Genomic DNA, 115,343 nt, shown 5'->3' on the forward strand with positions numbered 1-115,343 from the left:
TATTTCTTGAACAATTTGAAGTTTTAAAGACATGGAATAGTCTTTCTGAGTACGCTTTACATAGCTAATTTCTTGAGGTGTTTCCATAACGATGAAATTTGTGTATCGCTATTTCAGGACAAGACATAATAAAGTAAAAAGTAAATTTAGTTTTCTCATGAATGTTATTTTTTTGTTTTTTTTTAGCAAAATTGCTGGTAACGTTTGGCAGCTTGTAGCAGTTGCGTAAATTTAAGTCAAAAGATTACAAGTACAAAACTCCTCGAGGAATTTTCAGAGAAAATTCTGAACGCAAGCCAAGCCTAGCAATTGCTACAAACGGCTGTTAGCAGTAGTAATTACTTTTTCTGTTTTATTTTCTCTACTTTATTTATCAATAAATTATTAATATCAATATAATATTCTATCGTTCTTATGATTGAATGATTCACGTTATCCTTTTCGATTATGGTATCAAGAAATACAGTTTCAACTATTTTTCCTCTTTGTGGCATAACATTTTTATAATTTTTAATTACCCCATTTTTATTAAAAAACATGGAGTCCAATTTTACTTTTGAAAAATTATTAAAGTTTTCATTAATAGAATCATTTCCGAAAAAATTGACAAATCTTCGAGAGTTTTTGGCATACGGAGAATGAAAATATATGTCCTTATTTCGAATCTCTAAAAAAGTACTTTTTGAAGAATCTATTTCACCATTTCTTAAAAAAGTAATCATTTCTTTCATTGGTTTTTCTGGTGTGCTTAAAAAGCTATAGATTCGAACTACTTTATTATTTTCATCTAAATCAGCAATAATACTATCTGAAGATTTTTTTGGAATATCGCTAATTGTTAATCCTTCATTCTTAACTTTTGAACACGACAAAAAAGATAATAATAAAATTGGAAGAAATAGTTTTATGTGCATAGTTTAGTATTATTACTGCTAACGTTCCGTGGCTTGCAGAAGTTGGGGATTTGGTAAGCCCTAAACTTTCAGTTAATCATGAACTTCAAAAGTACAAAACTATGTTTAAATTAAAGACTAAAACCCCAATTTTTGCAAACCACTGTTAGCTGAAGTGTTATTTTTTATGCAATTCTTTAATTAGCATAAATTTGTATATGTCATTTTGATTGTCAAAATATTTGTATTTACAATCTTTGAAAATTTCGTTTCCTTTTCGCCATCTTATTCGCCATTCATAATGTCCAAAATGCACAATTGGCTTTTCTAGAATTCTTGTCTTTTTATTAAATTTTAAATTCCAAATCCAATTTGGTTCATCATCTTTAGTTTTATATGGTTCATCATTCCAAATCTCGATAATTTCGTTTTCTGTTTTTGAATTATTTCTTTTAGATTTTAAAAAAGGTTTTATAATTCTATACATTTCAACTTTTGTTGATCTATTATTTTCTGAATTATTTGGAAAATATTTAAAACCAAGTTTCTTCCAAATTTTTTGAGACGATTCTGGCGCACAAAATAAATGTAAAGCATAAATGTCTTTTTCGTATTTCTGTATAATTTCTTCGAGTAATAATCTAGCAATTCCTTTTCTTCTGAAATTTGAATTCACTTCTGCAACATTAATAGAAATTGCTGAGTCATAATTAGAAAATGCATAAAAACCAATAGTTTTATTTTTATAAGTTGCAATTACTAAATTCTTGTTTTTATAGGCATCGGTTATGCAATCCCAATTACCGCTACTTTTAATTGGTATTTCTATTTTATCAATTATCCATTCTGCAATTTCATCTAAATGTTTTTGTTTAGGATTAAATAAAATTTTAATGTCTTCCATTTTGATAAATTTTTCCGTTTTTCACGAAACATTTCAGCTAACGGTCCTCGGCTATAAAATTGTGGCGAAAAACCACACACCGAGCGATTCCAAATATAGAATTTAATTTCGAATTTTCGGAGAAAATTCGGAAAATGTGCGCAAACCCAGCCATAATTTATAGCCGATGTTAGCGGTAGTATTTTTATTTTCCGATTAGTCCTAATTCTTTTTTTATATCTTTTCTTTCTGTCAATTTTGTTGGATTTACACTCCAATTTTCAGCAATTTTCATGACTAATTCTTCATCTGCGTAATCTAAATCTTCTCTTTCCCAATATTTGTCAGATTCTGCTTCTTTTGAAAGTGAGTTAAACAAATTCAATCCGATTTCTGGTTTTGTCAACTCACCAAATACTTTAAGGTTTTCGCCACTTTCTCCAATGTAAGAGTATGTTCTTGTGATTATTCCATTTACAGATTTTATCCAGTGATGGTATTCAACAACACGATGAGTTCCAAATGATTGTGCTTCTCCAAATTCAGAACTTAATTTATTGAGTACTCTTTCAAGCTTATTTATGTCTTCGAGCTGACCATTTGATAATTTAACACCAACAGCTATAGTCCATTGTCCAATCAATGGTGTAATAAAAATACCATCATTATATGCTGAGTCAATTCCACTTTTCCAATTTGAAGTTTCTATGTTTTTTAGTTCCAATATTTCTGCTATTCTCTCTTTTTTATCTGTTTTAACCGCAATCCAAACAGTTTTGTAGCCAAAATCAATTGGTTCGTCAAGATTAGTTGAAATCTGAATTTCTTTTGATTTATATTCTGATGTCACACCATTTCGTTTGGCAATCCAAACTGTAAATGTTATAAATGCAATAATTCCTGTAATTATTAATATTTTCATTGCGTTCAGTTTTAATATTACTGCTAACGGTTTCGGGCTTTGCGTTCGGGCGGGTTTCGGAGCACAAAGTTTCAATTTATTATTAAAGTTCATTAGACGCACTAAGTTCCAAGTTTACACGTCACCCCGCCTGACGCAAAACCCGTGTTAGCGGCTGGCATTTCTATCGTTCCCATATTTTTCTAATAAGTTTCAGTAATGGAAATTCTTTCCTGTCAGTTGGTTTATCCATTGGCTTGTAGTTATTGTCAGTTTGTGTAGTAACTATTGTTATTTCACTTTGACTGTCGTCATAATTTTTCATTTCTAATTCAAATCGTTCGTCTTCGTCAAGCGGTTGTTCCAAGTCTGCACCACCTTTATGTGCAAATTGAACATAGTCTTTTGCTGGTGTTGGTAAGTTGCCTTCACATTCCTTTGAACAGAGGTTTGTCAAAAGAGGTAAAACGTCTGTGCCTACATTTAAAGAAATCCAAAACTGATTTGTTTGCTCGTAAGTCATAGTCTTACCACAAACGCTACAATTTAAAGTATCGCCTGAATACCGAACTGGATTATGGGTTAAACGAGGAAAACCCATTCTGTTTTTCCAATTTCCATATAAGGCTCTTGTACTTACTCTACTGTCTTTTAGACTTTTGCACTTTGTAATTTCGTAGGGAAACCAATGTAAGTCGTATGAAGTGTAAGGGTCAAAGTATTCAAGAGCTTCCATTTGTCCAATTTCTGGTGGAATACGTTTCAGTTTACTACCGTAAAGCCATACTTTTTTAACCTTCGTCAGTTTTGAGATTGTCTCAGGTAAAGTATGAATTTGAGCAAACAACTCATGTCCAAGTTCTTCTACGGGTGAAAATTCGTCACGGTTTTCTGCTGCAACCTTGTCAACATAGTCGCATAGTTTTTTCCAAGCAACAGAATTTCTGTCTTGTACGTCATTCTCTATTTTGGAAATTCTTTTGTTCATTATCGTGTTCTATTGTGCGATGTCGTCTATGCTTGCCGCTAACGTTCTGACGCTACAAGCGGTTTGCGGGTTACGAAGCAGAGTATTTTCTGTTAAACGAAAATAGTGTTTAAAAACGGTAATTCCACTAAATCCGCAAATCGCTTGTAACGGCTGTTGTAGGCAGTTTTTTTATTCATTAAGTTTTTCCAATAATCCAATCGTGTCAGATTTGTAAAGGTCAAAGTCAACTTGAGTTTCGGTTTTAGCTAAAAAATCGATAGTTCTTTTATTTAGTCCGAAATATGGTGTTGACGAATCAGGATTAATATCTATGTCAATCACAAACTGTATTCTTGTAGTTAAATTTAATTTGCCTTTTAGATTATTTATGATTTCTATTTTGGGTTCAAATATGTCAATCAGCTTTTCAAGAAAAGTTTCTAAATCAAGTTCATTTCCTGCTTCAATTCGATATATCCACGCCGTAGATTTCGGCACAGGTTCTTTCTTTATCATCACGGAAGTTGGTTCAATATTTAGCTTTGCTGTAATTTCTTTTGTGTCGAAGTATTCGGCATCAAATGAAAAATACAAATAGTTATTGCATTCTGTTCCGCTATATGTTAATTTCTCGTACATCGTTTTTTTAAAATTGCCTACAACGTTTTGCGGCTTGGCGAAGTGGCGACTTCGTAACCGCTTATTTTCATGCTAATATACAATTTCTTGCGAAAAATAAATGTGGTTTTCTTACAATTTTAGCCATTTTGCCAAACCGCTGTTATGCTGGGTAAACCGACACAAAATTAAAACCAAAAATTTTCCATTAAGTATTTCCGAAACGTAAACCCAAACCAAGCTCAAACATTCTGAAAACGAAATAATAACATTCCGAGAAACGTGATACGTTGGCTTTCAAACCATTTTAAAGTTTAGTTATTCTACAAAATATTTTTTACAAACTTTCTTCAACGTAAACCCAATGCAAGCCTAAACATTCTGAAAACGAAATAATAACATTCCGAGAAGCGTGATAACATTGCTTTCTCAAAGTTTGATATTCAATTAAATACTAAATTTTTGGTTTATGAAAAAGGAGTTTGATTTTTAAAAGATAGGATTTCTTAATTCAAACGGTTTATGCGGCATAACGGTCCTCGTCTATAAAATTGTGGCTTATTACCAAGACCGAACCAAAACAAATATAACGCAAACTTTTGAATTTTCGGAGAAAATTCGGAAGGTTGCCCAAACTTGCCATAATTTATAGACGATGTTAGCAGTAGGCTTTTTTAATTCGCTATTAAGTTTAATCGGATCTTTTGATTTTCTGGATTTTCTAATTCAAGTACACAATTATTTTCTGCATATGAAATGACTTTAAGTTTCATTTCAAACTTATAATTGTCATCAACTACTATAAGAATTCCTTTTTCTGCGTCAAAATTCCAAGTTCCAATTTGAGAAATTCCATTACTTATAGAATTTGCTTTATGATCTTCAGTAAAAATCATTTTATCTGATTCATGTCCAGATTTTGGTGGAAGTATTTGTCCGTTGATTTCGTAGCTTTCCAATTTCCATTCTTTAACGATATGTTTTTCAAAGTTTTCGAATGTCTGAGATTTAACCAAGTTTGGACTTAAAAATAGAAAAAATACAAAAGTTAGTTTTAAAATATTTTTCATCGTAGTGTTTTTTTAAGCTTACTGTTAACGGTTAGTGTATGGTGGCGTAGCAACCCGAAGGGTGCTATGCACTATACACATTGTTATGTGTTTTCTTTTAAGATTTTAATTATTACTAGACTAATCGTCAATCCAGAAGCAAAAAGGTTATTGCATGATTCAAGATATTCAACTAATGGAATGTTTTTTATGTTTTTGCCACCTTTACCTGTACCCAATTCAATTTCTTCACCACCATTTACAAGCTTACAATTCTTATGGTGAGTTCCATTTCTAAGCCAAGCGAAAAAGTAATTTTTAAGAAACGAACTTTCAGAATTGGTTTCAAAATTAACCGCTCGATTTGCTTTGTCTGAAGCTAAGTATTTGTCTAACGTGAAGCCAACAGAATTAAATCCATCAAAATTTCTTCCTTGTTCCAAATTATTTAGCATTGTTGGAATTAAAAATAAATCACCAACTAACTCGTATAAATCACCATAGACTTTGCTTATGTTGTTCCAGTTAACATTTGTGTTGACATCATTATTATGCTTAGAATCTAATTTTTGAAGGAGAATAGTCCTTTGGAAATCAGAATACCCATTCATGTAGGTTGTACAGATATCAAATATCTTATGCAAAAGATTAGTCTTGTTTTGTTTGACATACTCAATCAAATGAGCAGAAAGATGCAATTGAGCATAATCGATGAAATTTTGAGATTTTTCACCCCACTTCCCCGAAAGGAACAACATAGCCCATTCATAAAATTCAGAATAAAATTCCTTAGGCTCTTTATTGAATACATCTTTAAGTTTTTCTTCCGAAACATTTACCAGGATTCTAAATGAAGGTTCTAATTCTTTCCATGAATTCTCGAATTCAACAAGCTGAGCTTGAGCTAATCTGAACTCATGTTCATTAGAATTCTTAAGAATTTTATCTATATCATATAAAACTTGAAAATGAGTAGGGTCAGATGCTGAAGACTTATCTATTGGTAATTCAGGATGAAGGTTTTGAACTGTAGGTTCTTTATCTTTTTTCAGTTGAGCCTCATCTATAGACCTTGCTCCTTTACATGTTAGATCACTTCCGTATTCAAAATAACCAACTGTAATTTGCTTTGTGCAATTTTGACATTGGAACGATGCTTCTTGTGGAAATTTATTGCCCAAACCATATCGAACCATATATTGTTCATTACAGTCTTCGCATTGAATATATATTCTAAATGTCATTTTTGATTTTTGTATTACACATAACGTTTTGTGGCTACAAGTATTGGCGTAAACCATTACCAAGCCATAACAAATATAAACTTATTTTAGAAAATTCGAATAATTTTCGGAATAGTACTGACCTAGCCATTACTTGTAACCGTTGTTGTGTGTAGTTTTTTTGACCATTCAACTAATTTTTCTCTGACTTTGTCAAACTCTTTGCTTTTCATCCATTGTTTTTCAATCAGATAAAATCCATTTTCACTTTCAATTTCAATAACTTGGTCGTAAGTGTCTATTTCTCCTATATTTTTAATTTCCGAAAACATTATTTTAGTTCGTGTTTTCCAACGTACAGGAATTTCAATAAAGTCCGCTCCAATTTTCAAACCTCCAACATTGAATTTATTAATAAAAAGCCAGAGAAAAGCAATTCCCATTGCAATTGTCAAAAGAAAAAACACCAACGTTATAATTCGTAACCAAATTTCTTCGTTTCCAATTATTACAGCACCAAACATTGTCGCCATAATTAATCCTCCAATTCCAACAAATAAGTATTTAAAAGGAGGTCGATAACTATATTCGTTTATCAATTATTTTCTTGTTTATCTAATTTTCTAAAACTACACACAACGTTCTGCCGCTTGTAGCAGTTGCGTAAATTTAAGCCAAAAGATTACAAGTACAAAACTCCTCATGGAATTTTCGGTTAGAAAATTCCGCAGCAATGAACTATATACGGTGTTGTGTGTAGGCTTTTTTATTTTCCACCTCTAAATTCATCTATTTTCAATCCGCTTTTAGTTTTCTTGATTATTAAATATCCATTTGTCGCTCCTAAAATAACATCAGATTTTCCCATAAAAAGGATTATTGTTGAGTCCGTTTCTTTTGATTTAAAAACCCCAAGTCCACCGTCTTTTAAATTGTCAGAGAGTAATTTTGAAAATTGGTCGTTTTTCAGCGAATCTTACCTTTCCATTAAAGATTTATATCCGTTATCCGTTGTGATTTTTTTTAATTCGTCTGGTTTTGCGTTTTCGAGTGTTTTAGAAAAATCCGAAAGTGATTTTTTCAATTCAGGTTTTAAATCCGAACAGCCAAAATTCAAAATCATAGCCAGTATAAATGTCAGTTTAATTCTATTCATATTGATTTTCAGCTTACACACAACGTTCTGCGGCTTGGCGAAGTGGCGTTGAACCAACTCCAAGCCATTACAAATATAGCAAAACATTCCATTCAGCAGCGGATTTTCCGTAGTAAAATCCGGAAGTAGCCATTGAAGCAAACCGCTGTTGTGTACAGTTTATTTGATTTCAAATTGCTTCACCATCCAATGATTAGAATGATTAGTAATCAAATCAGTTTTTATAACTTCATCTTTAGAAATCAGAAAATTATAGACTTTTAAAGGAATTGAATCTGGGTATTCTGTTAGCCCTTCATTAAGAACTTTTGCAGCTTCCTCATTTTGTCCACTTGTGTCTAAAGCTTCAAATTTATAGATGTAAATTAATACAGGTATTTTATTATAAATATTTTTAAACTCATAAGCTAAGTCCGTCATTAATTCTACTTGAAATTTTGTATTTGGTTTTTTACCAACAGCTGCCGTTTGACTTATATGATTTTGGTATGCCATATACATTAAAAGTAAATGTCTATTTTTAGTTTTTCTATTTTGATATAGTTTATCAATTTTTTTTGGTATATCGGCATTTAATTCACCCAAATCAGATTGTAATGCTTGTGCATAAAATTCATCTAATAAATTGTAAATTGCTTTATCTTGATTATCGATCTTTGTTTCGCTTCGGAATTGATTTATGCGTTCTTCATTAGGTTGAGAAAACATTTTGAATGAAATAAAGAAAATGATTATGATAAGTTTTTTCATTGTTTAATTTTAGATTCCAGTTTTGATTAAATTGCACACAACGTTTTGCAGCTTGGCGAAGTGGCGACTTCGTAACCGCTTATTTTCATGCTAATATACAATTTCTTGCGAAAAATAAATGTGATTTTCTTACAAACTTAGCCATTTTGCCAAACCGCTGTTATGCTGCGTAAACCGACACACAGTTAAAAACCAAAAATTTTCCATTAAGTATTTCCGAAACGTAAACCCAATTCAAGCCTAAACATTCTAAAAACGAAAAGTAACATTCCGAGAAACGTGATACGTTGGCTTTCAAACCATTTTAAAGTTTTGTTATTCTACAAAGTATTTTCTATAAACTTTCTACAACGTAAACCCAATGCAAGCCTAAATATTCTGAAAACGAAATAATTACATTCCGAGAAACGTGATAACATTGCTTTCTCAAAGTTTGATATTCAATTAAACACTAAATTTTGGTTTATGAAAAAGGAGTTTGATTTTTAAAAGATAGGATTTCTTAATTCAAACGGTTTATGCGGCATAACGGTCTCTGCTATGAGTAGTTGCGTGGGTTAGCACTTAACTTTGCAAGTACACACCAAACTGAAAATCCGCGAGGATTTTCAGAAGTAGGCGAGAACAAGCAATTACTTATAGCCATTGTTGTAGCCAGTTATTTTTATTCTTTTTATTTGGTCATCTTGTTCAACTCTTTCTGATGATAGTCCGTTTTGGTCAAGCGCATTAAATACCGAAAAGTAAGTTGTCGTGCGGCTCTCGTTTTCTATTTCGAATTCAATTCCGTGCATCATAAATCCTGTCTCATGTGATTCTCCAGTCTCGATATTTTTGCTTTTAAAATTATAGGTCAAAATGTTTACAGCCGAAATAGGTTGGTTCAAGCTTACTTTTAAATCCTGTTTCCCGTTTTCCATCCAGCTCAATGGTAATTCGTCACCCATTCCATACCAATCGAGTTTTTCTGTCAAGTCTATAGTATTTAAAGTGAAGCTGAAATCATCAAGTTGATAAGCACAAAATTCATAATTGTTTCCGTCAATTTCAAGAATCACTGGACCGTCTGGATACCATTCATTCTCTTTTACGTCCCACATAACCCAAAATCTTGAAATTGACTTGCCAATCAGTTTTTCAAACTTGTCTTTCTGAGTTATCAAGAACAAGTTTACATCATCGAAAAAGTTGGGTTCATATTTAGCTATTCCTAACATTCGTTTTTTCTAATTGGCTACAACTTGTTGTATAGGTCTGACTTCGTCAGACCTATACAACAACCATTTGTTAGATAGGTCTGAAAACAGTCATACTTTTTTCTTACCCAAAAATAATAATTATCTATTACAAATCATCAAAAGGGCTTTTAATTTGTTCTAAACTTTTTGTGCTTACATGAGTATATATTTCCGTTGTTCTACTACTATTATGACCAAGCAATTCTTGTATGTATCTTAAATCGGTACCGCTTTCTAATAAATGAGTCGCATAACTATGTCGCAACCAATGCAAGGTGACTGGCTTTGAAATTTTAGTTTTCTGCAATGTTTGTTTTAAAACACTTTGTAAACTCTTTTCGGAATATTTAACACCTTTATTTTGTCCTTCAAAGAGCCAAACCATAGGTTTGTATTGTGCATAATAGACTCGTAGCATTTCTAAAATTTTGTTAGACAAAGGTACAATGCGGTCTTTTTTCCCTTTACTTTGTCTAATGAGCACAATACCTCTTTTGGAATCAATATCTGTAGGTTTTAAATGCAATAATTCGCTACGTCTTAAACCGCAACTGTAAATCATGGAGAGCATTGCTTTATGTTTTAGATTGCTAGGTGCTTCTAAAATGAATTTTATTTCTTCCTTACTCAAAACATTAGGCAATACTTTTTCTCGTTTGGGGCGATGAATTTTATCAATAATCAATACTTCATTATGTATCGTTTTAAAATATAATTTGATTGCATTTACAATCTGATTTTGATAGGAAGTGGAAAATTTGTTTTTTAGAATGTGTTCATTGGTAAACCATATGACATCGTCATTCGTAATTTCTGAAACAGTTTTGTGAGTATAAAACGTTAAAAACGATTTTAGTGCATCTGCATAAGTTTTAATGGTATTTTCACTATACCTTTTCGATTGTAACCATTGTTTAAATTTTTCTAATTGCCGAATGCCTTCCTCCGATAGAATTGGAGTTGGAGGTATTTTAAAATGGGCTCTGTTTGCTATAGTATCAGGCAAATGCCAAAATTTTTTAGAAGCACTCCAAGTTGCTCCGTTAAAAGTTTTAATACGTGTAATTAAATGTATGTCTTTGTCAAAAAATACAGCAATGCGAGGTACTCCCTTATGGATAACTAATTTGGCTTTCCAATTCATTTTGTGTGGCTTATATACTTTCAAAAATACTATTTTTTACTTAAATATTAAAAAAAGACTTGCTTTAAAAGTAAAACCTAGCACCACCAACCACCAACCATCAACCACCAACCACCAACCACCATTAACCCATAACCTCAACAACCTCCATAACACCTTTCGATAAAGGATAAAAATTACCATTTATTTCCTGAAAAAAACGCCCAATGGCTACAACCACACAACAATTGTAATCGGGTAGTATAGGTACAGCTAAAGCTACATCTCCTGAAAAGTTATGATCTATTACAAGCTTTTCACTTTGTACAAATGAAAATTCCCCATTAGCATCAATTAAAATATAACGTAAAAACAATTCCATTTGATCGGCTATAGTATTCGTAAATAAAGGAGTGGTATTAAAATGAGGTACTTGTAACCCATTTTGCTCATCAAAAATATAGGCTTGTTGCAACATACTTTGTAAAGAACCGTCTTGGGTAAGTACATAACCACGCAATAAATCACGACCATGTGCCGTAGCCAAACCTTTCGCAACAATGCGTTGTCCTCTTGTTGAAGTAATATCAAAGGCTTTCAACTGGGTAAACACACGCACCAACCGTTGATGCAATTTGCCATCTTTTAAAAGTTGTAAATAGGGTTGGAGCATTTGCTTAAAAGAGGCTACCGTTTGCATGCAATTTTTAAATTCCGAACTGTTCTCACGCACACGCGCCATAGAGGCTTTGGTCTTTATGGCTTCTCCATTAAAACCACCTCCTGCAGTACGCACAACTTGTTTGCCATCTAAAAGATAAAATGTGAATCCTTGTAACGTTCCTGTCAATTGTACAATGCCTTTTCCTTTTGCCATACTAAAGTCGTTTAAAAGCCTAAGATACTAAATATTTATTATAAATATATATTAAATATATGATAAGTATATGGCTAGTATATAATAAGGTTATAGTAACTTTATAGCGACTATAATTTTAAGATATGTTTTATGAAATACGGAACTATGAGAAGGTAACTTGTACTAAAATACAATAGAATGTTGAAGAAGAATAAATATTAGATAAAATATTAAGTGGTTTCTTTATTAATCCATTTGCCTACTTCTGGTGCTTTATAATTTTGCATTTGATGGAGTAAATCGTTAATGGAGTCACTTACTAATACCATGTCTCTATTTACTTCTTTTAAGAAGCCTTTATTAACCATAGTATTTAGAAATTGTACCAATTCATTATAAAAACCATTAATGTTTAGTATGCCTATTGGTTTTTTGTGTAATCCTAATTGTCCCCAAGTTAACATTTCAAAAAATTCTTCCAACGTACCAAAACCACCTGGTAATGCTATAACTCCATCACAAAGTTCGTTCATTTTTGTTTTTCGTTCGTGCATGGTGTTTACTAAAATTAATTCGGTTAAACCTTCATGCGCAATTTCTTTTGATCTTAAGAATTCAGGTAAAACACCTATTACTTTACCACTTCCCTCTAACACACCATCTGCAACTGCCCCCATAAGACCTACGTTGGCTCCACCATATACCAATTCTAAATTTTCAGATGCTAATTTTCTGCCCAAATCTCGAGCGGTGGTTTCAAAAATAGAATCGGTTCCAAAGCTAGACCCACAAAAAACAGTAATTCTTTTCATATGATTTTTTTATTTTAAATTATAGCAACGATTGCAAGATAAACTTTTTTGTAAAAATATAGGCGTAATCTAAAAGGGTTTCTTTAGATAGAAATTAGATTTACCCTATTCTTTTTTTACGTACCAAAAGCCAAACTACTATGGGAGCTCCTATAATGGAAGTAATCGCATTGATGGGTAAGGTAATATCATTGCCAGGCAATTGGGCTACAATGTCACAAAACAATAGTACAATGGCTCCTAACAATGAAGTGCTCCAAAACAAGATAAAATGATTGCTGGTTTGAAACAACAACTTGGCCATATGAGGTACGGCTAACCCAATAAAGGCTATTGGCCCCACAAAGGCGGTAATACTTCCCGCTAAAATACTTGTTGCAAACAAAATAATGTAACGGGTATGCTTAAAATTCACTCCTAAACTACTCGCATAACGTTCTCCTAATAATAGGGCGTCCAATGGTTTGATGACTAAAAAACTAAGGCTTATGCCAATGCAGGTAATTATGGCTAAAAAACTAACGTTGGACCAACTCAAATTGCCTAAACTGCCCATTTGCCAAAAGGTGTATTTCTGTAATTGCTCGGCGGTAGTAAAATAGGAAAGTACCGAAACGATAGCACTAGTTAAACTTCCAAACATCAAACCTACAATCAAAATAGACATGGTATCTTTTAATCGTTCCGATACTAATAACACAGCCAATAACACTAACGAACTGCCTATTCCAGAAGCCAATACTAACCCCAGCGATGAGGTGAATATTTTAGAAAGGCCTAAAGGTAAAATACCTGCTCCTAAAACTACTATAGCTACACCTAAACTTGCCCCAGAACTCAATCCTAAAACGTAGGGTCCTGCTAAAGGGTTTCGGAATAAGGTCTGCATCAATAAACCACTAATAGATAAAGCAACACCCACTAAAATAGCGGTAATCGCTTTGGGTAACCTAAAGTTGATAATGATATAATCCCACGAAGTTTTTGAAGTTGCATTCCCTATTAACGCTTGGGCTACTTCTTTAAAAGGTATTTTAATAGAACCTAAACTGATATTCAATAGGGTCAAAAATACCAAAACAAATACTAAACAAATTAATAATAGGGTAAACTTCTTGGTCACGTTAGTCTAACTTTTTGGCAAAGGTAAAGGTATAATTGGGTAAAACCGCAGGGTGAAAGATTTTAATATAATCTTTTAAAACCAAATCGGGTCGGCTAGGTGCTGTTTCATAATAAATTGTACCTCCTGTAGCTCCTTTCTGACTTTCAAAGGAATACACGTTTTTATGTTGAAAAGCATCAAACTTGGCATAATGATGATTCTCTTCTAAAAGTTGGTCCAAACTCATAATCGATCCATTGGTAATCCACACATCAGCATGCGCAGCTGTATCAAATACGCTTTCAAAACTTAGGGGTTCACTTCCCATACCGGCTAAGTCTTTCCATAAATAATCGGCTTTAGCATCTTGTAGGAACTGAGCAATCCAACTGTTCCCTCTGGCTACAAACCATTGGTCTTTATACATGGAACCATATAATACTTTTTCTTGAGGTGCCAAGTCTTTTACTAAGGTAAGGGTTTGTTGGTAATTGCTGGCAATAGAGTTAAAGATGGAATCTCCTTCTTTTTCTTTTCCTAATAAGGTAGCATAAAACTTAATCCACTCAGCTTTACCTAATGGAGATTGCTCCATCCAATCGCCCTGGAACAATATCTTTAATCCGTTGGAAGTCAGTTTGTCAACCATAGGGTTCGTATTGTCAACTCCAAAAGTAACAATGGCATCGGGTTGCATATCAAAGAGTAATTCAATATTTAAACTTTCATTCTGTCCCACATCTCTTACTTTGCCACTGTCAATTAAGGCTCTTGTTTTTGTTGAGGAAATATAATCGGTATGGGGAAAGCCAATGAGCTTCGTTTCGCTGTCTAACATTTCTAAAAAAGGAATAATCGTGGTAGACGTAACGACTAACTTTTGTAAGGGAACCGTAACGGTAGTATAATCGTGTAAACTATCGGGCACAACACCGTTTTGTTGTTTTAAAATATAAGTAAAGGGTTTTTCGGCTTTTGGCCAAGGATTCAAAACTTTTACGACACTATAACCATCATATTTGTAAATGGCTAAGCCACTAGCATATTGGATTTCATTTTTAGGAGCTTTGTTAGAAACAAGAGTGTTTTTAGTAGTTTCTTTACAACTCAATAAGAGAAAAGAGAGTAACAGTAAAAGTGTATAAGCGAATTTCATGCGGTTTTTTTGTTTGCACAAATGTATGAAAAATTCTACGCTTCCATTTTATTAAAAAGTAGAAACACTATCTTTACCACATGAATACGGTAAGAGAAAAGACATGTGCACGATGCCAAACCGCTTTTGGTTGTGGCAATCCATCAGAAACAATCAAATGTTGGTGTAATGATTTACCACCTATTTTTTCTCTAGACAATTATTCTGATTGTTTGTGTCCCAATTGTTTAAAGCAAGCGACTATTACAAAAATAAACGAATATGTGGCAACCATAACTCCTGAAAATAGTAAAACCAATAGAGCAAAAGACTTGCCTAAAACCACACATCTTGTGGAAGATATTGATTACTATCTGGAAAATGGAATGCATGTGTTTACCAAATGGTTTCACCTCAAAAGAGGTACCTGTTGCGGCAACGGATGTAGACACTGTCCCTATTAATTAGAAATTAAAAATTATTTATCACAAATCATAAAAAGCAATATGAAACGCAACAACACTAAACACTAATTATTAACTACTAATCACTAACTACTAATCACTAATTTACTAATTACCAAAATGATATACTTAATAACAGGAGGGGAACGTTCTGGAAAAAGCGGATACGGACAAAACTTAGCCTTATCTTTATCTGAAAATCCCATGTATGTTGCTACCGCTAGAAATTGGGATGGCGATTTCCAAAAAAGAATAGACCGTCATCAAAAAGATAGAGATGAACATTGGATGAACATTGAAAAAGAGAAACACTTAAGTGAAATAGATTTCTCTGGAAAAGTAGCGCTAATTGATTGTGTTACACTTTGGCTAACCAATTTCTTTGTCGATACTAAAAATGATGTTGAGGCTTGTCTTGAACAGGCTAAAAAAGAAATCGAGCTCATCTTGGAACAAAAAGATATCACAGTGATTATTATTACGAATGAAATCGGAATGGGAGTGCATGCAGCTACTCATGTTGGTAGAAAATTCACCGAGTTACAAGGTTGGATGAATCAGTATTTAGCTAAAAAAGCAGATAAAGTAGTCTTAATGGTTTCTGGAATTCCAGTGCCAATAAAATAAAATACATGAAAGTTTTAAGTTCGTGGAGTGGTGGTAAAGACAGTTGCTATGCCCTAATGAAAGCGGTCCAACAAGGATTGCAACCTACAGTACTCCTCAATATGATGAATGAAAACGGTAAAGTATCGCGTTCGCACGGTATTCCGTTAGCTATTTTAGAACAACAGGCAGCTCAAATGCAATTGCCTTTAGTGGCGGTGCCAGCCTCATGGTCTCAGTACGAAGAACATTATATTGCTACTTTGTATCAAATAAAAGAGAAGTATGCTATCGAAGGAGTTGTTTTTGGCGACATTGATTTGGAACCGCATCGAGAATGGGAAGAAAAGGTGTGTACTGCGGCTAACTTAAAAGCGTTCTTACCTTTATGGCAACAAGATAGAATTCGTTTGGTACACGAAATGCTAGATAATGGCATTGAAACCCTCATTGTTTCTTGTAATTTACAAATGGGAGAAGGGTATTTAGGAAAAATCCTTACGAAAGAATTAGCTTATGAATTAGCTCAGAAAGGGATTGATCCATGTGGAGAAAATGGAGAGTTTCATACTTTAGTAATTGATTGTCCTTTATTTGAAAATAAAATTCAATTGCCTAGTTTTGAAGTGAAAACTTATGAAAACTATTGTTTTATAGTATGGAACGACTAACTTCAAGTAGGATAAATTAGAATGATAATTAGGCATCAGTTCAAGTGTTTTTAAGGAAAGAAGTGAAATAATGATATATTGTTTATTCCTCGTCAGTTCGAGTGTTTTTTATGGAATGAAATGGAGTAAAAAATGTATCGAGAACATTTGAAACAACGAGTATTATGTATTAAAAATAGAGAATTAACTCCTAGTCAGTTCGAGTGTTTTTTATAGAATGAAATGGAGTAAAAAATGTATCGAGAACATTTGAAACAACGAGTACTATGTATTAAAAATAGAGAATTAACTCCTCGTCAGTTCGAGTGTTTTTTATAGAATGAAATGGAGTAAAAAATGTATCGAGAACATTTGAAACAACGAGTACTATGTATTAAAAATAGAGAATTAACTCCTCGTCAGTTCGAGTGTTTTTTATAGAATTATAAATGAAACAAAAGTATGTTTTTTATATTTATAACACTAATGTCTTTCGCTTTTAAACCCTAATAATTTGGCATATTTGTAAAAAGTAGTCAAGCAAAATCCAAAATCTTTGTTTCGCCTAACCTAGATTACAGCTATTTTTTATTTAATTATTTTTGTAAAGATTTTGTTCCTGTTTGGGCAATAAAATGTTTTCTAATGGATTTTAGGTAATTTATCTCTTTCAGAAATAATAACAATTCTTAATGACCTTATCGAAGCTGGGTTTGAAGAAACTGATATTTTTTTTGATCAAATAGAAGCATTTTTATCATCCTTACTATTCAGAGAAAGGTGAACAATATTAGCACTTTAAAATAGGCTTCCTAAAATTTATTGTAATCAAACTTATTGAACACATGGATTAAAATCAAAAAAAAATCAAAAAATACTTTAAGACAAATTATTTACCAATTTAGAAAAAGAAATGATAATGAAAAAGAGAGATAATAAAATGAATGTGTAAAATTAATCATCTCATTCATTTGTGCTAAAACCGTCTTTAGTTCAAGTATTCCTAAAACCAGTTCTTTGTTAACGCTATTTCACTAATTTCATTTGTAATAAACTGAGTGTTTCTATTTATTAGGTGTTGACAGGAAAGTTTTATATTTCAATAGCCACCCCTTCCCAACGCTCCAAAAAAATATTGTCATAGTTTTTATCAAAAACACGTATGCAAGCAACTTGTGCCAGTAATTTTTTCTCCCAAGCTTGGTTATATAATGTGGCACTATAGTTCTAGCCATAATAACATTATGAGTTGTCCTAAAAAAGGTTGACTTGTTAGTATATCAAAAATAGTTAAATCGGAACAGAATTAATTCTGTTCCGATTTATTTTTTCCCATTGTTTTAATTCTATTGGTTTTTGTTGATGCGCTAGATTTGGTGTAGTCATTTTTATTGACATATGTATTCTTAAATTATTGTATAACTGAATAGCTTGAGTTACTTGTTTTTTTAAATCATGATAATTTTTAAATGCTTCATGTAAACCAAATACTTCTTTTAATATTCCATTTACTCTTTCAGCAACAGCATTTTCATAAGGATCTGATTCTTCTGTCATACTTATCAATATGTTGTTTTATTTAAGCAATTCTGTGTACTCTCTATACAATATTGTAGTCCTCTATCAGGATGATTATATTAATTGATGTGAGTAGTTCTATTAACAAGAGCCATTTGTAATGCTTTTGTTGTTGTTGAACTCATTAAATTATCAGCTAATTGATAATCTACAATTTTCTTGGAACAAGCATCTGTTAATAGATGTAAATAATACGTTTTTTCTTAAATATGTTATATCAGCAACCCAAACTTGTTCTGGTTTATTGAGTGAAATATTTTTTATTAAATTAGGATAAGGTTTCATCCAGTGTGTTGAATTAGTTGTGTTATAATAGCGTCTTACTTTAGTTACTTGTAAATATTCAGTTTTCAAAAAATCTAAAAAAACATCTCTTCCAATACAGATATTATGCTTTACAAAATCTTCTTGAAGCATTATGTAGAGTTTTTTTCCACCTGTTCTAGGCAATTGTTTTCGAATATTTAGAACAAGACTTCTTATTACATCTGGATTGTATTTTATTAATGTAGCATTTGATTTTCGCTTATAAAAAGCTTGCTTTGTATACCCAAACAGTTCACATATCTCATAAGTAGCCAATAGGCTGCTGTTGGTTATTTCTTCTAATGTTGACATAATTCTAATTTTTTTAGTCAACTTTTTTCAGGACAAGACATCAAATTAAAAACCTTTACAACGGTAAGGTTTTTTTCTTTTTTAAGGCTTTTTTTTAATTTTTTTCTATAACTGTAAAAAATGATAATCGATAAATACGAAAAACATCCACAATGTATCAATGAAGACAAACTACTTCCTTTTTTATCAAACCAAAAAATGAATGCATATTTAAAAGAAATAGCAGGAGTTTGTGAAATTGAAAAAGAGTTAACCTTTCATATTGCTCGTCATACATTCGCAACTATGGTAACACTGACAAATAAAGTTCTAATATTGAAAGTGTAAGCAAAATGTTTGGACACAAAATTTAAGACCCACGCAATATCACACTAAAGTATTGGATAGAAAAGTTAGTGAAGATATGCAGATTTTGAAACAAAACTTTTTAAAAATAAATTAAATGAGCAAAACCAATTAAGAATCAATAATTAATTATAGTATTTTAGCTAAATATATGAGATCAGAAAATATTATAGTAGAAGATTTAAGAGAATTGTATGAATCAATAGGTTTACCTTTAAATAAAATTGATTCGTCATCTGGCTTTACTATTCATTTTTTACAAGATACTTTTAAGAATTTACCATATAAATCTAAATCATTCCGGCCTAATTATTTTAGTTTTCTGTTTATTGATAATGCTTATGGTAAATATACTATTGACGATAAAGTATTTGAGGTAAATCCGAAAACAGTTTACTTTACCAATCCAGGTAATTACAGAATTTTTCAATGGGAAAAAATTACTGATGTTTGTCTTATTACATTTGATGAAGCATATCTTAAAAAACATGTTCATGCAGATGTGTATAATAATTTTTCATTTCTTCTAACAGAAACTGTTGAACCGCGAACACTTTCAGAAATAGAGTTTAATCATATAAAAGAGCTTTATAAATTAATACATAAGGAATATTTATTAGAATCGCCTTTTAAAAATGAAATAATAGGAAGTTTAATGGTTGTTTTATTATTAAAAATAAAAGAATACTTCTTTCAAAATTATAATCCTATTTATGAAGGAAACAGGAGTTCTCAAATTGTAAAAACTTTTAAACGTAATCTAGAAAATCATTTTAAAGCACTCAGAAAAGGGAATCAAGAAAAGCAATTAAGGGTTCAAGATTATGCAGACATGCAATTTCTTCATGTTAATTATTTATCCAATGTAATAAGCAATAAAACAGGTAAGTCGATTAGCACTTGGATTTCAGAAAAAACAATCACAGAAGCTAAAGTTATGTTGCAAAACCAAAAGTTAGCAGTAAAAGAAATTTCCAATAAACTTGGTTTTTTAGAATCGTCACATTTCAGTAATTATTTTAAAAAACATACTTCATTAAGTCCTGCAAAGTACAGGGAAAATTACTCCAAATAACAAATATTAGAAATTTACATCTTTTCCTATTAAACGTGTACGAGTTTTAGATGACTCATATAAGACCTTTGTATTATTAATTTAAAACAAAATAATATGAACAATTTAAATCAAAAAGTGGCAATAATCACAGGTGCATCAAGAGGCATTGGTGCTGAAATTGCTAAAACATTAGCTAAAAAAGGGGCAAAGGTCGTTATTAATTATGCAGGAAGTAAAGAGGATGCTACCAAAGTAGTAAATGAAATCATCCAAAATGGTTCTGAAGCTATCAGTATTCAGGCAGATATCAGTAAAAAAGAAGATGTTGCTCGTTTGTTTAATGAAACTATCTCTCGGTTTGGGAAAGTAGATATTTTAGTGAACAACGCTGGAATAATGCTGAATTCCTTAATTAAAGATGCTGATGATGATTTATTTGAAAAACAAATAAACATCAACGTAAAAGGTGTGTTTAATACACTTCGTGAAGCATCCACCAAGTTAGCAGGTAATGGAAGCATTATTAACCTTTCGTCTACCGTTACCCGAACTATTTTCCCAACATACGGAATTTATTCAGCCAGTAAAGCAGCTGTTCAACAATTAAGCAGAGTATTTGCAAAAGAAATAGGAAACAGAGGTATTAATGTTAATTGTGTTTTACCAGGGCCTACAGCTACCGATTTATTCTTAAAAGGAAAATCAGAACAATTGATTGCTCAATTGGCAAGCACCAACGCTTTTAAACGTTTAGGAACACCAGAAGATATTGCTAAAATAGTTGCATTTTTAGCGAGTGATGAAGCAAAATGGATTTCAGGTCAAGATATAGGTGCCAATGGTGCTATGGCATAAATCATTTAAAAACAAATAGTATGAAACAGTTTTTAACAGCCATCATTATGGGTGCTTGCGGAGCACTTGCAGTTTTTGTGTCATTTTCATTGCAATGGCCTACTTGGGTGCTCTTTATTGCTTGGGTAAGCTACTATTTATTTGGAAAATCCATACAATCGGCAGTTTTAGCACTTATACCCATTACCGCAGGTATAGCTATGGGAATTTTAATTCAATTATTAGGCAAAACACTTGGAGGATATTTAGGTTCTGCGGGCTTTCCCTTATCCATATTTCTGCTTATAGGAGCATTGGCTTATTTATCTAAAATTAAGTTTTTAAACAATATTCCTGCGTGGTTTATTGGGTTAATCATCTTTTTTGGAGTGCATCCTTCAATAGAGTTTAAGCCCATATTTAGCTTATTTATTCCAATAATTGCAGGGATTTGCTTCGCCTATATAAATGATTCGGCATTGAATCTTCTATCAAAAAAACAACATTAAATTTTTAAAAAAATTATGAATAGTCTAAAAAATAAAGTTGCCATAATAACAGGTTCAGGAAGAGGACTTGGAAAAGCAATAGCAGAAAGATACGCTGCATTGGGAGCAGATATTGTGCTTAATTATTCAAGGGATATAGCCTCTACTGATGAAGTAGAAGCAAACATAAAAGCAATGGGAGCTCGTGTTATTTCTGTTCAGGCAGATGTAAGTAAAGTAGAAAGCATTGAACGTCTTTTCAATGAAGCTATCAGTACGTTTGGTAAGATTGACATTGTGGTAGCTAATGCAGGCATAGAGATGGTAGAAACGCCTGTAGTAGAATTTACTGAAGAACAGTTCGATAGATTGTTTTCTATCAATACCAAAGGTGCTTATTTCACTATGCAACAAGCAGCGAAACATATTGAAAACAACGGCAGGATTATTTACATAGCATCCAGTACTACAGTATTTCCTGTACAAGGAATGGCAGTATATGGAGGAAGTAAAACTACACCAAGATATATGGTGGATGTTTTATCCAAAGAAATAGGACACAAAGGTGTAACTGTTAATTCAATTATCCCTTTTGCGGTAGATCATTCCGGTATTTTTGCTGAAGAAAATAGTTATCCGGAATTGAGAAAATCTTTAATAGATAGCTGCCCAATGAAACGTTTGGCAGAAGTTGAAGATGTAGCCAATGTAGCAGAATTTTTTGCCAGTGATATGTCATCTTTTGTTAACGGCCAACACTTACTGGTTAACGGAGGAGCAACACAATAAAATAAGCAAAATGAAGGCCTTTAATTTATTAATTATCATTCTGTTTGCATGTATTAATACTGCATGCGGACAAATAGGAAATCACCAACACAAAGAAATGAGAAGCATCAATTACGATAAAATTACCAATGCTACTATTAAATATGCAATAGAAACTTGGCAGCAAGGAGATGCTGAAAAATGGCTTTCTCTATTTACAAAAGATACCAAACTATATGATGATGGAAACCCAAGAGATTTCATAAAGTTCAGTACGAAAGCAATTGGAAAAGAATATTTTACAAGTATTGATAAAGTTGAAGATGATGGTTTAAGTATATATGGCAAATTCCACAGCGATACTTGGGGAGATTTCAAAACCTATTTCAAATTTCATATTAATAAAGACAGTAAAATATATCAATTAGAAATAGGTCTAGCCAAGTATTTAAAAAAATGAAATTATACTTTTTGGCTACAAAACTGTGAATATCGGCTACATTATTTAAAACACTAATAGTGACCTTTGTAATGTTAATTTAAAATGAGTTAGAATGAAAATAGTAATTACAGGTTCATTGGGCAATATAAGTAAACCGTTAGCAGAAGAGTTGATTGAAAAAGGACATCGTGTAGTTGTTGTAAGCAGTAAACAGGAAAGAGTTAAAGCCATTGAAGATATTGGAGCAACAGCGGCAATTGGCACTATGGAAGACGTAAGTTTTTTAACTGAAGCCTATAAGGGAGCAGATATTATATACGCAATGGAATCTCTTGCATATGGGGCATTTTTTGATAAAAATTTAGATTTTATAGATGCAAATACAAGAATTGGAAATTGCCATAAAGAAGCCATCCAGCAAGCAGGTGTAAAAAAGGTGGTACATTTAAGTAGTATTGGAGCACACACCAATAAAGGAATAGGAATTTTAAAATTTCATTATAATGTAGAGAAGTTGTTGAGTGAACTTCCAGCTGATGTTTCTATAAAATTTATGCGTCCTGTTGGGTTTTATTATAATATGTTTCAATTTGTTGATAGCATAAAAAGACAAGGCACTATCTTTTCTAATTATGGAGGCGATGTAAAAGAACCTTGGGTTTCGCCTTTAGATATTGCATCAACAATTGCAGAAGAAATGGACAAGCCATTTGAAGGGAGAGAGGTTAGATATATTGTTAGTGATGAGGTTTCGCCAAATCAAATCGCTAAAACTTTAGGAAAAGCTATTGATATACCCAATTTAAAATGGGAAACTATTCCAACAGAACAAATGTTAAATGGTATGATAGCTGTAGGAATGAATCCTGAAACAGCAAAAGGATTTATAGAGATGAATGAAGCAAGAGTAAACGGGATTTTATATGAAGATTATTATAAAAGCAAACCAGTATTAGGAAAAATAAAACTAGAAGATTTTGCTAAAGACTTCGCAAACGTTTTTAAAAAAGAATAAAAAACATATTCAAAAGATAAATTACATGAAAAACACTTTCTGTTTTAGAAAAGGAAGAACTGGCCAAAACAATGCTTTTAGCCTTAAAAAATAATGACTGGAAATAATTTGGCTCTCTACTAACAGAAAATATGATATGCACATTACTAGGATAAAGTTTAATTTCTGGTAGTATTAAGGGAAACGAAGAAGCAATAAAAAGAGCAAAGAAAATGGTTTCAAGCGGGGTAAGTATGGAACTTTAATATATTTTGTACTGTCAACATAATTTGCGTTATCAATACATAATCAGGTAAGAAAAAATGATATAATTTTGAACGAACATCTTGCAACGGCTTGTATTCTTGAAAATGGAAAGACATCCAAATTTGATACCTATGTTTCTGATGTTGATGGCGTAAATGCTTTTTTTAACGACTAAACAAATAAGGTTGTAAATGAAAAATAACAACGTGTTAAGAATTAAGACTATTAGTGAATTTCATCAATTAAGAGGTTTATCTAAACCAGAACACCCTTTAATTAGTATTGTCGATTTTTCTAAAATTAAACATTCTGTTACTAATAATCCAATTAGTTGGGTACTCGATTTTTATTCTATTTCTTTAAAGAGGATACCAAATGCAAAAATTAAATACGGACAACAAGAATGCGATTTTGATGAAGGAGTTATGTTTTTTATGACCCCAAATCAGGTTTTTAATGTTAAAGTGAATGATGAAGTAATGTCAAATCAGTCTGGATGGATACTACTTATTCATCCAGACTTTATTTGGAACAGTTCATTGGCCACAACTATTAAGCAATATGAGTATTTTGATTATGCAGTAACTGAAGCATTGTTTTTGTCAGAGAAAGAAGAAATAACCATAAATCATATTATTAATAACATTAAGCAAGAATATCATTCAAATATCGATAAGTTTAGTCAAAATATTATTATTTCTCAAATTGAAACATTACTTAATTACTCAGAAAGATTTTACCAAAGACAATTCATTACAAGAAAAATATCTAATCATCAAATTCTTGATAAAGTTGAAAATTATTTAAATAATTATTTTAATAATGATGTGTTACTAAAGGAAGGTTTGCCAACAGTGCACGATATGGCTAAGCACTTAAACCTTTCAATTGGATATTTAAGTAATCTTTTAAAACAAACTACAAATTTATCAGCACAACAACATATCCACGAAAAATTAATTGAAAAAGCCAAAGAAAAGCTATCTACAACTCAATTATCAGTTTCAGAAATTGCTTTTGGACTTGGTTTTGAACATAGTCAAAGTTTTTCAAAATTATTTAAGAGAAAAACAAATCTAAGTCCATTAGAGTTCAGACAAAGTTTTAATTAAAAAAATATATTTCGAAATGAGTGAAAATTTGACTTGGTGAATTTATGAATGTTGAAAAGAGAATAGGTATTATTATACCAGCTGAAAAATTTGAAGAAGGTAGAAATCTATCATACAAAACGATTGTTGTTTTGGAGAATTTGAAGCAAAAAAACAGTACAAATTACAGATTTGTATAAACCTGAAGAAGACCTTATAGGTAAACAAGTAATTGCTGGAATTAATTTTCCCCCCAAATAAATAGCCAATATTATGAGTGAATGTTTAGTTTTTGGAAGAGTTGGAGATAATAAAGAAGTAACACTTATAAAACCTGAAAGGGAAATAAAAAATGGTACACGGATTGGATAAATCAACCCGTGTGTCTTTTTTAATCAATAATAATACTATCAATTGCTCTTTGTAATGCAGTGTCTTGAACTACAGGAATATGTACGCCTTCAACTCTAAAAACGGTCAAATCGGTCATTCCTAAAAATCCTAAAAAAGATTCTAAATAGGGAGCTACAAAATCATTTGCTTTACCTTGCTCATCAGTATATATTCCACCTGAACTCATAGCAACATAAACTTTTTTATCTTTTACAAATCCAATTGGTTTGCCTTCTTGTGTATATCCAAAAGTAACACCACGACGAGTAATATGGTCAATCCAAGATTTTAACGAAGAATGAATGGTTCTATTGATTAATGGTGCTCCAATTACAAGAATATCGGCATCAAATAATTGTTTAATTAATTTATCAGATAAATTCAGTTTTTGCTTAATTTCATCTGTAATATGCTCATCTGGCGTAAACATAGCCTGAAGTGTTTCAAGTGAAAAATGCGGAATGTTGCTTTCTACTACATCTAGTTTTTCAACAGGACTATCAGGATATTTTGCAATAATTTTATCTACAATTGCATTTCCTAACTTTTTACTAAAGGATTGTTCACCCATTATACTTGAGTCAATTTGTAATATTTTCATTTTCTTAATTATTTTAAATTTTGTAATCTGTTGTAACTCATATAAGATGTTATTAAAATAGCGAGAAAAATAAAACCTACTAAAACTTTACTCGCAGGATCTTTTACTGCATAATGTGCTATTGATGCAGAAGCAAACATTATGGCAAAACCAATGTATGCTGCTTCTTTCAATAATCGGGATGGTAACCAAATAAAAATAGCCCCAATGAATTTTGCAATTCCTAATTCTATTCTAAAGTAATCAGGAAATCCTAAGTGATGCATTGAAGTTTTGACCTCGGGTTTTAATAATGTTTCGAAACCAATAAATAGCATCATAGCTGAAATAATTCCTGTTGTAACGTAATACGTTATTCTTGTTTTTTTCATTTCTTAACTTTTTAATTGTATGTATTACTACAAAATTATTTATATTTACTTTCTAAAGTATAGTAGTTTCTAAAATGTAAGTAGTATCTTTTAGGAAAGTAGTTAATAAAAATCTATAAAATATGGCGATAAGTAAATTAAAATTAACACCAATAGAATGTAATAATAGTTTATCAGCAACAGAAGATGCCTTGTATGTTTTGGGTGGCAGATGGACAATTAGAGTAATGATTGCGATTTTGGGAGGACATTCCCGGTTTAATGATTTGCAGCGTTCTCTCAACAAAATATCAGCAAAAGTATTATCTAATGAATTGAAAAAATTAGAAATCAATCATCTAATAGAAAGAAAAGTTTTTGCTGACCAAACTCCTGTTTTAGTAGAATATATACCAACAGAATATAGTCAATCTTTAAAAACCATAATTACAGCTTTGGCAGATTGGGGAAAAAGTCATAAAATGAAAATAATTAAGAATGAATAAGTAGAACGAATCTAGAAATAGTATTTATTGTATTTTTTTGAATACACACTTCAGAGATTTGGATAATTCTAGGAATGCGATTTAATTGAATTTTGTATTCAAATAAAAATTCAAAAAAATGAGTACAAAAAAAGTGTGGTTTATCACAGGAACATCAAAAGGACTTGGATTAGCTTTAACTAAATTAGCTTTATCGCAAGGGCATAAAGTCGTAGCAACTTCAAGAGATACTGAAACATTGCGGAAGTCTATAACAGAATATCATGATGCATTTTTACCATTAAATGTTGATATTACTTCAGATGAAGAAGTTAAAAAAGCTATTGAACAAGGTATCAAAAAATTTGGAAGAATAGATGTAGCTGTAAATAATGCTGGATACTCACTGGTAGGAAGTATTGAAGAAATCTCAGACAAAGAATTTCGTCAAACAGTAGATGTTAACTTGTTTGGAACTGTTAATGTAATTCGCAATGTAATGCCTTATTTAAGAGAACAACAATCGGGTCACATTATTAATATTGCTTCCAACGCTGGTTATGTGGGTTTTGCTAACGCGACAAGTTACAATGCCTCAAAATTTGCAATTGTAGGAATTTCGGAAGCATTAATACAAGAACTAAGGCCATTTGGTATAAATGTCACAGTAGTAGCTCCAGGTCAATTCAGAACAAGTTTTATGGAAAAAGGTTCTATGCAATTTGCAAAAAATAGAATACCTGTTTATGGTTTAAATGAAGCAGAACAATTATGGACTAGTTTTAGTGGACAACAACAAGGAGATCCTGAAAAATTAGTAAAAATATTAACTGAAATAGTTGAATTAGAAAATTCACCTATACGATTATTGTTAGGTACTGATACCTATGAATTGATAAAAGAACATAGAGAAAAAGAAGAGCAAGATTTTGAAAAATGGAAGCATTTAACCCTTTCAACAGATTTTAACTAATTATTTATCATTTTACCAATGAAAAAAGTAGGAAACAATCCACATGTTTTTAATTCAATATCAGAATTACATAAGGAGTTAGCTTTAACAAAGCCCAAGCATCCATTGATAAGTGTTATAAATTTCGAGGAAATAAAATGCTTTGATAATGATAGTCTAAGCCGTGTTTCCTACGAATTTTATTGTATTGCTCTAAAAAAGAACTTTGAAGGCAAAATGAAATATGGACAACAATATTACGATTTTGATGAAGGAGTTATGACATTTTTTTCACCAATGCAAGTGGTTACTACTGAAATTGTTGAAGGATTGAAATTGAAAGGTTATTGGTTAGTTGTACATCCAACCTTTTTGGTGGGTTATTCGTTGATGAAATCTATTAAAGACTATGGTTTCTTTTCTTATTCAGTAAATGAAGCTTTACATTTATCTGAACAGGAAGAAGAAATTATAGAAAATATTTTTAAAAACATTGAACGAGAATATCAAAGCAATATAGATCAATTTAGTCAAAGCGTAATTATTGCACAGATAGAGTTGCTTTTACAATATTGCAACCGTTTTTACAATCGTCAATTCATTACGAGAAAAATTTACAACGATGAAATTCTAATACGTTTAGAAAATATTTTATCTAGTTATTTTAATGATGAAAAAGAAATTGGAACTAAAACACCATCAGTCAAATATGTTTCTGAACAACTTAATCTTTCAGCAAATTATTTAAGCGATATGTTGCGAAGCATTACAGGTCAAACAACCCAACAACATATCCACAATAAATTGATAGAGAAGGCAAAAGAATTATTAACCAGCACCAATTTGACAATAAGTGAAATTGCTTTTCAACTGGGCTTTGTACATCCTCAATCTTTTAATAAACTCTTTAAGAAAAAAACAGATGTTACGCCAATGGAGTTTAGAAAATCTTTTAATTAGAGCTTAAATAATATAAAAGAAACGTTTAACTATTCTTCGAATATTTTTTCGGCTTCATTCCAATATGTTCTTCAAATATTTTTCCAAAATGACTCATATTTGTAAAACCTAATTGATAACCTACTTCTGATACCGTGACTTTTTTTTCTTTTAGTAAACGAGCTGCTTCTTTCATTCTAAAACTTTGATAATAATTATAAATACTATTTCCAAAAATTTGTTTGAACAATTTTTTTAGTTTTGATTCACTCATTCTTGCTAGATTTGCAAGTTCAGACAGTAAAGGTGGTACATCCAATTTTTGTAATATTTTATCACGAATTTTATAGAGCATTAAAACGTCATCTTCATTCAAGTTTTGTAAAGGACTATTTTCTCTTTTAAATAATTCAGCAAAAAGCAAACAAACTATTTCTTCTGCTTTTATTCTGTAATAAGTGTTTTGTAAATTTACAGGAACGTCACATTCGATTATTTCATTGGCAACCTTTTGGATGCGAGGTGTAATTACTTCTTCAAATAATAAATGATGCTCGGTGTTTAAAATCTCATCGTATATTAATAGACCATGTTGTTCTCCTAATAATTCTTTTAATCTTGATTTATCTATTCCTAAAAGTATTGTTCTATATTTCGTTCTTTTGGGAATCAGCATATCAAGATCTATTTTGCCTTTGCCAATTTGAACTGTAGGTAAATCTTTTGCAGTTAATTCGTTCTCATCACCCTTATTGTCAAAAAATATATTTGTGAAATTGATAATAATTCTATCAGAAGCATCGGTATCACCTCTTTTTACAACCAACATATCTTCGTAGAGTTCATAATTACGAATCATTATTCCAAATCCATTATCTAAAAGCAATCCTTTTAAATAGCCTTTTCCCTTTTCTGAAGGTATTGTCAATTTTCCATTCTCTAATGGTATTTGTAGGCTATCGGCAAACTTTTGAAGCATGCCTATCTGTCGTTTTAAAGCAATATTGATCATTTGTACCGTTTGCGAATATTTTTATATCAAATATAGGTATTTTGTTTCATAAAGACATAATATTTTTGTCCCATAATAAATTAAAATGATGATGTATGATTGCTGAAATAATAGAGGCAAATAAAATTTATGAAACGCCAGCTGGAAAATTTTCCGCATTAAGCAAGTCTAATGTACAACTAAATGAAGGGGAATTGCTTCTTATTATTGGACCATCAGGCTCTGGAAAAACTACTTTGCTTTCATTAATTGGGTGTTTAATTGAACCAACTGATGGAGAAGTAATAATTGATGGAAAAACAATATCCAAAATGAGTGCTAAAGAAATGGCACTAATAAGATTAAATACAATTGGTTTTGTTTTTCAACAATTTAATTTATTAGCACCACTGACTGCTGAACAAAATGTTGGATTTCCATTGCTGATGCAAAACCTGTCAACACCTGAGATTAATAGGAAAGTGGAAGAGGCTTTAAATAGGGTTAACATGACTGAACACAAAAAAAAATTACCGCAGCAGCTTTCTGGAGGACAGCAACAACGAATTGCAATTGCAAGGGCTTTGGTAACTAATCCTAAAATCATTCTATGTGATGAGCCTACTGCATCCTTAGATAAAGATAGTGTGCAAATTGTTATGAAAGAATTAAAGGAACTGGCTAGAAAAGGAAAAGCAGTTGCAGTTGTAACTCATGATCCGAGATTAATTGAATATGCTGACAGAGCTATTGAAGTAAAAAATGGTAAAGTGGAAACACTTGAAAATTGGAAAGAATTTAGTAAATAAAAATGAAAAAGATGAAAAAAGTAAGCGCATGTTTTCTAATGAGTATAGTTTTATTACTCACTATTATTTCTTGTCAAAACGCGAATAAGCAAGAAAATATAATAACTAATATGCCTCCTAAAGAAATAACAAAGGTTTTAGGGATTGCGAAAATTGAACCAGAAGACGGATTATTGTTTATTTATGCTAAAAGTAATGGAACAATATCTGATTTGGTTGGTAATGAAAATAAAAATGTGCAGAAAGGTGATGTTTTAATTGAATTAGATAATAAATCAGAATTAACTCAATTAGCTTTAGAAAAAAGCAAAATTGCAACTCAAAATTTTTCTGTTGAATATAGTGAAGAAATTTTAAATATTGTAAACGTAGATTTACAAAAAGCAAAAGAAGATTTGATAATCAACCAAAAGCTATTTGAAGCTAAGGCCATTACTGAAATGGCATTAAATGATAGTAAAGCTAAAGTAGAAAAGTTGCAAATCGAATACAACAAACAGCTATTCGATATTAAACAAAATAAGAGTAAACGGAATGAAATTGAAGCAAATATTGATTACAAAAAAATAGTACTTTCTGACAAAATGATAAGAGCACCTTTTGACGGTAAAGTTTTACAATGGGATGTTCACTTAGGAGATTACATTACTACTGGACAAAAAATAGGACAGTTTGCACCAGATGGTGATTTAGTGGCAATAACTGAAGTTGACGAACTTTATGCTGATAAAATAGAACTAGGAATGAAAGCCGAAATTTTATCACAGTTGGATGGACAAAAAATGGCCGATGGTGAAGTCGTTTTTATGGGCAATTTTTTGAAGAAAAAATCATTATTTTCTGATGAAAATACTGTTGAAGATCGAAGAGTGAGGACAATTAAAGTCCGTTTATTTCAATCTTCAAAAACAATTATTAATGCAAGGGTTGATTGTGTAATAAAACTAAAATAGTGATTATGTGGAAGACTGCGTTTAATTTTATGATATATGATAAAGCTAAATTTATTGGGATATTATCAGGAATAGTTATATCTATTTTTATTATTGGCGCTCAATTAGGAATGTTAAATGGTATATATGATACAGCATTAGTATTTCTAAAAGATAATACAGAGTATATTTATGTAGTTAGTCCCAAAAGTACATCATCAGGATCATTAGTAAATATAGATAAAAGAATAGGTAATGAATTATTGTCTATAGATGGAGTAGAGAAAGCTTACCCTCTTATTTTTACAATGGGAAATGTCAAATACCGCTCTGGTAACTCTGCAACAGCAGCAATTATAGGTGTTCAAGCTCCTGATTATGCAGGTGCACCAAAAGAATATTTATCTGGAACTGATTTAAATGAATTGCATAATGAAGGAGCGGTTATTATAGATGCAGGTGATATAGAAAATATGGAAAATATTAAGTTAGGGGAATACTTTACTTTAAACGAAAATAGAGTTTATGTTAGTGGATTCTCTATAAAGAACCCTGGATTGGGACAACAAAATATAGTCACAACAGTTGAAAGAGCTAGAAAACTATCAAATTTCCCTATCAATCAAGTAAGTGCTTTTTTGGTAAAAACAAAAAGTAATGATTTGTTATTACAAGAGATAATTGCTACTACAATTGAGGCTTCTATCCCAAATATAAAAGCAAGAACAGGGCTTGCATTTAATCAAGAATCTATTGATTATATGGCTACTTCTAGTGGAATAATGTTTGGATTTATGATTATGGTAGCCTTTGCTCTCATTACTGGGCTAATTATTGTTGGGCTTACTATGTTTACTTCTGTGAAAGATAGAATGAAAGACTATGGAACTATTAAGGCAATAGGTGGATCAAACTCAATGATTACTAAAATGATCTTAATTCAATCTATAATTTATTCATTTTTTGGATATGTAATAGCAATGATAATTTTATTCGGTCTAAAATTTTTAATGGCATTGGTAAACCAAGCATTAAATTTTTCGCCATCAGTAATTGTTTTTTTATTAACTGCAACATTAATTATTGGAATTGTAAGTAGTTATTTCTCTTTAAGAAAAATACTCAAACTAGATCCAGTTGAAATTTTTAGAATGTAATACTCATATAATGAAATATCTCTATATAATAATTATGCCATTTCTTTTGTTAGGTACAAATGTTAATGCACAAGATGAATATCTTCAAAATTTGACTTTAGAAAGAGCCATTGAATTAGGATTAAAAAATGGTTTGGAATTAAAATCTAGTCAAAAAAATATTGATTTAGCGAATAATAATGTTCAAAAGCAAAAAAAAGAATGGTTGCCAGAAATTGAAGCTAGTGGCAATGTAAAATACAATACTCAATTGCAAACAATGATAATTGATGGTTTAGAGGACGAGGGTCAAAATTCTAATTTGACTATAGGTACAAAAAACTTTACCTCATTAGCATTAGACTTATCTCAGCCTATTTATAAACCAGGATTAATAACTGATATTAAAATTTCTAAGAGTTTAGTATTGTTAGAAAAAGAGAAATATAATGAAAGAGTTAATTCTTTCAAAAAGAATATTATTGAGGCTTTTTTCAATGCAATTATCAAAAGAGAATTGTATTTTAAACATAAAAATAATACATTAAGAAAGTCGGAATATTTTAATATTACAAATTCTAAATTTCTTCTAAAATCTGTTCTTGAAAATGATTTATTAAAAACAAAATTAGATCTTGAGAATTCAAAATTATCTGAGATAGAAGCTAAACAAAATTATAATTTAGCAATAGAACAATTAAAATACTTATTAAATATAGATGCTAATACTGAAATTACAATATCTGAAAATATTGATTCTTATCTTAAACTAGTGGTGCCGAATAATACTTTTGAATCTAAAATTAACAGAAATGATTTAAACCAGTTGAAAATTCAATATGAAACGAATGGTTTAAGACTTCAAAAGGCAAACAATTGTTTTTTACCTACAATTTCTTTAATTGCCAATTACACGAGTCAGTACCAATCAGAAGATTTTAAATATATCTCAAAATTTTGGTCGCCTTTTAATTATGTTGGATTAAAAATGAGTTTGCCAATTACAAGTATTCTTAAAAATGCTACTGCACGTAAGGAGTCAATAATTAAAATAGAGCAAGACAAAATTTTAATCGAACAAAAAGAAAAAGAAATTGATAATGAAATTTCAAAATTTAATATTGAGTTTTCAAATGCTAGTAATTCAATAATAATTGCCGAAAATAATCTAAAACTATCTAAAGATGTTTTTAAAACGCAATTAGAAATGTATAAACTGGGTACAGTAACTTACACAAGTGTCTTAGAAACAGAAATATCTTTAAATACGACTGAAGAAAATTATATTAAAGCAATATATAATTTCTTTATAGCAAAGATAAATTTAGATAAAGCAACTAATAATTTTTAAATAGGAAGATAATTATTTGAAATAAATTATAATTATAAATAATAATAGTGTTTTATTAATAAATTTAAAATAAAAATATATAATTAATTATTGTTTTACGATAATTAATTATATATTTGCGGTAATAATTTAAATTTATTGCTAATGAAAACAATACGTTTGATTTCTACATTTCTGTATTTATTAACTTCAATTTTAGCCATTGGCTATATAGCAACTTCTGTATATGTTTTAATTTCAACCTGGTTTAAACTTCCTTCTTTAAAAAGGATTGAAAATGGTCGTTTTGCTATAAATTACCCATTTACACAAAAGGCATTTCTTTTAGGTAGCGAGTTTAGCCTTCAATATATTTCTGAAATGGTTATTGGAATTGGGTTTTATGGAGTTTTCTTTTTATTGTTAAGTCATGTTTTTTATACTTTTAAACAAGAAAGATTGTTTACGCTTCAAGGAGTGGGTAATTTAAGCCGATTTTATATTTTCAATTTGTTTGTCGCTCCCATATTATTAATCATCTTAGCAAGTTTTTCAATGGAAGATTTGCCATATGGAGGAATGATTTTCGCTCACTTAATCTTTGGTGTTTTTGCCTTATTCATTGCAACAATCTTTCGTCAGGGACTCAATTTACAAAACGAACAAGATTTATTTATATAGTTATGCCAATAGTAGTAAATATTGACGTGATGCTTGCAAAACGTAAAATGCAATCTAAGGAATTGGCAGAGAAGTTAGATATAACACCTGCAAATTTATCCATTTTAAAAACAGGTAAAGCTAAAGGGATTCGCTTTGATACATTAGAAGCAATTTGCCACATTTTAGAATGCCAACCAGGAGATATTTTAGAATATGTAATTTAATAATTTAATCCATTATTTACAAAAAATAAATATCGGTTTTAGACCGACAGGGTACTTATTGCCTTAAAACAAAAAAAATCATCAAAAATCAATCAAAAATGAACAGTTTAATTATTAAAAATCTCCAAAAGAAATATTCTAATGGAGTCCATGCTTTACAAAATGTTACTCTTGAAGTTACAAATGGAATTTTTGGTTTACTTGGTCCAAATGGAGCAGGGAAATCTTCTTTAATGAAAACAATAGTGGGTTTGCAACTCGCTGATAGTGGAGAAATAATATTCAACGGAACAAATGTTCTGCAAAATGAAATTTTTATTAAAGAACAGTTGGGTTTTTTGCCTCAAGACTTTGGGGTTTATCCTAAAATTTCTGCTTACGACTTATTAAATCATATCGCCATCTTAAAAGGTGTTACAGATAAAAAACAACGCAAAGATCAAATACTAACTTTATTGAATAAAGTGAATTTGTCATCGCATAAAAATAAGGAGGTAAATACATTCTCTGGTGGAATGCGCCAAAGATTTGGTGTGGCTCAAGCTTTATTAGGGAATCCAAATATTATTATTGTTGATGAACCTACAGCAGGTTTGGATCCAGAAGAGCGAAACCGATTAAATGGCTTATTAGCAGAAATAGGTACAGAAAGAATAGTCATTCTCTCCACTCATTTAGTTGAAGATGTACACAATCTGTGTTCTCAAATGGCTATTATGAAGAATGGCAAAGTTATTTTACAAGGAAAACCTACTGATTTTGTCAATGAATTGGAAGGTAAAATTTGGACCAAGCAAATTTTGGAAAAACAATTTGAAGAGTATAAAGCACTTTACAATGTAATTTCATCTCAATACATTGGAGGAAAATTAAATATTCAAGTTTATTCTAATACAGTTATGAATGATTTTGAACCAGCTAAGTCTTCTCTTGAAAATGTATATTTTAAAGTTTTAAATCAAAATGAAGTTGAGATATGAATGAAATGCTAAAATTTGATTTGAAATCGTACAGTAAGAACTGGAAGTTTTTATTGTTAATTGTGTCGTTAATAGTAATGGGTATATTTGTTGGTGGTAGTGCTCGTTTTACATTAAGAGAAAACTTAGCCTATAATTCACCCTATCAAATTGCGTTTATAACCGCTTTTTTTAGTTTAACAAGTATTTTTTTTGGAACGATTGTTACTTCTCAATTGGCTTTAAAGGAAACGGATTCTAATTTTAATCTCATTTATTTTTCTTTGCCAATTTCAAAGAAACAATTTCTATGGAGTCGGTTTGTTTCTATCTTAACAATAAGTTTTTTGTTCACTTTTATATTTAGTGTAAGCTTTTTTATTGGTAGAGAAATGGTTTATGACAGTTCCGAGAGCGCAGGGTTTAATTTGCTTTTCTATTTATTGCCATTTTTAATTTTTACTATTATAAATACTTTGTTGGTGGTTGCAATTACTTCAGCAATAGCTTGGTTTACAAAAAGTAAAATGTTTGTGTATGTTGGCGGATTGATGTTGTACGTTTTTTATATGGTTGTATTGCTCTTTTCTGGTTCACCATTCATGGCAAATCAATTGCCACAGTCTAAACGAGCTCAATTCCTTTCTGCTATCCTTGATCCGTTTGGAATTTCAGCCTTTTTTTATCAAACATCACATTTATCAATTGAACAACGCAATACCGAAGTAGTAGATTTAAACGGAATCTTATTGGGAAATAGAATTGCAATACTTTTAATTGCAGCTTTATTACTTTATTTCTCAGTTCAAAAGTTTTCTTCATTTAAGAAAGTAAGAAACGTAAAGCCTGTTGTGAGTTCTAGTGAAGTTTCCACAATTATACCTTTTGCATTTGTTTCCACCAAAAAGGACAATGAAGTAAAATGGCAATCTTTAATATCATTCACAAAGATTCATTGGATTTACATTGTAAAAAGTATTCCCTTTGTGTTGATACTATTGAGCTTATTATTTGCAGTAGGAATGGAAATGTATGCCGAAATCGAAAAAGGGATTCGTTTGCCTCAAAAATATGCTTCAAGCGGATTGATGGTTTCAACAATAATTCAGAATTTTTATGTTTTAGGTGCGTTAGTTATGGTATTTTACAGTAATGACTTGTATTGGCGTAGTAAAAACTCAAACTTCCATCTGATTGAAGAAAGTACCGCAAATAATAATCTGAAATTTTGGTCATTATGGTTGACACTCATAGGATTATCGATAACATTCACATTAATTTTAATTGCTGAAGGGATAGCGTTTCAATTTCTTTACAATTATCCTGTTATAGAATGGAATATTTATGCTAAAGTAATTTGGCTAGTTACTTTTCCGCTACTGATTGTAAGTGGACTCACTTTATTCATACAAAAACTTTTTTCTCACAAATATTTAGGATTAGCTGTGGCAGTTGTAATTGTATTAATTTTAACTTCGAGTATAGGAAAAACTCTTTTAAAGCATCCGTTATTAAAGTTTTTACAGACTATTAGTTTTGATTACAGTGATATGAATGCCTTTGGATTGTATGAGTATGTAACACTTAATCGCTTTGTATTTGGTTTAATAATAGTCTTATTTTTGATTTATACTATACATCAAAACAGGAATTCTGTTAAAAAGATTTCTTTTTGGATTATATCTGTATTTTTATTAGGTATTGGAATTGCTCTTGCGAATCAAATAACTTCAGGTTACAAGCCTAAAAATAATGAATCAGTGTTAATAGAAATGGCTAATTACGAAAAGAAATTTAGAGTGTTTCAGAATAAGCCTCAACCTACAATTACAAAAGTGGTTACTACAGTTGATTTATTCCCAACAAAAAGTTCTTATGTTATAAAAGGGAATTACGTTTTGGAAAATAAAACACAGCAACCTATTGATGAAATAGTATTCAATTTTACCGATGATTTTATAATAGAAAAAGCTGTTCTACAATTCAACGGCAAAAACATTGCAATTGAAAAGCAGAATGAGGTTGTTAAACTAAAAAAACCGTTATTACCTGGACAGGAAATGCTTTTTGACTTTGAATTGTATTACGCTTGGAAGCCTATAAATGGACATCAGTCATTCAATGCAATGGTGGATAATGGTAGTTTTATGAGAATTAGCAGATACTATCCTCAAATTGGTTATGATAGTTCTAATGAAATTGAAGACGAAAAAGAAAGAAACCGATTCGGATTAGGTAAACCCACAACCATTAAAAAATTAGAAAGCCCTAAAGTTTCTAATAATGATTTCATTGATTTAGATATAACGGTTTCAACTGATGCTAACCAAACGGTTATTGGAGTGGGTGAATTGGTTAATCAATGGAAAGCAAATAATAGAAATATCTTTCATTTTAAAGCAATTGCTATTCCTTTTCGATTCGCTATTTCTTCCGCGAATTATAAAATTAAAAAGGAGATTTATAAAGGAAAAAGCTTTGAAGTGTATTACCATCCATTACATTATGAAAATGTTGAACATTTGATTAAAAATGCTAAGATAACTATGGATTATTGCGAAAATAATTTTGGAAAATATCCATTTCAAACGATTCGATTTGCTGAAATTTCTGGATTTACAAAAGGTTTTAATGCGACAGCCTATCCAGCTACTATTTATATGTCAGAGAATATGGCTTTTCATTGCAATATTTTGGCAGATAAACGACAGGATGTTATAAATGAATTAGCCGGACATGAATTAGCGCATTTATGGTGGGGAAATTCACAAATAGATCCGGATAATCGTGAAGGTGATGTAATGCTAACGGAAACCCTTGCTATGTACACTGAACTTATGCTGTTAAAGAAAATGTATGGTAAGAAAAAAGCAGAAGAAGCAGTTGCTATGCACCAAGATATTTATGAAAGTGAAAAAGGATTAAGTGGCGATGTGGCATTAATTAAAGTAACTTCTCAAATGACACATGTTTCTTATTCTAAAGGTGCTGTAGCTATGTATAAATTAAGTGAATTAATAGGAGAAGATCAATTAAATTTGGCTTTGAGAAATTTTTTAAACAAATATAAATATCCTAATGATAAGCCAATTTCAACCGATTTTCTTAAAGAAGTATATCAAGTTTCGGATAAAATGAAATATAAACGAATTAAAGAATTATTTGAATAAATTAAATATCTCCAATTCTTTCAAAATTGGAGATAGTATTGGTTTGCACTTTTAATATGTATGAAAATAGATAAAAATATTTTGAAATTCAACTTAAATTTATTGTTTTTCAATAAAAATTTATTACTTTTGACAAGTAATTTAAATTTATTAAAATATGAAAACTAACAAAAACGTAGTATTTATAGCTTTACAAATCATCTCTTGGATTATTTTTATTGGGCTTAGCATAGAAGCTGGTGCCTTATTGGTTAACTTTATTATTAGTGTTTTTAAGCCAGAGCTTATTCAAAATCTTTATGAAAAAATGGATTTAAGTTCTGTTTATAATGAAAATAAATTCATATTTTATGGAATGTACAGTTTCGCACTTTATATTTCCGTTTTAAAGGCAGTTATGTTTTATTTTGTGATTTTATTGGTTCAAAAAATAGATTTATCTCAGCCATTCAATCGTTTTGTTTCTGAAAAAATTTCTAAAATAAGCTATATGGCTTTATCTATTGGTATTATAAGTATTATTGCAACTCAAATAGGTAAAAATATGATGCATCACGGGTATGATTTTGATAGATTAAGTAAATATTGGTCAGATAGCACAGGATTCATTTTAATGGCAGCAGTAGTTTATATTATTGCATTAATATTTAAGAAAGGGATTGAATTACAAGAAGAAAATGATTTAACAGTATAAATTATGCCAATTATTGTAAATTTAGATGTCATGATGGCTAAGCGAAAAATGTCGCTGAATGAGTTATCTGAAAAAGTAGATTTAACTTTATCTAACTTATCCATTTTAAAGACAGGAAAGGCAAAAGCTGTGCGTTTTAGTACGCTGGAAGCAATTTGTAAAGCTTTAGAATGTCAGCCTGGTGATATATTAGAATTTGTTGATGATAAATGATTGATAAATGAATGAAATAATATCAATCTCATTTCTTTGTATTACTTATTCTACTTAATACATTATATATAAGGGGCGAGACGGGTTGTGAAATCTTTTTTTGATGACTTTAAATGAAATTTAAAAGAGATAGATTTATATATCAAAAATGTACTTCTTTCGATTTATTATAAATAAAGAAATATTGAATTTAACGCAACTAAGTTGCGTTAAATTCATAAATTTTTTTACATTTGTAAATTAACCATACGATTTTGAATTATTTAATTTAGATTGATTTTCTTTTAACTTTTATGCCCAACTAATGAAAAATAAAAATGCATTTGATGTAATAATTATAGGAGGAAGCTACGCTGGCTTGTCTGCAGCTATGGCTTTAGGACGTTCACTGCGAAAAGTGTTAATTATTGATAGCGGATTGCCTTGTAATCGGCAAACTCCACATTCTCATAACTTCATCACTCTAGATGGGGAGAAACCGGCCAATATTACTGCAAAAGCCAAAGAACAAGTGCTTCAATATAATACGATTTCATTTTATGAAGGTATCGCCGTAAAAGGGGAAAAAAAGGACAGTTATTTTAGTGTTTTAACCCATAATTCAGATGTGTTTTACGCAAAAAAGCTAATTTTTGCCACAGGTATAAAAGATGTATTTCCTGATATCAAAGGTTTTTCAGATTGCTGGGGAATATCTGTTGTACATTGCCCGTATTGTCATGGTTATGAAGTAAGAGGTAAAAAAACGGCTATTTTGGCACAGGGTGAAAGAGCATTCCATTTAGCTTCTTTGGTTAATAATTTAACTCAAGATATTACTTTAATTACTTCTGATAGACATTTGTTTACCAAAGAACAATTACAAAAATTGGAAAATCATACTATTAGAATTATAGATAAAGAAATTATAGAAGTTATACATGTGAAAGGATATTTGAGCCAATTGGTTTTTATCGATGGAAGTCGAGAAGATTTTGAAGCCGTTTATGCTGCTATACCTTTCCAACAAAATTGTACTATTCCTGTTGAATTAGGCTGTGAAATAACTGAAATGGGACATTTAAAAGTAGATGGTTTTCAAAAAACAACCGTTTCTGGTATATATACATGTGGCGATACTAGTTCGATGATGCGTTCTGTAGCCACAGCAGTTGCTTCTGGAAATATCTGTGGTGCAATGGTTAATATGGAATTAATTAATGAGGAATTTTAGAAAATAGATTATAATTGAGGTTTTTATCACTAACATTGCTAAACAATATCAAACAAAAAGAATATCAAACATCTTTCCAATCTTTTTAGATTTTAAAATTGACTATGATATGAGTGAACAGTCTTCCTTTTTTTGTAGAGATACAGTGTTTATAGCGAAAGTGTATTAATGAGCTTGAATTTATTACAAGTCTTTATAGCAACTTGTATTTGCCTATCAAATTCTGCTTGATGCTATTTATGTCTAAGTTTTACTTATGGAAATAGAAAAACAATTAAATACAAACAGGTATTTCTATTAAAAAATTAAAAATAAAAATTTTTAAAATGTGTTGATTAAGTTACAGTAAAGTTGGATTGAGTTACATCAAAAAAAAATGATCTTAAGAAATTTGCATCATTACTTTATTAATTTAAAAATTAAAAAAATGAATGCGAAAAAAGTTTGGTTTGTAACTGGTGCTTCGAAAGGTTTAGGTTTAGCCTTGGTAAAAAAATTATTGGAAAATGATTATTATGTAGCTGCAACATCGAGAGATAAAGAGGCTTTGGAAAAAGCTGTCAATTATTTTGGGAATAATTTTTTGCCTTTAGAAGTAGATTTAATAAATGAAAAGAGTGTAACCAAAGGATTAGCTGCTACAGTAGAAAAATTTGGTAAAATTGATATAGTAGTCAATAATGCAGGCTATGGTCAAGCGGGTACATTAGAAGAATTAAGTGATGAAGAATCAAGAGAAAATTTTGATGTTAATGTTTTTGGACCCTTACATGTAATCCGAAAAGTGATGCCCTATTTAAGAGAAAATAAAGCAGGGCATATTATCAATGTTTCTTCAGTAGGTGGTTTTATGGGTAACTTTCCTAGTTTTGGAGTATATTGTGCTACAAAGTATGCTTTAGTAGGCTTAACGGAAGCTTTAGCTGCTGAAGTAGAAAGTTTAGGAATACATGCTACTGTTGTTTATCCAGGCTATTTTAGGACAAATTTTCTAGACAAAGGTTCTTTTAAACTACCAAAAGATCCTATTGGAGTTTATACTGAAGCTAGAAAATTAGAAGAGATTCATGTAAATCAAATTAGAGGGAATCAAGCAGGAAATCCAGATAAAGCTGCTGATGCATTTATAGCTATTTCTAAACAAGAAAAACCGCCCTTGCATTTGTTTTTAGGTTCCGATTCTTATCTGTTTGCAAAACAAAAAATAGAAATTGTAACAAATGAATTAAATGCTAACGAAAAATTGGCAATTTCAACAGACTATTAATAAAAAGAAAACAAACGTAAGATAGGAGTCGGTATCTTGCGTTTGTTTATTTTGTATTTTAGCTATTAGATAATATGGAAAAATTTAAAGTACATAGAATTAATACAATTAGCGAATTTCACACTATTGCAAATTTGCCAAAGCCTGAGCATCCATTGATAAGTTTGATTGATTATTCAAAAGTGGAATATCAGTTTGCAGAGAAAGAAGTCGTTTGGATTCAAGGTTTTTATACCATTGGATTAAAACGAAATGTAGCGGGTAAGTTTGTTTACGGACAACAAATTTATGATTTTAATGAAGGCTTATTAACGTTTATTGCATCGGGTCAACGTATTCAATATGAGTTTGTTGAGCGAGAAATAAAGCCATCTGGTTGGCTACTAGTAATTCACCCAGATTTTTTATGGAATACACCATTGGCAAAGCAGATTAAACGATATGATTTTTTTGGATATGCTGTAAATGAAGCTTTGTTTTTGTCTGAAAAAGAAGAAAATGTATTGATAAATGTAATGCAAAATATAGAATTAGAGTATCATTCGTTGATAGATAAATTTAGTCAGAATATAATAATAGCTCAAATAGAGGTTTTATTAAATTATGCAGAACGTTTTTATCAACGTCAATTTATAACAAGAAAGATAACTAATCATCATATTTTAGGGCAATTTGAAGATTTGTTATCTGAATATTTAGATGGAAATAGATTGATTCAAAACGGTTTGCCAAGCGTAAATGAAATTGCAAATAAATTAAATATTTCACCGAATTACTTAGGAAATTTACTTAAAAGTTTAACAGGTCAAAATACACAACAGCATATTCAGAATAAAATTGTAGAAAAAGCAAAAGAAAAACTTTCAACTACAGCGCTAAGTATAAGTGAAATCGCTTTTGATTTAGGCTTTGAACATTCGCAATCGTTTAGTCGGTTTTTTAAAAATAAATCAGGAAAAACACCTATAGAATTCAGAATGGAATTTAATTAAAAAAGCACTTTATGTGCTTTTTTAATTATTCTATTTCTGTAACTAGTTGGCCTATGGGTCTTCTTACTTTTTTCAAGTTTTCATTCCAATCATTACCACTATCTCTATATCCAATAGGTAAAATAACAGCTGTTTTTAAACCTTTTTCTTTCATTCCCAATATTTGATCGTAAGCTTGTGGGTCAAAACCTTCCATTGGAGTTGCATCTACTTTTTGCTCAGCAGCAGCAGCAATTGCCATGGAAAAAGAGATATAGGCTTGTTTTGCGGTATGAATCGCATGCCATTCTGCACCTAAAGGTTCATACATACCCCATAAAAGTTTTTTATAATCATCCATTTGTGTTAATGGCAAACCTCTTTCTGATAAAATATAGTTGAACTCTTTTTCAATCTTTTCTAAACTGTAACTGTCCCAAGCTGCCCAAATTAATAAATGGGAACATTGTGTTATTTGTTCTTGATTAAATGAATAGGGTTTTAATTTTTCCAAAAGCGTGGGGTTACTAATAACAAAAATTTCATAGGGTTGTAAACCTGATGAAGAAGGTGCTAATCGCGCAGCTTCTAAAATATATTCTATTTTATCTTGAGAGACTTTTTCGCCTGTCATTTTTTTGGTGGCATATCGCCAATGTAAATCATTAATTAAACTCATAGTATAGTGATTATTTTTTTCAAAAATATAGAATGTTTGTTACTTTTAGTAACTTTGTGTCAAAAAGTAATAGTAACAAAGAGGTAACAAAGTAACATCTGATGGAAGAAACAATTGAAAAAGCAACAACAAACGGTACTTGTTTACACAAGATAAAAGCGGTTCATGATGTAATTTATATTATAGGTGGGAAATGGAAAATATCGATTATTACGTCATTGTGCTACGGAAATAAAAGGTATTCTGATCTTTTAAATGAAGTGGAAGGAATTTCAGGGAAAATGTTAAGTAGAGAGTTGAAAGAATTAGAGATGAACAAGCTTATTGAAAGAAAAGTTTTGGATACGAAACCAGTAGGGGTCGAATATTCTTTAACTGAAATAGGATTGTCATTAAAAAAAGTTACTGAAACCATAGCAGATTGGGGAATAGAATATAGATCCATGAGAAGGTTAGAGGAAGAATAATTTTAGCTACAATATTCAAAGATTTGGCTACTTAAACTCCAGTTAGAGTTCTGAAATTTGTACCATAAATAGTTAATAACAGAAGTGCTTATGGAAACAAAAACAAAAATTGCTCTAGTTACAGGAGGTAGTAGAGGATTAGGTAGAGACATGGTTCTTAACCTAGCTAAAAATGGAAACAACATCATTTTTACGTATCATACAAATGCAATTGAAGCGGATAAAGTGGTTGCTGAGGTATTGGCTTTAGGACAAAAAGCGATTGCGTATCCACTCGATACCAGTAAGGTACATACTTTTGATACTTTTGTGGAAAAAGTGAGCCAACATTTACAAGAGCATGAAGGATCTCCTAATTTTGATTTTTTAATTAATAATGCGGGTACAGGAGTGTATGGTTCGGTAACCAATACAACAGAAGAAGCCTTCGATTACATGATGAACATTCATTTTAAAGGGGTTTATTTTTTAACACAAAAATTGTTACCTACTTTAAATGATGGTGGAAGAATTATAAATATTTCTTCTGGTTTAACCCGAGTTTCTTTTCCTAATGTTTCGGCTTATGCGAGTATGAAAGGCGCTATTGAAACGTATACTAAATGTTTGGCAAAGGAATTAGGACCCAGAAAAATCACGGCTAATAGTGTAGCTCCAGGAGCAATTGCGACTGATTTTGGTGGTGGTTCTAATAAATCAGATGAAGGAAAAAGAAATGCAATCGCTAGTATAACAGCTTTAGGTCGTGTAGGAGAACCAGAAGATATAGGTGGTGTTGTGGCTTTTATTTGTACTCCTGAAGCAGGTTGGATGAATGGCCAACGCATCGAACTTTCTGGTGGTATGATGGTATAAAATTGTGTAAATTTGAGTTATGAATGAGGTTAATGTACATCGTGTAAAATCTATTGCAGAATTTCATAAAATGAAAGGGTTGCCAGCTCCTCAGCATCCTCTAATTAGTCTTTTTGACTATAGCAAAGTGGAATGCTCTAAAGAAGTAAATTATAAAAATTTTGTTTTCGACTTTTATCATATTTCTTGTAAAAGAAGTGTGGGAACAAAATATAAATATGGTCAGGGGAATTATGAATTTGATGATGGTGTAATGTTTTTCATTGCACCTAATCAAGTCTTTGGTATTGAACCAATAGCCGAAATTGCAAGCCCTAAAAGCGGTTGGATGTTAATGATTCATCCCGATTTTCTTTGGAACACTTCATTGGCAAATACGATAAAAAAATACGAATTTTTTAACTATGCTGTTAATGAGGCCTTATTTTTGACTGAAAAAGAGGAGGCTGTTTTGCAAAATATAGTTGCAAACATAGAACAAGAATATAATAACAACTTGGATCAATTTAGCCAAAATATTATTATTTCTCAAATTGAAACAATGCTCAATTATTCAAATAGATTTTATCAACGTCAATTTCTTACAACCAATGTCAAAAATCATGAGATATTAACACAAGTAGAACACTTAATAGAATTATACTTAACTGATGCGAATAATTGGGGATTGCCTACCGTTCAAAATATTGCAGATTCTTTACATATCTCACCAACATATTTAAGTAGTTTGCTAAAATCACTTACGGGGTTAACTACACAACAACATATTCATGAAAAGCTAATTGAAAAAGCGAAAGAAAGATTATCAACTACTTCTCTTTCTATTAGTGAGATAGCTTATGAATTGGGTTTTGAACATTCTCAATCTTTTAATAAATTATTCAAGGCAAAAACTCAACTTACTCCTATGATGTTTAGGGAACAATTTAATTAATTTCTGCTTAAATAGCTTTGTAGTAAAAAAACTTCCGTATCTTTTCATTTCTATTTCTATACTTTTGTGTATATAAAGCATAAATAAATGAAAAAAATACTACTCTCAATTTTATTTTGTATTCTTATTTCTTGTGAATCTTCTGATAAATTAGAAACTATTTATGTAAACGATTATAAAATCGATTTACCCACTTATCTTTCAAAAAGTAGTCAATTAAATGAAGATGCCTCCTTGCAATTTCAAAATCTCTTTAAAGAATTATACATAATTGTTATTGATGAAACTAAAGAAGAGTTTAATAAAGCACTTATGGAAAATGGAATAGAAAATATGTTTTCTAAGGATTTTGATGGTTATGTAAAATTGTTATCAACCAATTTGCAAAATAATGTTGAAATGAAACACAAAAAAGAGAAAGATACGCTCATTAATGGAATGAGAACTAAACTTATAATGTTTGACGGGAAATCTGAAGGTTATGATATATATTATCAAGTCGCTTATGTAGAAGGAAATGAGAAATATTATCAATTAATGACTTGGACGCTTTTGGATAAAAAAGATGAACATGAAAACATAATGAACAAAATGGTATCTTCTTTTAATTTACGTAATAATAAAAAAACAAGTCAAATAAAAAGAGCTAAAAGTAAATAGATGTTTTTTAATCAAAATAATTTAAAAATGAAAAAAAGCATTTCTATCCTGTTTTTATTGTTTTTTACTTTTGCATTTGCACAAAAAAGCATACCTGAAGTAATTAAGCAATACAATAAAAATTCTGTTCCTTATATAACTGTCGAGGAAGCTAATAAGAAACTCAATTCAATTCTTTTTTTAGATGCAAGAGAATTAGAAGAATTCAACGTTAGTCATTTGGAAAATGCAATCCATGTAGGTTATCAAAAATTTGATACAGATTTATTGTTAAAAGCAATTCCCAATAAGCAAACTTCTATAGTGGTGTATTGTTCCATTGGAGTGCGAAGCGAAGATATTGGTGAAAAATTAATTCAATTAGGGTATACCAATGTTAAAAATTTATATGGAGGTATTTTTGAATGGAAAAACAAGAATTATACAGTTATAAATAGGAATGGGGAAGTAACAGAAGAGGTCCACGCTTTTTCAAAAACATGGGGTAAATATCTATTAAAAGGAATAAAAATATATAATCAAAATAAAAAATAAACGATGGAAAAAACATATTACGATCCGGCTGATTTAAAAAAATTTGGAAAAATTGTAGAATGGAGTGAAGAATTAGGAAATAGTTTTTTTGAATATTATGGAAAAGTTTTTGAAGAAGGTAGCCTATCTGCAAGAGAAAAATCACTAATTGCGTTAGCAGTTTCTCATGCTGTTCAATGTCCCTATTGTATTGATGCTTACACTGGTGACGGTCTAAAAAGAGGGATTACCAAAGAAGAAATGATGGAAGCAGTTCATGTAACTGCTGCCATAAAAAGTGGTGCCGCTTTAGTTCATGGTGTTCAAATGATGAATAAATATAAAAAACTATCTATGTAGTTTTTTCGTATATATGTAAAATAGCTAACATTTCTTTAGCAAATGTTGGTCTATTTTTGTTTGGATTATACAATTAGAATAAACAAAAAACTATGTTGAAATCACTTCAAGCCAAAGAAAGTCCGTTGTCTAAAACCGAAAAACAACTGGAGATGCTTTCTAATGGAATTTTTAAAGATGGTTCTCTACCCACTTTTGCGGATCAGATTGCTAAAACAAATCAATTTCCTTTACAACCCAAGAAAATTGAAATTCTGCAAATTAATGTTGGCTACATGTGCAATCAGGTTTGTGCCCATTGCCATGTGGATGCTGGTCCTGATCGAAAAGAGATTATGACCCAAGAAACCATGCTTCAAATTTTAGAAGTACTAAAAACAACTGAGGTAAATACACTTGACCTAACTGGAGGTGCACCAGAAATGAACCCTCATTTTAGATGGTTTGTAGAAGAAGCATCCAAACTAGGTGTTAAAGATTTTATAGTGCGTTCCAATCTAACTATTATAAAAGCCAATAAAAAATATTACGATTTGCCTGAATTTTTCAAAAAACACAACATTCATGTGGTAAGTTCTATGCCACATTGGACAAAAGGAAAAACCGATGTGCAAAGAGGTGATGGAGTTTTTGATAAATCAATAAAAGCGTTACAAGAGTTAAATGCAGTTGGTTATGGTATGCCAGGAAGTAATCTAAAACTCGATTTGGTCTACAACCCTTCGGGAGCTTTTTTACCTGCAGATCAAAGTGCTATGGAAAAAGATTTTAAAAAAGCCTTGAAAGAAGATTTTAATATCGATTTTCATAATCTATTTGCGATTACCAATTTACCTATTTCTCGCTTTTTAGATTATCTAATTGCTTCTGATAATTATGAAGATTATATGTATGCTTTAGTAGAAGCATATAATCCTGCAGCGGTGGCTAATGTAATGTGTACCAATACTATTTCGGTAAGTTGGGATGGTTGGTTGTACGATTGCGACTTCAATCAAATGTTAGGTTTAAAAGTAGCTTCAAAATCAAAACACATTGCAGATTTTAATGAAACGGAATTGACTCAAAGAAATATAGTTATTTCTCAACATTGCTATGGATGTACGGCTGGTGCAGGAAGTAGCTGTCAAGGTGTAGTTGTTTAAAGGAATGAGGATGATAAAAGATTCAAAAACAGCTATTTTAATTTTTGCACATTCGGCAGCATATGAAGCAAAAATAAAAACTTTTCAAAATTCAAAAGCAGTTTTTGAATCCTTACAAAAACGCACCCTGCAATTGGTTCAGAACACACAATTGCCTTTCTTCTTATTTACCGAGCAGAATCAAGTTGGTGATTCATTCGCAGAGCGATTTGTAAACGCGATTCAATCTGTTTACGATTTAGGTTACCAATCCGTTATAACTATTGGAAATGACACTCCTCAGTTAACTTCAAAACAACTCTTAAAAGCGCATGAGGAACTACTTGCAAATCATTCAGTCATAGGGAAATCAAAAGACGGTGGGTTTTATCTTTTAGGGATAAAAAAGGAAGATTTTCAACCCGAATTATTGTTGCAACTTCCATGGCAAAAACAAACTTTAAGTAATTCTTTATGTAACCTTTTAGAATTGCAGTCCAGTTCGGTAACACACTTGAAAACATTAGCAGATTTAGATACATATAACGATATTTTTGATTTTGTAAATAGCTTTAAAAAAGTGTATGCTGCTTTAAACCAATTATTAAACCAATTGGTTTTTGAAGCGAATCAAATCATAACCCATGTTGAAGAAAAAAGGACCTCTGTTTTTTTAACGTATAAGTTCAATAAAGGGTCACCATTAGTATACTAATTTATTTTTCTGAGAATCAGATTACAATTAATTATATACTACAACCTAAATGAAGCAAATTTATATTCTATTGCTACTCACATTTTCGTGGGCTGGCTATTCACAAATTACAGTTAAAGGAAAAGTTACCAGTTCTAATGATGGAACAGCTCTACCTTTTGTAAATATTACTTCCTCATCAACTGAAGGAACTACTTCAGATAAAGAAGGAAATTATACCCTAACAGTTCCCTCTGTTGCAGCGAAACTAACTTTTTCCTATTTGGGTTTTAAAACAAAAAGGATTGTTGTTGGGAATCAAACTCAAATTGATGTTGCATTGGAAGAAGAAAGTGAAATTTTGAATGAAGTAGTCGTTACAGCTCTTGGCTTAAAAAGAGAATCAAAAGAGTTGGGTTATGCTGTTCAAACACTTAATTCTGAAGCTTTAGAAGAAGTTAAAACGGTCAATTTTTTAGATAATTTAGCTGGGAAAGTAGCGGGTGTAACCATTACACAAGGGCCAACAGGTGTTGGGTCTTCTTCTAAAATAACCATTAGAGGGGAAGCATCTTTTTCAAATAATAATCCTTTGTTTGTTGTAGATGGAATTCCAATAAATAATGAAACGGTTTTTAATTTTACAAATGAAGCAGCAGCAGGTTTTCAAGAAATAGATTATGGAAATGGAGCTATGGAAGTTAATCCTGATGATATTGAATCGGTTTCAGTTTTAAAAGGGCCAAGCGCAGCTGCTTTATATGGAGCAAGAGCATCCAATGGTGTTATTGTGATTAAAACAAAAGAAGGCCATAAAAAGAAAGGGTTTAGTGTAAGTTTTAATTCTTCATTAATGGTAGATTCGGCTTTCAAATTACCGGATTTCCAAAATGAATACGGACAAGGAAATTCGGGGCAATTTGCTTTTGTGGATGGATTAGGAGGAGGAACTAATGATTTAATCAGCTACTCTTGGGGGCCAAGATTAGATCAAGGTTTGTTAATTCCTCAATTTGACAGTCCGGTTCAATTACCAAATGGAAATTTTGTTCGTGGTGGTGATACCTCTTTATATGACGGTTTATCCATTACACCTACACCTTTTATTTCGCATCCAAATAACTTAAAAGATTTTTATAGAACAGGAACGACAACAATTAATAATATCGCTATATCGAATGGATTTGATAAAGGAAATTATCGCTTGTCTTTTACCGATTTAAGAAGTGAAGCGATTATCCCAGGTGTAAATTTAGACCGTCAAACCGTTGCGGTTAAGCTAAATTTTAATCCTTCTGATAAATCTACTGTTTCCTCTGCTATAAATTATGTACATTCTAGTAGTGACAATAGACCTTCTAATGGTTATGGTAGTGAAAATGTAAATTATGCATTGGTGGGTTGGGGACCAAGATCTCTAGATATAAATAGTTTGAAACAATATTGGCAACCTGGTTTAGAAGGAATCCAACAGTATTCTTTCAATTATACGTATTTTGATAATCCGTATTTTACTTTATTAGAAAATCGAAATTCATTTGATAGAGATCGTGTTTTTGGTAACCTTTTATTCAAACAAGAAATTATTGATAAATTAAGCGTTACGGTTAGAACAGGGATGGATTTTAGTACAGAAACAAGACAAATGATACGTAACTTTAGCAGCAATCGTTTTAAAAATGGAGGTTATGCCGAGCATGATGTTCAATATAGAGAAGTAAATACAGATTTTTTATTTAATTATTCTAATGTAATTTCTGATTTTTCCTTTGATCTTTCTTTTGGTGGAAACCGAATGAATCAATTGGCTAAAACGAAGCAATCGCAAACTGTTAATTTAGCGCAACCGGGAATTTTTAATCTAAATAACGCGGCTTCTCCAGTTGAAATTTTTCAATATGAAAGTAAAAAAAGAATTAATTCTTTATATGGCTTAGTTAAATTAGGCTACAAAGATTATCTCTATCTCGATATAACAGGGAGAAATGATTGGTCGAGCGCTTTGGCAACTCCTTTTTCGGTAAGTGGGACTTCCTTTTTTTATCCTTCTTTATCTTCTAGTTTTGTAATTTCTAATATAATCGATTTACCGAAGCCTATTTCATTTGCAAAATTGAGAGCAAGTGTCGCTCAAGTAGGAAATGATACAAGTCCGTATCAAACTTCAGGAGCATTTGTATCACAAACCCCTTATAACAGTCAGCCGACTTTTAGTAATCAAAATTTTATTCCCAATGCAAATTTAAAACCAGAGCAAACCACATCTTATGAAGTGGGTACGGATATTCGTTTTTTCAATGACCGACTCAATTTTGACATTACCTATTATAATGCTACTACTAAAGATCAAATTATTTCGTTACCCATCGCTATTTCTTCAGGATACAACCAACAAGTAGTGAATGGTGGAAAAGTAAATACACAAGGTGTAGAAATTATTTTAAATGCGGTTCCTATTAAAACAACACATTTTAAGTGGAATACCATCTTTAATTTTGCTCAAAGTCGTTCGGTTATTAAAAGTTTACCTCAAGAAAGTGGTCGTCTAACGCTTGCCTATAGTAGAATTTATGATAGTGCGAATCAAACCGTTTGGTTTCAAGTAGAAGAAGGTGGAAGAATAGGTGATTTTTATGGTACTGGTTATCTAAAAAATGAGCAAGGTCAATTTATTATAGATAACAATGGACGTTATATTGCGGATAATAATTTAAAAAAAATAGGTAATTATAATCCTGATTTTACGTTGGGTTGGACCAATAATTTAAACTATAAAAATTGGAATCTAAGCTTTCTTTTTGATTGGAGACAAGGAGGTCAATTGGTTTCAAGAACAAAAGCATTAGGAAATGTTGGTGGTCAATTAGCTGAAACAGCGTATAGGCCATCAGAAGGAATTGTGGCTCAAGGTGTAACTACTTCAGGGCAACCTAATACAGTTGCGGTTTCTGCAGAAAGTTATTACCGTCAATATTATGACCGAAATCATGAAGAAAATAATATTTATGATGCGTCATTTATTAAGTTAAGACAATTTTCAGTCGGTTATACTTTTAAAGTTAAAGAAGGCTTTATGGGATTAAAAGATGAAGGACAAATAAGTATGTCAATAATTGGTAATAATTTATTTGCAATTACTGAAAATCCTCATTTTGATCCAGAACAGTTAGCTGTTCAAGGGAATGGTTTTGTAAGTGGTGTAGAAGATATGAGTTACGCAACCACTAGAAGTATTGGATTTAAACTTGGTTTTAACTTTTAAAAAAAAGAATTATAATGAAAATAAAAAAATACATAGTACCTCTATCTTTACTTTTTATAGTTGTAAGTTGTACCAAAGATTTTGAAGAAATAAACACAAACCCAAATGCACCAAATTCTGTACAACCGAATTTGCTATTACGTCAAGTAATTTACGATTTTGGTGAAAACATGAGTTATGAAGGCTTTGTGGCGGGTGATTTATTAGCCCAACACCGAACGGCTCTCGATTTTAATCTCTTCGACCGACATGCTTTAAAATCGCCTCAATTAGGAGGTAATCCTTGGCCTGTTTTTTACAAAAATCTTAGAGATAATGAAATTATTTTAAAGCTATCAAGACAAAATAATACTTTAAAAGTATATGAAGGCCCTGCTTTAATTTTAAAAGCTTACATGGCTGCTGGTTTAACCGATTTATTTGGAGACGTACCTTATTTTGATGCTTTTAATGGAACCGAAGGGGAAGTTACTCCAGCTTATAATTCTCAAGAGAGTATTTATTTAGATACAGGAGGTATTTTAGATAATTTAGACAAAGGGATTGAAAAGTTAGAAAGTTATACCGATGCCATACCATTACAAGGCGACATTCTATTTAATGGAAATTTAGAATCATGGATTCGTTTTGGAAAATCTTTAAAAATTAAATATTTACTACGTATTTCAGCAAAAGTAGATGTAGCTCAAGAATTACAAATGTTATTTGATGAAGGCAATTATATGATAACAAATTCTCAAAATGCTATTTTCAATTTTACAAATACGGCACCAAATAGTTTTAGACTAGCTCAGTTAAGAGTGGGTGATTTTAACAACTTTGTGTTGTCGGAAACAATGGAAGATATATTGACCAATTTAAACGATACACGAATTGAAAAATTATTTCGTCCTTTTGCTAATTCAAATTCGGGTGCATTCAATGGTTTATTGAATGGAATAGATGCTTCTAATACATCAGTAGCCGTATCCAATTATTCTTTAGCAGGAATCGTATTTAGGGAAAATACAGCTACACTCGATGCTAATTTTTTAACCGCTTGGGAAGTGCAATTTGCTTTGGCAGAAGCTGCGGAGAGAGGTTTGATAACTGCTGATGCTCAAATTTTATACGAAAACGGAGTAACTTTAGCTTTTGAATATTGGAACACCGCTTTACCAACAAATTATTTAACTGGACCCGCTGCTTTTGATGCCACAGGAACGACTCCAATGCAACAAATTATCACACAAAAATGGATAGCCAATATCATTAACGGTTATGAAGGTTGGGTCGAATATAGAAGGACGGGTTTCCCAGAACTAAGAACGATAGCTGCCAGTTTAAATAATAATCTTTTGCCGGTACGAATGCCTTATCCTGCTGAAGAAGAAGCATTGAATAGAGAGAATTATATTCAGGCAGCGAATGCAACAAACGATAATAGTATTAATTTTCCTGTTTGGTGGGATGAATAATAAAAGCAATGGAATTAATTTACGGACAATGGATAGTACTAATAGGTTCTAGTTTACTGCTTTTTTTTCTTTCTCCATTAGCAAAAACAACCGACGAATTTTTTAAAGCAATCCAACAAAAAAAAGCACCTAATGCTATTGTTCTAACAGGAAGTTTAATCATTTCTTGGATTTTTGCTAAAAGCATTACCAATGCAGCAAATCTAGGCTTAGAATTTGGTATCTTAGGAGGTTTAGCTTATGCCTGTTATTATGTGTCGTTTGCAGTAGCAGGAATTATAATTTATCAAATGCGTACAAAAGGAAATTATGTTAGTATTCATGAATTTCTAACACATAAATTTGGTAAACAAGCTATGGTGTTATTTTCAATCTTAATAATCATTCGACTTTTTAATGAAGTATGGAGCAATACTATGGTCATTGGAAGTTATTTTGGAACACAAGGAAGTTGGGGATATTATATATCCATATTAGTATTTACCTTTTTGATACTCGCGTATTCCTTAAAAGGAGGATTAAGCAGTTCTGTTTTTACAGATGTCATTCAAATGGTTTTATTTTCCATATTGCTACTTATAATTTTATGGAATGTTTTCTCCGTAAAATCGTTTACCATTACAAAAGTAATTCATTCCAGTACTTGGAGTTTCGAATTCGGATTGAATCTTTTTTTTGCAGCTCTTTTACAGTCTTTTAGTTATCCTTTTCATGATCCAGTTTTAACTGATAGAGCTTTTATTAGTAGTCCAAAAGTAACCCGAAAAAGTTTTCTTTGGGCAAGTTTTTTAGGCGGTTTGTGTATTGTTTTATTTGGTACAATTGGTGTGTATGCAAAATTTGAAGGAATGAGTGGTGATGCAGCCATTGCGGTTGGAAAAGCTTTTGGTGTACTCATTTTAGTAGTGATTAATTTTATTATGATTACTTCTGCAGCTTCTACAATCGACTCTACTTTCTCTTCTTTTTCGAAATTAATAGTAATCGATTTAAAATGGGGCAAAACGGTCACTTTTGGAAGACTTTCAATGATTGTATTGGCAGTTTTAGGAACCATTCCCGTTTTTTTAAATGCCGAAATTTTATCGGCTACGACAATTTCAGGTACGATGATTATTGGACTAACTCCAGTATTTTTGTTTTGGAACATGAAAGTCCCACGCATTAGTTTCTATCTTAGTGTGCTTACGGGTTTGTTGTTTGGCTTTTTATTAGTTTTTAATTGGTTTCCCAATGAATTACAGTTTACCAATGGTAAGTATGCTGATTTATTGTGGGTAAATGTTTGGGGAATTATCACTTGTATCATTTTATATTGTTTGCCAAAATGGATAAAAAAATAGAAAACTTAGGTGTATTAAAAGGGAAAGTATTGCTTTTTGGGGGTGTTTATAGTAATCTTCAAGCTTTAGAAGCAATTGCCGAAGTAGCAAAAATAGAGAATATTGCACCTGAAAATTGTATTGTAACAGGTGATATCATTGGTTATTGTGCACAACCCGAAGAAACCATTCAGTTTTTTAAGCATTGGAAGGCTAAAAGTATTGCGGGTAATGTAGAGCTTCAATTAAGTGAAAATGCTGAGGATTGTGGGTGCGATTTTACGCAAGGGTCACGTTGTGATCAATTTTCCCAACTTTGGTATCCTTTTGCAAAAAGTAAACTAACGGATTCTTCTTTAGAATTTATTAAAAAGCTACCCGAATTTATTCATTTTACTTTTGCTAATAAACGAATTACTGTGGTGCATGGCTCTTTTTTTAATACTTCAGAATTTATTTTTAAATCAACTCCTTGGGAAAAGAAACAAGCTAATTTTGATGTAACTCAGAGTGAGATTATTGTAGCAGGACATTGTGGTTTGCCCTTTCATCAAGAACAAAATAATTTGCTATGGCTAAATCCAGGTGTTATTGGTATGCCAGCCAATGATGGAAATACGACTGTTTGGTATGTTATTTTAGAGGAAAAGAATAATTTAGTAACTTTCGAACATAAATCACTGACTTATAACCATAGTTTAACAAATGCATTGATGTTGCAAAATGGTTTGCCAAAGGAATACGCGAAAACCATTTTAACAGGTATTTGGGACAATACTGAAATTTTACCTGAAATAGAAACAAAAATGCAAGGAAAACCCATTTTATTTTAAAATGAATAAAAATCTAATATTAATATTTACCCGAAATCCTGAGTTTGGAAAAGTTAAAACGCGCTTAGCCGCTTCAATTGGTCAAGAAAAAGCATTGCAAGTTTATATTGAATTGCTTCAACATACTAGAAAAGTTGTTTTGGAAACCGATTATGATAAACGGGTTTTGTATTCTGATGCGATAAATACTAAAGACATGTGGAACAATCATTTGTTTCAAAAAAAAGAGCAATTTGGTAAAGATTTAGGTGTGCGAATGTATAATGCTTTTCGAGAAGGATTTGAAGATGGTTATCAAAAAATTGTAATAATTGGTTCCGATTTAATTACTTTAGAAGCTAATGATTTGAAAAAAGCATTTACAGCTTTAGACATTAATGATGTGGTAATTGGTCCAGCTGAAGACGGAGGTTATTATTTGTTAGGATTAAAAAGTATCCCAGAAAATATATTTAAAAATAAAGAATGGGGAACCCATACCGTTTTAAAAGACACCTTAAAAAATATCAAAAATTTAAAATACAATTTACTGGAAGAAAAGAATGATATCGATACTTTTGAGGATATCAAAGATATTCCAGTTTTTAAAAAATATATACAGTAATGACACAAGCAATTTTAGACACTGCGACCACCTTTTTAAAAGAAAAAGGATTTTTAGAACCTCAAATAGGTATTGTTTTAGGAACTGGTTTAGGCCAATTAGTAACTCATTTACAAGTTGAGGTGGCAATTAATTATAGCGATATTCCACATTTTCCTGTGAGTACAGTGGAGTTTCATTCTGGTAAATTAGTATATGGAACTTTAGAGGGCAAAAAAGTAATAGTAATGCAAGGTCGCTTTCATTTGTATGAAGGATATAATTTGCAAGAAGTAACGTTTCCTGTGCGAGTAATGAAAGCATTAGGTATTTCAAGTTTGTTAATTTCTAATGCAGCTGGTGCAATTAATTTAAATTATAAAAAGGGAGACTTAATGCTCTTAGACGATCATATCAATTTGCAAGGAGGTTCTCCTTTAGCGTTTGCAACTGTTTCCGACTTTGGAGAACGTTTTACCGATATGTGTGCTCCTTATGATGCTGCTTTAAACGAAAAGATGTTGGCAATAGCCAAAGAAAAAAACATCGTGTTACACAAAGGAGTTTATGCAGCTGTGGTTGGGCCTCAATTAGAAACGAGAGCTGAATATCGTTATTTAAAGATAATTGGTGCAGATGCAGTAGGAATGAGTACAGTTCCAGAAGTAATTGTGGCAAATCATTTACAATTGCCTGTTATGGCTGTTTCAGTTTTAACTGATGAATGTAATCCAGACGATTTAAAACCTGTTAATATACCTGAAATTATTGCTGTTGCTGGTGAGACTGAGCCTAAAATGATAACACTTTTTAAAGAATTAATTAAAGCATAAATGAGAAGATATATTGCCGAAATTATTGGAACTTTTGCCATTGTTTTTTGTGGAACGGGTGCTATAATTATCGATCAAGAAACAAATGGAACAATTTCTCATTCCGGCATAGCTATTACATTTGGTTTAATTGTAATGGCAATGATATATGCTTTAGGAAGTATTTCGGGTGCTCATTTTAATCCTGCCGTTACGATAGCATTTTCAATCGCAAATAAATTTAAAAAAAGAGAAATCTTTCCCTATGTTGTTAGTCAGTTTTTAGGAGCAATTGCAGCTAGTGGGTTATTGTATTTGCTTTTTCCATCAAACGTTTTTTTAGGAGCTACTATTCCTACTGGAAGTAATATGCAATCTTTTATACTAGAATTTATACTTACATTTTTATTAATGTTAGTCATTTTAAGCGTGGCACATGGTTCAAAAGAGCAAGGTATGTTTGCAGGTATTGCCATAGGATCAGTAGTAGGTTTAGAAGCTATGTTTGCCGGGCCTATTTGTGGTGCATCAATGAATCCAGCAAGGTCTTTAGGGCCAGCTTTTGTTGCTGATCAAATGAGTCAACTATGGATTTATTTATTAGCACCTACATTTGGTGCTGCAATTGCTGTTTTTGTATGGAGTTATCTTACTAATAATAAAATAAAAAAAATAATTAAGCTATGAAAAATTATTTAGACGCTACAAACGATTTGTATAAAAACGCAGCTTTAACTCCTGATGTTGGTTTATGTTGTACCACAACACCTATTTGGAAATTCCCAGGTCTAGAAATTCCAAAAATCATGCAGGAAATGAATTATGGATGTGGAAGTACTATTTCTGCTCAAGATTTAATTAATAATCCAAAAGTATTATATGTAGGTGTTGGAGGAGGAATGGAATTGTTACAATTTGCTTATTTTTCTCGTCAAAAGGGCGGTGTAATAGGCGTAGATGTGGTGGATGAAATGTTAGAAGCTTCTAGAAAAAACTTTGAAATTGCAGAAGAACAAAACGAATGGTTTAAAAGTGAATTTGTAGAATTAAAAAAAGGTAATGCATTGGATTTACCCATTGCAGACGAAAGTATTGATGTTGCTGCCCAAAATTGTCTTTTTAATATCTTTAAAACAGAAGATTTAAAAAAAGCATTGCAAGAAATGTACCGTGTGCTAAAACCTCATGGAAGGCTGGTTATGAGTGATCCTACTTGCGAACAAGAAATGAATGAAACTCTTCGTAATGATGACCATTTGAGAGCCTTGTGTTTGAGCGGAAGTATTCCTATTAAAGATTATATTAAAGCGTTAACTGATGTAGGTTTTGGTACTATTGAAATTAGAGGGAGACGACCTTATCGTATCTTGGACCCAGAAAACTATCCTACAGATGAATTAATTTACATTGAAAGTATTGAAGTATGTGCGATAAAAGATCCTATGCCAGTTGATGGACCCTGTGTATTTACAGGGAAAGCAGCAATATATTATGGTAATGAAGATTATTTTGATGACCAAAAAGGACATATATTGCTAAAAAATCAACCCCTAGCAGTTTGTGATAAAACAGCGAATGCATTAGCTGGTTTAGGAAGAAAAGATATTTTCATAAGCGAAAGTACTTTCCATTACAATGGAGGAGGTTGTTGTTAAAGTTTTTTAAGTTATGTAATCTAGCTAACGTTTTATTTTTTTATCGTATCTTAATTTTACCAAATTCAAAATCAATAAAATGAAAAAAACAGCTATTTTAATTTTGCTTTGTGTATTTGGGTTTCACTTTATATTTGCACAAAGTCCGTGGACCAGAGAAAAAGGTAAAGCCTATTTACAGTTAGGAATTACTACTTTAAGTTATGATGCCGTTCAATTTGATGGAAATAAATTGGAAAATATTGGCGATTATTCAGACATAACAGTACAAATTTATTCTGAATTTGGTATCACAAATAAGTTAGAAGCACAATTTATATTGCCTTATAAAACAGCAAATTATGATAATGCTGGAATATCACAAAGTTTATCGGGAATTGGAAATGTGAGCTTAGGGTTAAAATACAAGCTTTCAGATGCTAATTGGAAAATTAGTTCTGGAGTCTTGTTTTCAGCTAATTCTATTAAAAAAGACGAAAATTTATTCGTAAGTTCAACAGGGATTAATGCAAATACTTTTTTACCTTATTTTAGCATTGGTTCAAGTCATAATAAATGGTATTATTTTGGAACAATAGGATATGGTTATATGGATAATGATTATTCCGATTATTTAAAGGCTAGCATTGAATTAGGTTATAATATTATACCAAAAGGACATTTAATGCTGGTTTTAGATACAAGAAATCCTATTGCTAAAGAAACTGCATATGAAAAAGATGCTATTCAATGGTTTTCTCATTTAGACCGACAAACCTATAATGCTATGGGTGTGAAAGCGAATTATGAATTTGTAGAAGGTAAATTTGGAGCTAATCTTTCGGCCTTTGGTGCTTTTGGAATTGATAATGCACCTTTGGCACCTACTATTAATATTGGAGTCTATACAAAATTATAAATTATGAATAAGTACAAAGAAGTTGTAATTCAATCCTATTCAGACTATTTTAATTATTTAAAAACTGAATTGATAACCTTGCATATAGAAAATTATTTCTATGGGCTAATTATAATTTCTTTGCTGGTTTTTATTTTAGAATTGATATTTCCTTGGAGAAAAAATCAGCCTGTAATTAGAAAGGATTTTTGGTTGGATACCTTTTATATGTTTTTTAATTTTTTCCTTCTCAATCTCATCATTCTAATGGCATTGAATAATGTAACTGCACAATTGTTTAATGATTTTTTAGCGCTATTTGGACTTGATTTGAAATCATTGCATCTGATTGATTTATCTCATTTGCCAAAGCCTGTCGCGTTATTAATTTTCTTTGTTGTAGCCGATTTTGTTCAATGGAATACACATCGATTACTACATCGGGTGGATTTCTTTTGGAATTTTCATAAGGTACATCATTCGGTAAAACAAATGGGGTTTGCTGCTCATTTACGATACCATTGGATGGAACCTGTAGTCTATAAAACTTTATTATATATTCCTTTAGCTATCATAGGTGGTTTCACAATTGAAGATGTATTTATTGTTCATTTTATTGCGATTACTATTGGTCACCTTAATCATGCTAATATTGGTTGGGATTACGGACCTTTAAAATACATACTTAACAACCCAAAAATGCATATTTGGCATCATAGTAAAGAAATGCCAAGAAAGTATGGTGCTAATTTTGGAATCTCACTAAGTGTATGGGATTATTTATTTAAAAGTAATTACATACCTAGAGATGGAAAGGATATAGAACTTGGTTTTGAAAATGATGAAGAATTTCCTAAAGATTTTATAAAACAGGAAGCATATCCATTAGAATTTTAAAAAAATATAATTATTAAAATTTATTAGTATTAATTATTACAAATGTTATGAAAAAATACATTGCATTTTTTGTCTTCTTTTCTGTCCAAATTTTTTCTCAAAATTTTGATTATAAAGACTATGGTTTGTTGTTAAACAAACATGTTTCTAAACAAGGTAATGTAAATTACCACCTATTACAGTCAAATAAAGCTGATTTGAATGAAGTTGTGAAACAATTTGAAGTAAACTATCCTACAAGTAAATGGTCTAGAAATGAAGTTTTGGCTTATTATATTAATGCCTATAATTTATATACTTTAAAAAAAGTGGTAGATAATTATCCTATAAAAAGTATTAAAAATATTAATAATGCTTGGGATGATAAGTTTATAAAATTAGGTTCTAAAAAAGTTTCCTTATCTTATATAGAACACGATATTTTAAGAAAAATGAACGAACCCAGAATTCATTTTGCTATCAATTGCGCTTCCTTTTCATGTCCTAACTTAATTAATGAAGCTTATTTGCCAAAAACACTAGAGAACCAATTAGAATTGGCAGCGAAAAAATTTATTAACGACAGTTCAAAAAATATAATCACTGCTAATGAGATTAAAATTTCTGAAATCTTTAATTGGTTTGCTAAAGATTTTAAGACTAAAAATAATTCTTTAATAGATTACTTAAATAAGTATGCTGAAGTTAAAATTAACGAAAATGCTAAAATTCGTTATCTAGATTACAACTGGAATTTGAATGAATAAATCATCATGATTTCAATCATTATACCTGTATTAAATGAACAAGAGCAAATAATTAAAACTATTAATCATTTACGTGTTAATAGCCAAAAAGACAATGTAAAAGAAATTATAATTGTAGATGGTGGAAGTACAGATAATACTTTGTTATTACTTAGCAAATACAAAGACTGTACAGTTTTGATTTCAGAAAAAGGCAGAGCAAAGCAATTAAACTTTGGAGCAAATTTTGCAACGGGGAAAGTCTTATATTTTTTGCATTGCGATAGCTTACCACCCAAAAATTTTGATCAATTAATTGTAGAAGCCGTTTCAAAAGAGTATTTGTCAGGTTGTTTTAGAATGAGATTCGATTCCAATCATTTACTGTTAAAAATATCGCAGTGGTTTACTCGTTTTAATGTAAAATATTTTAGAGGAGGAGATCAATCTTTATTTGTAACAAAAGAGCTATTTGATGAAATAAGCGGTTTTAATGAGAAGTACACTGTTTATGAAGATAACGAATTGATTTACAGATTGTATGAAAAAAGTAACTTTAAAGTGATTCAAAAGGATATCACTACATCATCACGGCGATATAAACAAAATGGAACTTGGAAGCTTCAATTTCATTTCATGATAATTCATTTACTATATCATTTGAAAATCTATAATCAAGATCAGGTTCTAAAATATTATAGAAGAAATATAAAATAAAAAAAATGGAGTTTAAAGGTGAAAACGGAGAATTTTTCCTTTTAGAAACAATTACCGCCAAAACAATTTCTGTCATTGAGGAAGACAAAGAAAGTTATTTATCTATTATTTGGAATAGAGATAAAGATACTTCTATTTGTATCGATACCATCGAATATGTTCTTAAGAAAAATGAAATTCTTTTTGTAACAGAACTCAATAAAGTTAATTTTAATAAAATAGAAGAAGTTAATGTAATTCGTTTTAACCGTTCTTTCTACTGCTTAGATAATCACGATAGTGAAATAGGCTGTAAAGGAATTTTATTTTTTAATACTTCAAAAGTTCCAATAATTTCACTACAACAAGAAAATAGGTTGGAAATTGAAAACTTGTGGAAAGTATTTACTGTAGAGATGTTGAAAAGCGATGAGTTGCAAGGAGAAATGTTACAAATGCTATTAAAACGTTTTTTAATTTTAGCTACAAGAATTTATAGATGTCAAAATAAATCGGTTACTTTAGATGAAACAAAATTGGAATTAATAAGAGATTTTAATTTTTTGGTTGAAGTTTATTTCAAGAAAAAACACTCCGTGGCAGAGTATGCAGATTTAATGAATAAACCAGCAAAGTCATTAACCAATTTTTTTTCATTTCATACAACAAGAACACCGTTGCAAGTTATACAAGATAGAATTTTGCTCGAAGCAAAAAGAATGTTACTTAATACAGAAATTCCAATTAAGGAAATCACCTTTGAATTAGGTTTTGAAGATATGCCTTCTTTTAGTCGTTTTTTTAAAAACAAAATAGGTATTTCTCCAAAAGCTTACAGAGATATAAAGACAATGGTGTAAAACTTAGTTTTTTAATATAAAACAAAGATTTATTTTTACTATTTAATACTTAATCAATGATTTATACTGGTCAATTAAACGAATTCATTCGATTAGAAGAAATTACCCCAAATAATGGTCACTTATTAAATGAAAAGATTAAAGAAGGACTCAGTATTATTTGGGCAGTAGAAGAATTGTATCTTCAAGTTGACGGCATAACTACAATATTAAAAGAGAACGAGATTATTTTTATAACCGAATATCATAATGTAGTCATTACTAAAGTTCAAAAAGTAAGATTAATTAGATTTAATAGGGCTTTTTATTGCATTTTAGATCATGATAGCGAAGTAGGTTGTAAAGGAGTTTTGTTTTTTGGGGCAGCACATTTGGCTAAAATTGAGATTCCTATTCTAGAATTTGAAAAATTTGAAACCCTTTGGAAAATGTTTGTAATAGAAATGCAATCCAAAGACGAACTTAAAAGCGAAATGCTGCAAATGATGCTAAAACGAATGCTTATTCTGTGTATTAGAATTTATAAAGAACAAACCGAATTAGTCGATTTTGATAAACAACAATTTGATTTAGTTAGAGAATATAATTATTTAGTGGAAGTTCATTTTAGAACTAAACATCAAGTGGCTGATTATGCTACTTTATTACATAAAAGCCCAAAAACTTTATCTAATGTGTTTAAGAAAATAGGTAAGAAAACACCTTTACAAATTATCCAAGATCGCATTATGTTAGAAGCTGTTCGATTATTAGGCTATACAGATAAGTCTATCAAAGAAATTGCTTACGAAGTTGGTTATGAAGATATTCAAACATTTAGTCGTTTTTTTAAAAAAATAGAAGGCATTTCTCCATCAGAATTTAAGAAAGGAAGGTAAAGGGAAAAATTGATAAATATCAAGGAAAAACGGTCTAACCTTAAGAGACATTTTAGATGCAATTTTGTACTGTCAAATTAAACAATTAATAATTAATTAAAATTTTAAATTATGTCAAATTTCACAGTACCAACAAGAAATGAAGTTTCAGAAAACAATCAAGCTATCTTTGATAACTTACAAAAGGGATTAGGGTTTGTTCCAAATTTATATGCATATTTTGCTAAGAATGAAACCGCTTTAGGAGATTATTTAGCATTGCAAAACAGAAAAAGCACTTTAAAAGCAAAAGAAAGAGAAGTAATTAATTTAGTGACTAGTCAAATCAACAATTGTTTGTATTGTCAGTCTGCACATAGTGTAATTGGAAAAATGAATGGTTTTTCTGAAGAAGAAATTATAGAATTAAGAAAAGGAACAGCATCTTTTGATGCTAAATTAGATGCCTTAGTGAAATTTGCTGCATCTGTAGTGGAAAATAAAGGAAAAGCAACGGTTGTTGCAAAAGAAGCTTTTTTTCAGGCTGGTTATAACGAAGCAAATATGATTGATGTAGTCCTAGTAATTGGAGATAAAATTATTAGTAATTACATTCATAATTTAACTGGTTTTGCTATCGATTTTCCTATAGCAACTCCTATTGAAAAAGAATTAGTATAAGAATAATAAATTCTCTTCTATAAAAATCCCTATAAGATTGCTTATAGGGATTTTTAATGATGTAAAATTGACAAGTATTAGTGTAAAAAAGTCTACTAATCCTTTTTTACTAATTCATAATTTAGCGAAAAACAATAAAAAAACATGAAAAAAGTAATCTATTTCTCTTTATTTTTATTTGTTGTTCATACAAGTAGCGCACAATGTAATCAGTTTGCATTTGGTTTTGGCAACAATAATTCAACACCTATGTATAATGTTCAAGGTACTGTTGAGGTTATTTTAAATACAAATAATACAATTACATTAACAACAGGGGCTAACTTTTCAACCGCAGCTGGTCCAGATGTAAGAGTTTTTTTAGTGGATCGAGGTTCATTAACAAACAGTCAGTTAAAAAACACAGCTATGTTCCTGTCTCGACCAAAAATAGAAATGGGTATGTTGCCAAGTACAGGCTCAACAGTAACAGGTAATAGAACTTTTGCTAAGACAATTCCTTCGAATGTTATTATTTCAAATTTTAATACCGTTTATTTTTATTGTCAAGCATTTAATCAGTTTTGGGATTTTGGAAGTTTTACCCCATTTTCTACATCCAATTGTAATTTTTTAGATGCTGCCACATTTAAAAATAATGATTTTAATGTTTATCCAAATCCTGTAAATACAGTTTTAAAGATAAAAGATTATTCTACAGAAATTAAGGAAGTAAGTATATATAATAGTTTGGGTCAATTAGTGCTACATAAAACCACAAATTTTGAAGAAATAAATATGGAGCAGTTATTTGGAGGCTTGTATTCATTACAAGTTACTGATTTAAATGGAAATCAATACTTTAAAAACGTTCTAAAAGAATAATAATAATGATTTGTTTTTTTGGTTTATAAGAGAATGTGATGAGATTTATTTCGTCACATTTTTTTTATATCTATTTTTTACAATAGTAAGAGCGGGCTTGTTTTGAACAGTATAATCACTATCAGTTAATCCTCCAACAGCATTGTTGTTTTCAAACCATTTCCATAAAAACCCACCGGCAAACCAATCCTCTTCCCAAAATTCATTATATAAAGCGGTTAATGCGTTAGTTTGGGCTAGTAAATTCACTTTCTTTTCTTTTGAGAAATTCCATGGTTCATGTGCTGTGTAATCAGTGCTTTGGTAACCATATTCGGTAAATAATACTTTTTTTTGAATAGTTTTAGATAAACTTACAATCCCTTTTTTATGTTGTAACCAATTCTTTTCAAGCTCAGAAATTGTAGGAGTTTGTGTATTTGTTAATGGGAAATAAGCATCAATACCTATGTAATCCAAGTCTTTATAAAAAGGAACAGATTGATAGGTGTCCCAATTTTCGGCGTAAGTTAATTCTCCGTGATATATCTTTTTTATATCCTGAATTAATTTTTGCCAAAACATAGGTCTTTTGATAACAAAACGATTCAATTCAGTACCAATGCAAAATAACTCAATATTTTGATGTTGTGCGATAGTAGCATAAAATAGAATATATTTGGAATAATTATTCTCCAAAGTTAGCCAATCTTCTTCCGTTTTCATCTCTATATGTCCAGTAAAACCATTTGGAATCCAAATTTGAGGCTTCAACATTACTTTGATTTTATTGGTATGAAAAAGAGTGGTTGCATTTTCAATTCCTTCTTTTCTTTCCCCAATCCATTGTCTCTTAGAATTAAAAAAAATAGCGGTGTCATTAACAGTTTTCATAAAGGCAAAAGGCATCAAAGTAACCCAATTGGCATGGGTTTCCATTAACGGAATTACTTCTTTTTGAGTAGTAAGATTTTGTGAAGCAACAAAACTTATTCCATTTATTTTTTGTTCTTGAGAGGAACAAAAGGAAAAAAGAAAGAAAATAAAATAAAATAATTTTTTCATCTAAAAATATTGTCCAATTCCAAAAACTAAACCTTTAGCACCATTTTCATCTATTCCAAAACCATAATCTAACCTAAATATGGCATTAAAAATAGTTTTATGTATTACACGTAATCCAATGCCAGGAAAAACACGAAAATTCTCGGTCTTCACAAAATCATTTAAATTGCCTCCTGGTTTTCTCCATGATCCTAAATCTAGGAATGCATTGCTCTGTAATACAAACCATTTTTTTTCAAAAATTGTGGTTCGATATTCTGTATTCATTACAAAAGATCCTGTTCCTCGATCAATAATGTTTCCAACACCTCTTAGATTGATATTATTATCTAATGCAAAAGGAGCAAAGGGAGAAACGTCATTAGAAGCTAAACCTAAACGTATGCGAGTGCCAAAATTTCCTGTATGCCCAAACCGTTTTAAATATACAAAATCATTCCATCCAATAAAAAATTTATTTTGAAAGGTATTGGTTTGTGTTACAAATTGAAAATTACTTGTGTTTTGAATTCCTTCTACTAAATAAAATTCATATTTTAAATTATTGTAATTGTTGTTCAGTTTAAATAGTATTTTATCAATGGTAAACGTTGTAGGAATGCTAGTAGCTGTAGTACCACTTTTGTAGATGTATTCTTCATTAAATAAAGAAAATCCTGCTTTAATCGTGTTTTTAAAATTAGTTCTGTACACGCCTAATAATTCAAAAGCTTTATTAGTGTATTCATATTTCGCAAAGGTGTTGTTGAAAAAAATAGGTTCTATACTACCAATGCTTTGCAAACTGGTTTCTAAACCAAGATTTTCATTAAATAGATAAGGAGCTGAAAAATGAAATCCATAAGAATTGATTCCATTGTATTGATAGAAACTACCAATGCTTATGTTCTTTCCAAATAAGTTAAATTCATAAATGCCTAATCGATATGCAGCTGCTGTATCATCTGTTGTCCAAAGATTTGCATTTGGAATTAGACTAAAATTTTCTATAATTGAAAATTCTATAGAGCATAAGGTGTTATTTATGTCATTTTTTTGAATAGAATAGGACGCTTTAGAAACTCCGTTTAAACGAGTAAGTGCTTGTATATCATTTTCTAATTTTAAACTGTCTAAAATACTTCCTTCTTTAGTTTGTATGAAATGAATCATGAATTTTTTATTCATTTTCTTGACACCAGACCAATTAATTTTCTCTATCATATACTCTTGAGAATAGCAGATAGAAATAAATAGTGCAAATGTTAAATAGATAATTCTTTTCATTTTTTTTATTTCAAATATCAAAAAAAAATAGGTTTAATTCAATTTTGAGGAAAAATTGACAACTATTAGTGGAAAATAGGAAAATTATATATGAATATTTAATGAGAAATTTGTTTTTATGAATAACAGACAATAAACTTTTAAAAAATGCTATGAAAAAACTTTTTTTACCTTTTATTGCCATGTGTGTTTTTATAAACTCATGCAATAACGATGATTCAGTAACAACTCAACCTGAATTAAAATTGAATTTAAACGGACTTGAAAATCTGGGAGCCAATTACAAGTATGAAGGTTGGTTAATAGTGAATGGAAATCCCATCTCAACCGGAGTTTTTACTGTTGATGATAATGGAGTGCTTTCAAAGACAACTTTTGATGTAGATGCAACTAATTTGTCTACGGCTACAAAATTTGTATTAACTATTGAACCCACTACTGATCCAAATTCAGCTCCATCAGACTCCAAATACTTAGTGGCTGATTTTTTAGGCAATACTGCAATAGTCTCAACAGGTATTATTGGAGATTTTAGTATGGCTTCTGGAAAGTATTTTTTAGCAACTCCTACAAATGGGAATGCTAATCCAGAATCAGGTATTTGGTTTTTGGATGATTCTAGTGGGTCAGCAATGACAGGATTAAACTTACCTACATTAGGAGCGGGATGGAAATATGAAGGATGGGTAGTAAGTAATGGAATGCCTCTCAGTACTGGTAGGTTTTCCAACCCAAATGGTTCTGATGAAGCAGCACCTTATTCAGGAACAATGATGGCTCCACCATTTCCTGGTGAAGATTTTTTGATGAATGCGCCAACAGGGCTTACTTTTCCAGGTAACTTAAGTGGAGCTACAACCGTAATTTCTATTGAACCGGAACCAGATAATTCACCAATGCCTTTTACTTTGAAACCTTTATCTGGAAATATTGCTAATCCTGCTCAAACAGGTGTTACTTTACCAATGGTTAGAAGTTTAATTTCGTTTCCCAGTGGTTCTGTAACAAGGTAATTAGCTAACTCTAAATTTTAGTTTTTTTTTACGAAAGGGAATTTATTTCCCTTTTGTTTTACTACTCATTTGTTGTCTCTTACCCATGGAGAGATTATTAACTAATATTATTTTATTATGACGAAAAATGTCTTTATACTTGGTTTTATTTTGGTATTTAATACCTTGTTTTTATTTGCACAAGAAAAAGAGGAACTATTCGAAGGAACGTCCAATATTCAAAATTATACACCTTCAAAATTGTTAGAAAAAGGCAAATGGGACCTCAAATGGTTTAACAATTTGTATACGCAAACCAGAACGAATGCTAATGGAGAAAATATAGATGTACCTCGTTCCAATTTCTTTACAACATCATTAGAAGTTTTTACTGGAATCAGTGAAACTAAAAAATGGAATGCAGGAGTAATTATAGAACTACGTTCTAACTCATTTGGCGGTCAAAGCACAACAAGTGTTTTTAATTTTAATAATGAGTTAGGGAAATCTAGAACAGGTATTGGTCACATTGCACCCTCAGTTAAAATTGCTCCTTTTGAAATTTTGCCAAGATTTTCGATACAAAGTTCTTTTTACATCCCTGTGTTTGATAAAGAAACGAACGAAAATGGTTATTTAGCTCAAAAGAGTTTTATTTGGCAAAATCGATTCTTTTATGATTATACTTTTCCTGGGGAGAAGTTTCAATTGTTTTCAGAGTTAGGCACACGTTTATTTCTAGGTAAAAAAAATAAAAATAATGATGGGTCTTTTAATCCCAATGGTGGTTTTGCCAACACAAGTTTAGAAGTAGCTCCAGGTGTTTTCTTAAGCTATTTTCCTACTTCTAAGTTTACCGTTTTAAGTTATGTGCAACACGCCCAATTAATCGATTTAGGAAACGAATTTTCTCAAAATTATACCGCTTTGGGTACTGGAACCAAATATCAGTTATCTGAAGTGCTAAATATTGAATTATTATATTCTAAATTCGTTAGAGGGTACGAAAGTGGTCTTGGGCAATCTTTTAATATGGGTTTAAGAGCTATTTTTTAAATAAAAGTAAGATTTCTAACTTTAATTAGTATCTTAATAGTCTATTTTTACCCAGTTAAATTTTTGATATGGAACACATCGTCATAATTGGAAATGGAATTTCTGGTGTTACGCTAGCAAGGCATATTCGTAAAAAATCAGACAAAAGGATTACTATAATTTCTGAAGAATCAGAATATTTTTTCTCTAGAACAGCTTTAATGTATGTTTACATGGGACACATGAAATTTGAGCATACGCAACCTTATGAAGCTAATTTTTGGAAAAAGAACAGGATTGAACTATTGTTTAAAAAAGTAGTCCAAGTACTGCCTGAAGAAAATAGTTTGCGATTAGATGATGGTACCCATTTTAAATATGATCGTTTAGTCATTGCTACGGGTTCAAAACCAAACAAGTTTGGTTGGCCAGGTCAAGATGCTACAGGAGTATTAGGATTGTATCACAAACAAGACTTAGAGAAATTAGAATCTTTATCTAAAGATGCAACAGGAGCTGTGATAGTTGGTGGAGGATTAATAGGTATAGAATTAGCGGAAATGCTAGTTTCTCGAAAAATACCCGTTACTTTTTTAGTTAGAGAATCTCATTTTTGGGGTAGTGTTTTGCCAGAAGATGAAGCAAAATTAATAGGAAGGCATATTAATGAACATCATATTGATTTGCGATTAGCTACTAATTTAAAAGAAATTGTTGTTGATGAAAAGGGAAGAGCAAAAGCTGTAATTACAGAAGATGGGAAAGAAATACCTTGTAATATAGTAGGCCTAACCGTTGGAGTATCTCCTAATATTGATTTTCTAAAAGATTCAGGTATAGTAACCAATAAAGGGGTGTTGGTAAATCGTTATTTGGAAACAAACTACCCGAATGTCTATGCTATTGGAGATTGTGCTGAGCAAAGAGAAGCTATTGGTTATAGAAGACCAGTGGAAGCGGTTTGGTATACTGGAAGAATGATGGGAGAAGTATTGGCACAGACTATTTGTGGGAATAAAATGACATATAATCCTGGACATTGGTTTAACTCGGCTAAATTTTTGGATATTGAATATCAAACGTATGGTTGGGTTTGGGCTAAACCAAAGGAATATGAACAACATTTATATTGGGAACACCCATCTGGTAAAAAAGCCGTAAGAATTGCGTATCATAAAGAAACACAAGCTTTTTTAGGCATAAATACATTTGGGATTCGAATGCGACATGAATTTTTTGATGCCATTTTAACCGCTCAAAAAAGTGTTACTTATGTAATTGAGAATTTAAAGCAAGCCAATTTTGATCCTGAATTTTATAAGCATTACGAGAAAGATATCGCGCTTCAATTTAAAACTGAATTATCCACTTTAAAAGCCGTCTCATGAAAATATTGAAAACACTACGATTATTAGGATTAGTTGTCTTTATAGCTTCGGTACTTATTTTTATAGGGACATTATTCATTGGTGGATATGCTTTAACAGAAAAAACAATAGAGACTGTTTTTTCAAGTAAAACGGACTATGTAACTACCACTTTAAAAGATGTTGCTAAAGAAAAAGGAATTTTAAATAAGGAAATGGGCAACGCTTTTGTTTTTACAAACGAAATAGAATCATTATTAGAAAACTATAATACTCAAGTTACTACTGCTATAGCAAAAGAAAAAGGATTGTCTGAAGAGGAAATAAATCAGATTTTTAAACAAAGTATTCAAGATGATACTGTAGTCTATTCTAAAGAAATTTTACAAAATGTATTTCCAAATGATGCTGCGAAAGTGAAATTAGTAGATGAAGCAACAAATTGGATGTATGTTGGTACTAAAAAATATGAAAAGGCAGCCGATTTTAAAAATGATTTTACTTCTAAAATTTCTGATATTAATAGAAATAATGCACAAGAATATTTAATTTATCCAAATAAATACACCAAGTTTGACTTAGTGAAAGCTTCGATTGTAGGACCTTTGCAAGAAAATAACACTTTGTATTTGTTTTTAACGTTCGGTTTGGGAATAATTGGTGCCTTAATGTTTATTCTTACGGGTTTATTTTTAGAACCTATTCCAGGAATAAAAAATAATGGGATTTATCTTTCAGAAGCCACTAACAGAGGATGGGTTGCATTATTTGTATTTGCTTTTTTAGTTTCTTTTTATATTTTGTTGTATTTCTATCCCTTTTATATTGTTAATTGGACTCGTATTGTAGATCCTTTAAAAGGTGTTTTTATAAAAGGAGCTAGTGCATCACAATGGTTTCTTTATGGAATTTTATACTGTGTTTCAATGATTGTTATGGGGGTACGAATGTTTATCAAATACAGACATAATGCGTATCAAATTGTACGAACAGCTAGTGTTTTATTTTTCCAAATCATTTTTGCATTTCTATTAGTTGAAATATTGCCATTATTTGATCTACCAGGGGTCGATTTGAAAAATGCATGGCCTTTAGATTATAATTTTGTTACCGATTGGAACGTGAAGCAACATTTAGAAGCCGGTCATTTAGGGAAATTTATGTTGGTTTGGGGTGTTGTTTTAAGTTTGATTGTGGTTCCAGTCATGGTTTATTTGTATGGAAAAAGATGGTATTGCTCTTGGGTTTGTGGCTGTGGTGGATTGGCAGAAACTTTAGGAGATCCTTATAGACAACTTTCGGATAAACGATTAATAGCTTGGAAAATTGAGCGATGGACCATTTATCCCATTTTAGTTTTTGCTGTTATAATGACACTAGTGGTAGGTTACAATACCTATAATATTGTTTACAATCCTTCCAATGTTGGTGATAGTACTTTATTTGGGATTAATGCTTATAAAATTAATGAAATATATGGTTTTTTAATAGGATCTATTTTTGCGGGTGTAATTGGTACAGGTTTTTATCCCATTTTAGGAAATCGTTCTTGGTGTCGTTTTGGGTGTCCCTTAGCGGCTTACATGGGAATTATTCAACGTTTTAAATCAAGATTTAGAATTACTACAAATGGAGGTCAATGTATTTCATGTGGTAACTGTTCTACCTATTGTGAACAAGGAATTGATGTAAGGGCGTATGCGCAGAAGGGAGAAAATATAGTAAGAGCTTCTTGTGTAGGTTGTGGTGTTTGTGCAGCTGTTTGCCCACGTGGCGTTTTGAAATTAGAGAATAGTACAGAGAAAGGTAGAATTAACCCAAATGAAATTTTATTAGGTAATGATTTGGATTTAATGGATTTGGTAAATCAAAAGTAATTTTCAAAACCAAGAGTGCTTTTTTGACGTATATATGTATAAATACTTCAGTTTTTGAATGTAATTCATGAATTTGTGAGTAAAATAGAAATCGTACGAACTTTAAATTATAAACTTATGAAAAAACAACTATTAGTATTTCTTTTTTTCTTATCTATGTCTTTTGTTTTCAGTCAAAAATCATATGTTAAAAATTATTATGATAATGGTCTTTTAAAAGAAGAAGGTTGGTTAGAAGGAAATCTAAAAGTGGATTATTGGTTTTTTTATAATGCGAATGGTACTAAAAAAGAAGAAGGTCATTATCTAAATAATCAAAGAGTGAAATGGTGGATATTTTATGATGGTAAAGGGAAAATTCTTAAGAAAAGTGAATTTGAAAATAATAAATTGAATGGATTAACTATAGTGTATGATAAAAATAAAATAATACGAGCCGAAGAATATACGATGAATAAAAAAACCAACCAATGGGAAAGTGTTGAAGCTTTCAAGAAAGATAATCCGTTTTTGTTTTTATGATAGCACCTTTAGTTAAAGTGATAATTCCTGCCTACAATGAAGAAAAGGCAATTGTACATGTTATTCATGAAATTCCTGATCTAGTTTCTGAGATAATTGTAGTAGATAATAATTCTTCTGACGACACTTCAACTGTAGCTAAAGCTGCGGGTGCAACTGTCCTTTTTGAACCTAGAAAAGGGTATGGTTATGCCTGTTTAAAAGGGATGGAGTACCTTGAAAAGCAAGCTGAAAAGCCAAATGTCATTGTTTTTTTAGATGGAGACTATTCTGATTATCCTGAAGAAATGGTGCAAATTGTAGCTCCTATTATTGAAAGGAATGTTGATTTTGTCATTGGCGCAAGAGTGAAACAATTAAGAGAAAAAGGAGCAATGACCCCTCAACAAATTTTTGGTAATGCATTGGCTACTTTTTTAATGAAGCTTTTTTTTAAAGCCAAGTTTACTGATTTGGGTCCCTTTAGGGCTATTAAATATGAAAAATTGATAGCTTTGCAAATGAAGGACAAGACGTATGGCTGGACGGTTGAAATGCAGCTAAAAGTACTAAAACAAAAAATGGCTTATATTGAAATCCCAGTTCGTTATAAAAACAGGATTGGTGTTTCAAAAGTTTCTGGAACCGTAAAGGGAACCATCATGGCTGGAATAAAAATTATAGGTTGGATTCTAAAATATAGTTTGAAAAAATAATGACATACTTACTACTTTCTTATATTATCTTGTTTTTTTACAGCTTGGCCATAGTTTTGATTTTCTTCTATAGTTTAGCCCAATTTAATTTATTACTCAATTATTTAAAGAGTAAGAAAAACTGTATTAACAGAGAAAAATTCGATTTTAATAATCCTTCTGAAATTCCATTTGTTACCATTCAACTTCCTATTTTTAACGAGAAATATGTTGTAGAACGCTTATTGCTCACCGTTTCGCAATTGGATTATCCAAAAGACAAATTTGAGATACAAGTATTAGACGATTCTATTGATGATTCTGTTTTGGAAACGCAAAATATTATTTCAAAAATTGCTCAAAAAGGAATACAGATTCAACATATTAGAAGGGCAGATAGAGTGGGTTTTAAAGCGGGAGCATTGAGAGAAGGGTTAAAGATTGCAAAAGGCGATTTTATTGTTATTTTCGATGCAGATTTTGTACCAAAGAAAGATTGGTTATTACAGACCATACCGTATTTTAAAGATGATAATGTAGGTGTTGTTCAAACTAGATGGGCACATATAAATAGAGATTTTTCGATATTGACTAAAATACAAGCTTTTGCTCTTGATGCTCATTTTACATTGGAACAAGTAGGACGTAATTCAAAAGGACACTTTATAAATTTCAATGGAACAGCTGGAGTTTGGAGAAAAACCTGTATTATAGATGCAGGAAATTGGGAGAGTGATACCTTAACTGAAGATTTGGATTTAAGTTATCGTGCTCAATTAAAAAAATGGAAGTTTGTTTATTTGGAAGATATTGAAACGCCCGCAGAACTTCCTGCGGTATTGAGTGCCGCCCGTTCACAGCAGTTTCGATGGAATAAAGGTGGCGCGGAAAATTTTAAAAAGATGTCAAAAAAAGTACTGGAAGCACATCATGTAAAACCAAAGACTAAATTTCATGGTTTGTTACATCTTTTGAACAGTTCGATGTTTTTGTGCATTTTTGCAATGGCAGTTTTAAGTGTACCTGCTTTATATATAAAAAATGAATTTCCTCAATTAAAAACGCTATTTAATGTCGCTGCTTTTTTTGTAATTACTTCCATCATCTTTTTTATTTGTTATTGGTTTACCTATAAAAAAATTAATGGAGGTGGAGTGTCGAATTTTTTAAGGTACATTAGTATGTTCTTTACATTTTACACCATTGCCATGGGGTTTTCATTTCAAAATTCTATAGCGGTTTTAGAAGGATTATTTGGTAAGAAGAGTGAATTTGTAAGAACACCAAAATTTAATATTGAAGCTTTGAAAGAAAAGTGGAAAGAAAATATTTATATTTCTCGCAAAGTTTCTAAGAATACTATTGTGGAAGGTGTTTTAGTGTTGTATTTTTTATTTGGGATTTACAGTGCCTACCATTTAAATGATTTTGGTTTGCTTCCATTTCATTTAATGTTATTAATTGGTTATAGTTATGTATTTGTTAAATCTTTTAAATCCACTTAATTTTGAGCCTAACGGATAAGAGATATGCAGTTTGGTTTGCTGTAGTTTTGTCCTTTTTAGCTTATGGATGTTTAGGTTATTTGGTGCCCAGAGATAATTTTGCACTACTAATTGGATGCTATGCTATAGCTTTTATTTCTTTTTACTATTTATATAATACTTCAAATATATCTGAAAAGGAATTATTTGGTTATGGAATTTCTTTTAGAATAATACTCCTTTTTTGTTTGCCTTTTTGGTCTCAGGATTTTTACCGTTTTATTTGGGATGGAAGAATCTTGCTTTCAGGTGTTAGTCCTTATGAGTTCAGACCCGATGATATAATTTCTAATGTGTCAATCTTTCAATCTCAAGAATTATATCAAAAGATGGGAAGTTTAAGTACGTCTCATTTTTCAAATTATCCACCACTAAACCAATTCTTATTTTCAATTGTAGCTTTTCTTTCTCCAAAATCCATCTTCTTTTCCGCTTTTTTTTTAAAAGTATTTATTCTTTTTTCCGACATTGGAATTTATTATTTTGGAAAAAAATTATTGCAATTGCTTTTTATAAAAACTAAGAGAGTTTTTCTATATTTTTTAAATCCTTTAGTGATACTTGAATTAGCGGGAAACACCCATTTTGAAGGAGTAATGTTGTTTTTTTTAATTCTTGGGCTGTATTACTTTTTTTTAAATAGGTGGCTTTTGGCTGCTTTTTGTATTGCTCTGTCAATATCTGTTAAACTATTACCTCTGTTGTTATTGCCGTTTGTTTATCATAAATTAGGATTTAAAAAAAGTTTTTTCTTTTGTTTAATTGTAATATTATTTAATATTTTGTTCTTTTTGCCATTTTTAACAAATAGCCTTATTCAAAATTATTCTGAAACTATTGCTTTATGGTTTGTTAATTTTGAATTTAATGCTAGTTTTTATTATTTTTTTAGGGAGATAGGATATTGGATTAAAGGATATAATACGATAGGTATTATTGGAAAGATAACACCTGTTTTTACCATTATAATGATATTGTTTTTTGCTTTAGTAAAAGAAAATAGAAACTCGTATTCTTTTTTTATCAACAGTTTGTTTGCTTTAACTTGCTATTTTTTAATATCAACAACAGTTCATCCTTGGTATGTAATTAATTTAATAATACTTTCTTTATTTACTAAATATAGATTTGCTATTGTTTGGAGTTTTACTATTATATTGAGTTATTTTGCATATAGTCAAACTCCTTTTCAAGAAAATATGATACTTATTTTCTTGGAGTATGTTATTGTACTTGGTTTTTTATATTATGAATTTTTTAAAAATAATAAGAATAAAACACTAAAGCTGGCAAATAATATTCTCGTCTAAATTAAAATAGTTATAGTAATTCTAATGTTCTTTCCAATGCCATGCCTCTTGATCCTTTAATTAATAAAAGTGCATCTACAGGTGGGTTTTTAATGAAACCATCTGAAAAACTCTCAAATGTGTCAAAAAAATATAGATTGTCTTGTTTTATTTTATTGTTAAAAAAATCTTTACCGATAAAATAACAAACTATATTGTCATTGTTTTTAAATAATGAAATTATTTTTTCATGTTCAATTTGGCTTTCTTTACCTAGTTCAAACATATCCCCTAATACAATTATCTTATTATTATGATTAAGCTGTTTGAAATTTTCAATAGCCACATTCATACTGCTTGGATTAGCATTATAAGCATCTAAAATGATTTCGTTACTGCCCTTTTGTATGATTTGAGATCTGTTATTTGAAGGAATATATTCTTCGATTGCATTTTTTATTTTTTCGGTTTCTACAGAAAAATAATTACCAATTGTTATTGCAGCACTGATATTATTTGCGTTGTAAACACCTATTAAATGGGAAACAATGGTCATGCCCTGATAGCTCATCTGAACCATGGGATTAGCTTTAATATCTGTTATAGCTACATCGCTTTTTTTGTTAGTAGAGAAAGTATAACGGTTTATATTTTTTGTTTTTTCTTCCTGTAAAGAATCGTTTAAGTTTACAAAAACGGTTTTACCTTTTTTTTCTAAAAATTGATATAATTCACTTTTGCCTTCAATAACTCCTTCAATACCTCCAAAGCCTTCTAAGTGTGCTTTTCCAAAATTGGTAATATATCCAAAATCTGGTTCTGCTATTTCACATAAAAAGGCTATTTCTTTTTTGTGATTCGCGCCCATTTCTACTATTCCTATTTCGGTTTTATTTGTAAATGACAATAGTGTAAGTGGAACACCTATATGATTGTTTAGGTTGCCTAAAGTGGCTGTGGTTTGGTATTTTTTTGATAAAACGGTGTTGATGAGCTCTTTTGTGGTTGTTTTGCCATTACTTCCTGTTAATGCAATTATTTTGGTTTGAAGTTTTCTTCTATGGTAATTTGCTAATTTTTGTAGTGTCTCTAAAGTGTTATCTACTAAAATAGTTTTTCCTTCAATTTGATAATTTGGATTGTCTATTATGGCATATTTAGCGCCTTTTTTGAGGGCTTCTTCAGCAAAGATATTTGCATCAAATTTTTCGCCTTTCAAAGCTATAAAAAGATCGTCTTTTTCGATTTTTCTGGTGTCTATTGTAACCTTGTTACAATTTAAATATTTCTGGTATATTTTGTCAATAATCATAAAACGAAGATACTAAAAAAGCCCATTTTTTAAAAAAAATGGGCTTTAAATATGAAAATTATTTTTTTAGAATTTTGGATTACCTCTTGGTGATTTTTTATTAGATTTTGGACCTACTTTTGACATTGCATTTCTAAATCCGATATAATCTGTAGCCATATCTTGAGGGAAATATCTTCTAGAAGCAGGATCTAACCAATATGCTCTGTCTCTCCAAGATCCTCCTTTGTAAACTCTTACTTCATTGTTTACTAGTGTAGTTCTTTTATCAGACTTGTCGTATTTTTTATTTAATTGACCAGTTGCACTATCAACAGCAATTGAATGTTTAGGCGATTCATACATTCTTTTTGTGTCATCCGTTTCACCTTCTTCATCAGAACCAAAGTCAAAGTATCTTGTAGAAGGTTTATCACCATCTCTATAATCTCTGTTGTCAGATGTAGAGAAATTTTGTCTTAAATATGTTTCATTTTCATCTACAGGTACTTGAGCAATTTGTCCAGGGAAGTTTCTTGCCAATATTTTTCCATTGCTTAATGTGTCATATTTCACATTTTCAGAAGTAACAACTTCTACAATACCATCTTCACCTATTTTGTTTTTCATGTAAACATTACCTCTGTAGTAGTTAAAGTCATTAGCTTCATCATCTACCATAGGTCTGTAAACATCAGCTACCCATTCAGCTACGTTACCTGCCATGTCATATAAACCGAAGTCGTTAGCTGGATAACTTTTAACTTTATTAGTAATATCTGCACCGTCATCACTCCAACCAGCAACACCACCATAGTCACCTCTGCCTTGTTTGAAATTAGCTAATTGATCACCTCTTTGTTGTCTTTTACCAGATCTAGTATATTGACCATCCCAAGGATATTTCTTTTGACCTTTATATATGTTGAATTCTCTAATTCCTACTAATGAACTTGCAGCATATTCCCATTCTGCCTCAGTTGGTAATCTGTATTCTGGTAAAATTAAACCAGAATTTATTTGTGCATAAACGTTTTTAGCAGTATCAGCAACTTCTCTTCTGCCGCCGTTCATTTCTCTTTTTAGTAAAATATCTTCATTTCCACCATATGTCTTTGTTGGTGCAGCAAGATAAGTTTCAGTACTAAAAGTTGATTCTGCCGTTACATCAGATCCTAATTTTACTTTCGAATCTTTTTTCAAATAGCCATTTTTCTCTAACATGTTTTCGTTTACACGATCAGTTCTCCATTTGCTAAATTCAACAGCTTGAATCCAATTTACTCCTACAACAGGATATTCAGCATAAGCTGGATGTCTTAAATAGTTGTTAGTCATTGTTTCGTTGTATCCTAAACGGTTTCTCCAAACTAATGTGTCAGGAATTGCACCTGTATAAATATTTTTATAATTTTCTTCTGTAGGAGGAAAAACGGTTTTTAACCAAAATAAATACTCTGTGTACATTAAATTAGTTACTTCAGTTTCGTCCATATAAAAAGACTGAATATGTTGCTGACTAGGAGAGTTGTTCCAGTCATGCATTACGTCGTCTTGAACTTTACCCATTGTAAAAGTACCACCTTCAATAGGAACCATTCCAGGAGGTGTTTCTTGTTTTGTAAACTTAGAATTGTGCTGAAATCCACCGTTTTTATCGTTGATTTTCCATCCGGTAGCCCTTGATGCACCTTTTGTGCTAGAACTTTTGCTACAGCTGCTCAAACCAATTGTTATTGATAAAATCAATAACGCCTTCATAGTCATAATTTGCTTAATTTTCATACTCTAGTAGGTAATAAATTTAGTGTCGCAAGATAGTAATTATGTGTTAATTTGCAACATGATTTTAAAAAAATATAAAAAAAAATTAATTTTATGTTAAAAACACTTAAATACAACGAATTATTTTATTTTTTATTGTGTTATTACTTTATTTAATTTTTTTTATTTCTATTTGTAATATTAAATTGTTAATTACGTTATTCTACTAAATGAAAAAGAAAAGTATATATTTTTTTCTCTTTATAAGTGCTTTTGCCATAGCACAAAATACTAAATTATTGTCTTTGAAATGGGATGATGGTGTTGTTTATTCCTATAATGATACCAAAATTAAATTCCCTAGTTTTGAAGGTCTGTACCATAAAATCAATATTGAAGAGAAAGCTATTTATTTTCAAAAAGAAGAGTTTATTTCACAGTTGATTAATGAAAATTCATTAAAAATTACGAATGTGATGTATGAAGCGATAAGTGAAAATGATTTGTACGGCTTAGATCTAACAAAAATTCCTTCTGAAATTCATGGTAAAATTGCATCCTATTTTGCAAGAGAGCAAATTGTTTCTGTATTTACTTTTTCTCCTATTATTAAACAAAATAGTGGATATAAAAGGGTTACTTCTTTGAACTATAGTTATGATTTTAAAGTGGCAAATCGTTTTTATAGCACACAAAGTATAACAAACTCTGCTTTTGCATCTGGAAATTGGTATCGTTTTTATGTTGAAAAATCGGGTGTCTATAAAATTTCTAAATCTTTTTTGCAAAGTTTAGGTTTTAATATAAATGTAGATCCGCGAACCATAAAAATCTTCGGAAATGGTGGTAGAATGTTGCCTTTGTTAAATAATATTCCTTACCCAGATGATATAGCTGAAAATGCGATTAAATTTATCGGAGAGGAAGATGGCGTATTCAATGATGCTGATTATATTCTTTTTTATGCCGAAGGAGTCGATACATGGAATACTGAAAGTTTAACTAAAAATAATTTGTATTCTGATAAATCGTATTATTATGTAACTTCTGGGACAGGATTTGGAAACAGGATTTCTAATGCTGTGGAACCAGTAAATTCTCCATCTCTACATTTTTCGGATTTCGATGATGTGATTATTTATGAGAAAGATTTAGTGAATGTTGCTAAAGTAGGAAGAAGGTGGTTTGGTGAACAATTCAATATTAGTAATAATCAGTCTTTTGATTTTTCTATTCCTAATATCAATTTATCTTATCCTATTACTGTTAAAATTAATCTTGCCTCAAAATCCTTTGGTAGTACGTCATTTGCAGCTAAAATAAATAATCAATCGATAGGGACAGTAAATTTTCCACCTGTTCAAAGTGGAGGTACTGCTGAAGGGTTTGAAAATGTACTTAATACTTCATTTGCTGCAAACTCATCTATTACTATAGATTTAACTTATAGTAATGGAGGTGTTCCTTCTTCAAATGGTTATTTGGATTTTATAATGCTAAAGGCAAAAAGAAATTTACAAGCATTTGGAAAGCAATTTGAATTTTATAATAATCAGCAAGAAACAAATATCGGTGTAGGTGAATATGTGATTTCAAATGCAACAACTATTGGTGAGGTTTGGGATGTAACTGATATTTATAATGTAACCAATTATATAAATCCTAATCAAAATAACTTTTCTTTTAAAGTCGATTTAGGTTACAAGAAAAAATATATTGCTTTAGATTATTCGGATCTTTACGAGCCTTCTAAAGAGTCGATTACGACTGTTGTAAATCAGAATTTAAAAGGAACTATTTTTAATGATAGTCAAGGTAATTTTCAAGATATAGATTATCTAATTATAGCTCCTAGTTTTTTAGTAAATGAAGCAGAAAGATTAGCAAATTTTCACAGAAATTATTCAGGTTTGATAGTAAGAGTGGTTAGTTTAGAATCTATCTATTTAGAGTTTAGCTCTGGAAAACAAGATATTGCTGCTATAAGGAATTTTGTAAAATATATTTATTGGAATGCTTCTGATGCATCAAAGAGACTTAAATATCTTAACCTTTTTGGAGATGCTTCATATGATTATAAAGATAGAGTAACAAATAATAGTAATATTGTTCCTACATTTCATGGATTTAATCCCAATAGTTCTGAAGTAAATAATTCTTCAAATATGTCATTGTTTACCTCATTCATATCTGATGATTTTTTTGCTTTAATGGATGATAATGAAGGAGATATGTTGAGTAGTGTTGATGGTATTGATATAGCTGTTGGAAGAATGATTGTTTCTTCGGTTCAGGAAGCTCGAGAAATGGTTAATAAAGTTATTGATTATCATGATGAACAATCTTATGGTCGTTGGAGAAATAATTATACTATCTATTCTGATGATGCGGATACTGAAGGAGATGCGCAATTACAGGTTGCATTAGATAATTTAGCTGATGATTTATCAGCTGCCAAGCCTTTTGTAAATGTGAAAAAAATTCATACAGATGCGTATATTCAGCAAGTTGCTGCTGGTGGAGAAAGATATCCAGAAGCGAAGAATGATTTTTTAGATGCTTTACAATTAGGTTCGTTAGTGGTTAATTATTTAGGTCATGGAAATGAAGAATCTTTAGCTAGAGAACGTTTGTTTGAAAAACTCGATGCACAAAACCTATATAATCCTTTTAGGTATCCATTATTTATTACTATTACCTGTGACTTTACTCGTTTTGATGACCCTAATCGTTTTTCAGGTGGTGAATATTTATATTGGAATTCTCAAGGAGGTGCAGTTAGTTTAATTGCAACTACTCGATTAATTGGTGTAACTACAGGACTTGTAATGAATGATTATTTGAATGAAAGATTGTATGCTTTTGGATCAAATCAATATCCTAGTATTGCTGAAGCTTTAAGGCTATCAAAGTTAGAACCGGGTACTTCATCAAATAGACGAGTGGTTTTTTATATTGGTGACCCCGCTTTAAAATTGGCTATACCAAAGCCAAAAGTTGTGCTTACTGAAATTAATGATGTGCCGATAAGTCAATTTAATGGAACTTTTCAAGCGCTAAGTTTGATGAAAATTAAGGGGCAGGTTTTAAATGAAAATGATGCAATAATAACGAATTATAACGGTGATTTAGCCGTTCAAATTTTTGATAAGGATATTAATAGGACAACACTTGGGAATAATGGAGCAACAAATTCATCTGGATTGATAACTATGAATTTCTCAACTTTGGGTGAAACCATTTTTAGAGGAAATGCATCTGTTGTGAATGGAGTGTTCGAATTGAGTTTTGTTGTGCCTCAAGACATTAAAATTCCTGTAGGTAATGGAAAGATAAGTTTTTATGCAAAAAGGAATAATCCTATTTTAGAAGATCAAACAGGATATAATAAAGATATACTTGTTGGAGGTGTTAATGTTAATGCACCAACAGATACAAAACCACCTGTTGTTAGATTGTTTTTAAATGATGAAAGTTTTGTTTCAGGTGAAGTTTCTAATTGTTCACCTATTTTACTTGCTTTTTTAGAAGATGAAAATGGTATTAATACAGCCAGCGGCATAGGTCATGATATTGTTGCTATACTTGATGGTGATGAATCTAATCCTTATATATTAAATGATTATTATGAAACTGAAAATGATGATTTTACAAAAGGGAAAATAAAATATCAATTTAGAAATCTTTCTGCTGGATTACATACAATTCTTTTTAAAGCTTGGGATGTTTATAATAATTTAGTTACCGCTGAAATACAATTTAATGCAGTTTGTGGAAGTGAGAACATAGCTTTGGAAAGAGTTTTGAATTATCCAAATCCTTTTGTGAGTTATACAGAATTTTGGTTTACACATAATAGACCTTTTGAACCATTAGATGTTCAGGTTCAGATTTTAACTATAACAGGGAAATTGATAAAAACAATAAATCAACAAGTGATAACTGATGGGTTTTTATGTAGAGATTTAAAATGGGATGGGAAAGATGATTTTGGAGATAAAATAGGAAAGGGAGTATATGTATATAAACTCACTGTTCGTTCTACATCAACTGGAGATTCAGCAGAAAAATACGAGAAACTTGTAATACTATAATAAAATATTATATTTGTCTAATTTAATTTACAATACGAATGAAGAAAATTGCAGTTTTATTAATTATATTTATAACTGGTCAATATGTTAAAGCACAGGAAAGAGTTATTACAACAGGCGTTCCTTTTTTGTTAATTGCAGCAGATGCTAGATCTGCTGGTATGGGAGATATGGGTGTTGCTACTTCTACTGATGCGTTTTCTCAACAACATAACCCTTCAAAATATGCCTTTTCATTAGAAAAGCAAGGCTTCTCATTAAGTTATACTCCTTATTTAACAAGTATTGCTAATGATATTTCTTTAGGACAAGTTACCTATTTCAATAGAATTAACGAAAGAAGTGCTTTTGCTGCCTCTTTGCGTTATTTTGGTTTGGGTGATATTCAGTTGACAAATGCAGTTGGTGAATTGCAAAATACAGTTTCTCCTAATGAACTCGCTTTAGATGGTTCTTACGCTTTAAAGCTAAGCGAACGCTTTTCGATGTCAGTAGGAGGAAGATTTATACGCTCTAATTTGAAAATTGCTACAGATAATAACGATGCGTCAGCTGCGACAACTTTTGCAGTTGATATTTCAGGATACTATCAATCTGAAGAAATTGCATATGATGACTTTAATGGAAGATGGAGAGCGGGTTTTAATTTCCAAAATTTAGGTCCAAAAATTAATTACGACAATGATAAATTAGAAGAAAATTCTAACTTTATTCCATCTAATATGAGATTAGGCGCAGGTTTTGATTTTATATTTGATGAATACAATAAAGTAGCTGTTGGTGTAGAAGTAACTAAATTATTAGTGCCAACACCACCAAGCAAAATTAATGTAGGTGATTTAAAAGAAGATGGAACTGCATATACTCAATCAGAAGCAGATAATGCAAATAGTCAAGCAGTTTTGGATTATAGAAAAACAGGCTGGGTGAGTGGTATTTTTCAGTCATTTGGTGATGCACCAGATGGTTTTAGTGAAGAATTAAAAGAGTTTACTTATGCTTTAGGAGCAGAATATGCTTATCAAGACTCTTTTTCATTAAGAACAGGTTATTTTCATGAAAGTGAAATGAAAGGTGCAAGAAAATATTTTACTTTAGGGGCTGGCTTTAAATACAATGCTGTTAAAATTGATGTTTCTTATTTGTTCTCAGCATCAAAAGTTAGAAATCCATTAGAAAACACATTGCGATTCTCTTTGTCATTTAATTTTGGTGATGGTTATGATGAATTATAATAAAAATTATTAAAAAAATAAGTATCCAAATTCTTAATGAGTTTGGATTTTTTTTCCTATATATATGAAGCAAATTACATTTACTACAACATTTTCTGTTTTTGATTCTCTTGATGAACTAGATACAGAAGATAAAAAAATAATGCAAAAAGCAATAGAGGCAAGGGAAAGAGCATATGCTCCTTATTCAAATTTTGGAGTAGGTACTGCAATTCTTTTAGATAACGGAGAAATCGTTTCTGGCTCAAATCAAGAAAATGCAGCTTATCCTTCTGGTTTATGTGCAGAACGAGTGGCGATTTTTTATGCAGGAGCAAATTATCCCACTTCAAAAGTATTGAAGTTGTTTATTTCTGCTTCCCCAAAGGATAGAGAATTGGAAGAACCTATTCCGCCTTGTGGGGCATGTAGGCAATCAATAGCTGAATATGAAATGAAACAAGATGTCGATATTGAGATTTATTTTATGGGTTCTAAAGGGAAAGTATATCATTCTAATTCTTTAAAAAACCTTTTGCCATTCTTGTTTGAGAAAAAGCATCTATAACGATTTCGTTGATAAAAAGTAACATATTCATAATAAATTAAAGAAAATTGATAAAAATTAATTTTTTCAATAAGCTTCTATGTAGTATTTTTGCTTTTTGTAAAAATTTTTCAAATTAAGGTTTTTATCTTTTTTTGTAAAAAATCCAATTTAATTCAAAAACAAATGAAACCAATAACTAAAGAAGTTTACCTAAAATGGTATGAAGAAATGCAATTTTGGAGAAAATTTGAAGACAAACTTGCTGCGCTTTACATTCAACAAAAAGTAAGAGGATTTCTTCATTTATATAATGGTCAGGAAGCAGTACTAGCAGGAGCATTGCATGCTATGGATTTATCAAAGGATAAAATGATTACTGCTTATCGTAACCATGTTCAGCCAATTGGTATGGGTGTTGATCCAAGACGTGTTATGGCAGAACTTTTGGGTAAGGCTACTGGAACCTCTCAAGGTCTAGGAGGATCAATGCATATTTTTTCTAAGGAGCACGGATTTTATGGTGGACACGGTATTGTAGGAGGTCAAATTCCTTTAGGTGCAGGTTTAGCCTTTGCAGACAAATATTTCGAAACTGGAGGAGTTACACTGACTTATTTTGGTGATGGTGCGGCAAGACAAGGTTCATTACACGAAACTTTTAACATGGCTATGAATTGGAAATTACCTGTAGTATTCATTGTAGAAAATAATGGATATGCGATGGGAACTTCTGTAGAAAGAACGGCTAATCATACTGATATTTGGAAACTTGGCTTAGGTTATGAAATGCCTTGCGGACCAGTAGATGGTATGAATCCAATTAAAGTAGCTGAAGCAATGCATGAAGCGATTGAAAGAGCAAGGAGAGGTGATGGACCAACTTTCCTAGAAATGAAAACCTATAGATATAGAGGACATTCTATGTCTGATGCACAACACTATAGAACTAAAGAAGAAGTTGAAGAATACAAAAAAATTGATCCAATTACTCAAGTTTTAGATATCATCAAAGAAAATGGTTATGCTACTGCTGAAGAAATTGAAGCAATGGATAATCGTGTAAGGGATTTAGTGGAAGAATGTGAAAAATTCGCTGATGAATCTCCTTATCCAGAATTGAATGTAATGTATGATGTTGTGTACGAACAAGAAAATTATCCATTTTTACCTCATAAATTATAAGCACTATGGCAACAGTAATAACAATGCCTCGTTTAAGCGATACAATGACAGAAGGAACCGTGGCAAAATGGCTTAAAAAAGTCGGTGATAAAATTGAAGAAGGCGATATTTTAGCTGAGATTGAAACAGACAAAGCTACAATGGAATTTGAATCATTTAATGCAGGAACACTTTTGTATATTGGTGTTAATGAAGGTGAAACGGCAAATGTGGATTCTCTATTAGCAATAATCGGTAAAGAAGGTGAAGATATTTCAAGTTTATTAAATGGTTCTAAATCGGAAGCGAATGCGGATTCTAAGACAGAAATAGAAGCAAAAGAAGAAAAGGATACGCCTCAAACAAACAATGAAAGTACTGCTTTACCTAAAGGAGTAATTGTAGTAACAATGCCTCGTTTAAGTGATACTATGACAGAAGGAACTGTAGCTAGTTGGCTGAAAAAAGTGGGTGATGTTGTCTCTGAGGGAGATATTCTAGCTGAAATTGAAACCGATAAAGCGACAATGGAGTTTGAATCTTTCAATGCTGGTACTTTATTATATATAGGTGTTCAGGAAGGTGAATCTGCTTCTGTAGATAGTATTTTAGCTATTCTTGGACCTGCTGGAACTGATATTTCTGGTGTGCTTTCGAATCCTAAAACTGCTGATTCAATTAGTGTTAAAAAAGAGGAAACCAAAGAGGAGGTTAAAACAACAACCACATCTGAAACAACAGCAATACAAAATACTTCATCTACTTCAAATGGTAGAATTTTTGCCTCACCTTTAGCTAAAAAAATAGCGGAAGATAAAGGGATTAATTTGGCAGAAGTAAAAGGATCTGGTGAAAACGGTAGAATCGTAAAATCGGATATTGAGAATTACAGCCCAATTACAACTGCTTCTTCAAAAGTTGTTGAACCTGTAAAAGAAGCTAGTCATGCGGTTGCAGAGGTTAAACCATTTGTTCCAGCTGGAGAGGTGTATCAAGAGGAAGTGAAGAACTCTCAAATGCGTAAAGTTATTGCTAAACGTTTAGCAGAATCTAAATTTACAGCACCACATTATTATTTGACTATCGAATTAGATATGGATAACGCTATGGCTTCTCGTGAAATGATAAATAGCATTCCTAATACTAAAGTATCTTTTAATGATATGGTTATTAAAGCAAGTGCAATGGCATTAAAAAAACATCCACAAGTAAATTCTCAATGGAAAGAAGATGCGATGATTTTAAATCACCATGTAAATATTGGTGTAGCTGTTGCAGTAGAAGATGGGTTGGTAGTTCCAGTCTTGAAATTTACAGATCAAATGACATTAACTCAAATTGGTGCTAATGTTAAAGATATGGCTGGAAGAGCACGTGTTAAAAAAATTCAACCAGCGGAAATGGAAGGAAGTACTTTTACAATTTCTAATTTAGGAATGTTTGGTATTCAATCATTTACTTCTATTATCAATCAGCCTAATTCGGCTATTTTATCTGTAGGAGCAATTGTACAGAAACCAGTAGTTAAAAATGGACAAATTGTAGTTGGAAATACAATGACAGTTACTTTAGCATGTGATCATAGAACTGTTGATGGAGCAACTGGAGCTCAATTCTTACAAACGTTTAAGGCGTTTATGGAAAACCCAGTGACTATGTTGGCATAAATCAAATTAATATAGAGATAAAATCCCAATTTATTTGGGATTTTTTTATTTTTACAAAAATATCATTTCATGAAAAATCTTTCTTTATTATTTAGTTTTCTTTTAATCGCATGTAGTGGATCTAGTCCAATAGTTTCTAAGTTGCCTACAGATAATACCAATCAAGAAAAAGCTATTGAGACTATAAATTTTGCTAAACAAGAAGATGTTGTTCAAACGCTCAAGTTTTTAACATTAGATGAAAATTTGGGAAGGGAAGCCGGAACAAAACAGATGGACAATGTAGCGGCTTATTTAGAAGATGTTTTTAAAAAAAATAATGTACCTCCTTATTTTAAGACTTATAAAGATACATTAAGTAACTTTAGATGGCCTGCTTATAATGTTGTAGGATATATAGAAGGGAATGATGCAAAATTGAAAAATGAATTTGTGGTTATTGGAGCGCATTATGATCATATAGGTCAGTTAAAGGGAGATGATATAGTAAATGGTGATGATATAGCAAATGGAGCTAATGATAATGCTTCAGGGACAACTGCGGTAACCGAAGTTGTGAAATATTTTGCAAAGTATAAAACCAATAAAAGAAGTATTATTTTTGTTTTCTTTTCAGCAGAAGAAAAAGGATTATTAGGTTCCAAACATTTGGCAAAAAAATTAAAAGAACAAAATCTGAATTTGTATTTTATGTTTAATTATGAAATGATTGGAGTGAAAATGAATCGTGAAGATATGTTGCTTTATATAACTGGTTTTGGTAAAAGTAATATGGCTCAAAAAATGAATGAATACGCAGGTGAAAATCTCATTGGCTATATTCCTGCGGAAACACAATATCAATTATTTAGAGCTTCCGATAATTATCCTTTTTATACCGAATTTGAAGTGCCTGCTCAAACCGTTTCTACTTTTGATTTTGAGAATTTTAAATTTTATCATGAGCCAGATGATGAATTTGAATTAATGGATACCAAACATATGACTAATGTAGTGAATAAAACCATTCCTGTATTAGAAAAGATGATTAATGCTTCGAGTAAGGAAATTCAATTAAAATAACAATAGAAAATCATAATCATTTTGCAATTTTAAATGAAGGAGATTTATTCTCTTTACTAAACTCAAGTATTTAAAAAATGAAAAACATTATTATAACAGGTACTTCAAGAGGAATTGGGTTAGAATTGGCTTTGCAATTTGCAAATCAAGGGCATCAAGTATTAGCAATTTCACGTAAAGTTTCTAAGCAATTAATTGAAAATAGTAACGTTACTTGTTTGTCAATTGATATTTCAAATCAGGAAGAGTTAAATCAAGTGAAACAATTTTTAGAAAAATCTTGGAAAAATAAAGTAGACGTTTTAATTCATAATGCGGGTTTACTTATTGCAAAACCCTTTTCAGAATTAACTCCTCGAGATTTTGAACAAGTTTATAAGGTAAATGTTTTTGCTGTTGCTGAATTGACAAAAATTTGTATTCCATTTATGCAGAAAGGAAGCCATGTAGTAACAATTAGTTCAATGGGTGGCATTCAAGGAAGTATGAAATTTCCTAGTTTAGCGGCATATAGTTCAAGTAAAGGTGCTGTAATTACTTTGTCCGAATTATTAGCTGAAGAATATAAAGAAAAAGGAATTGCTTTCAATGTTTTAGCTTTGGGAGCAGTCAATACAGAAATGCTACAAGAAGCTTTTCCAGGTTATCAAGCACCACTTTCGGCAAAGGAAATGGCAAATTATATTTTTGATTTTAGTTTAACTGGAAATAAATACTATAACGGAAAAGTATTGCAAGTTTCATCTACAACTCCTTGATTTTTTTGTATATAGAATAATATTTTGGGACACCATTTATTTCTGTAAGAACTTTTACATTATTGTTGTCTTCGGAAACACGTTTGAAATTCAATTCCTTATTTTCAATCCTCTCTACACTTTCAATATTGCAAACTATAGAATTATTTTTAATCTCAAAAGAAAAGCGAATTGGAAAAGGAAAAGTGTTTTTGATTCTTAAATCTTTGTATCCATAGGCAACGGTAGCGTCTGAACCTAAAGGTGTAAAACGTTCAGATTCTTTGTAAATGTCTACAGAATGGTTATGTCTCTCTATAATCTCTAATCCAGCTTTTAAAGCAGTAACATAAACAATTGAAGAAATTTGACACAAACCACCACCGATATTTTCGGAGACTTTTCCGTCGATGATGTTTCTGCCTTTTTTGAAATTATTTTTTTCGGAAGGATTGCCAACTAATTTCCAAAATGAAAAAATCTGGTTTGGAAATAATATAACTTCTTCTATCTTTATTTTGGCGATTAAAAAATTATGAAGTTTGTTGTCAAAATGTATTCCTTGTTTTATTTCTTGTTTGGTTTCTATTTTAAATAAAAACTGAAGTTGATGAATGCTTGGTTTAGCAAAATCAAGCATGTAATCACAAAAAAACAGTTTGAAAAGCTTTAATTTTAATTTTACTTTTTGTGGTATTATTCTTTTTAAAATCATTTTTTTTCTAATTCTATAACTATATAGGAGGCATATTTTTTGAAAGGGGATTTACATAACAAAATGTCTAAAGCGGTAAATAGGAATCTTATTTTTTTATGTATTCTATGTATTGGAAAAAAAAGAAATCCTCTTGTTCTCTTGATTTCCCAATTCGATTCGATTAATTCCTTTATTTCTTTAATTGTAAAGTGATTTGCTCCGTGCCAACTATTAGGTTGATAATTTACTAATAAACGTCTTGTTTTTGAAGGAAAATCGAAAATTAGTATGCCTTTGTCTTTTAGCTTGGAATGTGACTCTTTTAAAAAATCTTTTGTAATCTGTTTGTCTAAATGCATTATTACGTGAAATGAATAAATTACATCTAAGGATTCTTCTTTATAAGGAATAGCTGTTACACTGCCTAATTGTAATTCTTTACTTGGAAATTTTTCTCTAGCTTTTGTTAGCATTTCCGAACTTATATCTGCGCCAAATGAAGCAAAATCTAAAAGTCTGCCTGTGCCACAACCAAGATCTAATATTTTTTTATATTTATTTTTTAAAATAGATTCTTTTAGAAATTTTCTTTCTTGCTTATCAATATATTTTCCGTAAGAGTTATTAAATCTGTTCTCGTCATAGTGTTTTGCTAAATCATCATAATATTTTTTTACCAGATTATTCATGTTGAATTTTATAGATGAATCAAAAATAGATAAATTTGCACACAATGAGCAACGTTTTACAAAAATACCTTCCCGAACATGCAGTTCAACCTTGTTTTGAGTTAATCAAAAGCAATCACGTTCATTTAAAAATCGTTAATGAACGAGTAACACGTCATGGAGATTATAGAAAGGATGGGAATGGCTATCATCAAATTACAGTGAATGCTAGTCTCAATAAATATCGTTTTCTAATTACTCTAATTCATGAAATTGCTCATTTAGTTGCCTTTGAAAAATACGGAAGGTATATTAAACCTCATGGGGATGAATGGAAATTGACTTTCAGACAATTGATGTTGCCTTATATACGACCTGAAATTTTTCCTAATCAATTATTGCCGTTATTGGCACGCCATTTTAAAAATCCGAAAGCAAGTAGCGATACCGATGCAACTTTATCTTTGGCCTTAAAACAATATGATGCAAAAGATTCTGATAAAAATTATATCTTTGAATTACCTTACGGTGCTCATTTTAGAATTCACAATGGTAGAGTTTTTAAAAAAATAGCTTTACGGGTTAAACGATACGAATGTATCGAACTGCAAACAGGTCGTGTTTTTTTATTTCAGCCAAATGCTGAGGTTGAATTAGTGCCAAGTTAATATTCGTTTTAAATTATTTATGATTTTAAAAACACTAAAAGATAAACCACATCATTTTTATTTGCTAGTTTCAATCTTGTTTCTAACTCTTGGCTTTTTGATGCCTTTTCAAGAAAACAATAATTTGGATATAAACATTCACGATACTTACTATGTTGTTGAATTTAAACACTTGTATTGGCTTTTTAGTATGGTTTTATTTGTAAATTGGATTATATGTGTCTTAATTGCTTTATCTAGAGTTGTAATCAATAAAACAGTAAAAAATATTCAAATTTTAATGTCTATAATTTCTTGTTTAGGAATTATTTTTCCTTATGATTTGTTTAAAACCAAAAATGAATTTCCATCGTTTGATGATTATTCTTATACAAATGAGTTACTGCTCCTTTTTTCAGTAATTTATATTATTTCAAACATATTGTTATTTATCATTATATTTTTAAGTATATTTAAAGTTATTAAAAGAATCCTTTTAAGGTAAACATGAAAGACAAAAATTATTACGCAATAATAATGGCTGGTGGTGTAGGTTCACGTTTTTGGCCAGTAAGTACAACCGATTTTCCAAAGCAGTTTCACGATATGTTAGGAACCGGTGATACGCTTATTCAAAAGACTTTTTCAAGATTAAGTCAATTAATTCCATCTGAAAATATTTTGGTTCTAACCAATGAAAGATATAATGAGTTAGTTCTAGAACAATTGCCTACTATTAAACCTGAGCAAGTGGTTCTTGAACCGGCTATGCGAAATACTGCCCCTTGTATTTTATACGCTTCTATGAAAATTAAAAAACTAAATCCTAATGCTTTATTGATTGTAGCACCGTCAGATCATTGGATTGAAGATGAAAAAGCCTTTTTGGAAAATGTGAAACAATCATTTCAATACTGTGCTAGTCATAATGCACTCATGACTTTAGGAATTCAACCTACTTTTCCTAACACAGGTTTTGGTTATATTGAATACGATAAGAGGGATGAAAACCCAATTAAAAAAGTAAAGCAATTTAGAGAAAAACCTAATTATGAAACGGCAAAAGCTTTTTTGGCTAGTGGTAATTTTCTATGGAACGGGGGGATTTTTATTTGGAGTGTGCAAGCTGTTATTGAGGCTTTCGAGAAGTTTCAGCCTGAAATGAATGCTTTGTTTTTATCGGGCTATGAAAGTTATAATACGGGTAAAGAAACAGAATTTATTGCTTCTCATTATCCATTAGCTGAAAATATTTCAATTGATTATGCTATTTTGGAAAAGGCACCCAATGTGTTTGTTTTACCTGCAACATTCGATTGGAACGATTTAGGAACTTGGGGTTCATTACATGAAAAACTAGATAAGGATGAAAATAATAATGCAGTTGTGAATGCTACTGTAGTTTTGGAAAATGCTTCTAATAATATTATTAGAGCTGAAGGGAAAAAATTAATTATTATTGACGGATTAGATGATTATATAATTGTTGATAAATCAGATACTCTATTAATTTATCCAAAAAGTAAAGAGCAAGAAATTAAAGGCATTGTAAGTAAATTACAATAAAGTAATTATGGAAAACCATACTCCGTTAAATTTCTCAGAAATAATTAAACAAGTTAAGCAATTTGTTGTTGATATCTTTGATATTTCAAGAGATTCCGATAAAACCAATACTATTGATGATATCAAGGCAGGAATTTACATGAAAGGCGCTACTGCTTGGGTACTTATTTTCTCCATTTTGATTGCATCAGTAGGTTTAAATACAAGTTCTACCGCTGTGGTTATTGGAGCCATGTTGATTTCTCCTTTAATGGGGCCGATTTTAGGTATTGGTCTTTCTTTAGGTATTAATAATATTGATTTATTAAAAAAGGCATTGAACAATTTTGCCGTAATGGTTATTTTAAGTTTGCTGACTTCTTTTATGTTTTTTAGTATTCCTATTTTTCAAAATGAAACCCAAGAATTAATTAATCGTACTTTTCCAGATGTGAGAGATGTGATTATTGCACTTTCAGGAGGTTTGTCTTTAATTGTAGCAATAAGTCAACGAAATAAACTATTTAATGCCATTGCTGGTGTTGCTATTGCAACTGCTTTAATGCCTCCTTTATGTACAGCAGGTTATGGATTAGCAACGGGTAAATGGAACTTTTTTGGAGGAGCTTTATTCTTGTTCTCTATTAATACCATTTTTATTGCTTCAGCTACATTTGTAGTTGTTCGTTTTTTGAAATTTCCTTACGAAGAATATGCCGATTCCAAAAGAAGAAAATTATTGTCGAGGGTAATTTCTATATTAGCATTAAGTATACTTATTCCTAGCGTTTATATGTTTTATCAATTATATAAACAATCGGATTTTGACCAAAAAGTAGATACTTTAATTGAAGAATTAAAATCTGAAAAAGGGGTTTTAATTTTAGATGTGAAAAAAGATTATTCGAAAAGACAAATCAATTTTGCAGTCATTGGTAAAAGCTTGACAAAAGAAGAAGTGACAACCTTTGAAAAAAAAATGAAAGAATTAGGCTATGCAAACTGTACTTTTAAAGTGTTTCAAGATAACGGAAGTATAGAAACTATGACAAAAATGAAAGATATTGAGCAATCCTTTTTGTCAAACCAACAATTATTAGTGAAGAAGGATGCTGATTTGTTGGATAAAGACCGACAAATATTTGACTTAAAAAATCAATTAACGACTAAAAAAGCAACTATAATGTCTTTTGAGCAAATTGCAAAAGAAATGAAAGCATTGGATGCTAATATTGAAGAAGTTAGTTATGCAGAAAAACTGGTGACTAACTTTAGTAAAGTCGATACGATTCCTACTTTTGAAATTAAATGGAATGCTAAAGTAGGAACCAAAACCAAATCAGAAACTGCTCAAAAATTAGAGAATTGGTTAAAGACAAAATTGAAAGTAAAAAAAATGGAAGTGAAAGCTGATTAATCATTTATCATCATCCAAATACATTTTTCGAACTTTTTTGAATAATTCTGAAGAGTAAACAAAATCCGTAACCGCTTCGTTATCTGTTTTAAAAATCTCCTTGTTTGAACCTTCCCATTCTAATAGGCCATTTTTTAAGAAGACAATTTTATCACCAATTTCCATTACCGAATTCATATCATGGGTGTTGATAATGGTTGTAATATCATACTCTTCAGTAATCTCTTGAATTAAATTATCGATAACAATGGCTGTTTTTGGGTCTAAACCCGAGTTAGGTTCGTCACAAAATAAATATTTAGGATTGTTTACAATGGCTCTTGCTATAGCTACGCGTTTCTGCATTCCTCCAGAAATCTCAGAGGGTTTTTTAGTGTTAGCATTAATTAGTTTTACACGGTCAATTACAAAATTGACACGTTCTTTAATTTCTGCAGCTGTTTTTCTAGTAAACATTTTTAAAGGGAAACCAATATTCTCCTCAACAGTCATACTATCAAATAACGCACTTCCTTGAAAAACCATTCCTATTTCGGTACGAAGCTCTCTTTTTTCATCATCACTTAAATTAGAATATATTCTACCGTCAAATGAAATTGTTCCAGATTCAGGTTTGTGTATGCCTAATAACGATTTTAAAAAGACAGTTTTTCCAGAACCACTTTGTCCAATAATTAAGTTCGTCATTCCAGATTCAAAAGTAGTGCTAATGCCTTTTAACACTTTTTGATCACCAAAGGTTTTTTCTAAATCTTTAACTTCTATCATTAGCTTAAAAGGAGTTGAGTTAACACATAATTCATTAAAATAATAACCACAGAGGTCCATACAAAGGCTACGGTACTCGCTTTACCCACTTCAAGTGCTCCTCCTTTCATATAAAAACCGTGAAACGAAGGAATAGTGGCTAATATCAAAGCAAAAACAACCGTTTTAATAAAAGCATAGGTAATATGAAATGGAATAAATTCAGTTTGAATTCCTTGTATAAACTCTGCACTAGATGTAAAACCACCATAAACACCTGCAATATAGCCTCCAAAAACACCTAAAAACATACTTAATCCTATCACAAAGGGATACAATAACAAGGCAATAATCTTTGGAAAAACCAAATAGTTTAAAGAATTAACACCCATTACTTCCAAAGCATCAATTTGTTCTGTAACGCGCATAGTTCCAATACTTGACGTAATGAAGGAACCCATCTTTCCAGCCATAATTACGGATATAAAAGTAGGTGCAAACTCTAAAATTACCGATTGTCTAGTGGCAAAACCAATTAAGTGTTTAGGTATTAGAGGATTGGTTAAGTTTAAAGCCGTTTGTATGGCAACTACTCCACCTACGAAGAAAGAGATAAAAGATACAATTCCTAAAGAATCAATAATTAAATCATCTACTTCTTTAAATATGAGTTGTTTCATCATACTCCATTTAGTAGGTTTGTTAAACACCTCTTTGAGCATAATAAAATACCTTCCTATTTGGGATAAATAACGAATGAGCATCATGGTTTATAAATATTTGCTAAAATAGTAAGAAGTTGTGAGTTGTAAGTGATAAGTGATAAGTTTTTTTGGGCGTTCCCTTTCAGGTCGTGCTGTACACTTTATCTTTTGCTTCATTTCATGTAGCAAAAGGATGCCGTTTCCATCACTAACGCAATTTCCAGTATCAATCAAAAATTTTTTCTTTCATCTTTTTCCATCGATAATTTCTAATAAACTGCGCTTGATCTGAGGTAACTAATAATTCTTTTTTGGCTTTTTTGGCCTTCCAAAAACCTTGGATATAATCTAGAAATAAGAGAGGTTTGCCTTTTCGTAAAGCTAATTTTAAAGAGGCTATTGCTGTTATCAAAAAACCATATCCTAAACTATAAAAAGCTTCACCTTGTTTATAACGTGAGGCTTTGTTGTAATTAGCACCAGTAGGTTTTAAATGTTTTACATGTAATGTTTTATCTGTTACTATTTTCCAATTGTAATACTTACAAAGTAATTCGTCTACTGTATCCCAACCCATAGCGGGTTTTAAACCTCCAATTTCTTTAAAGGTATTTTTGCGATACGCTTTAAAAGCACCTCGAATATGATCTTTATCGGTTAGATTTTCTAAAATCCAAGTTCCATTACGTTCAATATAAGCAAAACCACCTACCATACCAACGGTATCATCGGCTTCAAAATGTTGGATTATGGTTTCAAAATAATGAGGAGGAAAAATCAAATCCGCATCAGCTTTAACTAAGATGTCGTAGTCCTTTGAAATAAATTGTAACCCAAAATTAAAGGCATTAATTACTTTACTTCCTGGTAAATGAATAGCTTCGGATTGTATGGTAACAGAAGAAATGATGTCTGGATAAGTAAAGCAAAATTGATCAATAATTTTTTGAGTACCATCTGTAGAATTATCATTCACAACCAAAATATTTTTTGGAGGTAAGGTTTGATTTACTAATGATTCCAATGTTTGTCCTATAAATTGCTCTTCATTATGAGCAGGAATAAGTATTTGATATTTCATTATGCGCTTTTCTATAGACTATTTCCTAACAACCAATCACTATTTTACTTTTTCTGCATATACCAAATAATATCTTGGTGTAAAAAAACGTAATAAAGGCCTAAAACCTATCTTTTTTACAGGATGCGTAAATTGAATACGGTCTATAATTTTAAATCCTGTTTTTTCAAGCAACCAATCAAGTTGCCAGTCTTCAAATTCATGATAATGTCTGTCCCAAGGATCCGTTTTGCTTCTATAAGCTGCTGAAAACCATAAACGCATCGGAATAGAAATTAAAATTTTGTCACAAGTTACATTTTCTAAAACGGTATAAGGATTAAGTAAATGTTCAAAAATTTCAAAAGCCGTAAAAACGCTGTAGGTTTCATTTAGTAACGCACTTTGGTCTTGGTCTACATCTTCACCTTTGGTGTTGATAACACTATATCCATTGGCTTGCATGATCTTAGAAAAAGGATTAGGTACTCCTAAATCCAATATGGTTTCTGAAGTAGTAATATGTTTTTTTAGAAATTCTAAAGTAAGTTTAAAGCGCTTATTGGGATAGGTTTTCTCGTACATAATTTTATGAGGAACAGTTTTATTTTGTTCATGAATTTAAAAATATTCGCTGTAAAGTTACAAAGAATTCAATGCTTTTAAAATGATTATTATAGCAACTTCTTTTTTTGTATTTTTAAACCTATCAAATACTTCAAAAATGAAAAAAATAATTTCTGTTATCTTGCTTTTGACGGTCACCATTGCATTGGCACAAAATAAAACTATTCTACGCTGTGGGAAATTTGTGGATGTAAAAAAGGGTGCCATTTTAAATAATGTAAATATTATTATTGTGGGTGATAGAATCGAAAGTGTAACTGATAAAAATGTAACAGTTGGTAAGAACGATACTTTTTTAGATTTGTCTACTAAAACAGTTATGCCTGGTCTAATAGACATGCACGTACATTTGGAACATGAGACAAATCCAAAGCAATATTTGGAAGAATTTACTTTAAACGAAGCGGATATCGCGTATCGTTCTATAGGTTATGCGGAGAAGACTTTATTGACCGGATTTACAACGGTTAGAGATTTAGGTGGAACCAATGTAAATATTGCACTTAGAAGAGCTATTAATGCAGATTTAGTAAAAGGGCCAAGAGTATTTACTGCTGGAAAATCAATAGCGTCTACTGGTGGTCATGCTGATCCTACGAATGGTTATCGAAGTGATTTAATGGGAAATCCAGGCCCTGAATCTGGAGTGGCTAATGGGGTTGATGAATGTGTAAAAGCCGTGAGACAACGTTATAAAGATGGAAGCGATTTAATTAAAATAACCGCTTCAGGTGGTGTTTTAAGTGTAGCAAAAAGTGGAGAAAATTCTCAATTTACGATTGAAGAAATTCAAGCTATAGTAAGTACAGCTAATGATTATGGGTTTAAAGTAGCGGCACATTGTCATGGAGAAGAGGCTATGAAAAGAGCGGTTATTGGCGGAGTTCATTCTATTGAACACGGAACGTATATGAGTGAAGAAGTCATGCAATTGATGAAAGAACATGGAACGTATTTAGTACCTACGGTAACGGCTGGAAAAGCAGTAGGACAATTTGCTAAAATTCCGAATTATTATCCAGAAATAGTAGTTCCAAAAGCCTTAGCCATTGGTCCTAAAATTCAAAATACTTTTGAGCGTGCCTACAAATATGGTGTAAAAATAGCCTTTGGAACCGATGCAGGAGTATTTGCCCATGGAGACAACTGGAGAGAATTTATTTATATGCATGAAGTAGGAATGCCTTTTATGGAGATTTTAAAAACCGCAACTTTAAATGCATCAGATTTGTTAGGGCAATCCGAAAATTTGGGCGCTATAGAAAAGGGAAAATTAGCAGATATTATTGCTGTTGATGGTGATCCTACTAAAGATATTGAAGTAATGGGAAAGGTTACTTTTGTAATGAAAGGTGGAAAAGTGTATATAAACGAATAACAGAAGAAGCTGTCCAAAAAGTAATGAATTTTGTCAATCTGAACTTGTTTCAGATTCTAAATTAAGCTGATAATTAATAATTTAAGATTCTGAAATCGAAGTTAAATATATTCAGGATAACATCATTGTAGATTTTTGGACAGCCTTTTTTATTTTACATTCGATATACAATCGCATTAATATTCATTCCAGCTCCTACTGATGCAAAAATGATAACATCTCCTTTTTTTAGTTCATGTCCTTCTAACTCTCCTTTACTAAGTAAGTCATATAAAGTGGGGACAGTTGCTACACTTGAATTTCCTAATTTATGAATACTCATTGGCATTACTCCTTCAGGTGGCGTTTTTTTATATAATTTGTAAAAACGATGAATAATAGCTTCATCCATTTTTTCATTAGCTTGATGAATTAATACTTTTTTTACTTCATCAATTCCAATTCCGCTTGCATCTAAACATGTAGCCATTGCTTTGGGAACATTGCTTAAAGCAAACTCATAAATTTTACGACCGTGCATTTTAATATAGCGAACGTCAGGATCATGTGTTTTATTAAATGAATTTCCAAAAAACAAATAGTAGGCTTCATCATATGTAAAGCTAGCAGTTTCATGAGCTAAAACACCACCTTCTTCATCAGTTGCTTCCACAATAGTAGCTCCAGCACCATCTGAATAAATCATGGAATCTCTATCGTGTAAATCTACAACTCTAGAAAGTGTTTCTGCACCAATAACCAAGCATTTTTTTGCCATGCCCGATTGAATGAAAGCTTTGGCTTGGATAACACCTTCAACCCAGCCAGGACAACCAAAAAGCATGTCGTAAGCAACGCATTTTGGATTTTTTATGCGTAAATCAAATTTTACTCTTGTTGCTAAACTAGGTAACGTATCAGCTTGTATGGCTCCATTTTTTACATTACCAAAGTTGTGTGCAAAAATAATGTAATCTAATGTTTCAGGATCAATTTGAGCTTCTTCAATGGCTTTTTTTGCAGCAATAGTAGCAATATCAGAAGTATTTAAATCAGAAGTAACATATCGCCTTTCTTGAATTCCTGTGATTTCCAAAAATTTTTGAGCAACCACATCATTGGGGTGTGGAAAAGGGGTACCATCGTCATTGAGGAAAACGTGCTTTGCAAAATCAATATTGGATACAATTTCGGTAGGAATATAACTTCCAGATCCAGTTATTTTTATATTCATGGTTTTTTTTGGGTTATCAGAACGAAATTATAGATTATTTTTTAATCTAAACCTAAAACGTTGTAGTAAATGTAATTTATTATGAAATTGTTAATATAAAGTTTAAAAATTATTATATTCATAAAATTGTAATCATTATTTCATTTTGAGAAGGATAAAAAATGTATCACTAGGATTTATACGTATTCTTTAGAAACTCAAACAGCGTTTTTAAAAGTTTATAGTCAAAAATAATTCGTCAAAATTGTATTTTTGAAATAATAAATGAATGAATGAAAAATAAACTACTTTTTTTTCTATTATTAACATGTGTATGCTTTGCGCAACAACCTTCACATGTAATAATTGGAGAAGAAGAGTTAGCAGGTGTAAATATATACAGTATCATTCAAGATGAAGATAATACAGTTTGGTTATCTACTAATAACGGTTTGTATCACTACGATGGTTTGCATTTTAATGTTGTCTCAAGTACTATCGTTAAAGATTTATCGCTTTTTGGTTTAACCAAAGACAAAAATGGAATGATTTATTGTTACAATCTCAGTGGACAAATTTTTAGAATATTTAATAGACAATTGGAATTGTATTGGCAAATTCCAAAGGAATATATTTCCAGCGTTATTTACATAAGTTTTGATATTGATAATGCACTTTTGATATCTGTAAATGCTTTATTGAAGGTAAAAAAAAACAAGCAAGTTGAACTGATTTATAAGTATCAAAAAGAGAGTGCTTGTCAAATAGTAAAGAATGCGCAAGGACAGTTGTTTTTCTCCGAAAATAAAAAGCTTTTTAAGTACTTCAATAATAAACTTGAAGTAATTGAATCGGAATTACCCCAAATATCCACTAATCTATTAAAACCTGAAATTACATATACTAACGATATAGCTCTTTTTGTAAATTTAGAACCTAGAGCATTGGTACAAGAACAAAAAAAAATTCATGCCATTGATTATAAGGTACCCAATGATAAATCGGTGCATTATACAGCAATGCTTTCTAAAAAAAAGGATTTGGTTTGGCTAACCAGTTCTAAAAATGGCTTGTATTGCTTTAATTTGAATGGAAATCCATTATATAATAATAAACTTTTATTTAAAGATTATTTTATATCCTCCTATTTAGAAGATACAGAAGGAAATTTCTGGCTATGTACTTTTGGAAAGGGAATTGTATTAATTCCGAATTTAAACGTAATCGATTATACGAACAATGATTTGTTGGAAAAAGATGATTTAAAGAAAATTACAAAAAAAGAAGACAATATATATTTTGGAGGAACTAAAGGAACAATCTACCAATTAAATAATGACGATATTAAAATCAAGCTCAAAAATCAGAAAAAGATTGAGTTTTTAAAATATGTGTCAAAATCCGATTTCCTTTTTGTAAATAATCAAATTTATAATGGAAAGGATTTTAATCTTTTAGGGAGTAATAATTATAATAAATATGATGTTTTTCAAAATCAACTTTCAGATTCCATTTATTTTGTGACTCGTTCCGGTTTATATTACTTAGATGAAAAGCTAGAAGGCAAAAAATTAAATTACAGTGTGAGAAGTTATGCGGTATTCAATGATGAAAAAAATAAAACACTTTGGGTAGGTTCTTCAACAGGTTTAGAGGTTTTTAAAAACCAAAACTTTTCTAAAATTAAAATACGCGGACAAGCAGTTTTTGCATCTCATATAATAGGAGTTGAAAATCAAGTTTGGGTGGCTTCTTCTAGTGGGATTTTAATATTTGAAAAAAATAAATTAATAAATAAAATTACAATTGAAGATCAACTTTTATCTAATAATGTTTTAAAGCTTGTATATAATAAAGGTTCCGTTTTTGTTTCTACAAATGAAGGTTTGCAAAGTTATGATTTAAAAAAAAAGACGTTTAAAAACTTTACTAAATCGGAAGGGTTATTATCGAATGCTATTTTCGATTTTGAAATTTTGGATAACCAAATCTACGTAATTACCTCTAAAGGAATTCAGAAATTTAATTTTGATGATGTAATAGCGTCCAAGACGTTGCCAACCATTAAAATTGATAATGTAATCGTAAACGGATTTAAAAAAATTGGAGCCAATGAATTTTTGTCTTCTACTGAAAACACCATAGAATTTAGCCTGTTTTCAGTAACACATAAAGATAAAAGGAATTTAAAATATGTATATCAATTGAAAGGATATGATGAAAATTGGTACACGACTGATTATAATAATAATACCATAAAATTTACAAAACTACCTGCTGGGAAATATGAGTTTAGGGTGAAGCTTAAAGATGATTCGCAAGTTTCCAATCAAATGGAAACCTTTTGTTTTGAAATAGCAACGGTCTTTTGGAAAAAATGGCAATTCCTTGTAGGTGTAATTTTAGTAATTACTTGTAGTGTTGTAATGTATTATAGAGCGCGAATTCGCTATTTGATGCGTAAAAAAAATGAGGAAATTGAAAAAGAAAAATACATACAAGAGTTAAATAAATCCAAGCTTACCGCTTTAAAATCTCAAATGAATCCTCATTTTATGTTTAATGCATTGAATAGTATTCAAGAGTTTATCTTGCAAAATAAAAAAGAATTAGCATCCAATTATTTAGGAGATTTTGCCGATTTAATGCGAAGCTATTTGCAGTACAGTCAAGAAGATTATATTACGCTTAGAGATGAAATAGAAACCTTAGAACTGTATTTGAAATTAGAAAAAGTGCGTTTTGAAAATGATTTCAATTATCAAGTTACATATAAGCCCAGTTTGGATATTGATAGTATACAAATACCTTCTTTTTTAATTCAACCTTTTGCCGAAAATGCAATTAAACATGGCTTATTACATAAAGAAGGTACGAAATATATAGATATTCAATTTGTTCTTGAAAAAGGAACAGTTCTAAAATGCATCATTACAGATAATGGAATTGGAAGAAAAGCCAGTCAAGAAATTAATAAAAATAGAAAACACAAATCATTTGCAACTGAAGCGAGTCATAACAGATTGCAATTGTTAAATCAAAATATTGGTCAAAAAATTGGACTGGAAATTGAAGATTTAGTTGATGAAAACAGTCAGACTTTGGGAACAAAAGTTATAGTGACTATTCCCATATTAAATTAACAATACATTAAAAATAAAAGCCTAATGAAAGTTGTTATTATTGATGATGAAAGTAAAGCGAGATCGCTTTTACATACTATTATAAGTGAATATTGCAGTGAAATTGAAGAAATCTTTCAGGCAGAAAATCTATTAAAAGGTATTGAAATCATTAAGAAAGAAGAAATAAGTATTGTTTTTTTGGATATTGAAATGCCACAACATTCGGGTCTTCAGTTGTTTGAATTTTTAGATATTAATGATATTACGTTTGAAATTGTTTTTACAACAGCTTATAGTGATTATGCCATTCAGGCTTTTGAATTTTCTGCAATCGATTATTTATTAAAACCGCTACGACCAAATAAAGTAAAAGAAGCTGTTGAAAAAGCAAAGAAGATGATTCAACAAAGTCAATTACAAGAACGATTAGTTGAACTTAAAACTGTATTGACAGCAGAGAAATTTAAGAAAATTGCATTACCAGTTGAAGAAGGAATTCTGTTTGTAAAACTAGATGAAATCTATTATTTGCAAGCCGATAGTATGTATACTGAATTTTATTTGACGAATAATAAAAAGCTTTTGATTAGTAAACCAATGAAATATTTTTCAGATATGCTCGAAAATAAAGATATGTTTTACAAACCACATCGCTCTTATTTAGTTAATTTGAAATACCTACAACGTATTATTAAAAAAGACGGAACTTCTATTGAGCTGGAAAATAATGCTTTAATACCTGTTTCAAAAGAAAAAAAAGACGAACTCAACAAAATTATTGAGTTGTTAATGTAGTTTAGAAGTTCATATTTGCCGTTTAGAAGTTGGTTCTAAATTCCGATTTTCTGTTGACTTAATTTTGAGGAATAAATCTTAATTATATCAGCTATGAAAAAATTTTTACTATGCTTTATTTTATCTATTTCATTTAATTTTTATTCGCAAACTCCTTCATTTGAATGGGCGCATCATTTTGGGAATACTGCAGCCATTTTAGTTTATGATAATATAACTGATGCATCTGGTAATGTTTACATAACTGGAGAATATTCTGGAACAATTGATTTTGACCCAGGTTCTGGAACAGCAATGCAAACATCAAATGGAAGTGGGAATGATATATTTATATTAAAATTAAGCGCATCTGGTTCTTATGTCTGGGTTAAAACTTATGGTGGAACTGGTATAGATTTAGGACAAAGACTTGCAGTCGATAATGCTGGGAATGTATATGTAGGAGGTCGTTTTCAAAATAGTTTTAGTTTTGGATCATTAGGAACAGTTTCTAGCGGAGGTGGTTATGATGGATTTCTTTTAAAAATGGATACTAACGGTAATCCACTTTGGTTTAGAACAGCAGTAAGTTCTGGTAATGATTTTTTTACAGGAGTAGATGTTGATAGTAGTGGAAATGTTTATGCATGTGGTAGTTATACTCAAGCTTTAACACTTGGGTCAGGTTACTCTTGGGGAATTAGTGCATCAGGAACTTATGATTATTTTGTTGCTAAGTTTGACAGTAATGGAACTATTTTATATGCATACCCGTTTGGTAATGGTTATGATGATATAGCTTACAATTTAAAACTATCAAATGATGAAAGTCGTTTTGCTGTATGTGGCGAATTTAGGGCTTCTGTAGATTTTGACCCTAGTTCTTCTAATTATACTTTATTTTCATTAAATGGAAGTTATACAAGTGCGTTTGTGCAGGTTTTAAATGCAAGTTATGGTTATTTAATATATGCCAAAAGATTTGGTTCAACTTCTTCAGCTAACCAAGCTTTTGAATTAGCTTTTGATAGTCAAAATAACATACATATAGTGGGTAGATTTGCTGGTTCAACAGGTTATTTTGATTACCCTTCAAATCCTGCGAGCTCTTATTTAGCAAATTCAAATGGAGGTAGTGGATTTGATGGGTATGTAGTAAAATATAACGCAAATGGAGCATTTGTTTGGGTTAAAAGTTTTCAAGGAATTGGTTCAGGTACAAATGAACAAGCTACTTGTGTTTCGGTTGATGTTTCAGATAATGTATATGTTGCAGGAACTTTTAATAGTTTTGGGGGAATGGATTTAGACCCTTCATCAACTACCGTTAGCGCTCCAAATTATGGAAGTACTTCAGGAACAAGTGATATTTTTCTTGTTAGTTTAAATAGTGCAGGTAATTATCTTTGGGGATATTCATATACAAATAGTAATAATAATGATAATATTTGGGCATTAACAGTAGATAGTAATTATAATTTAATTGCTTCTGGATATTTTAATTCGACACAAATTGATATTGACCCATTGTCTTCTGCGGGCAATCAATTAATAACTGGAAACACTAATGGGAGTAATGATATTTTTATTACAAAATTGTCACAAGCAACTTTGATGAATGATAATTTCGCTAAAAATGAAGGTATAATTTATTATCCAAATCCAGTAAAAGATATTTTTATTTTTGAATCAAATGAAGAAATAGCAAGTGTTGAATTGTTTACTTTATCTGGTTCAAAGATTAATACAGAAATAAGAAATAATTCAATTGATATTTCACATCTGCAATCGGGAATGTATATTGTTAAAGCAATCACTTTTGATGGCAAACAATTTACAAATAAGATAATAAAAAAATAGAATTTAAAAAAAGCGACTTAAAAAGTCGCTTTTTTTAGAAGTCGAAAATGTACGCTTAGAAGTTTATTAAAAATAATGAATGAATTGAAATTTATTTTCGTGTTAAAATTCTAAATATTATAATTATGAAAAAAAGGCTACTCTTTATTTTAGTTGGTGTTGTTTCAACTTTTGCACAAACACCAGATAGAAAATTTTCGTTCACAAATGGTTCTTTAACTGATGATCTTAGTGCTGCATTTATAACTCCAGTCGGGAATGCTAGAACACTTATTGCAGATAGAACAAATACGGCCAATAATGCTATTACTATTAATTCAGATTATTTAGCATTTTCAATGGATAATTTAATGTCTCAAAGTTTTACAGTTAGTTTTTTTATTAAAACTTCTGATAATAATTTAAATACCAAAATATTAGTTGCTAATCGAGCGAATAATTATACAGGATTGGGATATGTTTTGGGATTGAGAGTTGGTAAATTAGAATTATTTCCTCAAATGGAAGTAACAACTCAATTTACAAGTTCAGGCAGTTATAATGTAGCGCCTATTTTTCAAAATTTTGGGAATATAGGAACCTATTCTGTAAATAATAACCAGTGGCATCACGTGGTATTGGTAGGTGAAAGTTTTCAAAATCCTGGAAGTTGTGGCTTTAATTTTAAAATCTATGTTGATGGAAATATAGATAGCCAACCTCAATTAATGTATCCCTATCAAACAGCTCAACAAACTTATATAAGTCATACCATTGTAAATACAAATTTGCCACTAGGTATAACTCAAAATACAACTTATAAATATTCTGATGGGTTCGATGATTTATGGTATTTTACAACCGCTTTGACTCCTGCACAAATTGCTAGTTTAGTAACTACACTAGATATAGATGATTTTACTATTGAATCTAATCTTATTTTTTATCCAAACCCTGTAAACAATATTTTAAATATTCAGTCTATTGATGAGGTAGAGGCAATTGAAATATTTAGTTTAACCGGACAAAAAATAGTAAGCAATAAGTTTGATAATAAAATTGATATTTCAAGTCTTCAATCAGGTATTTATTTAGTAGAAATTAAGACGGTTTCAGGTAAAAAAGTAGCAAAAAAAATAATGAAAAATAATGAAAAATAATTAGCGTTTTAAAGTTTAATTTTAATGGAATAGTATGAAAAATATAGTAAATATTTTATTTATATTAAGTTTAGTTGTTGCCTCATGTTCAACAGACAATGATGAAATTGCAAATGGTGAAGATATAACCCAATATCAAGCTACTTGGATATTAAATGCAAGAGAAGATGCTAATGGAAATGCTGTAAGTATTTCTTCTTGTGAAAACGGAAGAAACAAAATAATACTTGCAAATAATAATTTAGGAAATATTGTGTTAGGTTCAACTATTTATAATGGTAATGGTTTTATTTGTGGAGAAAGCACGACTATATATGCATATGATCTTGTAAATTCAAAAATAGTTTTTACAAACTCAAACAATGATTACACCATAACTTATCAAATTATTAGTGTAGATAATTCTACTTTAGTACTTAAAAAAATAGGGACGAGTACAAATGGAGTAACAACTACTATTGAAAATCCACTGAAAGAAACTTATACAAAACAAGTTTCTAGTGGAATTTAATTAGATAAGAAAGTTTTTGGTGTTTTTTATAGATATTTTTTGTGATAAGCAACTCAATATTTGGGTTGCTTTTTTTATTGAAATTTAATTTGCATTACGGTTGCCATGCTTAATGCATTCGTTTTCATTTGTTCAGCTATTTTTCCTTTAAAATGAGCATCAATAGTAGTGTGTAAATGTTTTATCCAAGTATCAAAATGTTCTTTTGTAAAATTATGTTTATAATGTACCTCTTTATGAATTTGAAACATATTGTTAGAATATCCACCTTTTAAAAATAAAGACTGTTCCCAAAATGTGGCAAGAATATCAAAATGTTCTTCTAAATGCTCTGAAACTTTTGTTAACTTGGTAAAGAAAAAATTAATAGAATCATCATTTAGAAGTTTTTCATAAAACTTTCGCATGATTAATGCAATATCTTCTCTTGTTTCTATATCTGTCATTTTAAAATTAAAAATTAAAAGAAAAAAAGTCATTTCGAAGGAATGGAGTATCTTATTTGTTAAAGATTTCTCGAATTCAATCGAAATGACAATTATATTAATAAACTAAGAATTAATAATTTAAAAATAATTACTAATTACCAGTAGCTAATTAAGCATAAGCTTCAATAGGAGCACAAGAACAAATTAAGTTTCTGTCTCCATATGCATCGTCAACTCGACGAACACTTGGCCAAAATTTATTTTCAGCAATATAATCTAATGGATAGGCTGCATCTTCTCTTGTATAAGGCATGTTCCATTCGTTAGATGTTAACATTTCTAAAGTATGTGGAGCATTTTTTAATACATTGTTGCTTTCTTCTTTAGAGCAATTTTCGATTTCTTTACGAATAGCTATCATAGCATCACAAAAACGATCTAATTCATCTAAATCTTCAGATTCTGTTGGTTCTATCATTAATGTTCCAGCAACTGGGAAAGATACTGTTGGCGCATGGAAACCATAATCCATTAAACGTTTGGCAATATCACCTACTTCAATTCCATTTTCTTTAAAAGAACGACAATCTAAAATCATTTCGTGAGCTGCTCTTCCACATTCTCCTGTATATAAAATAGGGTAATGCTCTTCAAAGCGTGCTTTCATATAATTAGCATTTAAGATTGCATATTCAGTAGCTTTTCTTAATCCTTCAGCTCCCATCATTGTAATATATCCATAAGAAATCAAGCAAACTAAAGCCGATCCATAAGGTGCAGATGAAATTGCTGTAATGGCTTGTTCACCACCAACCTTTAAAATTGGATTAGTTGGTAGGAAAGGAACTAGTTTTTCGTTAACACAAATTGGTCCTACACCAGGTCCACCACCACCATGAGGTATAGCAAAGGTTTTGTGTAAATTTAAGTGACAAACATCTGCCCCAATAGTCGCAGGATTTGTTAATCCTACTTGAGCATTCATATTAGCACCGTCCATATATACTAAACCTCCGTTATCATGAATTAATTGCGTAATTTCAATAATTGAAGATTCATATACACCATGCGTAGAAGGGTAAGTTACCATTAAACAAGATAAATTATCTTTGTGTTCAATTGCTTTAGCTCTTAAATCTTCTACATCAATATTTCCTTCAGGAGTAGTTTTGGTTACAATTATTTGCATTCCAGCCATTGCAGCAGAAGCAGGATTTGTTCCGTGAGCAGATGATGGAATTAAACAAACATTACGATGTCCTTCATTTCTAGATATATGGTAAGCACGAATGGCCATTAAACCAGCATATTCTCCTTGCGCACCAGAGTTTGGTTGTAATGTGGTTCCAGCAAATCCAGTAATTACATTTAATTGTTGCTCTAATTTTTTAAGCATGGTAATATAACCTTCTGCTTGTTCAATAGGAGCAAATGGGTGAATGCTGTTCCAATTAGGCATCGATAAAGGCAGCATTTCTGAAGCTGCATTTAATTTCATAGTGCACGATCCTAAAGAAATCATTGAATGATTTAATGATAAATCTTTACGTTCTAATTTTTTAATATAACGCATCAACTGGCTTTCAGAATGATGGTTATTGAAAACTTCATGTGTTAAGAAAGAAGAAGTCCTTTTTAAAGTAGCAGGAATATAATTTGAATCGTTAGCCATTATTTCATCGATTGAAGTAACAATTGATGTTGTTTTTCCACTAATGGTTTCAAATATGCTTAAAATATTGTTTAAGTCAGAAATAGAAGTAGTTTCATTAATTGCTATTGAAACTAAATTTTTATTTGGATAGAAAAAGTTAATCGCTTTTGCTTCTGCTAACTCTTTTACTTTATTTGAATCGTTTACTTCTACAAGAATTGTATCAAAAAAATGGGTGTTCTTTTGCTCAAATCCTAATAAGTTCAAAGACTCAGAAAGTAAAACAGCTGAAGCATGTACTTTGTTGGCAATATATTTCAGTCCTTTTGGGCCATGATATACTGCATACATTCCTGCCATAACAGCTAATAATACTTGAGCTGTACAAATGTTTGAAGTTGCTTTTTCCCTTTTGATATGCTGTTCACGTGTGCCTAATGCCATACGCAAAGCTCTTTTTCCGTTAGCGTCAATAGAAACTCCAATAATTCTACCAGGCATTGATCTTTTGTATTCTTCTTTTGTGGCAAAATAAGCAGCATGAGGCCCCCCATAACCCATTGGAATACCAAAACGTTGTGTTGTTCCTACTACAACAGCCGCGCCCATTTCTCCTGGAGATGTTAAGGTTGCTAAAGATAAAATGTCTGCTGCAACAGCAACTTTTATTTCTTTTTCATTAGCTTTAGCTATAAATGAGCGATAATCTGTTACTTGTCCAAATTTTCCAGGATATTGAAGAATGGCACCAAAAAAATCTTCAGTAAATTCAAAGGTTTCGTGATTGCCAATTACTAATTCAATTCCAATAGGAGTAGAACGTGTTTGTAAAACAGATAAAGTTTGAGGTAAAATTTCTTCAGAAACGAAGAATTTGTTTATATTATTTTTCTTTTGATCGCGAGTACGCACATCAAATAGTAATGTCATAGCTTCAGCAGCAGCAGTTCCTTCATCAAGCAGAGAAGCATTTGCAATCTCCATTCCAGAAAGTTCAGTTACTACCGTTTGAAAATTCAAAATAGCTTCTAAACGTCCTTGAGCAATTTCAGCTTGATAAGGTGTATAAGCCGTGTACCAACCTGGGTTTTCAAAAATATTTCTTTGAATGGGTGCGGGTACAATTGTAGGATGATATCCTAGTCCAATATAAGATTTGAAAACTTTATTTTTTTTACCTAGTTCCATGATATGCGTAGCATATTCATATTCTGTCATAGCAGGATCAAGGGTTAAATCTTTTTTTAAACGAATTCCATCTGGAAAAGTTTCATAAAGTAGCTGGTCCATATTAGAAACGCCTATTGTTTTAAACATATGCGTTAGGTCAGTTTCTCTTGGCCCAATGTGTCTTAAAGCAAATGAGTCTGTTTTCATTTATCTAAATATAAGGTAAGTAAGTTGTGTTTAGTTATAAAATGGAACCACTATTTATGTAGAAATAGGGTTCAAAATTATTCCTGCAAAAGTAATTATTAAAGTTTTAATTATTTCCAAAATTAAATTGAAAATTTGTGATTTTTTGAACAAAAAGGGTATCTTATTAACACATTCGCTATTTTTGTGATATGAAGAATTTAAAAAACCTTCTTGATTTTTATATAGAAAGCAGTTTGCATGTAGCTTTAGCAGTTTATGCACTTATTCAAATTACTTATTATAAACTTGATCTTCCATCAGATGAATCTGTTGTTTTATTTGGTTTTTTTGGAACTATTGTTGGCTATAATTTTATTAAGTATGATGAATTAGCTAGAGTAAAAAAAATAAAATTAAATAAAATGTTTAAAGCTATTATAGGATTAAGTTTCTTTTCTTTTATAATCGCTTTTTACTACTTTTTAGAATTAAAAGCACTTACAAAATTTGTTTGTTTTATTACTTTAGGAATTACCATTTTATACACTTTACCTTTATTTCCAAAAAAATCTAATATGCGTAATTGGAGTGGAATAAAAATTTATCTTGTAGCCATAGCTTGGGTAGCTGTAACAGTTGTGTTGCCAGTTTTAAACTCTAATTATATAGTGGATGTTTTTATTTTATTAAAAAGTATTCAGCGTTTTTTATTGGTCTTTATTTTGATGTTAGTTTTTGAAATTATTGATTTGAAATTAGATGATAAAAGTTTGCAAACCATTCCACAAAAGATAGGGATAAATTCTACAAAAATGTTGATTTTTGTATTGTTGTTTTTTTTTACAATTTTAGATTTTTTGAATGAAAATGTAAAAAGTAAACATCTTTATATTACAATTTTGGTAACAATAATTATTTGTTTGTTTACTGTTTTTGCGAATAGTAAACGAAATAAATACTATACAAGTTTTTGGGTTGAAAGTGTACCTTTGATTTGGTTACTTTTGTTAAATTTTATTTAAATACTTAAGTATAGAAGGTTTAATGTTCATAAGTTTAAAATAAAACGTTTTTATATATACATTCGTTGCAATTTTTGCAAAATAAGAATAAAGGAGAAAAAACTTTTTTATATGTCTATTACATCAAACAAAACAGTTTATAAAGATCGCTTTTTATGGATATTTTTTTATCCCTTAGCCTCATTGTCGTTTATTTTTATTGCAAATGATAATTCATTCTTAACTCTTATTTTTTTACCAACGTTTTTTACAGATGTTATTTTTGCATTAATTGTTACTTATTTTGTAGGTTTACTTTTAAAAAAAATGACTCTTTATCTTGATTTTAATTTTTCTTGGAATGATAATTTTAAAAAAAGAGTCAAACTTCAAATTTTATATGGAATTTTATTTCCATTATTTATATCGATGTTTTTAGAAATTTTATATTTATATTTTATCCAAATTCCTCTTTCATCATCATCAATATTTTATTTAGAGTTTCCTTTAGCTTTTTTATTACTTTTATTAGCAAACAGTTTTTATGTTGCTAATTATTTCTTTATAGATAAGAATAAAATAATCAATTCAAGAGACAATCAGCATTACATTGAAAATGATATTTTAGCTTATATAATTGTACAAAAAGGTTTTAAAGAGATTAAAATAGATTTGGTAGATTGTGCATTTATTAAGAGTGCAGAAAAAATGTTATGGTTATATGCATATAATGGTGAAATCTATCGTTTAAATGGGACTTTGGAAGAGTGGGAAAAAAAATTAAAAGAAAATTTTTTTAGAATAAATAGGCAATATCTTGCAAATGCTAAAGCAGTTGAATCTGTTGTAAGTACAGCTACTAGGAAATTGCAAATTAATTTTATTTTTCCACAAAATGAAGAGATATATGTTTCTAAAGCAAATGCTTCTGAATTTAGAAAATGGTGGAAAAGACAACAGTCCGTTTAAATCGAAAATATGCCCGTCTGAGTATTTTAATTTGTGAATACTAGTGAATTTTTGGATAATGAAAATAATTTTGTGCTTATAAACAGAATTATTTTACATGAAAAATAGATTTAAGAGATTTAAAAAAAGTTTTTGCTATATTCTTTTTTGTACATTTAGTGTACTACATGGACAAGACAAAAAAAATAGTTTCCCTATCACTTTGTCGATTTTTAATGAATCAACTGTAATGCCTTTTACAAGTTTCTTTACTTTGCCAATCCATTCTGGATTTCAATTTTCTACCGAATTAAATTATAATAAAATACTAAGAAATCGTTTGTTTCAAACATTTGGAACTAGCTATTATTATCATCAATACCTTAATCAAAGTGTTACAGTATTTACTGAATTGGGCTATGAATTTAGAACAAATCTAGGAATTGAAACTTCTTTTTTGTTAGGAATAGGGTATATGAGGAGTTTTCGTACTTCTACAGAATATGAATTTGATAATGGGAGTTATAAAAAAAGTAGGAATCTAGGAGTAGGCCGATTTGTACCATCATTTTCTCTTGAGACAGGGTATTATATTTTTCCTAAAAATGCTATTAGTTCTAAGGTGTTTTTAAAATATCAAACTTGGATTGAATATCCTTTTTCTCCAAATTTTATTGAAATAATGCCACATCAGAATGTACATATAGGAGTTAAATTTTATATATAAATAAAATCTTTGGCTTAAATTATGAAGAAAATAATTATTTTATTAAATATAGTATTTCTATACTATTCATGTGAGAAAAATGAAATTGTTAACCCTGAGAAGTATAATT

At 30.6% G+C, this 115,343-nt stretch carries 115 protein-coding genes (1 of these 115 running past the window's edge); 80 read left to right on the forward strand and 35 right to left on the reverse strand.

The features are described 5' to 3' along the window. Positions 1 to 338: 338 nt before the first annotated feature. From HALO113_RS00005 to HALO113_RS00080, 16 genes are all read right to left on the reverse strand, one after another. Entirely contained in the window at positions 339 to 914 is a 576-nt protein-coding gene (locus HALO113_RS00005; protein WP_159777062.1) for a hypothetical protein, read from the reverse strand. A 157-nt stretch (positions 915 to 1,071) separates the two neighbouring features. Then, positions 1,072 to 1,797, reverse strand: a complete 726-nt coding sequence (locus tag HALO113_RS00010; protein ID WP_159777063.1) for a GNAT family N-acetyltransferase — start codon at positions 1,795 to 1,797, stop codon at positions 1,072 to 1,074. Between the two features lie 184 nt (positions 1,798 to 1,981). Next, positions 1,982 to 2,698 carry a hypothetical protein gene (locus tag HALO113_RS00015; protein ID WP_159777064.1) on the reverse strand — a complete coding sequence of 239 codons (717 nt, stop codon included), beginning with the start codon at positions 2,696 to 2,698 and terminating at the stop codon, positions 1,982 to 1,984. 163 nt (positions 2,699 to 2,861) lie between these two features. Next, positions 2,862 to 3,665, reverse strand: a complete 804-nt coding sequence (locus HALO113_RS00020) for a hypothetical protein (protein WP_201297528.1) — start codon at positions 3,663 to 3,665, stop codon at positions 2,862 to 2,864. A gap of 171 nt (positions 3,666 to 3,836) precedes the next feature. Next, positions 3,837 to 4,286, reverse strand: coding sequence for a DUF4279 domain-containing protein (locus HALO113_RS00025; protein ID WP_159777065.1), 450 nt, complete (start codon positions 4,284 to 4,286; stop codon positions 3,837 to 3,839). A gap of 653 nt (positions 4,287 to 4,939) precedes the next feature. Next, positions 4,940 to 5,335 carry a hypothetical protein gene (locus HALO113_RS00030; RefSeq protein ID WP_159777066.1) on the reverse strand — a complete coding sequence of 132 codons (396 nt, stop codon included), beginning with the start codon at positions 5,333 to 5,335 and terminating at the stop codon, positions 4,940 to 4,942. 83 nt (positions 5,336 to 5,418) lie between these two features. After that, positions 5,419 to 6,558 (reverse strand): hypothetical protein, encoded by a 1,140-nt coding sequence (locus tag HALO113_RS00035; protein ID WP_159777067.1) that lies wholly within the window; start codon positions 6,556 to 6,558, stop codon positions 5,419 to 5,421. A 122-nt stretch (positions 6,559 to 6,680) separates the two neighbouring features. Further along, complete coding sequence (locus HALO113_RS00040; protein WP_159777068.1) at positions 6,681 to 7,136, reverse strand: hypothetical protein; 456 nt, start codon at positions 7,134 to 7,136, stop codon at positions 6,681 to 6,683. Between the two features lie 377 nt (positions 7,137 to 7,513). Then, positions 7,514 to 7,693 (reverse strand): hypothetical protein, encoded by a 180-nt coding sequence (locus HALO113_RS00045; RefSeq protein ID WP_236554550.1) that lies wholly within the window; start codon positions 7,691 to 7,693, stop codon positions 7,514 to 7,516. 159 nt (positions 7,694 to 7,852) lie between these two features. Beyond that, positions 7,853 to 8,443: a hypothetical protein gene (locus HALO113_RS00050; RefSeq protein ID WP_159777069.1), complete on the reverse strand. Its 591-nt coding sequence runs from the start codon at positions 8,441 to 8,443 to the stop codon at positions 7,853 to 7,855. A gap of 632 nt (positions 8,444 to 9,075) precedes the next feature. Then, positions 9,076 to 9,660, reverse strand: a complete 585-nt coding sequence (locus tag HALO113_RS00055) for a hypothetical protein (RefSeq protein WP_159777070.1) — start codon at positions 9,658 to 9,660, stop codon at positions 9,076 to 9,078. A gap of 127 nt (positions 9,661 to 9,787) precedes the next feature. Then, the gene (xerA, locus tag HALO113_RS00060; protein WP_159779525.1) at positions 9,788 to 10,825 is read right to left on the reverse strand and encodes a site-specific tyrosine recombinase/integron integrase; all 1,038 of its coding nucleotides are present in this window, start codon (positions 10,823 to 10,825) and stop codon (positions 9,788 to 9,790) included. A gap of 124 nt (positions 10,826 to 10,949) precedes the next feature. Next, on the reverse strand, positions 10,950 to 11,681 hold the full coding sequence (locus HALO113_RS00065; protein WP_159777071.1) for a hypothetical protein: 732 nt from the start codon (positions 11,679 to 11,681) through the stop codon (positions 10,950 to 10,952). A 212-nt stretch (positions 11,682 to 11,893) separates the two neighbouring features. Further along, positions 11,894 to 12,475, reverse strand: a complete 582-nt coding sequence (locus tag HALO113_RS00070) for a TIGR00730 family Rossman fold protein (protein ID WP_159777072.1) — start codon at positions 12,473 to 12,475, stop codon at positions 11,894 to 11,896. A 100-nt stretch (positions 12,476 to 12,575) separates the two neighbouring features. After that, positions 12,576 to 13,598: an iron ABC transporter permease gene (locus tag HALO113_RS00075; RefSeq protein WP_236554552.1), complete on the reverse strand. Its 1,023-nt coding sequence runs from the start codon at positions 13,596 to 13,598 to the stop codon at positions 12,576 to 12,578. A 1-nt stretch (position 13,599) separates the two neighbouring features. Continuing rightward, the gene (locus HALO113_RS00080; RefSeq protein ID WP_159777073.1) at positions 13,600 to 14,736 is read right to left on the reverse strand and encodes an ABC transporter substrate-binding protein; all 1,137 of its coding nucleotides are present in this window, start codon (positions 14,734 to 14,736) and stop codon (positions 13,600 to 13,602) included. Between the two features lie 80 nt (positions 14,737 to 14,816). Here HALO113_RS00080 and HALO113_RS00085 point away from each other — a divergent pair, with 80 nt between their 5' ends. From HALO113_RS00085 to HALO113_RS00095, 3 genes are all read left to right on the forward strand, one after another. After that, positions 14,817 to 15,179: a cysteine-rich CWC family protein gene (locus HALO113_RS00085; protein WP_159777074.1), complete on the forward strand. Its 363-nt coding sequence runs from the start codon at positions 14,817 to 14,819 to the stop codon at positions 15,177 to 15,179. A 120-nt stretch (positions 15,180 to 15,299) separates the two neighbouring features. Then, positions 15,300 to 15,806 (forward strand): bifunctional adenosylcobinamide kinase/adenosylcobinamide-phosphate guanylyltransferase, encoded by a 507-nt coding sequence (locus HALO113_RS00090; RefSeq protein ID WP_159777075.1) that lies wholly within the window; start codon positions 15,300 to 15,302, stop codon positions 15,804 to 15,806. 5 nt (positions 15,807 to 15,811) lie between these two features. Further along, positions 15,812 to 16,456, forward strand: a complete 645-nt coding sequence (locus HALO113_RS00095) for a diphthine--ammonia ligase (protein ID WP_159777076.1) — start codon at positions 15,812 to 15,814, stop codon at positions 16,454 to 16,456. A gap of 1,269 nt (positions 16,457 to 17,725) precedes the next feature. Here HALO113_RS00095 and HALO113_RS00100 read toward each other — a convergent pair. Together HALO113_RS00100 and HALO113_RS00105 are read right to left on the reverse strand one after the other, a co-directional pair. Further along, complete coding sequence (locus HALO113_RS00100; protein ID WP_370519271.1) at positions 17,726 to 18,001, reverse strand: integrase core domain-containing protein; 276 nt, start codon at positions 17,999 to 18,001, stop codon at positions 17,726 to 17,728. A gap of 144 nt (positions 18,002 to 18,145) precedes the next feature. Further along, positions 18,146 to 18,631, reverse strand: coding sequence for a hypothetical protein (locus HALO113_RS00105; protein WP_159777078.1), 486 nt, complete (start codon positions 18,629 to 18,631; stop codon positions 18,146 to 18,148). Between the two features lie 120 nt (positions 18,632 to 18,751). On the opposite strand from HALO113_RS00105, the gene HALO113_RS00110 reads away from it, so the two are divergent. The 8 genes from HALO113_RS00110 (at position 18,752) to HALO113_RS00145 (ending at position 24,938) form a co-directional block, all read left to right on the forward strand. Beyond that, positions 18,752 to 18,958 carry a hypothetical protein gene (locus tag HALO113_RS00110; protein ID WP_370519272.1) on the forward strand — a complete coding sequence of 69 codons (207 nt, stop codon included), beginning with the start codon at positions 18,752 to 18,754 and terminating at the stop codon, positions 18,956 to 18,958. A gap of 169 nt (positions 18,959 to 19,127) precedes the next feature. Then, complete coding sequence (locus HALO113_RS00115) at positions 19,128 to 20,051, forward strand: AraC family transcriptional regulator (protein WP_159777079.1); 924 nt, start codon at positions 19,128 to 19,130, stop codon at positions 20,049 to 20,051. 96 nt (positions 20,052 to 20,147) lie between these two features. Further along, a complete protein-coding gene (locus tag HALO113_RS00120) occupies positions 20,148 to 20,888 on the forward strand; it encodes an SDR family oxidoreductase (protein ID WP_159777080.1) in 741 nt (246 codons plus the stop codon). Between the two features lie 20 nt (positions 20,889 to 20,908). Then, on the forward strand, positions 20,909 to 21,376 hold the full coding sequence (locus tag HALO113_RS00125) for a DUF1097 domain-containing protein (RefSeq protein ID WP_159777081.1): 468 nt from the start codon (positions 20,909 to 20,911) through the stop codon (positions 21,374 to 21,376). A 15-nt stretch (positions 21,377 to 21,391) separates the two neighbouring features. Further along, positions 21,392 to 22,144, forward strand: coding sequence for an SDR family oxidoreductase (locus HALO113_RS00130; RefSeq protein ID WP_159777082.1), 753 nt, complete (start codon positions 21,392 to 21,394; stop codon positions 22,142 to 22,144). A 10-nt stretch (positions 22,145 to 22,154) separates the two neighbouring features. Further along, the gene (locus HALO113_RS00135; protein WP_201297529.1) at positions 22,155 to 22,583 is read left to right on the forward strand and encodes a hypothetical protein; all 429 of its coding nucleotides are present in this window, start codon (positions 22,155 to 22,157) and stop codon (positions 22,581 to 22,583) included. Positions 22,584 to 22,677: 94 nt separating this feature from the next. Further along, positions 22,678 to 23,580 carry an NmrA family NAD(P)-binding protein gene (locus tag HALO113_RS00140; RefSeq protein WP_159777083.1) on the forward strand — a complete coding sequence of 301 codons (903 nt, stop codon included), beginning with the start codon at positions 22,678 to 22,680 and terminating at the stop codon, positions 23,578 to 23,580. 437 nt (positions 23,581 to 24,017) lie between these two features. Further along, positions 24,018 to 24,938: an AraC family transcriptional regulator gene (locus HALO113_RS00145; RefSeq protein ID WP_159777084.1), complete on the forward strand. Its 921-nt coding sequence runs from the start codon at positions 24,018 to 24,020 to the stop codon at positions 24,936 to 24,938. Between the two features lie 370 nt (positions 24,939 to 25,308). Here the strand turns inward: HALO113_RS00145 and HALO113_RS00150 are convergent, their stop codons facing one another. Both HALO113_RS00150 and HALO113_RS00155 read right to left on the reverse strand, forming a co-directional pair. Further along, positions 25,309 to 25,911, reverse strand: a complete 603-nt coding sequence (locus HALO113_RS00150; protein WP_159777085.1) for an FMN-dependent NADH-azoreductase — start codon at positions 25,909 to 25,911, stop codon at positions 25,309 to 25,311. An 8-nt stretch (positions 25,912 to 25,919) separates the two neighbouring features. Next, the gene (locus HALO113_RS00155) at positions 25,920 to 26,282 is read right to left on the reverse strand and encodes a DoxX family protein (RefSeq protein WP_159777086.1); all 363 of its coding nucleotides are present in this window, start codon (positions 26,280 to 26,282) and stop codon (positions 25,920 to 25,922) included. Between the two features lie 122 nt (positions 26,283 to 26,404). Between HALO113_RS00155 and HALO113_RS00160 the strand changes: the two genes are divergently transcribed. From HALO113_RS00160 to HALO113_RS00170, 3 genes are all read left to right on the forward strand, one after another. Beyond that, positions 26,405 to 26,767 carry a helix-turn-helix domain-containing protein gene (locus HALO113_RS00160; protein WP_159777087.1) on the forward strand — a complete coding sequence of 121 codons (363 nt, stop codon included), beginning with the start codon at positions 26,405 to 26,407 and terminating at the stop codon, positions 26,765 to 26,767. A 118-nt stretch (positions 26,768 to 26,885) separates the two neighbouring features. Further along, a complete protein-coding gene (locus HALO113_RS00165; protein ID WP_159777088.1) occupies positions 26,886 to 27,719 on the forward strand; it encodes an SDR family NAD(P)-dependent oxidoreductase in 834 nt (277 codons plus the stop codon). A gap of 18 nt (positions 27,720 to 27,737) precedes the next feature. Beyond that, positions 27,738 to 28,658 (forward strand): AraC family transcriptional regulator, encoded by a 921-nt coding sequence (locus tag HALO113_RS00170; protein WP_159777089.1) that lies wholly within the window; start codon positions 27,738 to 27,740, stop codon positions 28,656 to 28,658. Positions 28,659 to 28,683: 25 nt separating this feature from the next. Here HALO113_RS00170 and HALO113_RS00175 read toward each other — a convergent pair whose 3' ends face one another. Then, positions 28,684 to 29,616, reverse strand: a complete 933-nt coding sequence (locus tag HALO113_RS00175) for an AraC family transcriptional regulator (RefSeq protein ID WP_201297530.1) — start codon at positions 29,614 to 29,616, stop codon at positions 28,684 to 28,686. Between the two features lie 128 nt (positions 29,617 to 29,744). Between HALO113_RS00175 and HALO113_RS00180 the strand changes: the two genes are divergently transcribed. The 13 genes from HALO113_RS00180 to HALO113_RS00240 all read left to right on the forward strand — a co-directional run bounded on the left by HALO113_RS00180 (position 29,745) and on the right by HALO113_RS00240 (position 43,230). Beyond that, positions 29,745 to 30,437, forward strand: coding sequence for an ABC transporter ATP-binding protein (locus tag HALO113_RS00180; RefSeq protein ID WP_159777091.1), 693 nt, complete (start codon positions 29,745 to 29,747; stop codon positions 30,435 to 30,437). Between the two features lie 11 nt (positions 30,438 to 30,448). After that, on the forward strand, positions 30,449 to 31,390 hold the full coding sequence (locus HALO113_RS00185) for an HlyD family secretion protein (RefSeq protein ID WP_159777092.1): 942 nt from the start codon (positions 30,449 to 30,451) through the stop codon (positions 31,388 to 31,390). 5 nt (positions 31,391 to 31,395) lie between these two features. Beyond that, positions 31,396 to 32,526 (forward strand): ABC transporter permease, encoded by a 1,131-nt coding sequence (locus HALO113_RS00190; protein ID WP_159777093.1) that lies wholly within the window; start codon positions 31,396 to 31,398, stop codon positions 32,524 to 32,526. Between the two features lie 34 nt (positions 32,527 to 32,560). Then, a complete protein-coding gene (locus HALO113_RS00195) occupies positions 32,561 to 33,856 on the forward strand; it encodes a TolC family protein (protein ID WP_159777094.1) in 1,296 nt (431 codons plus the stop codon). Positions 33,857 to 34,000: 144 nt separating this feature from the next. Next, positions 34,001 to 34,516, forward strand: a complete 516-nt coding sequence (locus HALO113_RS00200; protein ID WP_159777095.1) for a DUF2975 domain-containing protein — start codon at positions 34,001 to 34,003, stop codon at positions 34,514 to 34,516. A 2-nt stretch (positions 34,517 to 34,518) separates the two neighbouring features. Then, positions 34,519 to 34,722: a helix-turn-helix transcriptional regulator gene (locus tag HALO113_RS00205; protein ID WP_159777096.1), complete on the forward strand. Its 204-nt coding sequence runs from the start codon at positions 34,519 to 34,521 to the stop codon at positions 34,720 to 34,722. A gap of 98 nt (positions 34,723 to 34,820) precedes the next feature. Beyond that, the gene (locus tag HALO113_RS00210) at positions 34,821 to 35,702 is read left to right on the forward strand and encodes an ABC transporter ATP-binding protein (RefSeq protein WP_159777097.1); all 882 of its coding nucleotides are present in this window, start codon (positions 34,821 to 34,823) and stop codon (positions 35,700 to 35,702) included. Beyond that, entirely contained in the window at positions 35,699 to 38,851 is a 3,153-nt protein-coding gene (locus HALO113_RS00215) for a M1 family aminopeptidase (protein WP_159777098.1), read from the forward strand. The genes HALO113_RS00210 and HALO113_RS00215 overlap by 4 nt, the downstream gene beginning before the upstream one ends. A 157-nt stretch (positions 38,852 to 39,008) precedes the next feature. After that, on the forward strand, positions 39,009 to 39,545 hold the full coding sequence (locus HALO113_RS00220; protein ID WP_159777099.1) for a DUF2975 domain-containing protein: 537 nt from the start codon (positions 39,009 to 39,011) through the stop codon (positions 39,543 to 39,545). Between the two features lie 3 nt (positions 39,546 to 39,548). Further along, positions 39,549 to 39,758 (forward strand): helix-turn-helix transcriptional regulator, encoded by a 210-nt coding sequence (locus HALO113_RS00225; RefSeq protein ID WP_159777100.1) that lies wholly within the window; start codon positions 39,549 to 39,551, stop codon positions 39,756 to 39,758. A 304-nt stretch (positions 39,759 to 40,062) separates the two neighbouring features. Next, positions 40,063 to 40,971, forward strand: coding sequence for an NAD(P)/FAD-dependent oxidoreductase (locus HALO113_RS00230; RefSeq protein WP_159777101.1), 909 nt, complete (start codon positions 40,063 to 40,065; stop codon positions 40,969 to 40,971). Positions 40,972 to 41,398: 427 nt separating this feature from the next. Further along, positions 41,399 to 42,238, forward strand: a complete 840-nt coding sequence (locus HALO113_RS00235) for an SDR family oxidoreductase (protein ID WP_159777102.1) — start codon at positions 41,399 to 41,401, stop codon at positions 42,236 to 42,238. Positions 42,239 to 42,312: 74 nt separating this feature from the next. Continuing rightward, positions 42,313 to 43,230 carry an AraC family transcriptional regulator gene (locus HALO113_RS00240; RefSeq protein WP_159777103.1) on the forward strand — a complete coding sequence of 306 codons (918 nt, stop codon included), beginning with the start codon at positions 42,313 to 42,315 and terminating at the stop codon, positions 43,228 to 43,230. 25 nt (positions 43,231 to 43,255) lie between these two features. On the opposite strand, the gene HALO113_RS00245 is transcribed toward HALO113_RS00240, so the two are convergent. Continuing rightward, on the reverse strand, positions 43,256 to 43,888 hold the full coding sequence (locus HALO113_RS00245; RefSeq protein ID WP_159777104.1) for an NAD(P)H-dependent oxidoreductase: 633 nt from the start codon (positions 43,886 to 43,888) through the stop codon (positions 43,256 to 43,258). Positions 43,889 to 43,989: 101 nt separating this feature from the next. On the opposite strand from HALO113_RS00245, the gene HALO113_RS00250 reads away from it, so the two are divergent. The 24 genes from HALO113_RS00250 to HALO113_RS00365 all read left to right on the forward strand — a co-directional run bounded on the left by HALO113_RS00250 (position 43,990) and on the right by HALO113_RS00365 (position 65,876). Further along, complete coding sequence (locus tag HALO113_RS00250) at positions 43,990 to 44,355, forward strand: helix-turn-helix domain-containing protein (RefSeq protein ID WP_159777105.1); 366 nt, start codon at positions 43,990 to 43,992, stop codon at positions 44,353 to 44,355. Positions 44,356 to 44,445: 90 nt separating this feature from the next. Beyond that, entirely contained in the window at positions 44,446 to 45,210 is a 765-nt protein-coding gene (locus HALO113_RS00255) for an SDR family oxidoreductase (protein ID WP_159777106.1), read from the forward strand. 19 nt (positions 45,211 to 45,229) lie between these two features. Further along, positions 45,230 to 46,144 (forward strand): AraC family transcriptional regulator, encoded by a 915-nt coding sequence (locus HALO113_RS00260; RefSeq protein WP_159777107.1) that lies wholly within the window; start codon positions 45,230 to 45,232, stop codon positions 46,142 to 46,144. Between the two features lie 87 nt (positions 46,145 to 46,231). Next, positions 46,232 to 46,804, forward strand: a complete 573-nt coding sequence (locus HALO113_RS00265) for a hypothetical protein (protein ID WP_159777108.1) — start codon at positions 46,232 to 46,234, stop codon at positions 46,802 to 46,804. A gap of 27 nt (positions 46,805 to 46,831) precedes the next feature. Continuing rightward, on the forward strand, positions 46,832 to 47,338 hold the full coding sequence (locus tag HALO113_RS00270) for a rhodanese-like domain-containing protein (RefSeq protein ID WP_159777109.1): 507 nt from the start codon (positions 46,832 to 46,834) through the stop codon (positions 47,336 to 47,338). Between the two features lie 3 nt (positions 47,339 to 47,341). Then, positions 47,342 to 47,677, forward strand: coding sequence for an arsenosugar biosynthesis-associated peroxidase-like protein (locus tag HALO113_RS00275; RefSeq protein ID WP_130734070.1), 336 nt, complete (start codon positions 47,342 to 47,344; stop codon positions 47,675 to 47,677). A gap of 92 nt (positions 47,678 to 47,769) precedes the next feature. After that, positions 47,770 to 48,822 (forward strand): arsenosugar biosynthesis radical SAM (seleno)protein ArsS, encoded by a 1,053-nt coding sequence (arsS, locus tag HALO113_RS00280; protein WP_159777110.1) that lies wholly within the window; start codon positions 47,770 to 47,772, stop codon positions 48,820 to 48,822. A gap of 10 nt (positions 48,823 to 48,832) precedes the next feature. Next, a complete protein-coding gene (locus HALO113_RS00285) occupies positions 48,833 to 49,516 on the forward strand; it encodes a DUF2064 domain-containing protein (RefSeq protein WP_159777111.1) in 684 nt (227 codons plus the stop codon). 49 nt (positions 49,517 to 49,565) lie between these two features. Then, positions 49,566 to 52,757, forward strand: a complete 3,192-nt coding sequence (locus tag HALO113_RS00290) for a SusC/RagA family TonB-linked outer membrane protein (RefSeq protein ID WP_159777112.1) — start codon at positions 49,566 to 49,568, stop codon at positions 52,755 to 52,757. Positions 52,758 to 52,771: 14 nt separating this feature from the next. Continuing rightward, positions 52,772 to 54,214, forward strand: a complete 1,443-nt coding sequence (locus HALO113_RS00295) for a SusD/RagB family nutrient-binding outer membrane lipoprotein (protein ID WP_159777113.1) — start codon at positions 52,772 to 52,774, stop codon at positions 54,212 to 54,214. Positions 54,215 to 54,222: 8 nt separating this feature from the next. Beyond that, complete coding sequence (locus HALO113_RS00300) at positions 54,223 to 55,557, forward strand: sodium:solute symporter (RefSeq protein WP_159777114.1); 1,335 nt, start codon at positions 54,223 to 54,225, stop codon at positions 55,555 to 55,557. After that, the gene (locus HALO113_RS00305) at positions 55,542 to 56,369 is read left to right on the forward strand and encodes a metallophosphoesterase (protein ID WP_159777115.1); all 828 of its coding nucleotides are present in this window, start codon (positions 55,542 to 55,544) and stop codon (positions 56,367 to 56,369) included. Before HALO113_RS00300 ends, HALO113_RS00305 begins: the two co-directional genes overlap by 16 nt. A gap of 1 nt (position 56,370) precedes the next feature. Next, positions 56,371 to 56,973, forward strand: a complete 603-nt coding sequence (locus HALO113_RS00310) for a TIGR04282 family arsenosugar biosynthesis glycosyltransferase (RefSeq protein ID WP_159777116.1) — start codon at positions 56,371 to 56,373, stop codon at positions 56,971 to 56,973. After that, positions 56,973 to 57,785 carry a purine-nucleoside phosphorylase gene (locus HALO113_RS00315; RefSeq protein WP_159777117.1) on the forward strand — a complete coding sequence of 271 codons (813 nt, stop codon included), beginning with the start codon at positions 56,973 to 56,975 and terminating at the stop codon, positions 57,783 to 57,785. Before HALO113_RS00310 ends, HALO113_RS00315 begins: the two co-directional genes overlap by 1 nt. Beyond that, complete coding sequence (locus HALO113_RS00320; RefSeq protein WP_159777118.1) at positions 57,786 to 58,451, forward strand: MIP/aquaporin family protein; 666 nt, start codon at positions 57,786 to 57,788, stop codon at positions 58,449 to 58,451. Beyond that, the gene (gene arsM, locus HALO113_RS00325; RefSeq protein ID WP_159777119.1) at positions 58,448 to 59,419 is read left to right on the forward strand and encodes an arsenosugar biosynthesis arsenite methyltransferase ArsM; all 972 of its coding nucleotides are present in this window, start codon (positions 58,448 to 58,450) and stop codon (positions 59,417 to 59,419) included. Before HALO113_RS00320 ends, arsM begins: the two co-directional genes overlap by 4 nt. A 79-nt stretch (positions 59,420 to 59,498) precedes the next feature. After that, a complete protein-coding gene (locus HALO113_RS00330) occupies positions 59,499 to 60,317 on the forward strand; it encodes a hypothetical protein (protein WP_159777120.1) in 819 nt (272 codons plus the stop codon). Between the two features lie 3 nt (positions 60,318 to 60,320). Then, a complete protein-coding gene (locus HALO113_RS00335) occupies positions 60,321 to 61,193 on the forward strand; it encodes a sterol desaturase family protein (protein WP_159777121.1) in 873 nt (290 codons plus the stop codon). 47 nt (positions 61,194 to 61,240) lie between these two features. Continuing rightward, a complete protein-coding gene (locus HALO113_RS00340; protein WP_159777122.1) occupies positions 61,241 to 61,939 on the forward strand; it encodes a DUF547 domain-containing protein in 699 nt (232 codons plus the stop codon). Between the two features lie 6 nt (positions 61,940 to 61,945). Beyond that, entirely contained in the window at positions 61,946 to 62,635 is a 690-nt protein-coding gene (locus tag HALO113_RS00345; protein ID WP_159777123.1) for a TIGR04283 family arsenosugar biosynthesis glycosyltransferase, read from the forward strand. 5 nt (positions 62,636 to 62,640) lie between these two features. After that, complete coding sequence (locus tag HALO113_RS00350; protein WP_159777124.1) at positions 62,641 to 63,474, forward strand: AraC family transcriptional regulator; 834 nt, start codon at positions 62,641 to 62,643, stop codon at positions 63,472 to 63,474. 56 nt (positions 63,475 to 63,530) lie between these two features. Next, positions 63,531 to 64,352, forward strand: coding sequence for an AraC family transcriptional regulator (locus HALO113_RS00355; RefSeq protein WP_159777125.1), 822 nt, complete (start codon positions 63,531 to 63,533; stop codon positions 64,350 to 64,352). Positions 64,353 to 64,463: 111 nt separating this feature from the next. Beyond that, positions 64,464 to 65,012, forward strand: coding sequence for a carboxymuconolactone decarboxylase family protein (locus tag HALO113_RS00360; RefSeq protein ID WP_159777126.1), 549 nt, complete (start codon positions 64,464 to 64,466; stop codon positions 65,010 to 65,012). A gap of 144 nt (positions 65,013 to 65,156) precedes the next feature. Beyond that, positions 65,157 to 65,876, forward strand: coding sequence for a DM13 domain-containing protein (locus HALO113_RS00365; protein ID WP_159777127.1), 720 nt, complete (start codon positions 65,157 to 65,159; stop codon positions 65,874 to 65,876). Positions 65,877 to 65,921: 45 nt separating this feature from the next. Here HALO113_RS00365 and HALO113_RS00370 read toward each other — a convergent pair whose 3' ends face one another. Then, on the reverse strand, positions 65,922 to 66,920 hold the full coding sequence (locus tag HALO113_RS00370; protein WP_159777128.1) for a glycoside hydrolase: 999 nt from the start codon (positions 66,918 to 66,920) through the stop codon (positions 65,922 to 65,924). After that, entirely contained in the window at positions 66,921 to 68,186 is a 1,266-nt protein-coding gene (locus HALO113_RS00375; protein ID WP_159777129.1) for a POTRA domain-containing protein, read from the reverse strand. 152 nt (positions 68,187 to 68,338) lie between these two features. Here HALO113_RS00375 and HALO113_RS00380 point away from each other — a divergent pair, with 152 nt between their 5' ends. From HALO113_RS00380 to mptB, 8 genes are all read left to right on the forward strand, one after another. Next, on the forward strand, positions 68,339 to 69,199 hold the full coding sequence (locus tag HALO113_RS00380) for an anti-sigma factor (RefSeq protein ID WP_159777130.1): 861 nt from the start codon (positions 68,339 to 68,341) through the stop codon (positions 69,197 to 69,199). 117 nt (positions 69,200 to 69,316) lie between these two features. Beyond that, positions 69,317 to 70,234, forward strand: coding sequence for a hypothetical protein (locus HALO113_RS00385; protein ID WP_159777131.1), 918 nt, complete (start codon positions 69,317 to 69,319; stop codon positions 70,232 to 70,234). 68 nt (positions 70,235 to 70,302) lie between these two features. Beyond that, positions 70,303 to 71,601 carry an NAD(P)/FAD-dependent oxidoreductase gene (locus HALO113_RS00390; RefSeq protein ID WP_159777132.1) on the forward strand — a complete coding sequence of 433 codons (1,299 nt, stop codon included), beginning with the start codon at positions 70,303 to 70,305 and terminating at the stop codon, positions 71,599 to 71,601. Continuing rightward, entirely contained in the window at positions 71,598 to 73,457 is a 1,860-nt protein-coding gene (locus HALO113_RS00395; protein WP_236554554.1) for a 4Fe-4S dicluster domain-containing protein, read from the forward strand. The genes HALO113_RS00390 and HALO113_RS00395 overlap by 4 nt, the downstream gene beginning before the upstream one ends. A gap of 117 nt (positions 73,458 to 73,574) precedes the next feature. After that, a complete protein-coding gene (locus HALO113_RS00400) occupies positions 73,575 to 73,979 on the forward strand; it encodes a toxin-antitoxin system YwqK family antitoxin (RefSeq protein ID WP_159777133.1) in 405 nt (134 codons plus the stop codon). After that, complete coding sequence (locus HALO113_RS00405; protein ID WP_159777134.1) at positions 73,976 to 74,674, forward strand: glycosyltransferase family 2 protein; 699 nt, start codon at positions 73,976 to 73,978, stop codon at positions 74,672 to 74,674. The genes HALO113_RS00400 and HALO113_RS00405 overlap by 4 nt, the downstream gene beginning before the upstream one ends. After that, positions 74,674 to 76,158, forward strand: a complete 1,485-nt coding sequence (locus tag HALO113_RS00410; RefSeq protein WP_159777135.1) for a cellulose synthase family protein — start codon at positions 74,674 to 74,676, stop codon at positions 76,156 to 76,158. Before HALO113_RS00405 ends, HALO113_RS00410 begins: the two co-directional genes overlap by 1 nt. A gap of 2 nt (positions 76,159 to 76,160) precedes the next feature. After that, positions 76,161 to 77,507: a polyprenol phosphomannose-dependent alpha 1,6 mannosyltransferase MptB gene (mptB, locus tag HALO113_RS00415; protein WP_236554555.1), complete on the forward strand. Its 1,347-nt coding sequence runs from the start codon at positions 76,161 to 76,163 to the stop codon at positions 77,505 to 77,507. A gap of 10 nt (positions 77,508 to 77,517) precedes the next feature. On the opposite strand, the gene murF is transcribed toward mptB, so the two are convergent. After that, positions 77,518 to 78,798 carry a UDP-N-acetylmuramoyl-tripeptide--D-alanyl-D-alanine ligase gene (gene murF / locus HALO113_RS00420; protein ID WP_159777136.1) on the reverse strand — a complete coding sequence of 427 codons (1,281 nt, stop codon included), beginning with the start codon at positions 78,796 to 78,798 and terminating at the stop codon, positions 77,518 to 77,520. A 66-nt stretch (positions 78,799 to 78,864) separates the two neighbouring features. Further along, on the reverse strand, positions 78,865 to 80,562 hold the full coding sequence (gldJ, locus tag HALO113_RS00425; RefSeq protein WP_159777137.1) for a gliding motility lipoprotein GldJ: 1,698 nt from the start codon (positions 80,560 to 80,562) through the stop codon (positions 78,865 to 78,867). A 209-nt stretch (positions 80,563 to 80,771) separates the two neighbouring features. On the opposite strand from gldJ, the gene porU reads away from it, so the two are divergent. The 7 genes from porU to HALO113_RS00460 all read left to right on the forward strand — a co-directional run bounded on the left by porU (position 80,772) and on the right by HALO113_RS00460 (position 91,047). Then, positions 80,772 to 84,635, forward strand: coding sequence for a type IX secretion system sortase PorU (gene porU / locus HALO113_RS00430; protein ID WP_159777138.1), 3,864 nt, complete (start codon positions 80,772 to 80,774; stop codon positions 84,633 to 84,635). Positions 84,636 to 84,673: 38 nt separating this feature from the next. Beyond that, entirely contained in the window at positions 84,674 to 85,870 is a 1,197-nt protein-coding gene (gene porV / locus HALO113_RS00435; protein ID WP_159777139.1) for a type IX secretion system outer membrane channel protein PorV, read from the forward strand. Positions 85,871 to 85,934: 64 nt separating this feature from the next. Beyond that, entirely contained in the window at positions 85,935 to 86,417 is a 483-nt protein-coding gene (cdd, locus tag HALO113_RS00440) for a cytidine deaminase (RefSeq protein ID WP_159777140.1), read from the forward strand. A gap of 165 nt (positions 86,418 to 86,582) precedes the next feature. Beyond that, positions 86,583 to 87,581, forward strand: coding sequence for a pyruvate dehydrogenase (acetyl-transferring) E1 component subunit alpha (gene pdhA, locus HALO113_RS00445; RefSeq protein WP_159777141.1), 999 nt, complete (start codon positions 86,583 to 86,585; stop codon positions 87,579 to 87,581). A gap of 5 nt (positions 87,582 to 87,586) precedes the next feature. Beyond that, positions 87,587 to 89,227, forward strand: coding sequence for a pyruvate dehydrogenase complex dihydrolipoamide acetyltransferase (locus HALO113_RS00450; RefSeq protein WP_159777142.1), 1,641 nt, complete (start codon positions 87,587 to 87,589; stop codon positions 89,225 to 89,227). Positions 89,228 to 89,296: 69 nt separating this feature from the next. Next, on the forward strand, positions 89,297 to 90,289 hold the full coding sequence (locus tag HALO113_RS00455; RefSeq protein ID WP_159777143.1) for a M20/M25/M40 family metallo-hydrolase: 993 nt from the start codon (positions 89,297 to 89,299) through the stop codon (positions 90,287 to 90,289). A 77-nt stretch (positions 90,290 to 90,366) separates the two neighbouring features. Beyond that, complete coding sequence (locus HALO113_RS00460) at positions 90,367 to 91,047, forward strand: SDR family oxidoreductase (protein ID WP_159777144.1); 681 nt, start codon at positions 90,367 to 90,369, stop codon at positions 91,045 to 91,047. On the opposite strand, the gene HALO113_RS00465 is transcribed toward HALO113_RS00460, so the two are convergent. Next, on the reverse strand, positions 91,034 to 91,741 hold the full coding sequence (locus HALO113_RS00465; protein WP_159777145.1) for a VanW family protein: 708 nt from the start codon (positions 91,739 to 91,741) through the stop codon (positions 91,034 to 91,036). The two genes, HALO113_RS00460 and HALO113_RS00465, sit on opposite strands and share 14 nt — an antisense overlap. Beyond that, positions 91,738 to 92,412, reverse strand: coding sequence for a class I SAM-dependent methyltransferase (locus tag HALO113_RS00470; RefSeq protein ID WP_159777146.1), 675 nt, complete (start codon positions 92,410 to 92,412; stop codon positions 91,738 to 91,740). The genes HALO113_RS00465 and HALO113_RS00470 overlap by 4 nt, the downstream gene beginning before the upstream one ends. Before the next feature lie 44 nt (positions 92,413 to 92,456). Here HALO113_RS00470 and HALO113_RS00475 point away from each other — a divergent pair, with 44 nt between their 5' ends. The 4 genes from HALO113_RS00475 to HALO113_RS00490 are packed head-to-tail and all read left to right on the forward strand — an operon-like array spanning position 92,457 to position 96,000. Then, positions 92,457 to 93,059 carry a SprT-like domain-containing protein gene (locus tag HALO113_RS00475; RefSeq protein WP_159777147.1) on the forward strand — a complete coding sequence of 201 codons (603 nt, stop codon included), beginning with the start codon at positions 92,457 to 92,459 and terminating at the stop codon, positions 93,057 to 93,059. A 19-nt stretch (positions 93,060 to 93,078) separates the two neighbouring features. Further along, the gene (locus HALO113_RS00480) at positions 93,079 to 93,543 is read left to right on the forward strand and encodes a hypothetical protein (RefSeq protein ID WP_159777148.1); all 465 of its coding nucleotides are present in this window, start codon (positions 93,079 to 93,081) and stop codon (positions 93,541 to 93,543) included. A 2-nt stretch (positions 93,544 to 93,545) separates the two neighbouring features. Then, the gene (locus HALO113_RS00485) at positions 93,546 to 94,604 is read left to right on the forward strand and encodes a mannose-1-phosphate guanylyltransferase (RefSeq protein WP_159777149.1); all 1,059 of its coding nucleotides are present in this window, start codon (positions 93,546 to 93,548) and stop codon (positions 94,602 to 94,604) included. Positions 94,605 to 94,611: 7 nt separating this feature from the next. Then, positions 94,612 to 96,000 (forward strand): DUF389 domain-containing protein, encoded by a 1,389-nt coding sequence (locus tag HALO113_RS00490; protein ID WP_159777150.1) that lies wholly within the window; start codon positions 94,612 to 94,614, stop codon positions 95,998 to 96,000. On the opposite strand, the gene HALO113_RS00495 is transcribed toward HALO113_RS00490, so the two are convergent. The 4 genes from HALO113_RS00495 to HALO113_RS00510 all read right to left on the reverse strand — a co-directional run bounded on the left by HALO113_RS00495 (position 96,001) and on the right by HALO113_RS00510 (position 99,096). Further along, a complete protein-coding gene (locus tag HALO113_RS00495) occupies positions 96,001 to 96,768 on the reverse strand; it encodes an ABC transporter ATP-binding protein (protein WP_159777151.1) in 768 nt (255 codons plus the stop codon). It abuts the gene before it with no gap. After that, positions 96,768 to 97,514 carry an ABC transporter permease gene (locus tag HALO113_RS00500; protein WP_159777152.1) on the reverse strand — a complete coding sequence of 249 codons (747 nt, stop codon included), beginning with the start codon at positions 97,512 to 97,514 and terminating at the stop codon, positions 96,768 to 96,770. Before HALO113_RS00500 ends, HALO113_RS00495 begins: the two co-directional genes overlap by 1 nt. 163 nt (positions 97,515 to 97,677) lie before the next feature. Beyond that, entirely contained in the window at positions 97,678 to 98,532 is an 855-nt protein-coding gene (locus HALO113_RS00505) for a glycosyltransferase family 2 protein (protein WP_159777153.1), read from the reverse strand. A gap of 39 nt (positions 98,533 to 98,571) precedes the next feature. Further along, a complete protein-coding gene (locus tag HALO113_RS00510) occupies positions 98,572 to 99,096 on the reverse strand; it encodes a methyltransferase (RefSeq protein ID WP_159777154.1) in 525 nt (174 codons plus the stop codon). A 139-nt stretch (positions 99,097 to 99,235) separates the two neighbouring features. On the opposite strand from HALO113_RS00510, the gene HALO113_RS00515 reads away from it, so the two are divergent. Further along, the gene (locus HALO113_RS00515) at positions 99,236 to 100,516 is read left to right on the forward strand and encodes an amidohydrolase family protein (protein WP_159777155.1); all 1,281 of its coding nucleotides are present in this window, start codon (positions 99,236 to 99,238) and stop codon (positions 100,514 to 100,516) included. Positions 100,517 to 100,670: 154 nt separating this feature from the next. On the opposite strand, the gene HALO113_RS00520 is transcribed toward HALO113_RS00515, so the two are convergent. Further along, positions 100,671 to 101,729, reverse strand: a complete 1,059-nt coding sequence (locus tag HALO113_RS00520; RefSeq protein ID WP_159777156.1) for a 3-oxoacyl-ACP synthase III family protein — start codon at positions 101,727 to 101,729, stop codon at positions 100,671 to 100,673. A gap of 272 nt (positions 101,730 to 102,001) precedes the next feature. Between HALO113_RS00520 and HALO113_RS00525 the strand changes: the two genes are divergently transcribed. The 5 genes from HALO113_RS00525 to HALO113_RS00545 all read left to right on the forward strand — a co-directional run bounded on the left by HALO113_RS00525 (position 102,002) and on the right by HALO113_RS00545 (position 109,117). Further along, entirely contained in the window at positions 102,002 to 104,851 is a 2,850-nt protein-coding gene (locus tag HALO113_RS00525) for a histidine kinase (protein WP_159777157.1), read from the forward strand. A 24-nt stretch (positions 104,852 to 104,875) separates the two neighbouring features. Further along, positions 104,876 to 105,628, forward strand: a complete 753-nt coding sequence (locus HALO113_RS00530; protein ID WP_159777158.1) for a LytTR family DNA-binding domain-containing protein — start codon at positions 104,876 to 104,878, stop codon at positions 105,626 to 105,628. A 93-nt stretch (positions 105,629 to 105,721) separates the two neighbouring features. Then, the gene (locus HALO113_RS00535; protein WP_159777159.1) at positions 105,722 to 107,467 is read left to right on the forward strand and encodes a T9SS type A sorting domain-containing protein; all 1,746 of its coding nucleotides are present in this window, start codon (positions 105,722 to 105,724) and stop codon (positions 107,465 to 107,467) included. 125 nt (positions 107,468 to 107,592) lie between these two features. Then, positions 107,593 to 108,606 (forward strand): T9SS type A sorting domain-containing protein, encoded by a 1,014-nt coding sequence (locus HALO113_RS00540; protein ID WP_159777160.1) that lies wholly within the window; start codon positions 107,593 to 107,595, stop codon positions 108,604 to 108,606. Between the two features lie 34 nt (positions 108,607 to 108,640). Further along, complete coding sequence (locus tag HALO113_RS00545; RefSeq protein ID WP_159777161.1) at positions 108,641 to 109,117, forward strand: hypothetical protein; 477 nt, start codon at positions 108,641 to 108,643, stop codon at positions 109,115 to 109,117. A 74-nt stretch (positions 109,118 to 109,191) separates the two neighbouring features. Here HALO113_RS00545 and HALO113_RS00550 read toward each other — a convergent pair whose 3' ends face one another. Beyond that, positions 109,192 to 109,563 carry a group III truncated hemoglobin gene (locus HALO113_RS00550; protein ID WP_159777162.1) on the reverse strand — a complete coding sequence of 124 codons (372 nt, stop codon included), beginning with the start codon at positions 109,561 to 109,563 and terminating at the stop codon, positions 109,192 to 109,194. Positions 109,564 to 109,714: 151 nt separating this feature from the next. Next, entirely contained in the window at positions 109,715 to 112,576 is a 2,862-nt protein-coding gene (gene gcvP / locus HALO113_RS00555; protein WP_159777163.1) for an aminomethyl-transferring glycine dehydrogenase, read from the reverse strand. A 191-nt stretch (positions 112,577 to 112,767) separates the two neighbouring features. Between gcvP and HALO113_RS00560 the strand changes: the two genes are divergently transcribed. From HALO113_RS00560 to HALO113_RS00575, 4 genes are all read left to right on the forward strand, one after another. Continuing rightward, positions 112,768 to 113,580, forward strand: coding sequence for a hypothetical protein (locus tag HALO113_RS00560; protein ID WP_159777164.1), 813 nt, complete (start codon positions 112,768 to 112,770; stop codon positions 113,578 to 113,580). Positions 113,581 to 113,691: 111 nt separating this feature from the next. Beyond that, entirely contained in the window at positions 113,692 to 114,528 is an 837-nt protein-coding gene (locus tag HALO113_RS00565) for a LytTR family DNA-binding domain-containing protein (protein ID WP_159777165.1), read from the forward strand. Positions 114,529 to 114,625: 97 nt separating this feature from the next. Beyond that, complete coding sequence (locus HALO113_RS00570; RefSeq protein WP_159777166.1) at positions 114,626 to 115,234, forward strand: hypothetical protein; 609 nt, start codon at positions 114,626 to 114,628, stop codon at positions 115,232 to 115,234. A gap of 21 nt (positions 115,235 to 115,255) precedes the next feature. Next, positions 115,256 to 115,343 carry the beginning of a serine hydrolase gene (locus HALO113_RS00575; RefSeq protein WP_159777167.1) on the forward strand. 1,094 nt of this gene lie beyond the right edge of the window, so the window shows 88 of its 1,182 coding nt (coding positions 1-88); the start codon lies at positions 115,256 to 115,258; the stop codon falls past the right edge of the window.

The sequence above is a fragment of the Flavobacterium sp. 9AF genome, from assembly GCF_902506265.1.
Taxonomy (GTDB): domain Bacteria; phylum Bacteroidota; class Bacteroidia; order Flavobacteriales; family Flavobacteriaceae; genus Flavobacterium.

Excerpts from the sequence above, each read along its gene's own strand:
- HALO113_RS00115 (WP_159777079.1), top strand. The coding sequence starts at position 19,128 with ATGAGATCAGAAAATATTATAGTAGAAGATTTAAGAGAATTGTATGAA.
- HALO113_RS00210 (WP_159777097.1), top strand. The coding sequence starts at position 34,821 with ATGAACAGTTTAATTATTAAAAATCTCCAAAAGAAATATTCTAATGGA.
- HALO113_RS00400 (WP_159777133.1), top strand. The coding sequence starts at position 73,575 with ATGAAAAAACAACTATTAGTATTTCTTTTTTTCTTATCTATGTCTTTT.
- HALO113_RS00515 (WP_159777155.1), top strand. The coding sequence starts at position 99,236 with ATGAAAAAAATAATTTCTGTTATCTTGCTTTTGACGGTCACCATTGCA.
- HALO113_RS00225 (WP_159777100.1), top strand. The coding sequence starts at position 39,549 with ATGCCAATTATTGTAAATTTAGATGTCATGATGGCTAAGCGAAAAATG.
- HALO113_RS00520 (WP_159777156.1), bottom strand. The coding sequence starts at position 101,729 with ATGAATATAAAAATAACTGGATCTGGAAGTTATATTCCTACCGAAATT.
- HALO113_RS00355 (WP_159777125.1), top strand. The coding sequence starts at position 63,531 with ATGATTTATACTGGTCAATTAAACGAATTCATTCGATTAGAAGAAATT.
- HALO113_RS00390 (WP_159777132.1), top strand. The coding sequence starts at position 70,303 with ATGGAACACATCGTCATAATTGGAAATGGAATTTCTGGTGTTACGCTA.
- HALO113_RS00470 (WP_159777146.1), bottom strand. The coding sequence starts at position 92,412 with ATGAATAATCTGGTAAAAAAATATTATGATGATTTAGCAAAACACTAT.
- HALO113_RS00010 (WP_159777063.1), bottom strand. The coding sequence starts at position 1,797 with ATGGAAGACATTAAAATTTTATTTAATCCTAAACAAAAACATTTAGAT.
- HALO113_RS00095 (WP_159777076.1), top strand. The coding sequence starts at position 15,812 with ATGAAAGTTTTAAGTTCGTGGAGTGGTGGTAAAGACAGTTGCTATGCC.
- HALO113_RS00545 (WP_159777161.1), top strand. The coding sequence starts at position 108,641 with ATGAAAAATATAGTAAATATTTTATTTATATTAAGTTTAGTTGTTGCC.
- HALO113_RS00105 (WP_159777078.1), bottom strand. The coding sequence starts at position 18,631 with ATGTCAACATTAGAAGAAATAACCAACAGCAGCCTATTGGCTACTTAT.
- HALO113_RS00260 (WP_159777107.1), top strand. The coding sequence starts at position 45,230 with ATGAATGAGGTTAATGTACATCGTGTAAAATCTATTGCAGAATTTCAT.
- HALO113_RS00045 (WP_236554550.1), bottom strand. The coding sequence starts at position 7,693 with ATGAATAGAATTAAACTGACATTTATACTGGCTATGATTTTGAATTTT.
- HALO113_RS00570 (WP_159777166.1), top strand. The coding sequence starts at position 114,626 with ATGAAAAATAGATTTAAGAGATTTAAAAAAAGTTTTTGCTATATTCTT.
- HALO113_RS00565 (WP_159777165.1), top strand. The coding sequence starts at position 113,692 with ATGTCTATTACATCAAACAAAACAGTTTATAAAGATCGCTTTTTATGG.
- HALO113_RS00350 (WP_159777124.1), top strand. The coding sequence starts at position 62,641 with ATGGAGTTTAAAGGTGAAAACGGAGAATTTTTCCTTTTAGAAACAATT.
- HALO113_RS00140 (WP_159777083.1), top strand. The coding sequence starts at position 22,678 with ATGAAAATAGTAATTACAGGTTCATTGGGCAATATAAGTAAACCGTTA.
- HALO113_RS00170 (WP_159777089.1), top strand. The coding sequence starts at position 27,738 with ATGAAAAAAGTAGGAAACAATCCACATGTTTTTAATTCAATATCAGAA.
- HALO113_RS00395 (WP_236554554.1), top strand. The coding sequence starts at position 71,598 with ATGAAAATATTGAAAACACTACGATTATTAGGATTAGTTGTCTTTATA.
- HALO113_RS00245 (WP_159777104.1), bottom strand. The coding sequence starts at position 43,888 with ATGAGTTTAATTAATGATTTACATTGGCGATATGCCACCAAAAAAATG.
- HALO113_RS00215 (WP_159777098.1), top strand. The coding sequence starts at position 35,699 with ATGAATGAAATGCTAAAATTTGATTTGAAATCGTACAGTAAGAACTGG.
- HALO113_RS00310 (WP_159777116.1), top strand. The coding sequence starts at position 56,371 with ATGAATAAAAATCTAATATTAATATTTACCCGAAATCCTGAGTTTGGA.
- HALO113_RS00535 (WP_159777159.1), top strand. The coding sequence starts at position 105,722 with ATGAAAAAATTTTTACTATGCTTTATTTTATCTATTTCATTTAATTTT.
- HALO113_RS00305 (WP_159777115.1), top strand. The coding sequence starts at position 55,542 with ATGGATAAAAAAATAGAAAACTTAGGTGTATTAAAAGGGAAAGTATTG.
- HALO113_RS00560 (WP_159777164.1), top strand. The coding sequence starts at position 112,768 with ATGAAGAATTTAAAAAACCTTCTTGATTTTTATATAGAAAGCAGTTTG.
- xerA (WP_159779525.1), bottom strand. The coding sequence starts at position 10,825 with ATGAATTGGAAAGCCAAATTAGTTATCCATAAGGGAGTACCTCGCATT.
- HALO113_RS00450 (WP_159777142.1), top strand. The coding sequence starts at position 87,587 with ATGGCAACAGTAATAACAATGCCTCGTTTAAGCGATACAATGACAGAA.
- HALO113_RS00340 (WP_159777122.1), top strand. The coding sequence starts at position 61,241 with ATGAAAAAATACATTGCATTTTTTGTCTTCTTTTCTGTCCAAATTTTT.
- HALO113_RS00360 (WP_159777126.1), top strand. The coding sequence starts at position 64,464 with ATGTCAAATTTCACAGTACCAACAAGAAATGAAGTTTCAGAAAACAAT.
- HALO113_RS00335 (WP_159777121.1), top strand. The coding sequence starts at position 60,321 with ATGAATAAGTACAAAGAAGTTGTAATTCAATCCTATTCAGACTATTTT.
- HALO113_RS00205 (WP_159777096.1), top strand. The coding sequence starts at position 34,519 with ATGCCAATAGTAGTAAATATTGACGTGATGCTTGCAAAACGTAAAATG.
- HALO113_RS00345 (WP_159777123.1), top strand. The coding sequence starts at position 61,946 with ATGATTTCAATCATTATACCTGTATTAAATGAACAAGAGCAAATAATT.
- HALO113_RS00125 (WP_159777081.1), top strand. The coding sequence starts at position 20,909 with ATGAAACAGTTTTTAACAGCCATCATTATGGGTGCTTGCGGAGCACTT.
- arsS (WP_159777110.1), top strand. The coding sequence starts at position 47,770 with ATGTTGAAATCACTTCAAGCCAAAGAAAGTCCGTTGTCTAAAACCGAA.
- HALO113_RS00090 (WP_159777075.1), top strand. The coding sequence starts at position 15,300 with ATGATATACTTAATAACAGGAGGGGAACGTTCTGGAAAAAGCGGATAC.
- HALO113_RS00015 (WP_159777064.1), bottom strand. The coding sequence starts at position 2,698 with ATGAAAATATTAATAATTACAGGAATTATTGCATTTATAACATTTACA.
- HALO113_RS00295 (WP_159777113.1), top strand. The coding sequence starts at position 52,772 with ATGAAAATAAAAAAATACATAGTACCTCTATCTTTACTTTTTATAGTT.
- HALO113_RS00035 (WP_159777067.1), bottom strand. The coding sequence starts at position 6,558 with ATGACATTTAGAATATATATTCAATGCGAAGACTGTAATGAACAATAT.
- HALO113_RS00370 (WP_159777128.1), bottom strand. The coding sequence starts at position 66,920 with ATGAAAAAATTATTTTATTTTATTTTCTTTCTTTTTTCCTTTTGTTCC.
- HALO113_RS00130 (WP_159777082.1), top strand. The coding sequence starts at position 21,392 with ATGAATAGTCTAAAAAATAAAGTTGCCATAATAACAGGTTCAGGAAGA.
- HALO113_RS00485 (WP_159777149.1), top strand. The coding sequence starts at position 93,546 with ATGAAAGACAAAAATTATTACGCAATAATAATGGCTGGTGGTGTAGGT.
- HALO113_RS00540 (WP_159777160.1), top strand. The coding sequence starts at position 107,593 with ATGAAAAAAAGGCTACTCTTTATTTTAGTTGGTGTTGTTTCAACTTTT.
- HALO113_RS00085 (WP_159777074.1), top strand. The coding sequence starts at position 14,817 with ATGAATACGGTAAGAGAAAAGACATGTGCACGATGCCAAACCGCTTTT.
- HALO113_RS00510 (WP_159777154.1), bottom strand. The coding sequence starts at position 99,096 with ATGTACGAGAAAACCTATCCCAATAAGCGCTTTAAACTTACTTTAGAA.
- HALO113_RS00300 (WP_159777114.1), top strand. The coding sequence starts at position 54,223 with ATGGAATTAATTTACGGACAATGGATAGTACTAATAGGTTCTAGTTTA.
- HALO113_RS00380 (WP_159777130.1), top strand. The coding sequence starts at position 68,339 with ATGAAAAAACTTTTTTTACCTTTTATTGCCATGTGTGTTTTTATAAAC.
- HALO113_RS00020 (WP_201297528.1), bottom strand. The coding sequence starts at position 3,665 with ATGAACAAAAGAATTTCCAAAATAGAGAATGACGTACAAGACAGAAAT.
- HALO113_RS00155 (WP_159777086.1), bottom strand. The coding sequence starts at position 26,282 with ATGAAAAAAACAAGAATAACGTATTACGTTACAACAGGAATTATTTCA.
- HALO113_RS00410 (WP_159777135.1), top strand. The coding sequence starts at position 74,674 with ATGACATACTTACTACTTTCTTATATTATCTTGTTTTTTTACAGCTTG.
- HALO113_RS00375 (WP_159777129.1), bottom strand. The coding sequence starts at position 68,186 with ATGAAAAGAATTATCTATTTAACATTTGCACTATTTATTTCTATCTGC.
- HALO113_RS00240 (WP_159777103.1), top strand. The coding sequence starts at position 42,313 with ATGGAAAAATTTAAAGTACATAGAATTAATACAATTAGCGAATTTCAC.
- cdd (WP_159777140.1), top strand. The coding sequence starts at position 85,935 with ATGAAGCAAATTACATTTACTACAACATTTTCTGTTTTTGATTCTCTT.
- HALO113_RS00265 (WP_159777108.1), top strand. The coding sequence starts at position 46,232 with ATGAAAAAAATACTACTCTCAATTTTATTTTGTATTCTTATTTCTTGT.
- HALO113_RS00270 (WP_159777109.1), top strand. The coding sequence starts at position 46,832 with ATGAAAAAAAGCATTTCTATCCTGTTTTTATTGTTTTTTACTTTTGCA.
- HALO113_RS00475 (WP_159777147.1), top strand. The coding sequence starts at position 92,457 with ATGAGCAACGTTTTACAAAAATACCTTCCCGAACATGCAGTTCAACCT.
- HALO113_RS00495 (WP_159777151.1), bottom strand. The coding sequence starts at position 96,768 with ATGATAGAAGTTAAAGATTTAGAAAAAACCTTTGGTGATCAAAAAGTG.
- HALO113_RS00145 (WP_159777084.1), top strand. The coding sequence starts at position 24,018 with ATGAAAAATAACAACGTGTTAAGAATTAAGACTATTAGTGAATTTCAT.
- HALO113_RS00460 (WP_159777144.1), top strand. The coding sequence starts at position 90,367 with ATGAAAAACATTATTATAACAGGTACTTCAAGAGGAATTGGGTTAGAA.
- HALO113_RS00080 (WP_159777073.1), bottom strand. The coding sequence starts at position 14,736 with ATGAAATTCGCTTATACACTTTTACTGTTACTCTCTTTTCTCTTATTG.
- HALO113_RS00385 (WP_159777131.1), top strand. The coding sequence starts at position 69,317 with ATGACGAAAAATGTCTTTATACTTGGTTTTATTTTGGTATTTAATACC.
- HALO113_RS00235 (WP_159777102.1), top strand. The coding sequence starts at position 41,399 with ATGAATGCGAAAAAAGTTTGGTTTGTAACTGGTGCTTCGAAAGGTTTA.
- HALO113_RS00200 (WP_159777095.1), top strand. The coding sequence starts at position 34,001 with ATGAAAACAATACGTTTGATTTCTACATTTCTGTATTTATTAACTTCA.
- gcvP (WP_159777163.1), bottom strand. The coding sequence starts at position 112,576 with ATGAAAACAGACTCATTTGCTTTAAGACACATTGGGCCAAGAGAAACT.
- HALO113_RS00135 (WP_201297529.1), top strand. The coding sequence starts at position 22,155 with ATGAAGGCCTTTAATTTATTAATTATCATTCTGTTTGCATGTATTAAT.
- HALO113_RS00030 (WP_159777066.1), bottom strand. The coding sequence starts at position 5,335 with ATGAAAAATATTTTAAAACTAACTTTTGTATTTTTTCTATTTTTAAGT.
- HALO113_RS00275 (WP_130734070.1), top strand. The coding sequence starts at position 47,342 with ATGGAAAAAACATATTACGATCCGGCTGATTTAAAAAAATTTGGAAAA.
- HALO113_RS00465 (WP_159777145.1), bottom strand. The coding sequence starts at position 91,741 with ATGATTTTAAAAAGAATAATACCACAAAAAGTAAAATTAAAATTAAAG.
- porV (WP_159777139.1), top strand. The coding sequence starts at position 84,674 with ATGAAGAAAATTGCAGTTTTATTAATTATATTTATAACTGGTCAATAT.
- HALO113_RS00505 (WP_159777153.1), bottom strand. The coding sequence starts at position 98,532 with ATGAAATATCAAATACTTATTCCTGCTCATAATGAAGAGCAATTTATA.
- HALO113_RS00110 (WP_370519272.1), top strand. The coding sequence starts at position 18,752 with ATGATAATCGATAAATACGAAAAACATCCACAATGTATCAATGAAGAC.
- HALO113_RS00065 (WP_159777071.1), bottom strand. The coding sequence starts at position 11,681 with ATGGCAAAAGGAAAAGGCATTGTACAATTGACAGGAACGTTACAAGGA.
- HALO113_RS00315 (WP_159777117.1), top strand. The coding sequence starts at position 56,973 with ATGACACAAGCAATTTTAGACACTGCGACCACCTTTTTAAAAGAAAAA.
- HALO113_RS00285 (WP_159777111.1), top strand. The coding sequence starts at position 48,833 with ATGATAAAAGATTCAAAAACAGCTATTTTAATTTTTGCACATTCGGCA.
- HALO113_RS00175 (WP_201297530.1), bottom strand. The coding sequence starts at position 29,616 with ATGCTTCAAAAGTTTGCCGATAGCCTACAAATACCATTAGAGAATGGA.
- HALO113_RS00550 (WP_159777162.1), bottom strand. The coding sequence starts at position 109,563 with ATGACAGATATAGAAACAAGAGAAGATATTGCATTAATCATGCGAAAG.
- HALO113_RS00025 (WP_159777065.1), bottom strand. The coding sequence starts at position 4,286 with ATGTACGAGAAATTAACATATAGCGGAACAGAATGCAATAACTATTTG.
- HALO113_RS00525 (WP_159777157.1), top strand. The coding sequence starts at position 102,002 with ATGAAAAATAAACTACTTTTTTTTCTATTATTAACATGTGTATGCTTT.
- HALO113_RS00220 (WP_159777099.1), top strand. The coding sequence starts at position 39,009 with ATGAAAACTAACAAAAACGTAGTATTTATAGCTTTACAAATCATCTCT.
- HALO113_RS00190 (WP_159777093.1), top strand. The coding sequence starts at position 31,396 with ATGTGGAAGACTGCGTTTAATTTTATGATATATGATAAAGCTAAATTT.
- HALO113_RS00070 (WP_159777072.1), bottom strand. The coding sequence starts at position 12,475 with ATGAAAAGAATTACTGTTTTTTGTGGGTCTAGCTTTGGAACCGATTCT.
- HALO113_RS00055 (WP_159777070.1), bottom strand. The coding sequence starts at position 9,660 with ATGTTAGGAATAGCTAAATATGAACCCAACTTTTTCGATGATGTAAAC.
- HALO113_RS00160 (WP_159777087.1), top strand. The coding sequence starts at position 26,405 with ATGGCGATAAGTAAATTAAAATTAACACCAATAGAATGTAATAATAGT.
- HALO113_RS00455 (WP_159777143.1), top strand. The coding sequence starts at position 89,297 with ATGAAAAATCTTTCTTTATTATTTAGTTTTCTTTTAATCGCATGTAGT.
- HALO113_RS00150 (WP_159777085.1), bottom strand. The coding sequence starts at position 25,911 with ATGAAAATATTACAAATTGACTCAAGTATAATGGGTGAACAATCCTTT.
- HALO113_RS00255 (WP_159777106.1), top strand. The coding sequence starts at position 44,446 with ATGGAAACAAAAACAAAAATTGCTCTAGTTACAGGAGGTAGTAGAGGA.
- HALO113_RS00250 (WP_159777105.1), top strand. The coding sequence starts at position 43,990 with ATGGAAGAAACAATTGAAAAAGCAACAACAAACGGTACTTGTTTACAC.
- HALO113_RS00405 (WP_159777134.1), top strand. The coding sequence starts at position 73,976 with ATGATAGCACCTTTAGTTAAAGTGATAATTCCTGCCTACAATGAAGAA.
- HALO113_RS00290 (WP_159777112.1), top strand. The coding sequence starts at position 49,566 with ATGAAGCAAATTTATATTCTATTGCTACTCACATTTTCGTGGGCTGGC.
- HALO113_RS00230 (WP_159777101.1), top strand. The coding sequence starts at position 40,063 with ATGAAAAATAAAAATGCATTTGATGTAATAATTATAGGAGGAAGCTAC.
- HALO113_RS00490 (WP_159777150.1), top strand. The coding sequence starts at position 94,612 with ATGGAAAACCATACTCCGTTAAATTTCTCAGAAATAATTAAACAAGTT.
- HALO113_RS00330 (WP_159777120.1), top strand. The coding sequence starts at position 59,499 with ATGAAAAAAACAGCTATTTTAATTTTGCTTTGTGTATTTGGGTTTCAC.
- HALO113_RS00365 (WP_159777127.1), top strand. The coding sequence starts at position 65,157 with ATGAAAAAAGTAATCTATTTCTCTTTATTTTTATTTGTTGTTCATACA.
- HALO113_RS00500 (WP_159777152.1), bottom strand. The coding sequence starts at position 97,514 with ATGATGCTCATTCGTTATTTATCCCAAATAGGAAGGTATTTTATTATG.
- pdhA (WP_159777141.1), top strand. The coding sequence starts at position 86,583 with ATGAAACCAATAACTAAAGAAGTTTACCTAAAATGGTATGAAGAAATG.
- HALO113_RS00165 (WP_159777088.1), top strand. The coding sequence starts at position 26,886 with ATGAGTACAAAAAAAGTGTGGTTTATCACAGGAACATCAAAAGGACTT.
- HALO113_RS00185 (WP_159777092.1), top strand. The coding sequence starts at position 30,449 with ATGAAAAAAGTAAGCGCATGTTTTCTAATGAGTATAGTTTTATTACTC.
- gldJ (WP_159777137.1), bottom strand. The coding sequence starts at position 80,562 with ATGAAAATTAAGCAAATTATGACTATGAAGGCGTTATTGATTTTATCA.
- HALO113_RS00530 (WP_159777158.1), top strand. The coding sequence starts at position 104,876 with ATGAAAGTTGTTATTATTGATGATGAAAGTAAAGCGAGATCGCTTTTA.
- HALO113_RS00180 (WP_159777091.1), top strand. The coding sequence starts at position 29,745 with ATGATTGCTGAAATAATAGAGGCAAATAAAATTTATGAAACGCCAGCT.
- HALO113_RS00195 (WP_159777094.1), top strand. The coding sequence starts at position 32,561 with ATGCCATTTCTTTTGTTAGGTACAAATGTTAATGCACAAGATGAATAT.
- murF (WP_159777136.1), bottom strand. The coding sequence starts at position 78,798 with ATGATTATTGACAAAATATACCAGAAATATTTAAATTGTAACAAGGTT.
- HALO113_RS00480 (WP_159777148.1), top strand. The coding sequence starts at position 93,079 with ATGATTTTAAAAACACTAAAAGATAAACCACATCATTTTTATTTGCTA.
- porU (WP_159777138.1), top strand. The coding sequence starts at position 80,772 with ATGAAAAAGAAAAGTATATATTTTTTTCTCTTTATAAGTGCTTTTGCC.
- HALO113_RS00050 (WP_159777069.1), bottom strand. The coding sequence starts at position 8,443 with ATGAAAAAACTTATCATAATCATTTTCTTTATTTCATTCAAAATGTTT.
- HALO113_RS00320 (WP_159777118.1), top strand. The coding sequence starts at position 57,786 with ATGAGAAGATATATTGCCGAAATTATTGGAACTTTTGCCATTGTTTTT.
- HALO113_RS00120 (WP_159777080.1), top strand. The coding sequence starts at position 20,148 with ATGAACAATTTAAATCAAAAAGTGGCAATAATCACAGGTGCATCAAGA.
- arsM (WP_159777119.1), top strand. The coding sequence starts at position 58,448 with ATGAAAAATTATTTAGACGCTACAAACGATTTGTATAAAAACGCAGCT.
- HALO113_RS00005 (WP_159777062.1), bottom strand. The coding sequence starts at position 914 with ATGCACATAAAACTATTTCTTCCAATTTTATTATTATCTTTTTTGTCG.